At 36.1% G+C, this 115,343-nt stretch carries 108 protein-coding genes and 1 pseudogene; 49 read left to right on the top strand and 60 right to left on the bottom strand.

Annotated features, from left to right (window positions below; all coding sequences use genetic code 11):
* Positions 1–311: 311 nt before the first annotated feature.
* The 3 genes from AC57AW_RS15730 to AC57AW_RS15720 all read right to left on the bottom strand — a co-directional run bounded on the left by AC57AW_RS15730 (position 312) and on the right by AC57AW_RS15720 (position 2,824).
* Positions 312–1,466, bottom strand: coding sequence for a T9SS type A sorting domain-containing protein (locus AC57AW_RS15730; protein ID WP_496352635.1), 1,155 nt, complete (start codon positions 1,464–1,466; stop codon positions 312–314).
* Positions 1,467–1,560: 94 nt separating this feature from the next.
* Positions 1,561–2,160, bottom strand: a complete 600-nt coding sequence (locus tag AC57AW_RS15725) for a Crp/Fnr family transcriptional regulator (protein ID WP_496352634.1) — start codon at positions 2,158–2,160, stop codon at positions 1,561–1,563.
* A gap of 82 nt (positions 2,161–2,242) precedes the next feature.
* A complete protein-coding gene (locus AC57AW_RS15720) occupies positions 2,243–2,824 on the bottom strand; it encodes a hypothetical protein (RefSeq protein ID WP_318845475.1) in 582 nt (193 codons plus the stop codon).
* A 334-nt stretch (positions 2,825–3,158) separates the two neighbouring features.
* Here AC57AW_RS15720 and AC57AW_RS15715 point away from each other — a divergent pair, with 334 nt between their 5' ends.
* The 4 genes from AC57AW_RS15715 (at position 3,159) to AC57AW_RS15700 (ending at position 6,789) form a co-directional block, all read left to right on the top strand.
* Entirely contained in the window at positions 3,159–3,524 is a 366-nt protein-coding gene (locus AC57AW_RS15715; protein WP_318845476.1) for a BlaI/MecI/CopY family transcriptional regulator, read from the top strand.
* Positions 3,525–3,529: 5 nt separating this feature from the next.
* A complete protein-coding gene (locus tag AC57AW_RS15710; RefSeq protein ID WP_496352633.1) occupies positions 3,530–5,452 on the top strand; it encodes a M56 family metallopeptidase in 1,923 nt (640 codons plus the stop codon).
* A 71-nt stretch (positions 5,453–5,523) separates the two neighbouring features.
* Entirely contained in the window at positions 5,524–6,414 is an 891-nt protein-coding gene (locus AC57AW_RS15705; protein WP_496352632.1) for a GLPGLI family protein, read from the top strand.
* A gap of 99 nt (positions 6,415–6,513) precedes the next feature.
* Entirely contained in the window at positions 6,514–6,789 is a 276-nt protein-coding gene (locus AC57AW_RS15700) for a maltose acetyltransferase domain-containing protein (RefSeq protein ID WP_496352631.1), read from the top strand.
* Positions 6,790–6,966: 177 nt separating this feature from the next.
* On the opposite strand, the gene AC57AW_RS15695 is transcribed toward AC57AW_RS15700, so the two are convergent.
* The 6 genes from AC57AW_RS15695 to AC57AW_RS15670 form a co-directional block, all read right to left on the bottom strand.
* Positions 6,967–7,176 (bottom strand): GDCCVxC domain-containing (seleno)protein, encoded by a 210-nt coding sequence (locus AC57AW_RS15695; RefSeq protein ID WP_496352630.1) that lies wholly within the window; start codon positions 7,174–7,176, stop codon positions 6,967–6,969.
* Positions 7,176–7,778: a mercuric transport protein MerTP gene (gene merTP / locus AC57AW_RS15690; protein ID WP_496352629.1), complete on the bottom strand. Its 603-nt coding sequence runs from the start codon at positions 7,776–7,778 to the stop codon at positions 7,176–7,178. Before merTP ends, AC57AW_RS15695 begins: the two co-directional genes overlap by 1 nt.
* 1 nt (position 7,779) lies before the next feature.
* Positions 7,780–8,151, bottom strand: coding sequence for an ArsR/SmtB family transcription factor (locus AC57AW_RS15685; RefSeq protein WP_496352628.1), 372 nt, complete (start codon positions 8,149–8,151; stop codon positions 7,780–7,782).
* Between the two features lie 91 nt (positions 8,152–8,242).
* A complete protein-coding gene (locus AC57AW_RS15680) occupies positions 8,243–9,271 on the bottom strand; it encodes a tyrosine-type recombinase/integrase (RefSeq protein WP_496352627.1) in 1,029 nt (342 codons plus the stop codon).
* Positions 9,268–10,212: a tyrosine-type recombinase/integrase gene (locus AC57AW_RS15675; protein ID WP_496352626.1), complete on the bottom strand. Its 945-nt coding sequence runs from the start codon at positions 10,210–10,212 to the stop codon at positions 9,268–9,270. The genes AC57AW_RS15680 and AC57AW_RS15675 overlap by 4 nt, the downstream gene beginning before the upstream one ends.
* A complete protein-coding gene (locus tag AC57AW_RS15670; RefSeq protein WP_496352625.1) occupies positions 10,209–11,648 on the bottom strand; it encodes a site-specific integrase in 1,440 nt (479 codons plus the stop codon). The genes AC57AW_RS15675 and AC57AW_RS15670 overlap by 4 nt, the downstream gene beginning before the upstream one ends.
* A 273-nt stretch (positions 11,649–11,921) precedes the next feature.
* Here AC57AW_RS15670 and AC57AW_RS15665 point away from each other — a divergent pair, with 273 nt between their 5' ends.
* The gene (locus AC57AW_RS15665) at positions 11,922–12,314 is read left to right on the top strand and encodes a sugar O-acetyltransferase (protein WP_496352624.1); all 393 of its coding nucleotides are present in this window, start codon (positions 11,922–11,924) and stop codon (positions 12,312–12,314) included.
* Between the two features lie 20 nt (positions 12,315–12,334).
* Positions 12,335–13,201 carry a GLPGLI family protein gene (locus tag AC57AW_RS15660; RefSeq protein ID WP_496352623.1) on the top strand — a complete coding sequence of 289 codons (867 nt, stop codon included), beginning with the start codon at positions 12,335–12,337 and terminating at the stop codon, positions 13,199–13,201.
* Positions 13,202–13,269: 68 nt separating this feature from the next.
* On the opposite strand, the gene fsa is transcribed toward AC57AW_RS15660, so the two are convergent.
* Entirely contained in the window at positions 13,270–13,923 is a 654-nt protein-coding gene (gene fsa / locus AC57AW_RS15655) for a fructose-6-phosphate aldolase (protein WP_318845481.1), read from the bottom strand.
* A gap of 301 nt (positions 13,924–14,224) precedes the next feature.
* On the opposite strand from fsa, the gene AC57AW_RS15650 reads away from it, so the two are divergent.
* Positions 14,225–14,713 carry a YdeI/OmpD-associated family protein gene (locus AC57AW_RS15650; RefSeq protein WP_496352622.1) on the top strand — a complete coding sequence of 163 codons (489 nt, stop codon included), beginning with the start codon at positions 14,225–14,227 and terminating at the stop codon, positions 14,711–14,713.
* Positions 14,714–14,896: 183 nt separating this feature from the next.
* Here AC57AW_RS15650 and AC57AW_RS15645 read toward each other — a convergent pair whose 3' ends face one another.
* Positions 14,897–15,433: a tetratricopeptide repeat protein gene (locus AC57AW_RS15645; protein WP_228460077.1), complete on the bottom strand. Its 537-nt coding sequence runs from the start codon at positions 15,431–15,433 to the stop codon at positions 14,897–14,899.
* Positions 15,434–15,628: 195 nt separating this feature from the next.
* Here AC57AW_RS15645 and pepE point away from each other — a divergent pair, with 195 nt between their 5' ends.
* The 4 genes from pepE to AC57AW_RS15625 all read left to right on the top strand — a co-directional run bounded on the left by pepE (position 15,629) and on the right by AC57AW_RS15625 (position 19,819).
* On the top strand, positions 15,629–16,321 hold the full coding sequence (gene pepE / locus AC57AW_RS15640; RefSeq protein ID WP_496352621.1) for a dipeptidase PepE: 693 nt from the start codon (positions 15,629–15,631) through the stop codon (positions 16,319–16,321).
* The gene (locus AC57AW_RS15635; RefSeq protein ID WP_496352620.1) at positions 16,321–17,175 is read left to right on the top strand and encodes a hypothetical protein; all 855 of its coding nucleotides are present in this window, start codon (positions 16,321–16,323) and stop codon (positions 17,173–17,175) included. The genes pepE and AC57AW_RS15635 overlap by 1 nt, the downstream gene beginning before the upstream one ends.
* 96 nt (positions 17,176–17,271) lie before the next feature.
* Positions 17,272–18,645: a D-alanyl-D-alanine carboxypeptidase/D-alanyl-D-alanine endopeptidase gene (gene dacB, locus AC57AW_RS15630; RefSeq protein ID WP_496352619.1), complete on the top strand. Its 1,374-nt coding sequence runs from the start codon at positions 17,272–17,274 to the stop codon at positions 18,643–18,645.
* Positions 18,646–18,652: 7 nt separating this feature from the next.
* Positions 18,653–19,819 carry a sensor histidine kinase gene (locus AC57AW_RS15625; RefSeq protein WP_496352618.1) on the top strand — a complete coding sequence of 389 codons (1,167 nt, stop codon included), beginning with the start codon at positions 18,653–18,655 and terminating at the stop codon, positions 19,817–19,819.
* A 49-nt stretch (positions 19,820–19,868) separates the two neighbouring features.
* Here the strand turns inward: AC57AW_RS15625 and AC57AW_RS15620 are convergent, their stop codons facing one another.
* The 5 genes from AC57AW_RS15620 to AC57AW_RS15600 all read right to left on the bottom strand — a co-directional run bounded on the left by AC57AW_RS15620 (position 19,869) and on the right by AC57AW_RS15600 (position 28,740).
* On the bottom strand, positions 19,869–21,725 hold the full coding sequence (locus AC57AW_RS15620; RefSeq protein WP_496352617.1) for a M61 family metallopeptidase: 1,857 nt from the start codon (positions 21,723–21,725) through the stop codon (positions 19,869–19,871).
* A 134-nt stretch (positions 21,726–21,859) separates the two neighbouring features.
* On the bottom strand, positions 21,860–23,491 hold the full coding sequence (locus AC57AW_RS15615; protein ID WP_496352616.1) for a M1 family metallopeptidase: 1,632 nt from the start codon (positions 23,489–23,491) through the stop codon (positions 21,860–21,862).
* A 137-nt stretch (positions 23,492–23,628) separates the two neighbouring features.
* Positions 23,629–26,589, bottom strand: coding sequence for a reprolysin-like metallopeptidase (locus tag AC57AW_RS15610; RefSeq protein WP_496352615.1), 2,961 nt, complete (start codon positions 26,587–26,589; stop codon positions 23,629–23,631).
* Between the two features lie 229 nt (positions 26,590–26,818).
* Positions 26,819–27,646 carry a twin-arginine translocase subunit TatC gene (gene tatC, locus AC57AW_RS15605; RefSeq protein ID WP_496352614.1) on the bottom strand — a complete coding sequence of 276 codons (828 nt, stop codon included), beginning with the start codon at positions 27,644–27,646 and terminating at the stop codon, positions 26,819–26,821.
* A gap of 134 nt (positions 27,647–27,780) precedes the next feature.
* A complete protein-coding gene (locus AC57AW_RS15600) occupies positions 27,781–28,740 on the bottom strand; it encodes a KpsF/GutQ family sugar-phosphate isomerase (protein WP_318845491.1) in 960 nt (319 codons plus the stop codon).
* Positions 28,741–28,897: 157 nt separating this feature from the next.
* Here AC57AW_RS15600 and recQ point away from each other — a divergent pair, with 157 nt between their 5' ends.
* The 8 genes from recQ to AC57AW_RS15560 all read left to right on the top strand — a co-directional run bounded on the left by recQ (position 28,898) and on the right by AC57AW_RS15560 (position 37,229).
* On the top strand, positions 28,898–31,102 hold the full coding sequence (gene recQ / locus AC57AW_RS15595) for a DNA helicase RecQ (protein WP_496352613.1): 2,205 nt from the start codon (positions 28,898–28,900) through the stop codon (positions 31,100–31,102).
* 210 nt (positions 31,103–31,312) lie between these two features.
* Positions 31,313–32,392, top strand: a complete 1,080-nt coding sequence (locus tag AC57AW_RS15590; protein WP_496352612.1) for a glycosyltransferase — start codon at positions 31,313–31,315, stop codon at positions 32,390–32,392.
* A 66-nt stretch (positions 32,393–32,458) separates the two neighbouring features.
* Entirely contained in the window at positions 32,459–32,803 is a 345-nt protein-coding gene (locus AC57AW_RS15585; protein WP_318845495.1) for a hypothetical protein, read from the top strand.
* Between the two features lie 46 nt (positions 32,804–32,849).
* Entirely contained in the window at positions 32,850–33,236 is a 387-nt protein-coding gene (locus AC57AW_RS15580; protein ID WP_318845496.1) for a cupin domain-containing protein, read from the top strand.
* Positions 33,237–33,366: 130 nt separating this feature from the next.
* Positions 33,367–34,770, top strand: coding sequence for a dihydrolipoyl dehydrogenase (gene lpdA, locus AC57AW_RS15575; RefSeq protein WP_047374277.1), 1,404 nt, complete (start codon positions 33,367–33,369; stop codon positions 34,768–34,770).
* A 120-nt stretch (positions 34,771–34,890) separates the two neighbouring features.
* Positions 34,891–35,745 carry a proline and serine-rich protein 1 family protein gene (locus AC57AW_RS15570; RefSeq protein ID WP_496352611.1) on the top strand — a complete coding sequence of 285 codons (855 nt, stop codon included), beginning with the start codon at positions 34,891–34,893 and terminating at the stop codon, positions 35,743–35,745.
* Between the two features lie 66 nt (positions 35,746–35,811).
* Entirely contained in the window at positions 35,812–36,393 is a 582-nt protein-coding gene (locus AC57AW_RS15565) for a TetR/AcrR family transcriptional regulator (RefSeq protein WP_496352610.1), read from the top strand.
* Positions 36,394–36,437: 44 nt separating this feature from the next.
* On the top strand, positions 36,438–37,229 hold the full coding sequence (locus AC57AW_RS15560; protein ID WP_496352609.1) for an SDR family NAD(P)-dependent oxidoreductase: 792 nt from the start codon (positions 36,438–36,440) through the stop codon (positions 37,227–37,229).
* A 17-nt stretch (positions 37,230–37,246) separates the two neighbouring features.
* On the opposite strand, the gene AC57AW_RS15555 is transcribed toward AC57AW_RS15560, so the two are convergent.
* Positions 37,247–37,693: a hypothetical protein gene (locus AC57AW_RS15555; RefSeq protein WP_496352608.1), complete on the bottom strand. Its 447-nt coding sequence runs from the start codon at positions 37,691–37,693 to the stop codon at positions 37,247–37,249.
* A gap of 137 nt (positions 37,694–37,830) precedes the next feature.
* Between AC57AW_RS15555 and AC57AW_RS15550 the strand changes: the two genes are divergently transcribed.
* Complete coding sequence (locus AC57AW_RS15550) at positions 37,831–38,655, top strand: CvfB family protein (protein ID WP_496352607.1); 825 nt, start codon at positions 37,831–37,833, stop codon at positions 38,653–38,655.
* A gap of 39 nt (positions 38,656–38,694) precedes the next feature.
* On the opposite strand, the gene AC57AW_RS15545 is transcribed toward AC57AW_RS15550, so the two are convergent.
* Entirely contained in the window at positions 38,695–42,600 is a 3,906-nt protein-coding gene (locus tag AC57AW_RS15545) for a DUF7948 domain-containing protein (RefSeq protein WP_496352606.1), read from the bottom strand.
* A 179-nt stretch (positions 42,601–42,779) separates the two neighbouring features.
* Here AC57AW_RS15545 and AC57AW_RS15540 point away from each other — a divergent pair, with 179 nt between their 5' ends.
* The 4 genes from AC57AW_RS15540 (at position 42,780) to AC57AW_RS15525 (ending at position 49,084) form a co-directional block, all read left to right on the top strand.
* A complete protein-coding gene (locus tag AC57AW_RS15540) occupies positions 42,780–43,373 on the top strand; it encodes a TetR/AcrR family transcriptional regulator (RefSeq protein WP_318845503.1) in 594 nt (197 codons plus the stop codon).
* 88 nt (positions 43,374–43,461) lie between these two features.
* The gene (locus tag AC57AW_RS15535) at positions 43,462–44,814 is read left to right on the top strand and encodes a TolC family protein (protein WP_318845504.1); all 1,353 of its coding nucleotides are present in this window, start codon (positions 43,462–43,464) and stop codon (positions 44,812–44,814) included.
* 9 nt (positions 44,815–44,823) lie between these two features.
* Entirely contained in the window at positions 44,824–45,885 is a 1,062-nt protein-coding gene (locus tag AC57AW_RS15530; protein WP_496352605.1) for an efflux RND transporter periplasmic adaptor subunit, read from the top strand.
* A 7-nt stretch (positions 45,886–45,892) separates the two neighbouring features.
* A complete protein-coding gene (locus tag AC57AW_RS15525; protein ID WP_318845506.1) occupies positions 45,893–49,084 on the top strand; it encodes an efflux RND transporter permease subunit in 3,192 nt (1,063 codons plus the stop codon).
* 442 nt (positions 49,085–49,526) lie between these two features.
* On the opposite strand, the gene AC57AW_RS15520 is transcribed toward AC57AW_RS15525, so the two are convergent.
* From AC57AW_RS15520 to AC57AW_RS15460, 13 genes are all read right to left on the bottom strand, one after another.
* A complete protein-coding gene (locus AC57AW_RS15520; RefSeq protein ID WP_318845507.1) occupies positions 49,527–49,973 on the bottom strand; it encodes a KTSC domain-containing protein in 447 nt (148 codons plus the stop codon).
* Between the two features lie 147 nt (positions 49,974–50,120).
* The gene (locus tag AC57AW_RS15515) at positions 50,121–51,017 is read right to left on the bottom strand and encodes a retropepsin-like aspartic protease (protein WP_496352604.1); all 897 of its coding nucleotides are present in this window, start codon (positions 51,015–51,017) and stop codon (positions 50,121–50,123) included.
* 178 nt (positions 51,018–51,195) lie between these two features.
* Positions 51,196–51,960: a hypothetical protein gene (locus AC57AW_RS15510; RefSeq protein WP_496352603.1), complete on the bottom strand. Its 765-nt coding sequence runs from the start codon at positions 51,958–51,960 to the stop codon at positions 51,196–51,198.
* Positions 51,961–52,519: 559 nt separating this feature from the next.
* A complete protein-coding gene (locus tag AC57AW_RS15505; protein ID WP_496352602.1) occupies positions 52,520–53,200 on the bottom strand; it encodes a DUF2306 domain-containing protein in 681 nt (226 codons plus the stop codon).
* 36 nt (positions 53,201–53,236) lie between these two features.
* On the bottom strand, positions 53,237–53,695 hold the full coding sequence (locus tag AC57AW_RS15500; protein WP_496352601.1) for a DUF2750 domain-containing protein: 459 nt from the start codon (positions 53,693–53,695) through the stop codon (positions 53,237–53,239).
* 68 nt (positions 53,696–53,763) lie between these two features.
* Entirely contained in the window at positions 53,764–54,138 is a 375-nt protein-coding gene (locus AC57AW_RS15495; RefSeq protein WP_496352600.1) for a hypothetical protein, read from the bottom strand.
* 97 nt (positions 54,139–54,235) lie between these two features.
* Entirely contained in the window at positions 54,236–54,817 is a 582-nt protein-coding gene (nudK, locus tag AC57AW_RS15490; RefSeq protein ID WP_496352599.1) for a GDP-mannose pyrophosphatase NudK, read from the bottom strand.
* On the bottom strand, positions 54,810–55,163 hold the full coding sequence (locus AC57AW_RS15485; RefSeq protein ID WP_318845514.1) for a DUF4406 domain-containing protein: 354 nt from the start codon (positions 55,161–55,163) through the stop codon (positions 54,810–54,812). The genes nudK and AC57AW_RS15485 overlap by 8 nt, the downstream gene beginning before the upstream one ends.
* Positions 55,164–55,215: 52 nt before the next feature.
* Positions 55,216–55,806 carry a Crp/Fnr family transcriptional regulator gene (locus tag AC57AW_RS15480; RefSeq protein WP_496352598.1) on the bottom strand — a complete coding sequence of 197 codons (591 nt, stop codon included), beginning with the start codon at positions 55,804–55,806 and terminating at the stop codon, positions 55,216–55,218.
* Positions 55,807–55,810: 4 nt separating this feature from the next.
* Entirely contained in the window at positions 55,811–56,719 is a 909-nt protein-coding gene (locus tag AC57AW_RS15475; RefSeq protein WP_496352597.1) for a TIGR01777 family oxidoreductase, read from the bottom strand.
* Positions 56,720–56,743: 24 nt separating this feature from the next.
* Complete coding sequence (locus tag AC57AW_RS15470) at positions 56,744–57,088, bottom strand: hypothetical protein (RefSeq protein WP_496352596.1); 345 nt, start codon at positions 57,086–57,088, stop codon at positions 56,744–56,746.
* A gap of 4 nt (positions 57,089–57,092) precedes the next feature.
* Positions 57,093–57,695 (bottom strand): HPP family protein, encoded by a 603-nt coding sequence (locus AC57AW_RS15465; protein ID WP_496352595.1) that lies wholly within the window; start codon positions 57,693–57,695, stop codon positions 57,093–57,095.
* Positions 57,696–58,601, bottom strand: coding sequence for an arginase family protein (locus tag AC57AW_RS15460; RefSeq protein WP_496352594.1), 906 nt, complete (start codon positions 58,599–58,601; stop codon positions 57,696–57,698).
* A gap of 392 nt (positions 58,602–58,993) precedes the next feature.
* Here AC57AW_RS15460 and AC57AW_RS15455 point away from each other — a divergent pair, with 392 nt between their 5' ends.
* From AC57AW_RS15455 to AC57AW_RS15415, 9 genes are all read left to right on the top strand, one after another.
* The gene (locus tag AC57AW_RS15455; RefSeq protein WP_496352593.1) at positions 58,994–59,326 is read left to right on the top strand and encodes a single-stranded DNA-binding protein; all 333 of its coding nucleotides are present in this window, start codon (positions 58,994–58,996) and stop codon (positions 59,324–59,326) included.
* 14 nt (positions 59,327–59,340) lie between these two features.
* A complete protein-coding gene (locus AC57AW_RS15450) occupies positions 59,341–59,796 on the top strand; it encodes an HRDC domain-containing protein (RefSeq protein ID WP_318845520.1) in 456 nt (151 codons plus the stop codon).
* A 122-nt stretch (positions 59,797–59,918) separates the two neighbouring features.
* Positions 59,919–61,271, top strand: coding sequence for a histidine--tRNA ligase (hisS, locus tag AC57AW_RS15445; RefSeq protein WP_496352592.1), 1,353 nt, complete (start codon positions 59,919–59,921; stop codon positions 61,269–61,271).
* A gap of 224 nt (positions 61,272–61,495) precedes the next feature.
* Positions 61,496–62,359 carry a PH domain-containing protein gene (locus tag AC57AW_RS15440; RefSeq protein ID WP_496352591.1) on the top strand — a complete coding sequence of 288 codons (864 nt, stop codon included), beginning with the start codon at positions 61,496–61,498 and terminating at the stop codon, positions 62,357–62,359.
* A 10-nt stretch (positions 62,360–62,369) separates the two neighbouring features.
* Entirely contained in the window at positions 62,370–63,218 is an 849-nt protein-coding gene (locus AC57AW_RS15435; RefSeq protein ID WP_496352590.1) for a PH domain-containing protein, read from the top strand.
* Positions 63,219–63,236: 18 nt separating this feature from the next.
* Positions 63,237–63,887, top strand: coding sequence for a GNAT family N-acetyltransferase (locus AC57AW_RS15430; protein ID WP_496352589.1), 651 nt, complete (start codon positions 63,237–63,239; stop codon positions 63,885–63,887).
* Between the two features lie 20 nt (positions 63,888–63,907).
* Positions 63,908–64,990 carry a leucine-rich repeat domain-containing protein gene (locus AC57AW_RS15425; RefSeq protein ID WP_496352588.1) on the top strand — a complete coding sequence of 361 codons (1,083 nt, stop codon included), beginning with the start codon at positions 63,908–63,910 and terminating at the stop codon, positions 64,988–64,990.
* A 122-nt stretch (positions 64,991–65,112) separates the two neighbouring features.
* The gene (locus AC57AW_RS15420; RefSeq protein ID WP_496352587.1) at positions 65,113–65,649 is read left to right on the top strand and encodes a PH domain-containing protein; all 537 of its coding nucleotides are present in this window, start codon (positions 65,113–65,115) and stop codon (positions 65,647–65,649) included.
* 58 nt (positions 65,650–65,707) lie between these two features.
* Positions 65,708–66,499: a class I SAM-dependent methyltransferase gene (locus AC57AW_RS15415; protein ID WP_496352586.1), complete on the top strand. Its 792-nt coding sequence runs from the start codon at positions 65,708–65,710 to the stop codon at positions 66,497–66,499.
* Positions 66,500–66,593: 94 nt separating this feature from the next.
* Here AC57AW_RS15415 and AC57AW_RS15410 read toward each other — a convergent pair whose 3' ends face one another.
* The 3 genes from AC57AW_RS15410 to AC57AW_RS15400 form a co-directional block, all read right to left on the bottom strand.
* Positions 66,594–66,830, bottom strand: a complete 237-nt coding sequence (locus AC57AW_RS15410; RefSeq protein ID WP_047425322.1) for a YtxH domain-containing protein — start codon at positions 66,828–66,830, stop codon at positions 66,594–66,596.
* A 100-nt stretch (positions 66,831–66,930) separates the two neighbouring features.
* Positions 66,931–67,773 carry an isoaspartyl peptidase/L-asparaginase gene (locus AC57AW_RS15405; protein ID WP_496352585.1) on the bottom strand — a complete coding sequence of 281 codons (843 nt, stop codon included), beginning with the start codon at positions 67,771–67,773 and terminating at the stop codon, positions 66,931–66,933.
* Positions 67,774–67,922: 149 nt separating this feature from the next.
* Complete coding sequence (locus tag AC57AW_RS15400; protein WP_047374335.1) at positions 67,923–68,813, bottom strand: cyanophycinase; 891 nt, start codon at positions 68,811–68,813, stop codon at positions 67,923–67,925.
* 198 nt (positions 68,814–69,011) lie between these two features.
* Between AC57AW_RS15400 and cphA the strand changes: the two genes are divergently transcribed.
* Positions 69,012–71,642: a cyanophycin synthetase gene (gene cphA, locus AC57AW_RS15395; protein WP_496352584.1), complete on the top strand. Its 2,631-nt coding sequence runs from the start codon at positions 69,012–69,014 to the stop codon at positions 71,640–71,642.
* A 409-nt stretch (positions 71,643–72,051) separates the two neighbouring features.
* Entirely contained in the window at positions 72,052–72,204 is a 153-nt protein-coding gene (locus AC57AW_RS15390) for a bacteriocin-like protein (protein ID WP_318845530.1), read from the top strand.
* A gap of 201 nt (positions 72,205–72,405) precedes the next feature.
* Here the strand turns inward: AC57AW_RS15390 and AC57AW_RS15385 are convergent, their stop codons facing one another.
* The 10 genes and pseudogenes from AC57AW_RS15385 to AC57AW_RS15340 form a co-directional block, all read right to left on the bottom strand.
* The gene (locus AC57AW_RS15385; RefSeq protein ID WP_496352583.1) at positions 72,406–72,864 is read right to left on the bottom strand and encodes a hypothetical protein; all 459 of its coding nucleotides are present in this window, start codon (positions 72,862–72,864) and stop codon (positions 72,406–72,408) included.
* A 15-nt stretch (positions 72,865–72,879) separates the two neighbouring features.
* Positions 72,880–74,058: a hypothetical protein gene (locus AC57AW_RS15380; protein ID WP_496352582.1), complete on the bottom strand. Its 1,179-nt coding sequence runs from the start codon at positions 74,056–74,058 to the stop codon at positions 72,880–72,882.
* A 178-nt stretch (positions 74,059–74,236) separates the two neighbouring features.
* Positions 74,237–75,070 (bottom strand): type 1 glutamine amidotransferase, encoded by an 834-nt coding sequence (locus AC57AW_RS15375; protein ID WP_318845533.1) that lies wholly within the window; start codon positions 75,068–75,070, stop codon positions 74,237–74,239.
* Positions 75,071–75,103: 33 nt separating this feature from the next.
* Positions 75,104–76,225, bottom strand: a pseudogene (locus AC57AW_RS15370) (carboxylate-amine ligase).
* A gap of 30 nt (positions 76,226–76,255) precedes the next feature.
* Complete coding sequence (locus AC57AW_RS15365; RefSeq protein WP_496352581.1) at positions 76,256–77,209, bottom strand: ATP-grasp domain-containing protein; 954 nt, start codon at positions 77,207–77,209, stop codon at positions 76,256–76,258.
* Positions 77,210–77,263: 54 nt separating this feature from the next.
* On the bottom strand, positions 77,264–77,977 hold the full coding sequence (locus AC57AW_RS15360) for an alpha/beta hydrolase-fold protein (protein ID WP_496352580.1): 714 nt from the start codon (positions 77,975–77,977) through the stop codon (positions 77,264–77,266).
* A 29-nt stretch (positions 77,978–78,006) separates the two neighbouring features.
* Positions 78,007–78,279 (bottom strand): hypothetical protein, encoded by a 273-nt coding sequence (locus AC57AW_RS15355; RefSeq protein ID WP_496352579.1) that lies wholly within the window; start codon positions 78,277–78,279, stop codon positions 78,007–78,009.
* A gap of 3 nt (positions 78,280–78,282) precedes the next feature.
* Positions 78,283–79,497, bottom strand: coding sequence for an ATP-grasp domain-containing protein (locus AC57AW_RS15350; protein WP_318845538.1), 1,215 nt, complete (start codon positions 79,495–79,497; stop codon positions 78,283–78,285).
* Positions 79,498–79,638: 141 nt separating this feature from the next.
* Positions 79,639–81,054, bottom strand: coding sequence for a leucyl aminopeptidase family protein (locus AC57AW_RS15345; protein ID WP_496352578.1), 1,416 nt, complete (start codon positions 81,052–81,054; stop codon positions 79,639–79,641).
* An 89-nt stretch (positions 81,055–81,143) separates the two neighbouring features.
* The gene (locus AC57AW_RS15340) at positions 81,144–82,265 is read right to left on the bottom strand and encodes an alpha/beta hydrolase (protein ID WP_318845540.1); all 1,122 of its coding nucleotides are present in this window, start codon (positions 82,263–82,265) and stop codon (positions 81,144–81,146) included.
* A gap of 200 nt (positions 82,266–82,465) precedes the next feature.
* Here AC57AW_RS15340 and glgB point away from each other — a divergent pair, with 200 nt between their 5' ends.
* The 4 genes from glgB to AC57AW_RS15320 are packed head-to-tail and all read left to right on the top strand — an operon-like array spanning position 82,466 to position 87,646.
* Positions 82,466–84,412 (top strand): 1,4-alpha-glucan branching protein GlgB, encoded by a 1,947-nt coding sequence (gene glgB, locus AC57AW_RS15335; RefSeq protein ID WP_496352577.1) that lies wholly within the window; start codon positions 82,466–82,468, stop codon positions 84,410–84,412.
* Between the two features lie 3 nt (positions 84,413–84,415).
* Entirely contained in the window at positions 84,416–85,822 is a 1,407-nt protein-coding gene (locus tag AC57AW_RS15330) for a glycogen synthase (protein ID WP_496352576.1), read from the top strand.
* 40 nt (positions 85,823–85,862) lie between these two features.
* A complete protein-coding gene (locus AC57AW_RS15325) occupies positions 85,863–86,360 on the top strand; it encodes an FEKKY domain-containing protein (RefSeq protein WP_496352575.1) in 498 nt (165 codons plus the stop codon).
* A 17-nt stretch (positions 86,361–86,377) separates the two neighbouring features.
* Complete coding sequence (locus AC57AW_RS15320; protein ID WP_496352574.1) at positions 86,378–87,646, top strand: glucose-1-phosphate adenylyltransferase; 1,269 nt, start codon at positions 86,378–86,380, stop codon at positions 87,644–87,646.
* A gap of 78 nt (positions 87,647–87,724) precedes the next feature.
* On the opposite strand, the gene AC57AW_RS15315 is transcribed toward AC57AW_RS15320, so the two are convergent.
* Positions 87,725–89,185 (bottom strand): S41 family peptidase, encoded by a 1,461-nt coding sequence (locus AC57AW_RS15315; protein ID WP_496352573.1) that lies wholly within the window; start codon positions 89,183–89,185, stop codon positions 87,725–87,727.
* Between the two features lie 162 nt (positions 89,186–89,347).
* Here AC57AW_RS15315 and AC57AW_RS15310 point away from each other — a divergent pair, with 162 nt between their 5' ends.
* The 4 genes from AC57AW_RS15310 (at position 89,348) to apaG (ending at position 95,090) form a co-directional block, all read left to right on the top strand.
* Positions 89,348–90,388 (top strand): SRPBCC domain-containing protein, encoded by a 1,041-nt coding sequence (locus tag AC57AW_RS15310; RefSeq protein WP_318845546.1) that lies wholly within the window; start codon positions 89,348–89,350, stop codon positions 90,386–90,388.
* Positions 90,389–90,513: 125 nt separating this feature from the next.
* A complete protein-coding gene (locus AC57AW_RS15305; RefSeq protein ID WP_496352572.1) occupies positions 90,514–93,327 on the top strand; it encodes a 2-oxoglutarate dehydrogenase E1 component in 2,814 nt (937 codons plus the stop codon).
* Between the two features lie 39 nt (positions 93,328–93,366).
* Entirely contained in the window at positions 93,367–94,620 is a 1,254-nt protein-coding gene (gene odhB / locus AC57AW_RS15300; RefSeq protein ID WP_496352571.1) for a 2-oxoglutarate dehydrogenase complex dihydrolipoyllysine-residue succinyltransferase, read from the top strand.
* 80 nt (positions 94,621–94,700) lie between these two features.
* A complete protein-coding gene (apaG, locus tag AC57AW_RS15295) occupies positions 94,701–95,090 on the top strand; it encodes a Co2+/Mg2+ efflux facilitator ApaG/CorD (RefSeq protein WP_318845549.1) in 390 nt (129 codons plus the stop codon).
* An 81-nt stretch (positions 95,091–95,171) separates the two neighbouring features.
* Here the strand turns inward: apaG and AC57AW_RS15290 are convergent, their stop codons facing one another.
* The 3 genes from AC57AW_RS15290 to AC57AW_RS15280 form a co-directional block, all read right to left on the bottom strand.
* Positions 95,172–95,726 (bottom strand): 3'-5' exonuclease, encoded by a 555-nt coding sequence (locus tag AC57AW_RS15290; RefSeq protein ID WP_318845550.1) that lies wholly within the window; start codon positions 95,724–95,726, stop codon positions 95,172–95,174.
* A gap of 130 nt (positions 95,727–95,856) precedes the next feature.
* The gene (locus tag AC57AW_RS15285) at positions 95,857–96,834 is read right to left on the bottom strand and encodes a glycosyltransferase family 2 protein (protein WP_496352570.1); all 978 of its coding nucleotides are present in this window, start codon (positions 96,832–96,834) and stop codon (positions 95,857–95,859) included.
* A gap of 6 nt (positions 96,835–96,840) precedes the next feature.
* Positions 96,841–97,725: a lysophospholipid acyltransferase family protein gene (locus tag AC57AW_RS15280; protein WP_318845552.1), complete on the bottom strand. Its 885-nt coding sequence runs from the start codon at positions 97,723–97,725 to the stop codon at positions 96,841–96,843.
* A gap of 80 nt (positions 97,726–97,805) precedes the next feature.
* On the opposite strand from AC57AW_RS15280, the gene AC57AW_RS15275 reads away from it, so the two are divergent.
* Positions 97,806–98,372 carry a thioredoxin family protein gene (locus AC57AW_RS15275; RefSeq protein ID WP_496352569.1) on the top strand — a complete coding sequence of 189 codons (567 nt, stop codon included), beginning with the start codon at positions 97,806–97,808 and terminating at the stop codon, positions 98,370–98,372.
* A gap of 44 nt (positions 98,373–98,416) precedes the next feature.
* Here AC57AW_RS15275 and AC57AW_RS15270 read toward each other — a convergent pair whose 3' ends face one another.
* From AC57AW_RS15270 to AC57AW_RS15250, 5 genes are all read right to left on the bottom strand, one after another.
* On the bottom strand, positions 98,417–98,608 hold the full coding sequence (locus AC57AW_RS15270; RefSeq protein ID WP_496352568.1) for a bacteriocin-like protein: 192 nt from the start codon (positions 98,606–98,608) through the stop codon (positions 98,417–98,419).
* Between the two features lie 69 nt (positions 98,609–98,677).
* Positions 98,678–100,039 (bottom strand): aldehyde dehydrogenase, encoded by a 1,362-nt coding sequence (locus AC57AW_RS15265; protein ID WP_496352567.1) that lies wholly within the window; start codon positions 100,037–100,039, stop codon positions 98,678–98,680.
* Positions 100,040–100,467: 428 nt separating this feature from the next.
* Positions 100,468–102,030 (bottom strand): MFS transporter, encoded by a 1,563-nt coding sequence (locus AC57AW_RS15260; protein ID WP_496352566.1) that lies wholly within the window; start codon positions 102,028–102,030, stop codon positions 100,468–100,470.
* Positions 102,031–102,299: 269 nt separating this feature from the next.
* Positions 102,300–103,346 carry an HlyD family secretion protein gene (locus tag AC57AW_RS15255; protein ID WP_496352565.1) on the bottom strand — a complete coding sequence of 349 codons (1,047 nt, stop codon included), beginning with the start codon at positions 103,344–103,346 and terminating at the stop codon, positions 102,300–102,302.
* A 5-nt stretch (positions 103,347–103,351) separates the two neighbouring features.
* Positions 103,352–104,686 (bottom strand): TolC family protein, encoded by a 1,335-nt coding sequence (locus AC57AW_RS15250; RefSeq protein ID WP_496352564.1) that lies wholly within the window; start codon positions 104,684–104,686, stop codon positions 103,352–103,354.
* Between the two features lie 136 nt (positions 104,687–104,822).
* On the opposite strand from AC57AW_RS15250, the gene AC57AW_RS15245 reads away from it, so the two are divergent.
* The gene (locus AC57AW_RS15245) at positions 104,823–105,626 is read left to right on the top strand and encodes a helix-turn-helix domain-containing protein (RefSeq protein ID WP_318845558.1); all 804 of its coding nucleotides are present in this window, start codon (positions 104,823–104,825) and stop codon (positions 105,624–105,626) included.
* Between the two features lie 304 nt (positions 105,627–105,930).
* On the opposite strand, the gene rplI is transcribed toward AC57AW_RS15245, so the two are convergent.
* The 7 genes from rplI to AC57AW_RS15210 form a co-directional block, all read right to left on the bottom strand.
* A complete protein-coding gene (gene rplI, locus AC57AW_RS15240) occupies positions 105,931–106,434 on the bottom strand; it encodes a 50S ribosomal protein L9 (RefSeq protein WP_236854552.1) in 504 nt (167 codons plus the stop codon).
* Positions 106,435–106,544: 110 nt separating this feature from the next.
* On the bottom strand, positions 106,545–106,847 hold the full coding sequence (gene rpsR, locus AC57AW_RS15235; protein ID WP_034706728.1) for a 30S ribosomal protein S18: 303 nt from the start codon (positions 106,845–106,847) through the stop codon (positions 106,545–106,547).
* A gap of 31 nt (positions 106,848–106,878) precedes the next feature.
* Positions 106,879–107,220: a 30S ribosomal protein S6 gene (gene rpsF, locus AC57AW_RS15230; RefSeq protein WP_496352563.1), complete on the bottom strand. Its 342-nt coding sequence runs from the start codon at positions 107,218–107,220 to the stop codon at positions 106,879–106,881.
* Positions 107,221–107,427: 207 nt separating this feature from the next.
* Positions 107,428–108,780, bottom strand: coding sequence for a chloride channel protein (locus tag AC57AW_RS15225; RefSeq protein WP_496352562.1), 1,353 nt, complete (start codon positions 108,778–108,780; stop codon positions 107,428–107,430).
* Positions 108,781–108,822: 42 nt separating this feature from the next.
* Positions 108,823–109,446 (bottom strand): hypothetical protein, encoded by a 624-nt coding sequence (locus tag AC57AW_RS15220; RefSeq protein ID WP_496352561.1) that lies wholly within the window; start codon positions 109,444–109,446, stop codon positions 108,823–108,825.
* A 261-nt stretch (positions 109,447–109,707) separates the two neighbouring features.
* Positions 109,708–111,015: a dihydrolipoamide acetyltransferase family protein gene (locus AC57AW_RS15215; RefSeq protein WP_318845562.1), complete on the bottom strand. Its 1,308-nt coding sequence runs from the start codon at positions 111,013–111,015 to the stop codon at positions 109,708–109,710.
* Between the two features lie 63 nt (positions 111,016–111,078).
* Positions 111,079–111,906 carry an SAM hydrolase/SAM-dependent halogenase family protein gene (locus AC57AW_RS15210; RefSeq protein ID WP_496352560.1) on the bottom strand — a complete coding sequence of 276 codons (828 nt, stop codon included), beginning with the start codon at positions 111,904–111,906 and terminating at the stop codon, positions 111,079–111,081.
* 133 nt (positions 111,907–112,039) lie between these two features.
* On the opposite strand from AC57AW_RS15210, the gene AC57AW_RS15205 reads away from it, so the two are divergent.
* The 4 genes from AC57AW_RS15205 (at position 112,040) to AC57AW_RS15190 (ending at position 115,203) form a co-directional block, all read left to right on the top strand.
* Complete coding sequence (locus tag AC57AW_RS15205; RefSeq protein WP_318845564.1) at positions 112,040–112,999, top strand: PhoH family protein; 960 nt, start codon at positions 112,040–112,042, stop codon at positions 112,997–112,999.
* 100 nt (positions 113,000–113,099) lie between these two features.
* Entirely contained in the window at positions 113,100–113,777 is a 678-nt protein-coding gene (locus AC57AW_RS15200) for a porin family protein (protein ID WP_496352559.1), read from the top strand.
* A gap of 118 nt (positions 113,778–113,895) precedes the next feature.
* Positions 113,896–114,558 carry a porin family protein gene (locus tag AC57AW_RS15195; RefSeq protein ID WP_496352558.1) on the top strand — a complete coding sequence of 221 codons (663 nt, stop codon included), beginning with the start codon at positions 113,896–113,898 and terminating at the stop codon, positions 114,556–114,558.
* 144 nt (positions 114,559–114,702) lie between these two features.
* Positions 114,703–115,203, top strand: a complete 501-nt coding sequence (locus tag AC57AW_RS15190) for a hypothetical protein (RefSeq protein WP_496352557.1) — start codon at positions 114,703–114,705, stop codon at positions 115,201–115,203.
* The last annotated feature ends 140 nt before the right edge of the window (positions 115,204–115,343 follow it).

Genomic DNA, 115,343 nt, shown 5'->3' with positions numbered 1-115,343 from the left:
TCCCACTTCCTTTTTTTCTTTTAGTAGTATTAGTTCTACAATTCTGAACATTTAATTCTACAAGGCATTCTGTCAATGGTAGAGGGCATAGTCCTATTTTTGTAAAGCTTTTACAGATCATGGGTAGGACAGTTGATCTGTAGAGTGTATGCAAAAAAATCTCTGCCTAATTTTCTACTTTTTCCCCAAGAGTTTTATGATTAGTACCACAAAACTGCTTTTTCCGGCAGAGATTTTTTGCTTTACCCATGCTTTCTAAAATGATTAATTGATTTTAAATGTAAACGAGGATGCTTTTAAAGAGTCATGAACTAGTTTATGATTATTTTTTTGGTAACACGGTTAGGATTGTGATCATTTTTAACCGTTAATAGATAGTTTCCCTTGATCAGTTTCCCAGCTTTTAAATCTAAAGTATATTCAGTATTACTTTTTAATTTTATTTTTTCAGATAGCATGAGTTTTCCGGTAAGATCATAGATTGCCAGCTCAATATCAGAATAGTTTTTAGGAAAACGTAAGTGGATAAAATCTTTTGCAGGAACAGGATATACTGAGAACTCTTTATCGTTGGCCAATACTTCCGAAACGGATAGATTACTGCTGTTCTGGGTAAAGAATTCCCATATCTTCTGAGTGTAGGAAATATCATTTTGTGGAGTAAGCCACACATGATCTGCATTGTTCACCTTATAAAGTTCAATAACAGAATTATTGCTTGGACTGGTGTATTTGTAGTGATCTACAGTAAGTCCGTCATTGGCGGTATTAGGAAGAAGGGTATGTACCGGGGTACTGTTTGATAAGTTGTTGTTTTTCCAGTAATTGATCATTTGATCTACAGAATTTCCGAAATTATTGTTGCTGTAGCCAATCGTAGCATCAGAGGTGCCATGAAAATGAGCGATAGATACAGGACGTCCCGGAGTTCCCGCGGCAACAGGTAGAATTCCGTTTCCGAAAGTTCCCGCTACAGAAGCAAAAACCTTTATTTTATCGTTTAAAAACAAAGCCAGTCTTTCTGTCATAAATCCTCCCATAGAAAAACCACAGGCGAAAACTTTGTTAGGATTAATACTGTAGGTTTGCTTTACTGAATCAATCAGGCTGCTGATAAATCCAATATCATCTACATTGGCATTAGGAGTATAAAAAGGATATCCCGCTCCTGAGTTCCAAGCTGTTCCGGATAAAGGATCACTTAATGCCTGTGGGCAGATCACAATGATGTTATTCGTTTCAGCGAGAGCTGCAAAGCCAATATTCCTAAAGTTATTCATGGTATCTCCCAACCCATGTAATGTGATAACGAGCGAAGCCGGATTTTGAGAATTATAATTAGATGGTACATAAATGGAATATTCCCTGAGCCCGGAACTGTGCTGAATTGTTTCGGTCTGCCATTGCTGACTGTAAAAAACACAAGAGATTAGCAGGAATAAAAATAGAATCGATTTCTTTGTCATATCTTTTTTTTCAAAGATATTGAGGCAGTCTTGATAGTCAATTTGACAAAAATCAAATAAAAAAAGAAATGTTTTGACAAATATCAAAAACGCTTTATTTTTTGGATCTGATTCTGCTTAGCGTCTCCTGAGTAATTCCCAAAAATGAGGCGATCATGCCTAGTGTAAGAAGCTCCGCAGCTCTGGGATGCGATTTTATAAAGTCGTCATACCGTTCTTCCGCAGTTTGAAACAGCATTCTGTCAATTCTGTTCTGGGTCATAATCAATACACTGCTCATGATCATTCTGTACAGATACTGAATATCCGGGAATTTTTCGGAAAGTTCTTCAAGGTGATCATAGCTTAGTTTCCAGAGGACGCAATCATCCAGAAGTTCTATTCCTCGTTTATCAGGTTTTTGGCGGATAAAGCTGATAATGGACAACAGCAGAGTTTCTTCTCCTCTGAAACCGTCTGTGATATCCTTTTCATCTTTATAGTAAAAGATACGGGCTGCTCCTTTCTCTATAAAATAGATGTGCCGGCAGATATGGCCGGGCTTTACCAAAATAGTATTTTTGGGAAGTTCATCTTTTTGCAGTTTCGTGAAGATAGCCATCATCCCCTCGAGTGATAAAGAAACAGGTGGAGTATCTTTATTATCAAGCATTGAACTGATATAGGAATTGATCGCAGTAAAGATATGAAGCATGGGTGACAGAATATAAAATGAAAAAAGTAGTAAAAAAAATCCCACTCTGAAAAAGTGGGACTTATTATTTTAAAATTAAATATTATTGAGGCAATTGAGCGTAAGGAGTAAGCTTGTTGTCATCAGACATGGTCTGTCCCAAAAAGTCTCTTTTCTGATCCGCTTTCATTCTTCCGGCAGCATCGTTGGCATTGAAGTAAGCTTCACTCAATTTTGTAGCGATATCAGCAGGTTTGAAATCAAATTTTGTATCACCCTCCACTCCAAGATATCCGTTCTTTCTTGTAAGGTTGGTAATATAATTGTTATAATTAATCATTGTACCTCTCATCATATTGTTATGATATTCCATACATTTCTTTGCTTTTTTGGATGAGTTGTTCAGAATACAGTTTTTCATATTGTTTCTGTATAAAAACCATTCAGATTCTAAAATACCATATTCTTTACCTACAGCAATCTTTCCGTTCGTTACGATATTATTATCCCCTTCTTTTGTAGCAATGGTCTGAAGATGTTGAATAACCAATGGAACGGTAGCTTCGATTTTTGATTTCGTATCCTTTAATATGCTCAGATCAGCAGCAGGAGAACCCTTCTTTTGTGCTGTAGTAACGTTGAAAATAAGCAGTAATAGTACAATCAATAAATTATATCTTTTCATGAGAAATTTTTAAAGCACTAAAATAAATATAATTTCCCGGTTAAAACAAATTCATTTTAATTTTATTTAATAAAATTTAACAAGTTTTAAGAATTTATCCCTGAAATGACTCTTTTTCTGTGGATTAAGCAGGTGAGTATTTCACTCCTTTACAAAATTAATATATTTTAACTAATTTTATTTTGCTGATTATCAGAAAGATATATCATAAGTTATGTTTATCACTAAAAAAATAGTTGTTTGATTCATTTTTATTTCTACATTTGTATAACTAATTTCTTAGTGATATAGAATTGGATACTTTATATCACAATAATTGATAATTGAACAGGATATGAAAATTCAGACTTTAACAAAAGCAGAAGAGCAGGTAATGCAGTATTTATGGAAAATAGAAAAAGGATTCCTAAAGGATGTTCTTGATCTTTTTCCGGACCCTAAACCGCATACCAATACGGTCTCTACCATTTTAAAAGTATTGAAAGACAAAGAATTTGTAGACTATCGCGTACACGGAAGACAGCATGAGTATTTTCCGCTGGTTTCAAAAGAACAGTATTCCGGGAAAACGATGAAGAGTCTTGTGAAAAACTATTTTAAAGGCTCCTACAAAAGTGCCGTTTCATTTCTGGTAGAAAAAAACGAAATGACTGTAGAAGATCTTGAGATGTTATTGAATGAACTCAAAAAGAAAGACTAGTACCTATGGAAGCAATACTTTTATACTTTGGGAAAACAATTTTATGTTCGGGTGTAACATTTTTGTATTACCAGTTGTCTTTAAAGGACAAGACATTCCATCATTATAACAGATTTTATCTGTTGGCGGCAATTGTGATATCGCTGCTGCTGCCACTTATCAAAGTAGATGATTTTACGATAGAAGTAAATAATGATATGTATATGCTTCTTGACAAGATTCAGAATTTTAATTCAGAAAAAAATATAAACAATGGTAACCTTTATTTTAACATTATTTTTTCAACTCTGGGACTGGTTTCTCTCTATTTTTTAGGGAAGCTTATCTATGGGATTTTCAAAATCCAGCAGTTTAAAAAACAGTTTCAGAAAGAAAGTTTTGACGGGATCAACTTTTACCGTACAGACCTTAGCGAAGCCCCGTTTTCATACTTTAAGAACCTTTTCTGGAAGAATGCTATCACACTGCATTCTGATATTGGGAAACAGATTTTAAAGCATGAGATGGTACATATTGAACAGAAACATTCTTTTGATAAAATTTTTATCGAGATTATTACTTCTGTTTTCTGGTTCAATCCGTTTTTTCATATTATCAAAAAAGAAATTACTCTCATCCACGAGTATCTGGCTGATAAAAAAGCCGTACAACAATCGGACACCAAAGCATTTGCGCAGATGCTTTTAGCAAGCCACTTTTCCGGAACACAGTTGCCTGCTGCCAGTCCGTTTCTAAGTTCAAACCTTAAAAAAAGACTTAAAATGTTACAAAAACCAAAAACCAAGTTCGGATATGCGCGAAGAATTCTTGCATTGCCGGTGTTATTTACCGTAGCTTTTGCTTATCTGGTAAATGCGAAGAACAGAGAGATTGAAGAAACAAACCTTTCTATTAAAAAAGTAGTTTCAGAAATCAAAAAAGATACAGTAAGACCTGAAAAATCAGTTCAGGGAAATATCACAGGATTAAAATCTGTATCACCGGAAGATCATACAAAATTGACCGATCTTGAGAAAAAGATAAAAGAAAAAGAGAAGGAACTGGACGGATTGGATCCGGAAAGTGATGCCTTCAGTGATAAAATTGAAGAAATAAGTAACCTGGCATCAGAGATAGGAGAGATTGCTTCCAAAGTTGAAGTTGATAAATATTTCAATTCTACTGAATGGAAAAATCAGATGAAGGAACTTGAAAATATGGATCCTCTGGATAAGAAAGAACTTCGTAAAATAAAAAGAGCAGCTAAAAAAGCGGGAAGAGAGGCTGCAAGAGTAGTAAAAGAGATGGTTCCTCCCACACCGCCCAATGCACCAGATGAACCTCAGGCTCCAAAATCTCCTAAAGTAGTTTATTTTAAAAATAATAATACCGTTTACTATAAGGATCTGAGCCCTAAAGAAAAAGAGGAAGTACGTAAAGCAATGGCAGAAGCTAAAAAAGCTATGAAAGAAGCAGCAAAAGCCAGAGTAGAAGGAGAGAAAGCCAGAATAGAGGGGGAGAAAGCCCGGTTAGAAGGAGACAGAGCAAGAGCTGAAAGTGCTGTATTCCTTATCAAAGGAGAAAAAGCCAGAATAGAAGGGGATAGAATAAGAAAAGAAAGCGAAAAAATACGTGTGGAAGCTGAAAAAACAGCACAAAGTTTCAGAGCTGGTAACTTTACCATGACAACTTCTGCTCCTAAGGTTATGGTAATGCACGCTGATTTCATCAAAAAAGACGGTAACGGAAACATTGCCATGAATGGGGTGAAAAAGTTTAGCATTAACGGTAATGATGATCACAACTATAAGTATTACATTGATGGAAGAGAAGCATCCAAAGATGATGTTAACGCTTTGAATTCTGCTAATATTTCAAAAGTAATGGTCAATACCCAAAAGGATGGGGAAGTGAAGAAAGGAGAAGTAAGAATTGAGACAAAGAAATAAAGTTCCAAAAAAGCTTTGTCAGTACTCCATTGGCAGAGCTTTTTTATTACGATCTGTATAATACATAAATTATGAAAAAAAGTTATTTCATTTTATTAGCATTTTTAAGCGTAGCCATGAACGCGCAAGTGAACAGGTTCTTTTATGACTATAAATACATCTCTGATTCAACCAATAAAGCAGACGTGAAAAGTGATGTTATGCTGCTGGATATTGATAAAAACGGATCTAAATATTACAGCCGCGAAAAATTTGTTGCTGATTCAACAATGAAAGCAGATATCGCCAAGCAGATGAAAGGCGGATTCGGAGGAAGCATCAATATCAAGAGAAATATAAAGCCTGGAACGACTTTTTCAACGGTCACGAAAAAATATCCGGATTATAGTGTTTCATTCTCTGAAAATATTGGAAATACAACCTATAAAATTCCGGAAGATCAAAAACCTGAATGGAAAATTCTTCCCGAAAAACAGAAAATTGGCGATTATAACACGCAAAAAGCAACCACAAATTTTGGTGGCAGAAGCTGGACAGCTTGGTTTTCTACAGATATCCCATTCCAGGATGGTCCCTATAAATTCTATGGACTGCCGGGGCTTATCATTAAAATTGAAGATAAAACAGGATCTCACATTATGACTTTAATCGGTAACAAGAAAACGGAAGCCGCATCAGAAGAAGATGTGCAAATACCGGGTCTTACTACAATTGGCTTAGGAGGTAAAGAAATTGAGATAAACAAAAAACAGTTTAAAAAAGCCTGGAAAGATTATCTTACGGATCCTACAAAAGATATGAAGCAAACCATGAGTACTCTTCCTGCAGGAGCTGTGGTACAGATGAAAAATCAGGATGGGAAAAGTATTGATGTCAATGAAATGTACAGAAATATCGAAAAAAGAGCAAAAGAAGAACAGGTAAAAAATAACAATAAAATAGAACCGGAGCTTTATAAATAAGCAGTTTCTATTTATTTAAAATACAGTAAGGTTATAATAATCTTACTGTATTTTTTTTGTATTGTGTATCTTTAATCCCAGGACTTAGAATTTTATATCATGACAGAAAAGGAAAAATGTGAAGCAGGACTTTTATACAATGCTAATTATGACCAAGAACTGATTCGGGAACGTATTGCCTGCAAAGATCTGTGTCAGGAATATAATGGACTGAAAAACTCAGATACAGAAAGGAGGTATGAACTGCTCCAGAGAATAATTGGTAATATAAAAGAAAATATCTGCATAGAACCCAATTTCTGGTGTGATTACGGATATAATGTTGTGTACTGTATTATGTTAATGTTCCCGAATCTTTACCAGCTGTATACTTAATTATAGGCCACATATAAATCTTGAAGACCACATAATATTTAGTTGGAACTTAGCCATGAACTATATTTTTCATCTTTAGAGATGAACTTGATATTAAAACAATCATGAGTAATAGGCAATAGCATTGAAGATGACATTCTATTCAAATTTTCGATAACATTGATAAGTTAAGTAATTTTACTTGCAACAATTTTTCCCTGACTGAATTGGTGGACAAGGAACCGTCCCATAACTACAAAAAACACAACAATCTCCATGTAATGGCTTCAATCTGCTCTTACAATGCTCACATTCATAAAAGTAAGCGCAAGCTTCCGTTGGCATAGTTTCAGTTTTTTTATGTCCGCAATTTGGACAAGTGATTTCTGATATTAAAATTGTGTTCATTATGAAATAATTTTGCTTTTTACTGATTTGTAACCTGTTGAGTTGATAGCTTTTTCGATTTGCTCGATGTTGGTTTGTTTGTTATCAAACTTTACAGTGGCGTTGCCTTTTTCGTAAGAAACAACAACTTCAACAATGCCTTTTAGTTTGCTGATTTCTGTCTTTACGTGATGTTCACAACCAGAACAAGTCATTCCTTTAATAGTAAATTCAACTTTCTGAATTTTAGAAGTCGAGGTAACAATTGCCGTGCTTTTTGTCTTCGGAACAAAGATTTGAGCATAACTCGGAAATGATGAAAGTAAAACCGATATAACGGTAATAATTACTAAAAATGATTTTGATTGCATAAAACTTGTTTTTTTGGAGGTGTCACAAATACAGTCTTTTTTTTTATTTATTCTAAGTTTTTGATACCAAGCAAAACTTAGAATGCAGATAGTCAAGATTATGAAATAGGGGCGAAAAGGCTCAAGCCACGAAAATGAGGAAACAATCCCGCTTGAACCGGCTACAATTGATAGAACCGGCATAATACAACATAATGATGATGCTGCTGCTGTAACTAGTCCAGTACTAATAAGTTTATTATCTGTTTTCATTCTAAAATAACTCTACAGTTTTTTTTATATTAAGCACTTTGAAAAATGGATCCAATAGTTTTTCATATTCCGGTGTCAAAGAATAAAAAATAGTTTGTGCTACTTTTTCTGCCTGAATAAATTTTCCTTCTTTTAATTTTTTTAGATGTTGTGAAATTGCTGGAACTGTCATCCCTAAAATATCTCCCAAATCACAAACGCAAAGTTTTCTTTCTTCAAAGAATAAAAAAAGTATTCTCAACCTTACATTGTTGCCAACAAGAACAAGCTCATTTGATAGTTTATCAAAAGAATCATTTAATTCTAAAACTTTTTCTTTGCAGCGAATTATTTGTTTAATATCTGCGTTTTGTCTAATACATGTAATTTCCATTGTGCAAATATAGAACAGATTTTTTATTTAAGCAATTACTTAAATAAAAAATCTGTTCAAATGATTCATCATTCGCAATTCTAAGCACGGTTCATTTCCCCCTACAGCCTCTTAGATCTTTTAAAAAACTCATTATATTATGCTCTGTATGCCAATCTATTAATTCACTATTTGAGTCAGGCTCACTAAGAGCGATAGCAGCAGTCTTTCTTTTAATACTGACATCAGTATATATCAGAGTAGAATTAAATGATGCATGACCAAGCCAATTTTTAACTGTTTCAAAATCTACACCTGCATCTAATAATTGTGTAGCGGTAGTATGCCGAATTGTATGCGGGCTTACACGCTTTTGGAGAACAGCCGGAAACTTTTCCGCGATTTTCATGGCATACCGTTTTACAATGATATAAATTCCAAATCTGGTCAGTGGATTTTTCGAGCGATTTAGAAAAACATGTTCTGAGATATCTCTACCAGCTATAAAAGGTATTAATTCGTTTACAGTTCTTTCCCAAAGAGGGCAAAATCTTTCTTTGTTTCCCTTACCTCTTATACGCACTGAGGAATAATTTCTTTTGGGAACGAGCGGGATTGATAAATCAGAAATCAATACATTAGCCACTTCATCTGCTCTAACACCAGTATTAGACATAAATAACAAAAGAATATAGTCCCTTTTCCCGAGGAGTGTTTGTTTGTTGGGAGCTTCCAACATGGCATTCATTTCTGAATCCTCAAGAGGTCGGATTGCTGTTTTTTGCTTTTTTTTAAATGGAATACTTCGTATCTGTCGACACCAATTCATATACTTTGGGCAACTTATACCTACAAACTCTGCAAAAGCATGGATACAAGACAGTCGTACATTTCTTGTTGCAATTGAACATTTACGGGTTTGCTCCAAATCGAAAAGAAAAGACTTAATGATCTCAGGTTTTATATCGGGGATAAGCAACTGATCAAAATGTTTTTTATTTTTTCGGGCCACGAATGGTAATAGTAACCGGAATGTATCGTTATAACTCCATTGTGTATTTTTCGCCAGTTTCTTAATATTATCCAGATATTCTAGGAAAAATCGTGTTATCCAAACACTTAAATATTGATCGTTTCTCATGACTTTATATTTTTAAGATATCTCTCAAAACGTCTATTGGCTTGCTGAAGAAGCTCATCGGTCATTGCCAGATATGTGGCTGTATAAGCATAATGTGCATGTCCCATATATACAGATAAGATCGTCAGGTATTTTTGTGGGTCATTTCCTTTTTTATAACAATTTATTAATCTGTTAACAGCGAAAGTATGCCTAAGATCATGTATACGGGGTTGATATCGTCCACCATCATCGCGTTTGATTCCTGCTTTGTTCCTTATTTTTTCAAATATTTTCTCGATACAAGCAGTACTTACAGGTAGATTGTCATCATTTAAAAATACATCAGCATCTGCAAAATCAGTTTGGTTATGATCTGTCCTCCAGTCCAAAAAAGCTCTAAGTACAGCTTTTACCTCTATATTGAAAGTAACCAATCGTGATTTGTAAAACTTACTTCCGCGTAATATAATAACTAAATTATTCATGTCAATATCCTTTAACTTTATAGAAAGCGTTTCACTAATTCGTAAACCCAACGCATATGTAATAAAAAGAACAGTTTGAACCATGTATGGAGAGATATTGCTTCTTCTTTTCGGGTAGATTAAGGCAGCTCGAAAAATTGACTTTAGCTCATGATTAGTGAAAATATAGGCGGTTAGTCCTTTAGGACGTGCCGGTAGAATATTAGGCAGGGGTGATTTTTTAACATAATCACGAATCAATAAATAGTCATAAAGTCCATTTAAGGCTGAATATCTGGCAAACCACGCACCCGTTACAACTTTAGAATTTCCATATAAAAATTGTTCAACTGCCCCTTTACTGACGGTTTCAACAGGTACCGATGATCCTATTTTATTTACAAATGACTTCAAATAGATTGACGGCATCCGAAATTTTGTACCTAACGTTTTTCTATAGGTGATATATTTGTCAATGACTTGTTTAAGTTTCATAGCAATCCTTTTAAACTAAATTCGGATATTTTACGAAGGTTGACCAGGTCGACCTTCGCATATATTCGTGCTGCATCCATACTTAATTGACCCAAATGATCACGGACTTCATTCAAACTTATCCCATTATTTATTAGATGGGTCGCACAACCGTGGCGTAAAGCATGAGGACCATGATGAGCAATTCCTAATTGCATTGGTCTTAACCGCTTTTCAACAATGTTATATACCGTTTGACCAGATAACTCTCTATAAGGCGCAAGGGTGGTGAGGAAAACTTCTTTTATAGGAATATTATTTGGTCTTATTTTTTGCAGATAATGAATTATGGCACTACCAACACTCTGCGATAGTGGAAATATTTGTGGTCTGGACCGCTTTGATCTTCTAATATAAATTCTATCATTTTCCCAATCAATATCATCCATCTGAAGTTTGATAATTTCGCTGCGTCTCATACCATATACAGCAAGTAACATAAGAATAGCTCTATCACGAATACCTGTTGGGCTTTCCGTATTGCAGCCGGCAATCAATCTTTGGACATCTTTCCATTGCGGAGGGTAAGGAAGTGATGCTTGTTTATACACCATCGGTATTTTTATAGAATCAGCTAACCCCTTTCTGCACCAGCGCCTACTCTCGGCAAATCTTAGAAATACCCGAAATGCACTCACAAGGTCTCTTACACTGACTCTGGATTTTCCATCAAGTAATTTTATTATCAGCCTATCTATAATTTGTATCGAGATATCTGATAATGATTTATATTTGAGAGAAATGTATTTAAGAAAATAGGTAAGCCTTCTGCATTGTCCATCAATAGTATATTCTGATAGACCTTTTTCATTCCGCATATATTGAACATAGGCAGTTAGTTCTTGGCAGAAAAATGGAAACGGTTCCTTTTTTATTACCATTAAACACCCCAGATAATTTAGCCATTTAAGAGACAGCCCAATAAATCTATTTTTAGCCTCAATTGAAAAATCATTTTTTCTAAAATGATATGATTTTCTTCCAGCCCACAGATTAGCAGCCTGTTCTACTTCCTTTGTCGTCACTAATCGTAAGGTGCTAAAATTCAAATAATCCACAATAACGACTAAATACTCTGCAATTACCCGTAATGTTTTCTTTTTCGCCCCACCATCAACCTGAAGCTGTAAATATGCGGCACGCTCTTTTAACAACGGCTTCATAGTTTGTTGTAAAAGCCAGCTTCTATTTTTAAAAAGCATATTGAAAATAGGTATTCGCTCTTCCTGTGTAAGTTCCAGAAGATTGAGCTTTTTTAACCAGATAGTTGCTGTAGAAATAAAACCTATTCGTGTATGGTTCTTCTTATTGTGGGAATATAAATCTGCCGCCTTATTAATGTCGTGAATGGTTATCGGTTGGTCGGTTTGAAGATTGAGATATTGGACAATCTTCATGAGAAGGTTCTCTATAGTTTGAAGCGACTTTACCGTGTATCCTTTATCCAATAGGGGTTTGAGATAATCAACCCTTTCCTTATATAGGGGCGCTTCTTCATGGATTTTTATTGTGCAAGGATCTTTAAATATACGATTAAACACGACCTTACTTTTACAGATATTCTTACAAAGAATGAGCAAAAAACGTGCAAATAGGCAGAAATGTTGCGCTTAAATTAGTAGAAAAGCCGCCAAAAAGATATTTTTTCGCTATTTGTCAACATAACTGAATTGTCAACATTATTTCCATTATGTTGTATACGACATAACGGCAATAATATAAAAGTAGGAGAGAACTTCTATGCCAATCATAACCTTGTTATCTTAGATTGTGCCAAAGTAGAGTTTGGTGATAATGTATTTATTGGTCCCAATTGCAGCTTTTATACAGCAGGCCATCCGCTAGATGCAAAGCAGAGAAATGAAGGACTTGAATACGCACATCCCATTAAAGTAGGAGATAATGTCTGGCTGGGAGGAAATGTCGTTGTGCTTCCCGGAGTTTCCATTGGAAATAACTCAGTGATTGGTGCAGGAAGTGTTGTCACGAAAGATATTCCGGATAATGCAGTAGCTGTGGGAAACCCATGTAAAGTTGTTAAAAAGATTACAGAACAGAATTAAAAAACGATATCCACCTAACCATGAGAAAATTGATCATTCTATTCAGCCTTATATTGGCCGTACTCACTAATGCCCAGAATCAAAGGTTTATTTATGAATACAAATATGCCCTGGATTCTACAGCTAAAGACAAACCGGAAGTAGAAATGATGCTTTTAGATGTTGCGGCAAAAGGATCAAAATTTTACAGTAAAGATGCTTTTGAATCAGATTCTCTTATGACTTCTGCTATGGAAAGACAGCTTCAGATGGGAGTTAAAGAATTAGATTTTTCTGGAATTAAATTTAAGGGCAAAATAAGTTATAGTGTTGAAAAGATGTATCCGGATTATTCAGTGAATTTTTTCACGAACCTTGCTGCTGATGAATATAGGGTTCAGGATGCCAGAAAACAAGAATGGAAAATATTATCAGATAAAGCAGAGATTGGCGGATTCAAAGCACAAAAAGCAGTCTGCAACTTCGCCGGAAGAAAATGGACAGCCTGGTTTACAACAGACCTTCCTATTCAGGATGGTCCCTATAAATTTCATGGGCTTCCGGGATTAATTGTAAAACTTGAAGATGCTTCCCAGACTCATTCCTTCGAATTAAAAGGAAATAAAAAACTCCCTGAAGAATATGAATGGCAGAGTACCAAAGAAAAAGAACGGTTTAATGCTCTTGTTACAGTAAATGAAACCAAGTATAGAAAAGCTTTTAAAGACTACCTTATCGATCCTATGAAAAGTGAAAAACAGATGATGGCTCAGGGAATTGAAATGCAGGAAATAGATGAGTCAGGGAAATTGATTCCTGTTGATAAAGCACAAAAAGATAAAGAAATAAAAAGGAAAAATGATCTGAAAAAGCAGAATAATATTCTTGAGCTGGATCTGCTGAAATAAATAATCCTATAAAAATAAAAACCCGGAACATCGTTCCGGGTTTTTTATATCTGAATAAGAATCAGTTATTATGCTAATTTCTGAGAATCAGCAATGAACTGAGCCAATCCGCTGTCTGTTAATGGGTGCTTCAATAAGCTCAAGATCGGAGGCAGTGGAGATGTAATTACATCAGCTCCAATTTTAGCACAGTCAATGATGTGCATTGAATGACGGATAGAAGCCGCTAAGATTTCAGTTTCGAACATATAGTTATCAAAAATCAATCTGATTTCCTGAATAAGGTTCAGACCGTCTGTAGAAATATCATCTAATCTTCCTAAGAATGGAGAAACATAAGTAGCTCCTGCTTTTGCTGCTAAAAGAGCCTGTCCTGAAGAGAAGATCAATGTACAGTTAGTTCTGATTCCTTTATCAGAAAAATATTTTAAAGCTTTGATACCGTCTTTAATCATCGGGATCTTTACGACGATATTAGGGTGAATAGCAGCCAATTCGTCTCCTTCTTTAATCATTTCTTCATACGTTGTAGAAAGAACTTCCGCAGAAATATCTCCATCTACAAGTTCGCAGATCGTTTTGTAATGGTTTTTGATCGCTTCAGATCCCTGGATTCCTTCCTTTGCCATTAATGAAGGGTTGGTTGTTACACCATCTAAAATTCCAAGATCTCTCGCTTCCTTGATTTGCTCTAAATTAGCTGTGTCAATAAAAAATTTCATTTTGTTAAATAGATTTATTGATACAAAGATAGGGAATTAATTGAGTTCTGGGATATGAATTTTGAGTTACGGAGATTCACGTTTGAGGGGTTGGGAGTTATAGAAAGGGGGATGTTTCAGAGTAGGAGAGCAGAAGATAAGAGCTTATAGAGTGAAAAAATATAAGTCCTGGGTTGCTCTTCAGACAAACAATTAATTTTGCACCTATCACCTATCACCTATCACCTATCACCTATCACCTATCACCTATCACCTATCACCTAATTTGTATTTCTGCAAAATCAGTTTATATTTGTTATCCATGAAAAGCAATAGTTTTACAGCCACATTGGAAATCATAGGGATTAATCCTTTTGTATTTGTTCCGGAAGAGATTTTGGACAGGATTTTTGATGATTCAGGAAAAAATAAAAGTCCGATTCCCGTAAAAGGAACAGTAAACGGGCAGGATTTTAAACAAAACCTGATGAAATATCTGGGTGAATGGAGGCTGTATGTGAATCTGACAATGTTGAAAAATTCCCCGAAGAGAATTGGAGAAGTTATAGAAGTTGTATTGGAATATGATGATTCTGACAGAAGTATTGCTATTCATCCTCAATTGGAAAAAGCAATTAAAGAAAGTTCTCTGGCAACAGAAAACTTCCAAAATCTGATTCCCTCAAGAAGGCACGAACTGGTTCGTTATATCAACAATTTAAAAACCGAAGCCAGTATCCAGCGGAATATCGAGAAAATCATCCGCCATTTACACGGTGAAACAGATTTTTTCGGAAAAATGATTGAATAAGAGTTGAAAGTGGAGAATATATGAATAGTATTTATTCAGTATTTTTCATAAAGCTTCTTCAGCGACGATGTCGCATCTCTTTGCTCTCTTAAAATAAATGGTAAGTAAAATAAACCTTTGCGTTAAATTAAAGTTAGATGCAAACAAAAAATGCCGGAAAAACTTTCCGGCATTTTCATTCTATTAAGAATTTAAAGCTTTGCTAAGCTTTACAGCGTCCTGATTGGTAGGATCATACTGTATAGATTTAGCAATGTGCTCTTTTGCCTTATTAGGATCTGTTTGCTGTTCTGCAAAGGCAATATAGAAATAGGCATACGCCAGATTTTTCTTATTTTGCTCTACTTCTTCCGGTTTTACGGTTGCAATATACTTTTCATAAGCCAGTTTTGCATTGGCATCATCTTTTGCAGACTGATAAGCATAAGCCTGGCTATAGTAAGATGGAGCCCAGTCCGGTAATAAAGCAGAGATTTTCTTCCAGGTATCAATGGCATTGGGCCAGTCTGAAGCTTCCTGATAAGCTGCTGCTAATTTTGCTAAGGATTCCGTATCCTTTGGGTTGGCCTCAATCTGTTTTTTAAGACCGTCAATCGTTGGGTTGCTTGTCTGACTCGTTGCTGCCGAAGTTTCCGGTTGAGTCGTTTGCGCGTTTACAAGACTTACACTTCCTGCCAGTATCAAACCTAAAAATAGATTTCTACTATTAATTGTACTCATTTTCATAATCTTATATTTTAAATTCGAAATCTAAAATTCAATAATAATTCCACAAAATCTTAAATTTTAGAAGCTTTAAGGTTTTTTAGAAAATATTAACGGGAAACATGTTTTTTTTAGTTTAATTTTTGATTCGTTAATGTTTGAAGCTATCTTTGTCATTCATTTTTTTATTAATAAATATAATTTAGTGGTATGAATATCATATTAGCTTCAACATCTACCCTTTTTGGCGGGGAATATCTGGAATACTTAAGAGAAGAATTAATCCAACTCTATAAAGGAATTGACGAAATTGTATTTATCCCTTTCGCAAGACCAGGCGGAATTTCCCATGATGATTATACAGCAAAAGCACGCTCTTTCTTTGAAACAATCAACATAAAAGTAAAAGGCCTTTATGAATTTGAAGATAAAAAAGAAGCCCTGAATCAGGCAAAAGGCTACTTTACCGGAGGCGGAAATACCTTTTTATTGGTTAAAACATTACATGAAGAAGGATTGATGTCTGTCCTGAAAGAAAATGTAGCAGGAGGAAAAGCATATCTTGGATGCAGTGCAGGAAGCAATATCGGAGGTCAGAATATGAAGACAACGAACGATATGCCGATTGTATATCCGCCAAGTTTTGACTGTATGGGACTGGTTCCTTTCAATATCAATCCACATTATCTTGATCCTAACCCGGATTTGAAGCATAACGGAGAAACCAGAGAAACCCGTATTCAGGAGTTCCTTACCCAGAATGATATCAAAGTAGTAGGTCTTAGAGAAGGAAACTGGATCAGAAGAACAGCAGATTCTATTACGGTAGAAGGAAATGAGCTGACAAGGATTTTTGAAAAAGGTAAAGAGCCTTACGAAATAGAAGCAGGAAGCAGACTTTAATGAACAAAGAGGAGATCAATCTTTTTATAGAACGTAATCTGACTAATTTTTCAGTGAACAGTACCGGATGGGAGCAACTGATCCGAAAATTGCTGTTTGAATTTGCCATCGCAGGCTGGAATATGGAACACCGTGTTTTTGGAAAGGAAAAATTCGGTGGGTTGAGGTGCTATACGTATTCTGAGGACGAAATGCTTAATAACAAGCTTAAAAATATCAAAGACAAATATTCAGAATTGTCGGTGAAGACTTGCGAGATCTGTGGCAGTGAAGGTAAAATGAGAATGATAGGTTCCTGGCAGACTACATTGTGTCTGAATCATTTTCTGGAACAGCAGCCTGTTATTGAAATTGATACTCAACAGAACATCAGAAGAGATAATAAAACCCTTCTGAATATTAAAAATATCGTAAAAGCTGATCTGGAATATGATCTTCAAAGAATGTGGGTTCATATAAAAGGACAAGAAGAACCATTTTATTTTTCATGGCAGGAACCTAATTATTATCTGCTGTTAAAAACAATTCCTCTCTCGCTTTTTCCGGAAGACAGGCGAAATGAAATTTCAACATTATTCCAAAGTTTAGAAGACTGTGAAATATGTGGTTATAAAGCTGTACATCAAAAAAATTGCCTGCGCTGCCATAATGAACAATGGAATAGATCAGGATATTTTATAGAAGATTACGGAGAAAAATCAAACTATATAAAAGAATGCCAGATGGATATTTTTATGGATGAAGATGATTACGAAAAATATTTCACCCATGACCGTTCATTTGAAAAATCGCCTGACCACCAGATTCTTTTCAGCTCCGAAGATCTCCGGGAATATGAAAAGCTTTTATTTTAACTATATTTGATTAGAATTTAAATCAATGAACAAGGTTCAGATACTGGTTGAGAACCCTATTGGAAACCTGTGCATTTAGACCCAAATAACAATTTAATGAAAAAAACACTTGCTGTTCTCATACTCTCTGTACAGATGGTTGCTGCGCAGAATATTGCTCAGAAACTGGATAAAGTAACCAAAGACCTCATGGATTCTTCAGGAACGGTTTCTTCCAGTTTATCATTCTATGTTTCAGATGAAAATGGCAACTTTATATACGAATATCAGGGAAGTAAGGGACTTTCTACTGCTTCTACACAGAAAATTTTTACCGCTGGTGCTGCACTGGAAACTTTAGGTAAAAATTATACTTTTACAACCACTTCAAGCTATTCCGGAAACATATCCGGAGGAACACTAAACGGAAACCTTTTCATCAGTTCCAATGGTGATCCTACATTAGGAAGCTGGAGATATGATGCCTATAAACCCGAAAATTTTAAAAAGAAGCTGATTGAGGCCATTAAAAACTCAGGAATTACAAAAATATCCGGAGATCTGGTGATTGATGATTCTTATTTTGACCATCAGACGATTCCCGGAGGCTGGCCTTGGGATGACCTTGGGAATTATTACGGAGCCGGTGTGTGGGGAATCAACTGGAAAGAAAACCAGTTTGATATCAATATTAACGGAACCGATTTTAAAAACTTTTCTTATCCCCTGGAAGGTGTAAAATGGCTAAATGATCTGAAAGCAGGCGGAAGTTCTGACCAGAGTCTTATCTTTACCGCACCTCATTCTGATGTCGCGCTGATTAACGGAATGCTTCCGGCAGGAAAAACAGTAACGGTTTCCGGTTCTACTCCTAATCCGCCTTTACAGCTGGCAGCAGAAGTGAAACAATGGCTGAAAGAATTAGGAATTGAAATTTCAGGAAAAACGGTAACGAATTCACAGCTTGAAATAGAAGGAAAACAGGCATTGGAAGCTCCTAAAAATAACATTCTTTTGACTTACCAATCTCCAACTCTGGATAAAATTGTCTATTGGTTTCTAAGGAAAAGTATCAACCTGTATGGAGAAACATTGATTAAGACCTTAGGAAAAGAGAAAAAAGGAAATTCAAGTTTCAAAAGCGGGGTTTCTTATCTGAAAGAATTCTGGAAATCAAAAGGAATCAATCCTAATATGATCAATTTTGCTGATGGCAGCGGACTTTCACCACAGAATTATGCAGCAGCAAAAGCAGAAGTACAGGCACTTTTATATGCTAAAAAGCAATCCTGGTTTGAAGCATACTACGATGGATTTCCTGTTCAGGAGAATGGAATGAAGATGAAAAGCGGAACCATGAGAGATACCAAATCTTTTGCAGGATACCACACCGCAAAAGATGGAAAAAAATATGTATTTTCGATTATTATCAACAACTATCAGGGAAGTGGAAATGCAGAGCTGCAGAAAATTCTGAATGTTTTAAAATAAAATAACTTTGAGAAAATCCATTCTTACCAGACTGAATAACTGGATCATTTTTGTTGTCATGACTACTTTGGTGATTGCTATTGTAGTGGCTTCAACATCACTCATTAATTTTCTCAGAAAAGAGGAGATCAAAAGGATCAGTCTTCTTTCCAAAGCGATAAGAATACAGCAGGAAGTAAAGACTCCGGATACGGATGTTCTGGATCTGCTGCCGGATATCCTTAATATCAACAATACCATTCCGTTCATTGTAACAGATAAGTACAAAAACCCTATTCTTGATCTCGGATACTACAGAAATATCCCTGAAGCTACCATAAAGAATCCTGAAAAACTTCAGGACCTGATCCGGAATATGGAGAAGAATTATGATCCTATTGAGATCAAGGTGCCGGATGGAAACAATCAGTTTGTATACTATGACAACTCGCGTATGCTGAATAATCTTCGGTATTCGCCTTATATTTTAGGACTGTTTATTTTGTTGTATTTCGGTTTTTCATTTTGGTTTTTCAGGACCATCAAAAAGACGGATGAAGGTTATCTCTGGGCAGGTTTGGCGAAAGAAACGGCTCATCAGATTGGAACCCCTCTATCTTCCATGATTGGCTGGATGGAAATTATGAAACTGGATAATCCTGAATCGGAAGGAGTACACGAGATAGAAAAAGATATTGAGAGACTGAGAACGATCTCTGAAAGATTCTCAAAAATAGGATCAATCCCCGAATTGAATGACAGAAATTTCAATGAAACAATTCAGGAAAATTATGATTATCTGAAAACCAGAATCTCCAGAAAAATCAACTTTACGTTGAATCTTCCTACCTATACCGTATTGGTTCCCCACAATAAAATTCTGATGAGCTGGGTGATTGAAAATCTGGTGAAAAATGCTGTAGATGCTATGAAAGGTGAAGGTGCTATTACGATGTCAATCTTTGAAAGAAACAAAAATATTCTGATTGAAGTAAAAGATAACGGAAGCGGAATGACAAAACAGCAGGCAAGAAGTGCTTTCAATCCCGGATATTCTACTAAAAAAAGAGGGTGGGGACTCGGATTGTCATTGGCCAGAAGAGTAATTCATGAATACCACAACGGAGATATTAAAATTTCCCAGACTGAAGTAGGAAAGGGAAGTACCTTTAGAATAACGATTAAGAAAGAGTAAAGCTTATAGCTGAAAAATAAAAAGCGGGGAAATTTCCCCGCTTTTCTTATTATTTTTTACCAGTGAGCCACTGTGTCTGTAGTTTCAGTTCTTCCGGAGTAGGATTCGCCTTGAATGCAGGAGTTTCCATGGTCATTTTATCCAGAATAGCCTTTCCTTTCAGGTTCATTTTCTCTTTCTTACCGGCATTATCTCTTAAAATAGTTACCGTAACGTCCTGTCCGTCTTTGATGGTTCTTGTGTAAGCAATAAAGTCCTGTACTTTTTTGATGTCTACCGTTTTTCCATCCAGAGCAAGTACCTGGTCAGTTATTTTAAATCCAATACTTTTTGCAAAAGGAGAAAGGGCAGAGTTTTCATCAAAAGCAAAAGCGTTGTTTTTTTCATCAAAACCAGTTTGGTTCGGGTCTTTGATAAACCAGAAAAGAGGATGGCTTTCCTGCTTTTGGATGTCTATACCTACCATTTTCAGATATTCTGCATAAGGGGTAGGCTGGTTTCCTGCAATATATTTATTGTAGAAATCTTTTACCTGAGGATATCCGGTTACCGTTACCAGCTCGTCAATCAGTTTATCATCTTTGAACGGTTTGTTTTCTCCAAATCTTTGAGATAGTTTTCTGATCATATCACGGTATCCCATCTCTCCGTTGGAAAGTTTTCTAAGCTCAATATCAAGACACATTGCAAGAAGAGCTCCTTTCTCATACACATTTCTGTACTGATCTTTGTAAGGCTCCACCAATACATTTTTGCTCATTACTGTAAACGGCATCGTATCATCGTAGCTCTTGGAGTTGGCAATCTTCTCCCCAATTCTTTGAAGAAACTGATCTTTATTAATCAAACCTTCCTGAATCTGGAACAGGTTGGCAAAATATTCCGTTCCCCCTTCATACATCCATAAATGCTGAGACATTTTCGGGTCTGCATAATCGAAATAATGAATCTCTTCAGAATGGGTCTTCAGAGGATTTACTGTATGGAAAAACTCATGGGAAACCACATCTGTAATGGTATTGTCAATAGCATCTTTCGGCATTGCTTCCGGAAGTACTACACTTGTAGATTCATGGTGTTCCAGTGCTCCGAAGCCCTTCACTTTAGGTCCGTCACCTCCGGAAAGGTAAAGCATGATCGCATACTTTTTATTCGTATTCATATCACCCAGAAATTTCTTCTGAGCAACCACCATTTTTTCAAGATTTTCTTTGAAATCAGCAGCTTTGTATTTTCCTGTTGGAGAATATACTCCCAGTACCAGATCCATTCCTCCTGCATTGAAGGTGATATAATCCGGTTTTGTATACATAAGCGGAGAATCTGTCACCTTAGCATAGTTTGCAAGAGTATAGGTATCTGTAGCATCAGATTTGTCCTGGTCTACCAATGCTGTTGTTCCGTAGAAATCTGTTGGCTTCTGAACAATCAGCTGATAAGGAACATCCTGCATATTATCAATATATCCGATAAATCCGTGGGTATTGACCATATATACTTTTCCGGCTTCAATATCTGTTCCTGACGGAGAAAATACGGCTTTATGCTTTGATGTATCTAATTCATCATCAAAACTGTCATTGACAAGATAAGAGATTTTGGAAAGGCCCTGCGCATTTTTCAATGAATAGGTATTGTCATTTACTTTAGTGAAAGTAAGTTCTTTTCCTTTATTATCATAAAATTTGATCCCTTCGATGAATCTTCCATAGTCGTCTACAGAATAAGTACCCGGAACCGTTTTTGGGAAATGAAATTTAACATCCCCGGATTTCATTTTCGGAAACTCCATGGTAACGGCTACTTTATCATCTTTTACATTGACAAGGTCAATGGTTGTTTTAATAGACTGAGCATTTGCTAAAAAAGAAGCAAAAATACCGAGACTAAGTACTGTTTTTCTCATTAGGTTTACATTAATAGTTAAATAGTTGCTCTTTTTGTCATTTTGTTACGGAAGAAGTATTAAACTTTTCTTAAAGTTTTACATTAAAAAAGTGAAAAGGCAAATCTGCTGGTCTGCAAATTTGCCTTTTTCTTTTATTTAGTATTGTAATAATTGATATAATAGTTAGGGTTTAATTCAACTGGGCTATCCTTTTTAAGCTTTACGGTCTGCCATTCTTCTGTAGGATTAATAGTCTGATCGCCATTGATGATGATAGGTAATTTCAGGTTTTTTACCACATCTGTATAACGGAACTTTAAAGTATCACCATTCTGAGTATACTCAAGAGTTGGTATTTTTATTGTTCTCAGGTACTGATCAAAAACACTCGAGAAATCAATGCCGGATTTTGATGAAATATAATTTTCAATCTGCTGGGTGGTAACCGTCTGATGATAAAAATCTTTATTCAAACCTCTTAAAATCTGTCTGAATTTTTCATCATTATTGATGATCTGTCTTATGGTGTGAATCATGTTGGCTCCCTTCGGATACATATCTCCGCTGCCTTCATTTCTTACTCCGTATTGGCCGATAATAGGAACGTCATTATCTATCCCTTTCCTGATTCCCTGAACATAGATTTCAGCAGATTTTTTGTCCATATATTTTTCCGTAAAAAGAGTCTCGGAGTAGTTGGTGAAACTTTCATGAATCCACATATCAGCCTGGTCTTTTGCTGTAATATTATTGGCGAACCATTCATGGCCGCTTTCATGAATAATAATGAAATCCCATTTTAATCCAACTCCTGTCCCTGAAAGATCTCTTCCCAGATAGCCGTTCTGATATTTGTTTCCATAGGCTACATTACTCTGGTGTTCCATACCAAGGTGAGGAGACTCTACAAGTTTGTATGAATCTTCATAAAACGGATACGGACCAAACCAGTATTCAAATGCTGAGAGCATAGGTTTTACCTGTTGAAATTGTTTTTTTGCCTTGTCCAGATTATAGTCAAGAACCCAATAATCAAGGTCCAGTTTTCCTTTTTCACCCTCAAATATATCTTTAAAATTCACATATTTTCCTATACTTGGGATAATGGAGTAGGCATTGATAGGGTTTTTAACCTCCCAGGTATAAGTAGTTTTGCTGCCGGTTGTTTTTTTATCAGTCAGTCTGCCGTTCCCTACACCTACCAGATTATTAGGAGTTACAATTTTCATAATGACTCCGTTATCAGGTTCATCGCTCCAGATATCTTTGGTAGGAAGCCATATGGAAGCTCCTATTCCCTCGTCAGCGGCAGTCATCCATGGATTTCCTTTTTCATCTTTAGTAAAAACCCAGCCGCCGTCCCATGGAGCGTTTTTAGCAATGGTTGGTTTTCCGGAATACGTAACATTGATCGTATATTTTTCGCCTTTTTTGAATTTTTTATTCGTATTAATGAAAATAAAGTCTCCGTCCTGCTTATAATTGGCAATAGGAAAGCTTCCTTCCACTTTATCAGCTTTCATCGGCTGCTGAAGGTCGATCTGGAAAACAGGATTTGTAACATCTTTGATAATCTCAAAGCTGATGATATTATTTCCTTTAATGCTTTTCTGCTCAAAATCCGGTTCTACGGAAAGATCATATTTTTTGACGTCCCAAAAATTCCTGAATTCAGTATTGGAGCCCTTTAAAGTATCCTGTTTGGTGAAAACCTTACCCTTTTCAAAGAACTGTCCGAAAACAAGTCCTGATGCAAATAACAGGGTATATGACAACTTTTTCATTTAAACTTTTATTAATAATCTTTTCAAAAGTATAAAATTAAATCAATAGCACATACCGGAAATGTAATAAAATACAGATTTTGAGAAAGCATAAAAAAAGCCCGGTCAATGCCGGGCTGTAAAAAACTTGTTAGGTTTTATTTTTTGATGAATTTAAGGTTCGTAGCGGTTCCTTTATCTTCAATTGAAATAATATAAGCTCCGGTGCTTAATCTTGAAACAGGAATTTTATTATCATTAATCTGGCCGTTCATTACTTTTTGACCCGCCATATTGGTAATGATAAACTGAGCTTTAGATGAAATCTGAGTTACATTTAATACATCACTTACCGGGTTAGGGTAGATCTGAATAGAACTCTTATCTTTTACTGTCTCACTGGTAGAAAGCTGCTGCTGGATAAGTACCGGATAATCCTCTACTTCACCATATTGCTGGTTGCTGCATCCACTGTTTGGCTGGCTTTCATATCCCAATACCACTCTCATGATCACGTTTCCTCCGGTATAAGCATCTGCAGGTACTGAGAATGATCCTGAAACAGGAGTTGCTATACTAGGTGCGCTGGTGTAGATTACTTCAGATGAAGAGAATACTCCGTCTCTGTTGAAATCTATCCACGCAGTTACTCCGTCATTATACTGTGAACCTGTCCATGCTTTGGTAATACTTACATTATTACCTGAAGTTCCGGACATAAGGGTGATCAGTTTCGAAGGATCTGCAGTGTAGTCTGTATACGGTGTATTAGCACTGCTATTTGAAACAGGGCTCATTCCAGCACCGGTTACTGTAACATTGGAAATATACTCATCTGCTGCATTGGTTCCGGTTATTGAACATTTGGCAAAAGGAGATGTTGTGAAATTCGTTGATGCAGAATAAGAACCAACAGAAGATCCACAAACATTGGCTATCTGTACTTCGTATTGAGTAGATTCTGTAAGTCCTGAAATGTTATAAGAGTTTGTTGAAACAGGAACGGTAGTCCATGTTGCTGTTCCTACTTTTCTGTACATTACAGAATAGGTAGACCCTACTAGGGCTGTCCAGTTCACAGATGCTGAAGTTCTTGTAATTCCTGTTACCGTAATTCCAGCCGGAGCAGATGCTGTACAGGCACTTGCTGATGCTGAAACTGTGGCATTTCCAACGGCATAGAATACATTATCAATGGCGCTTACTCTTATCTTTACACTTGCACCCGTTGCCAAAGAAGAGAACGAAAACGGCTCAGCTCCATCATTAGGTGTGGAAGGAGTAATAACCGTCCATGTAGTTCCATTGTCTGTAGTATAGTCTAATTTAACATTCTGTACATTATATGGTGCATTATTAGTGTTTACCACATCCCAGGTAACCGCTCCCGGTGTATTATTATAAACCGTAGTTGAAGTTACTTTAAATGGACCTTCGTTTCCTATATCCACTTTCATCAGACTGCTTTGGGTCTGCTGTTGTGCAACATTCGGGTTGTTATCTCTTACCGTTACCTTGAAATTCATGGTTCTTGGGATATTGGATACTGTTTCCCAATCTGCAGCGCTGGTAAGGGCGCCATTAAGAACATTTGATAATTTAGGGAAATAACGTGTAGGGGAGTTGGTAGGCATTAAAGATCTGAAGTTCGCCCCATTATTTCTGGTTGCACTTACTGGTCCAAAAGTAGAAGTAGCCAGATCATATTGTTCCCATGTGTAAGTCATTGGATCATTTTGTGTATCTGTAGCAGATGCAGTCAGTACAAAAGCGGTTCCTTTAGGAATCATTTTATTAACCATTGGCTGTATAGAAGGAGGTGTATTCGCTACTGCTGTAATAGTACCGCAATCCTGAGCATTGACATAGGCTCCTACTTCTTCAATATTTTTGGTGTGAAAATAAGCATCAGAATGCATCTGAACATTATAGTTGGTAATACCGGCGTATCCCATAATAGTAGATCCTGATCCAGGCTCCATGTGAGCACCATGCAACGCAATAGACATTGTGTGTGCTCCACCGAACTGGTGACCAATTTCATGAGCTACAAAATCTATATCATAATTGTCTCCGAAAGGCTGATCCGGAGTAGAAGGTGACGTGATTCCCGCACCTTTAGAAGTTGCATCATTATTATTTGCAGGATTTCTGCAGACATTTCCTACATCTCCAGCGCTTCCACCACCACCTCTGTGGCCAAAGAAATGTCCTATATCATAGGCATTATTACCTACACCGGCAGTATTTGTAAGAGTTTGCTGAAGCTGTAGATTCCATGCGCCGGGAGCACTGTAGCTGCCATTTGGATTTACGATTACATTGGCATAAGGGTCAGTTGTTGGATCTGCGAATATAAGTTGTGGAAGATCCTGTACAATCATATGGATGCCAAAATCTTTTTCAAAAACTCCATTTACACGGTTCATTGTGGCATTAATACGGGCTGCGGCTTGAGGAACACCTCCGGCAAGCTGAGTATATTCACCATTTACAGAAATAGCAATTCTATAGGTTCTGTATTTTTGTTCATTACTTTTATTAACATTACCGAGTCCGTTTAAAACATTTTTTGCTTTGAGAAGCTTATTCATTTCTTTCTTTGCCTTCTCAGGCTCAGAAGTTTTACATTCGAAAGGATCTTCATGAGATTTGTTGGATTTGAAAAAGACTCCATATACATCTTTTTCTTTGTTGATGGGCTCTATGAATTCATATTTTCCTGTATTGGAATCAAATGTCATAGATTGGAAATCATTTGGTGCAGTACTGAATCTGACTTGTTTATGAGGGTTGTCCAGGCCAATACCGGCATATGCTCCCAATTCATATCTGTCTGCCATAGATTTTTCTATTACAGGCGAGCTGTACACTGAAAATCTTTCAATTCTTCCGTCTGCTGTAGGGATAGAAACGATGACAGGGTTTCCTCCTTTTCCTGCTTCAGGAGCATTCTTTAATTGATCTCTTAAAGCAGAAAGATCAAATTTGTAGGCATATTCTACCTTTACTTCCTTCCTTACCGGTGTTATTTTTTCCGAGACCGGTTCCCAGCGTTGTGCCTGCAAACCACTCAGACTTAAAGTTAGTGCACACACGAAAATAATTTTCTTTTTCATATTTTTTATTGATTGTTGTTGAATTTTTTAAAGATAGTGTATTTTTTAGAAAAAAATATTGAGAATACGGTGTTAATTGTTCCTAACTTTATATTATTAGTTAAATTTTATTATTGTTTTAAATTAAATTAAGAATAAATATAATTAAAGTTGATATTTTTATATAAAATAAGCGCTACCATTCATTTGAATAGTAGCGCTTAGGCTTTTATTTAGTAAAAAATACTGATTATTTCTGTACTGCCGGAAGGGTTCCGTTGTTTTTCTGTACTTTCTTATAAGTAAATGTACACATCATAATACTGAATTCATATAGAATAAGCAATGGGAATGCAGCCATCAACATACTTAAAACGTCTGCCGGAGTAATGATGGCAGCAACTACCATAATCAAAACAATAGCGTGTCTACGGTACGTTTTCATGAATGTTGGAGTAAGAATTCCGATGCTGGTAAGGAAGTAGATCAGAATCGGGAAAAGGAAAATAACGCCCATCCCTAAAACTACCTGTAAAAATAAGGTGGTATAATCACTAAGGTCGTAAAGCGGAACAATAATGTCTGAAATCTTAAAGATAACCCCAAAATTAACCGCAAACGGAAGGATTAAAAAATAACCGCACATCACTCCGGTCATGAAAAGAATCCATACTGCATTGATAATATAAATGGAATTTTTTCTTTCTCTGGGATGTAAAGCCGGACCAATAAAACGCCACAATTCCCATACAATATAAGGAAACGCAGCTACCATTCCTCCAAAAACAGAAACAGCCATCATCACATTGAACTGCTGATACAATCTCTGTACACGAACAGGGAAGTCTTTTGGAAGGTGAATACTGTCTTCTCCCAGAATCATTCTTGAAAAATGATTAACCACTCTGAAAGTCGGGAAATCATTTCTGGTGGGACCAAAAAAAACATGGTCCATAATCCAGTTGATATTGAAACCAACTACAAAGGCGGCAATTATGATAGCAATAATCGAACGGATCAGATGCCCTCTTAATTCTCCTATATGTCCAAGAAAGGACATGTCTTTACCATCACTCACAGAATAAAATTTTAAGTCGCAAATTTATAAAAAAAATGACAGAAGTAAGAGTCTGCAGCTTATTAGTTAAATTTTACTTTTAATCTGCAAAATATCTTTTATTTATTAATCTCTAACCTCTGGGTTTCTACCATTTAATTAATCCCCTCATCCAACAGTTTATGCAGATCTATAATTCCGAAATACTTTCCGTTTTCTGTTACAATAAGCTGTCCGATGTTGTTTTCTTTCAGTGTTTTCATGGCTTCTTTGGCCAACGCATCTTTTTCAATGGTTCTTGGATGGGCAGACATAATATCTTTAGCCAATACTTTACTGATATCTTCTCCTTTCATCAGCATTCTTCTCAAATCTCCGTCTGTGATGACACCAATGATCTGATTTGAGTTCGTCACAACAGTAATTCCGTGGCTTGAAGCACTGATTGAGATAATGACATCTCTTATAGAAGCATCTTCTGTAACCTGAGGTTTTTGAGACGAAAGAAACTGCTCTACTTTAGAAGTAAGGTTTTTTCCTAAGCTTCCTCCCGGGTGGAATTTGGCGAAATCATTAGCCTTGAAATCATTGAGTTCCATTAAAGCAACGGCCAAAGCATCTCCCAAAGCCATCTGGATTGTGGTAGAGCTGGTAGGTGCTAGTTTATTAGGACAGGCTTCAACGTCAACGTGAGTATCTAAAATTACCTCAGAAAACTCAGCCAGTTTACTCTTTTTATTTCCCGTCATCCCGATCAAAGCGGAAGAATAGTCTTTTAAATAAGGAACAAGGTTAGCAATTTCAGGAGAATTACCGGAATTTGAGATGCATAAAACAACATCCTGCTTCTGAATTACTCCCAGATCTCCATGAATAGCTTCTGAAGCATGCAGGAATTGCGATGGGGTTCCCGTTGAATTTAAGGTAGCTACAATTTTATTTCCTACATGGGCTGATTTCCCAATTCCGACTACAATAAGCTTTCCTTTTGCTGAATTGATGATCTCTACCGCATGTGCAAACTGGTCATCAATCCTGTTTTTTAATTTTTCGAGTTCAGAAATCTCTATTTCTAAAGTGGTTTTTGCAATTGATATAATGTTGGTTCTATCCATTTTATGATGATAAGGTATACAAAAAAGTTCTTTAAAAACGTTATATTTTAAAAAGAATATTTAATATAAATTTTATTTTTATAAATTCGTTCGCTTTTATTTTAAGCAGAATTTTTATAACTTTGGGTGTGATGCAAATTTAGCAATAGAAAATTAGATGAGCGCAAAAAAAGCCAATTTATCAGGCGAATTGAAAAAGTATTTTGGGTTTTCTACATTTAAGGGCCAGCAGGAAGAAATTATAGACAACCTATTGAATGGGAAGGATATATTTGTTTTAATGCCTACAGGTGGTGGGAAATCATTATGTTATCAGCTTCCGGCACTTATTTCGGAAGGTACGGCAATTGTCGTTTCGCCTTTGATAGCGTTGATGAAGAATCAGGTAGATGCAGTGAATGGCCTTTCATCTGAGGATGGGGTAGCACATGTATTAAATTCCTCATTAAACAAAACGCAGACCAAGCAGGTTTTTGACGATATCAAAAGCGGCAAAACCAAACTTCTGTATGTAGCTCCTGAATCATTAATAAAAGATGATTACCTGGATTTTTTGAAAGATGTGAAAATTTCTTTCTTTGCTATCGATGAAGCCCACTGTATTTCAGAGTGGGGACATGATTTCAGACCGGAATACAGGAATCTGAAACAGATTATAGACAGAATTGCCAATGTACCGGTGATTGCTTTGACGGCTACTGCTACTCCCAAGGTTCAGGATGATATCCAGAAAACTTTAGGGATGACGAATGCATTGGTGTTCAAAGAAAGTTTCAACCGTCCTAATCTATATTATGAAGTATGTCCTAAAATCAATATCGATAGGGAAGTCGTTAAGTTTATCAATCAGCGTAAAGGGAAATCAGGAATTGTATACTGCCTGAGCCGAAGAAAAGTTGAAGAATTTGCCCAGCTTCTGCAGGTAAACGGAATCAATGCACTTCCTTACCATGCGGGTCTTGACCAGAAAGTAAGAGTCGCAAATCAGGATAAATTCTTGATGGAAGAAGTGGATGTAATTGTTGCAACCATTGCCTTTGGGATGGGAATTGATAAACCGGATGTACGTTTTGTGATCCACTACGATTTTCCAAAATCATTGGAAAGCTACTATCAGGAAACTGGAAGAGCAGGGAGAGATGGAGGAGAAGGCCACTGTCTGGCATTCTACGATCCTAAAGATATTGAGAAATTAGAAAAATTCCTGGCACAAAAACCCGTTTCAGAAAGAGAAATCGGATTACAGCTTTTAAATGAAGTGGTAGGTTACGCTGAAACTTCAATGAGCAGAAGACAATACATTCTGTATTATTTTGGAGAAAATTTCGATCCGATAAAAGGAGCCGGAGCCAATATGTGTGACAACTCATCCAATCCGCCAAAAGTAAAAGATGCTACTGCAGACTTAGAAAAATCACTGAAACTAATCAGTGATACAGGTGAGAAATTCAAGTCTAAAGATCTGATTTCTGTTATCGTAGGGAAAGAAAATGCAGTGACAAAATCTTACAAACTTGAGCAAAGTTCTTATTTTGGTTTTGGAAAAGATGAAAAAGATAATTACTGGAAAACAATTCTGAGACAGGCAACGGTTCAGAACTTCTTACAGAAAGATATTGAAACTTACGGTGTTTTAAAGATTACAGAAAAAGGAAAAACAGTCCTGAATGGTACTTCTAAAGATGTATTTTTAATTGCTGAAGACAGAGAATTTGACCTTACTCAGGCAAAAGCCGAAAGCGATCAGGTGCAGCAGCAGGCTAGTGGAGGTATGGATCAAAACCTTTTTAATCTGTTGAAAGAACTTAGAAAGAAAGTTGCCAAAAAACATGGAATTCCACCATATACCGTATTTATGGATCCAAGTTTGGAGGATATGACTGTTCAGTATCCCATTACAGTAGATGAAATTACCAAAATCTATGGTGTAGGCGAAGGGAAAGCTAAAAAATATGGTAAAGAATTCGCAGACTATATCAAAACATATGTAGAAGATAATAATATAGAACGTACTCAGGATATGGTACTGAAGCAGGTGGCCAATAAATCAAGCCACAAAGTTTTTATTATCCAGAATACTGATAAAAAGATTGACCTTGAAGATATTGCAAGAGCTAAGAACCTTTCTATGGATGAACTTCTGAAAGAAATGGAAAGAATTGTATATCAGGGAACAAAACTGAATATCGACTATTATATTGAAGATAATTTTGACGAAGATATCGTAGACGGATTTATGGAGTTTATGACCGAATCTGAAAGCGATAGCATGAAGGTATTGCTGGATGAATTCGGGGATGAATTGTCTGATGAAGAAGTGAGAATGCTGAGAATTAAATTTATCAGTGACGTAGCAAATTAAAAAACAATATATTTCTAAAATATAATTTAAAATAAAGTAAGCTTTTCTTAGAAAAGCTTACTTTATTTTTATAGTGTCTCAAACTTAAAGTGAATGTAAAAATAAATCAGATTTAGAACTTAGTTAATTTCTGTTAATAAGCACCAAAACAGCAATTTTCATCCATCTAATTTTTGAAAAATTACCAAACTTTTTAGTAACTTTGATGTGATGAAAAAGATATCTGTCATATTTATTCTGCCGGACTTAGAAACCGGGGGAGCAGAAAGGATTGTTACTACTATAGCGAATCATCTCTCCAGAGATCGGTTTGAGCCCAAGATTTTGCTGTTGCGTAAACAAGGCGGATATTTGAATTTTCTAAAAAAAGATATCGAGATTATCGATATCAATACCGAAAGAATAAGACATTCTTTAAAGCCCATTTTAGGAGAAATCTACAGAAGAAAACCCGATATTGTATTCTCAGGTTTTGGTGAGGTGAATGCTTATTTGGCATTATTTATAAAACTGTTTCCAAGAACGAAATTCATAGCCCGGGAAACCAATGTTGTAACCCAGCATGTAACCCGTAAAGAGATTAAGTTTTTCTATAATTTTTACAATAACTATCAGAAAATCATTGCTCAGAGTGATGATATGATGAAAGACCTTGTTGATAATTTCAATATCAAAAAGAAAAAAATTGTCAAGATCAATAATCCTGTAGACTTTGATTTTATTGAAGATAAAATGGCTCTGTCTTTAAAACCCGAATGCTTCAAATACAATTATAAAAATGTAGTGGCTATTGGTAACTTATCCTCCAGAAAGGGGTTTGATAATCTGTTGAAAGTTTTTTCCAGACTGAAGAACGAAAACATTATGCTTCATATTCTGGGTGATGGAAAAGATAAAGATGTTTTGCATCAGACCAAGGAACTTTTAGGATTAAAAAAAGTTATTTTTCATGGCAGACAGGATAATCCCTACCAGTATCTGAAATACGCGGATTTATTTGTACTTTCATCAAGATACGAAGGTTTCCCGAATGTACTTCTGGAAGCGGGAGCATGCGGAACGTATTCACTGGCCAACAACTGCCCCGGAGGAATCAATGAAATTATCCAGCACAATGTAAACGGAGAAGTCGCTAATATTGAAAACTATGATGCTTTTGCCCAGCAAATTGTTAATGTACTCCAGAACAATTACAATAGAGATGCTATAAGAAACTCTATTAAATCACGGTTTTCAAAGAATATTATTTTGGATAAATACGAAAAGGTATTGTTGGATTTGATGAAGTAGGACTACCATACTATTTGTCTTATGGCGTTTTATTTTCTTAGATTTGGGGCGATAAAATAGATCGTAATGAACAAAATCCCGAAAATAGGATGCGCTTGTGAAAAACCTGACTTTAATTATACTGAATTCAGAAGTTCTGAATTAGGTATAGATCATACTAATGGAAGACATGGAGAAGTTTCTATTCAACAATGCAAATTGTGCCAGAGAATATGGATTCATTATTTTGTAGAATATGAAAGTTTTTCCAAATCAGGAAGATGGTACAAAGGAATTGTCTCAAAAAAAGATCGTTCACAGATAACTCCGGAAAATGCAGTAGAGTATCTGGAAAGCCTTGAATGGTATGTGTATGGCGGGTCGTTTTTTGAAAGTACGGGAACTTATGGACAAGGAAAGTTGACTGTATAATATTTCATGCTTAATAAAAATAAGCCTTAACATTAAAGCCAAATCAATGAAACCATTTATAATTGTTATTTTGATGCTGAATTCTGCTGTAATGATGGCTCAGCAGAAAACTATTTCCAGAAAAGAGTTGTTAAAAACAGCTGTTGGTCAGAGTGTTAAATCGGCGGAGATTCAGGAAATAACAATGGCCGCAGGGCTGGCAGCTCCCAAACATGTGCATCCATGTCCTGTAGTAGGAATCATAAAGTCCGGTGAGGCTGTGTTTCAGATAGAAGGAAAGGAAAGTGTTCTTCTTCGTGAAGGAGATGCTTTCTATGAGCCTAAAAATACTACCATTCTCCATTTTGATAATGCATCAACAGAAAAACCGCTGATCTTTACAGCAATTTATCTGAAGGAGGGAAATGAGGAAAATATAAAATTCATAAAATAACATTTTTCATAAAACTAAAGCATATAATTATCATTTTTAAAATTGATAAAACTCACTTTGGTGCTTGGTAATTTATATGTAAATTTGTGAGAATTAAGATAGATAATAATAAACAAATTCATAGAATAACATGAGTCAATTCGATGTTACCGTAATAGGTTCTGGTCCCGGTGGTTATGTTGCTGCTATCCGTGCAGCACAATTAGGTTTCAAAACAGCAATTATTGAAAAATATTCAACTTTAGGCGGAACTTGTCTTAACGTTGGATGTATTCCGTCAAAAGCACTTCTTGACAGCTCTGAACATTTCGAAAATGCAAAACACAATTTTGCAGGTCACGGAATTATCATCAATGAGCCGCAAGCGGATATCGCAAGAATGATCGAACGTAAAAACGAAGTGATCAAGCAAAATACAGATGGAATCAGCTACCTGATGAACAAAAACAAAATTACTGTTTTTGAAGGCGTAGGAAGCTTCGAATCTGCTACTCAGATTAAAGTTACAAAAAACGACGGTTCTTCTGAAACGATCGAATCTAAATATACAATCATTGCAACAGGTTCTAAACCATCTGCATTGCCTTTCATTTCTTTAGATAAAGAAAGAGTGATTACTTCTACGGAAGCTTTAAATCTTAAAGAAATTCCTAAACATCTGGTAGTAATCGGAGGAGGAGTAATCGGTCTTGAACTAGGTTCTGTATACCTAAGATTAGGAGCTCAGGTAACGGTTGTAGAATTTATGGATAAAATCATCCCTGGAATGGATGGAGCTTTAAGCAAAGAATTGACTAAAGTTCTTAAAAAACAAGGAATGAAGTTTATGCTTTCTACTGCGGTTTCTGCGGTTGAAAGAAACGGAGATACTGTGAAGATCACCGCTAAAGATAAAAAAGGAGAAGAAGTAGTAGTAGAAGGTGACTACTGTTTAGTTTCTGTAGGAAGAAAACCTTACACAGACGGTCTTGGTCTTGAAAAAGCAGGAGTAGAACTTGATGAAAGAGGAAGAGTAAAAGTAAACGACCACCTACAGACTAACGTAGCTAATATCTATGCAATTGGTGACGTTATCAAAGGAGCGATGCTTGCTCACAAAGCTGAAGAAGAAGGAGTTTTTGTTGCTGAAACATTAGCAGGACAAAAGCCTCACATCAACTATAACCTTATTCCTGGTGTTGTTTACACATGGCCGGAAGTTGCAGGAGTTGGTAAAACTGAAGAGCAGTTGAAAGAAGAAGGCGTAGCTTACAAAGTAGGTTCTTTCCCAATGAGAGCATTAGGAAGAAGCCGTGCAAGTGGTGATGTAGATGGTCTTGTTAAGATTATTGCAGACGAAAAAACGGATGAAGTTTTAGGAATGCACATCATTGGAGCCAGAGCTGCTGACCTTATTGCCGAAGGAGTAATTGCTATGGAATTCCGTGCAAGTGCTGAAGATATTGCAAGAAGTTCTCACGCGCACCCAACGTATGCAGAAGCAATTAAAGAAGCTGCATTGGATGCTACGGGGAAAAGACCAATCCATATGTAATAATTGATTAAAAAATTTAATCATTTAAATATTTAAAATTAAAGGCTGTTTCTTTTTGAGACAGCCTTTTTATGTGGATTTTGGCATGAAAATGGAGATTGATTTTTGAAAATTTAATGCATGAAAAAGATTTTTATCAGTTGGATGCTTTTAGCGGGGATCAGCTCTTTTGCCCAGGAAGCAGGAAAGGCAGGTGAATTATTAAAAAATGAAGCTTCCACCACAGAAATGAAGGCTCCTAAAAGCTTCAATGAAAGAAATAAAACCTTTGACCAGTCAAGATCCGGAAACAATCCGATTCCTCAGGGAAACAGAATCAAAAATCCCAATTATCAATGGAACAGAAACTACGGGTATGCGGAAGTTTTTCTGAGAATTCCTGAACAAGGCTTTTTTACCGTTGAGGTTGGAGACCAGATGATGGCCAATGGTTCGGGAAAGTACAGGTTCTTTGATTTATCATCAGGAAGAATGCCGATTTCCATCTACGAAAATGGTTTTCTGATTTACAGAACCACCCTGATGCTTCGCAATAACAACAGAATGGTATTGGATTTCTTCAGTAATGAAGGCTTGTATCTTCTGGATTCTTATCCTGTTCAGGGTCAATATGGCTTCAATGACTGGAATGATGTATGGAATAATCCTTACGGAAATCACTCCGGAGATGGCTATAATCAAGGGAATGTAATGGATGGTAATTCGTTTCGTCAGTTTTTTGATATGCTGATGAGGAATGAGAAGTTTGATGATGGTAAAATAACGATGATTAATCAGCAGATGCGCACTTCTATGTTTACTTCTGCACAAATAAGAGATCTGGTAAAAGCAATCAGTTTTGATAATAAAAAACTGGCATTGGCAAAATCTATGTTCCGAAGCTGTGTAGATAAAAATAATTATTTTCTGGTAAATGATGCTTTTGATTTTGAGAGCAGCAGACGTGAACTGATGGAGTATATTTCGAAATTATAATATTTAATAGAAATAGGCTTAAGTTCGTTTTTTTTATTATTTTTGTATCGATCATTACAAAACAAAATGAAAGGAAGACCTAATATCTATCAGGATAAAGAATTGATTTTAAAAGCTCAGAAAATTTTTTGGGAAAAAGGCTTTACAGCAACTTCACTTAGTGACCTTAGTACTTCAACAGGAGCAGGAGCAGGGAGTTTGTATAACTCTTTTAAAGGAGGAAAGAAAGAACTTTTTAAAAAAAGCCTGGAGCAGCGAAGAGAAGATTTTGAGAATTTTAAAAATACATTAAATAAAAGCGAAGATCCGATTGGACTCATCAAAAACTTTTTCCTAAATATTGCCAATGCTAAATATAATGACCACATGAAAGGCTGTATCGTGGCCAATACTCTTGTGGAAATGACATTTGTTGATGAAAATTTAAAAGATGAGGCTGTGGAGATATTAAAGGAAACAGAAAAATTGTATACCTCGATTATTCAAGAACAGCAAAATAAAGGAACACTGAAATCAACAATTCCAGCAGAAGTTTTGGGTAAATACCTGATCTCGTTTTGGTGTGGAATTAACTCCCTTCGCAGAATGTATCCGGATAAAAAAACTTTGAAAACTCAGATTGAATTACAATTGCAGCTTTTGCAATAAATTTTTTTAAATATTTATTTAACGATCATTACAAAAATAAAACAATGAATTTACAACTAAAAGGAAAGAAAGCATTTATTAGTGGATCTACACAAGGTATAGGATTTTCGATTGCAAAACAATTATTACAGGAAGGGGCATCAGTTATTATCAATGGAAGAAGTAAAGAAAAGATGGAGTGGGCAGTGGGCAAACTCCAGCAGGAAGTTCCAGATGGTGAAGTGTCAGGAATTGTTGCAGATTTTGGTAAAAAAGAAGATCTTATCAAGCTTTCCGAAGAACTTACAGATATTGACATTCTTATCAATAACTTAGGTATTTTTGGAATTAATGATTTTTATGAAATAGCAGATGAAGAGTGGTACCGTTATTTTGAAATCAATGTGATGAGCGGAATGAGGTTATCAAGAAAGCTTCTTCCCGGGATGATAAAGAAAAACTCTGGTAGAATTATCTTTATCAGCAGTGAATCCGGAGTAAATGTTCCTGAAAATATGATTCATTATGGAATGACTAAAGCCGCAATGTCTGCCTTAAGCAATGGATTATCTAAGCTTACAAAGGGAACAGCTGTTACCATTAATACAGTTTTAGGTGGTCCTACTTATTCAGATGGAGTTGCCAGTACAATAGAACAGATTGCAGAAGGACAAAACCTGACAGTTAATGAAATGAAAGAGATTATTATCCAGAGTTCCAATCCTCATATACTTTTACAAAGATTTATAAATCCAGATGAGATTGCCAGTCTGGTGGTATACCTTTCAAGTCCGCTTTCTATAGCTGTGAATGGAGCAAGTTTGAGAGCTGATAGTGGCGTTCTGAAAATAATTTAGTTTTTTTAATAATTGGATTACATGATTTTTATGTTATCATAAAACTTAGAATTTTTCGGAGCAATATTAAACTGAATTCCAAAAGTTACTCCTTTAAAATATTTTTCTCTATGAATGGGAAAAGCATAGCCCGTATTGAGAAATATAGCATTGAATAAAGAAATACCCCATCTTGGTTCTAATGAATAAGGATTGACCGATACTCCAAGCATCTGTCCAAAATGTAAAAAGTTGATATTGACTTCAGGAATAAGTTTATCTGTTTGGTTAATTCGGGTATAAAGCAGGGAAGGGCCAACAATGACTGATCCTTCATATGTTTCACCAAATCTGTATTCTAATCCTGCTTGCAGGACGTTTCTCCCAGTGTATCGGTAAGAAATATTCAGTGCAGTTTTCTCAAGCAGCTGAGCATTTGAAAAGATAACCGAAAGGAGCAGAGGTAGGATGAAATATTTTTTCATGATTATTTTTTGGTTCAAATGTAATGGTTTTACGGTCTTTATAAAGAATGAAAATAATTCTTTAAAGGAATTATACTCGTATTGACTAGGTTGGCATCTTCAAATTTCCGTACCTTTGTCAGCTAATTTTATCATCAATGCAACTCGGAAAAACTCAAACTTTAACAATTTCAGAAAAAATTAATTCAGGATGGATCCTCGTGGATGAATCCGGTGAGAAAGCTTTTCTGCCTAAAATATTTATGCAGGACGAAAAAGAAATAGGAGAGGAAGTTGCTGTTTTTGTCTATCAGGATGATGATAAATTAAAAGCAACTACTGAGATCCCATTGGCTGAAGTGGGTGAATTTGCAGTAATGAGCTGTGTACAGAGTCTTCCAAGCGGAGCTTTTATGGATTGGGGAATTATTAAAGATTTATTTATCCCTTACAAACAGCAGAAAACCAAAATTATTGAAGGAAAAAGATATCTGGTCTATATTTATGTAGACGAAGATATGGAGCTGATTACAGGTACTACGAAGTTCAAGAGAAATCCACAGTATGATGATCTTCCATTCCAAAAAGGGGACAAAGTAGATCTGCTTATGATGAACGAAAGTGAACTGGGCTGGAATGTTATCATCAACAAGCAATACATTGGTTTAATCTATGTTTCTGATGTTTTCAAAAAACTATATCCGTTATCAGAAGAAACAGGATATATTAAAGCAATCCGTGAAGATGGAAAAATAGACATTACTTTACAGCCGGATGGGTTTGAAAATATTGACGAGTTCAAACAGAAGATTCTGAATAAGCTGGAAGAAAATTACGGTCTTCTGTATGTATCAGATAAGTCTTCTCCTGAAGAGATCAAAGATGAATTGGGAATGAGTAAGAAGAACTTTAAAAAAGCAATCGGAGGACTTTATAAAGACAAGGTCATCGATATTTTGGAAGATAAAATCAAATTATTATAAAATAAAAAACGAGCAGAAATTTCTGCTCGTTTTTTGTTATTATCGGTTCTTGATCAGAAGCCATCCGTTGTAGATTCTTCCGTCAGAAACTTTTATGGTATACCAATAGTTTCCTGTAGAAATAGGATGTGATTCATATTTTCCATCCCATTGGAAAGGTCTCTTTTTAATAATCTCTTTATAGAGTATTGCTCCTTTTCTATCATATAAATAGACTTCTGTTCCCGGATAATTTTCCAGTCCTGCTATTCTCCATGTATCATTGATTCCGTCACCATTAGGACTGATTGCATTGGGAATATTAAATATGGAGAAGTTCTTCTGCCCGATAATGCATCCGGATTTTGTTCTTACATATACAGTATATTCTCCCATATTCAAATTGGTAAAAATATTAGAATCCTGCCATGTGAAATTGTTTAAAGAAAATTCATAATTTCCGCTCTGAGAAAGAATAACTGTTGCTGTATTGTTGGTAATATTTACAGAAACAATATGGGCCAATACAGAATAGCTCACCTGCGTAGAGCTTGTGCTTTCACAACCAAAAATATTAGTTACTTTCACGGTATAAGTTCCTGGCGTAGATACTGTAATGGTTTGAGTAGTTGCTCCGGTATTCCATTCATAAGACTTAAATCCCGGCCCTGCATCCAGAACAACAGATTTCCCTTCACAAAAATCCATTTTCTCAGGAAGCTGAACAATAGGTTTAGGATTAAGGGTAAGGTTTAATCTTATTACTTTAAAACATCCGTCCTGAGTAGCTACTTTTACATGAATAAGTGTTGTTCCGGTATTCAGCGTATAAGCTGAAGGATTGGCAATAGGATTTCCAGCAGTATCAGTGTAGTAGAAAATATAATTACCAGGATTATTAATAATGCCGGCTTCATAAGAGTGAAGATTAACAATCATTGAATTTCCAATAGTAGTATTACATAATACCTGTGTGACATCTTTAGCGGGAACATTATCTGTGGATAAAGTTACGGTTATTGCCAGTTTCTCAGATTCACAATTGTTTAAAGTCTGGGTTACATAATAGATTTGCCCGTTGCCCAAAGGAGTTGTTATTGATATCACATTTCCTGCTGCATTATAGAATTTAAGAGCTGTTCCTGCCACAACAAGCTTTTCTAACGTAGGATTTGCAGAAGCACAGAAATCCTGATTACTATTTGCGGTCGGTTTAGGAGTGTTGTTTACCGTTACGAGAATAGCTGTTTTATTACTTTCACAACCATTAATAGTCTGAGAGGCATGATAAGTCTGCCCATTGATAAGCCCAACCGTAGTTGGCAAAATATTTCCTGCCGCATCATACCATTTGATATTCTGACCTGTGATCTGGATATCAGAAACTTTTGGATTGTTGGTAGCGCAGAAAGTCTGTTGAGCGTTTGTACTTGTTGGTAGAGGAGGAGATGTTACAACTATATTCTGATTCTGAGTGGCTGTATTTCCATTCCCATCATTATATGTCCAATGGATGATATAGTTTCCAGGGATTGAATAAGATAACGGGTCTGTTGTGGTTGCAGTAATTGTTCCAGCGCAGTTATCTGTAGCAGTAGGAGCGATCGTAATTGTTGTATGGCAGTCTCCGGTAATATCTGCTAAATTGACTACATTAGGAACCGGAGCGACATTGTCACCCACGACAACATTTACAGTAAAGCTGCCGTCACAAGCTCCAGATCCTGAAACCTGGCACGTATAGGTGCCTGCATGAGCAGTTGTTGCACTAGGTATTGTTGGATTCTGCTGATTGGATGTGAAGCCATTTGGCCCGGTCCAGTTGTAAGTTGTTCCTCCTGTAGCGTTGAGCTGGATTGTACCGTTAGGACATACTGGAGAATTAGACGTAACAACTGCAGCAGAGGTGCAATCCTGAAATTTAGCGATGAAAATATCGTTTCCACCTCCTTGTGATTGCTGAAATGTACCTGGTGTTGCAATTCCAGTAGTATTTCCACCTGACATTCCCGTCAGATAAATTGCTCCATCATTGTCTTTAGTAACTTCGCCTTGCTGTGTAGCACCGTTTCCTGTATAATAAGTACCCCATTCTTTTACATCATTTTGACTGTATTTAATTAAAAATGTAGAAATATACATTGCAGGCATTCCCATATAAGCTCCGGGAGTAGAGATGTCAGGTTGCCCACTTGAATGTAGTCCTGTAAAAAAAACATTTCCGGAAGTGTCGGGATATGCTAATAATTGAAAAGAACCTGTAAAATCGAAATAATTTTTTGTAATAACATTAGTGGCTAAGTTTACCCGCCATATTCCGGGTTGTCCCAAGGGAAAAGCTGTCGTGGTATATCTCCCTGGAAGAATTAAAGTGTTATTTACAATTCCCGCTTTCCATATTTGTTCTGAGCCGGCGTTCCCATAATAGCTTGATTTGAGAATAGTATTTCCAGATTTTGAGATCCTGAGATATATACCGTCTGACTCACCTCCTTTTAAAGGCTGGAAAGCATTAACCATAGGAATGGTTGAAGATTGTGTTGCTCCAATTATTTCAAGATCAATGTTCGAGGAGAGAATCTGAAAAATAGAAGTAGAGCCATCGCTTCGTCCAAAATACGTTGCCCAGTCAATATTACCAGTTGTTGAATTTAAAGAGGCTAAAATACCATCTGTATATCCTATAGGTGTTGACTTTGCGGGTTGCATTGCATTGACAGTAGGAAAGTCAGTGCTAAAAGAATCACCCCCAATATAGATATGATTTTGATTGTAAGAAACAGTATAAAGTTTGTTTAGCCTGCTGGAAACAAATTCTTTTTCAAAAACAAAACTCCCGTTATTATTAAATTTTACTAAAACAATGTTTTCATTATATTGCGATCTTTGAACGGTTCCACCAGCATAAATATTAAAGTTTTCATCAAAATCAACGTCTGCGAATACATCTTTCATTCCGAAGCCGTAATAAGTTCCCCAAAGTTTTTGCCCATTTTTTGTAAGCTTCATCAGAAATGCATCAAGCCCGCCGGCCACGTTTTGCTGATAGGTTCCGGAAGTAGCAAAGTTGGTAGTACTATTTGTGGTTCCAAATAAATAGCCCGTACTCTGAAGATCTGTTTTGATTCTGCCATAATCTTCTCCATATCCTCCTGCATAACTTCCCCATATTCTTGTAGGTACAGGATCTATAATAATTGTTTTATCAGAACTGTTTAAAGGGGCATTAAATCCAAAAGTCTGGGCTCCCAAATCCTTAAAAGATACATCAATACTTTTCTTTGTGTTACCCGTAATCCAGCTGTTAGGAATGTTTTCATAGATTTCCCCGAAACGTACATTCATGGTCAGTTTTCCGTCTTTTATCAACGTAGGAGCGCCATGAAATTTCATTTTAATATCTGAAATTTTTCCACCAGGATTGATGATGAAATTATATTCGATGGGTTTTATGGTATCATTAGGCTTAAAAAATACTAAATCTATATGAGGATATATATTCTTGTAGCGGATTTTTTGATACTGGTGAACATTACTAATGCCTTTGGGGTTATTGGGCAGGTTGTAATAGTTGTTATAATCCGGAGATTTTCCCTCTGCTGTAATAGTTGCTTTATTAGAATTAACAAGCTCAATATCAATTCTGTGAATTAGTTTTTCATAAATATACTCGTTGTTATCATACTGTTTTGGACTTGGAAGTGTATGCTCTGCCTTTTTTGAAAAATCAGGATTTACAGTTTTCTTTATTTCGTAAATATCATAAGAAAAACCATTAGAACGCAACTGTACATTCAGACCATTGGAATGGAAAAGATATTTGACATCTTTATTTTCTTTCCCGTCCTGATCAATAATCTGACCTTTGTTTTCATAAAAATAATAGGAGTTGTTTGCTGAGTTTTTTTTCTGTGAAAATAGAAGTACTGCGCTCAAAACTGCGAACAGTGAAAGAATTTTCTTCATCAGGTTATTAATTTTTGCGGCAAAGATATAAAAATAGCTTTCCCTTTAAACATTAAGTAATTGCAAACTTCAAGTTGCAGACATGATGGATATCATGACATTTTTGTTTAATTTTTTTGTTTAACAATTTTGTCAAAAATAAATTTTAGTATAAATTTGCACAAATTTGTTTAACAAAAATGTCAAATCAAGCAAAAAAAGACCAAACACAGGAATTGATCAAGGAGACAGCGAAGAATTTATTCTTTGTGAAAGGAAAATTTGATGCTACTACGCAGGAGATTGCAGATGAAGCAGGAGTGAACAGGACTCTTATTAACTACTATTTCCGTTCAAGAGATAAGCTTATCCAGATCATCTTTGATGAAGCACAAAGAGTAGAGCAGGAAAAATCGAAGATCATTCAGAATTCAGCTCTTCCTTTTAAAGAGAAAATCAGCCAATTCATAGAAAGCAGTCTTACTACAAGCCTTCAATATCCTTATCTGGAAACGTATATCGTATCACAGATCAATAAAGGAACCTGCCATCACAGAGAAATTGAGGAAGATATCCTGAATGAAATGTATAGTGATATCGAAAAAGAAATGGAATTGGGAAATATAGAGAAAATGGCTCCGGTTCAGTTTATTCTGAACATGGTTTCGCTGTTGGTGTTCCCAAGTGCCATACGACCATTATTTATGGAAAATTTATTAATCAATGATGAAGAATATGATAAGATTATTTCTGAACGAAAAGAGATTATTATCAATATGTTATTCAAAAACTAAAAAAACTAAAGTATTTCTGAAAATGATTCGTCATTTAGAAATAAATAATGACTGAGAATTAAATAAAAAATAAACGAAGTATAAAATTATGAATAGAAAACGTATAACTGCTACAAAGCTAAAAATTGGGATAGCTTCAGCATTTATGATTTTCGGCTCTTCATTGATGTCTGCCCAGCAGCAGGTTTCCCTACAGGAAGCAATTAAACAGGCGCTTCAGAATAAGGCAGAAGCCAAAAAAGCTGCTTTACAGGTAAAAAAAGCCGAATACAAGATTGATGAGGCCAGAGCCGGTGCTCTTCCACAGGTCAGTGCTACAGCCGGACTTACATATAATCCTATTATTCAGGAGTCTTTGCTGGAATTTGGAGGAGAGAAAATCAGGGCTCAGTTTGGGCAGCCTTGGGGATCAACAGCTTCTGTACAACTTCAGCAGGCGATTTTTGATCAGAGAGTATTTACAGGACTTAAAGCTGCAAAATCAACAAGAGAGTTTTATGTACTGAATGCACAGTTAACCAATGAGCAGATCATTGAAAATGTAGCAACAGCTTATTATCAGGTGTTTGTACAGGAAGAAAATCTTAAAACGGTAACTGCCAGCTATGCCAACACTGAAAAAGTAAGAAATGTTATTAAAAGTTTGGTTGATAATGGTTTGGCAAAATCAATCGATTTAGACAGGACAAATGTTCAGCTTACGAATATTGGTTCCAATAAACAGACTTTAATCAACTCTGTTGAACTTTCAAAAAATGCATTGAAGTTTTACATGGGAATCCCTATTGCTACAGACATCGAGCTTGAAGAAAAAGAGATCGAACCAAAGCCTGAGCTGATTGCGAGCAACGTAAATCTTAATGATCGTACCGAAATCAAAGTTTTAAATAAAAACAGGGAACTTTTGGTTTTCAATAAAAAAGCTACCGAAGCTTATCTTTATCCATCAGTAAATCTTACTGCGAACTACGGATGGGGAGCAAACGGAGCAAAATTCCCGTTGACAAATGGTCTTAGTAAGGGAGTTCTTTGGAGCGATTATTCAGCAATTGGCTTGAATGTTAATATCCCTATTTTCACGGGAGGAGCTACAAAAGCGAAGATCAATCAGGCAGAAATTGATATTCAGGATCTTGATGTTGATATTGAAAACACTCAGTTGAGCTTAAGTTTGGACTATAAAAATGCAATCACCAATATGGAAAATGCATTGATTAATATTGAAAGCATGAAAGATAATGTAGGATTGGCGGAAAGAGTTCAGAAAAATACCCAGTCAAATTATCAATATGGTCTGGCAACCCTTACGGAGGTGCTGGATTCTGAAAATGCTTTGACACAGGCAAAACAGAACTATTCTAATGCATTGCTGGATTACAAACAGGCAGAGATCAAGCTGATAAAAGCTAAGGGTGAACTAAACACACTACAAAACTTATAATAAACTAAAATGAAAAAAACTTTAATATATATCATCGTAGCAGCTGTACTTGTAGGTTTAGCCGCTTATAAGATTGCTGGTAACAAAGAAAAGCAGACTAAGGAAGTACAGGAGGTTGCCAAGCAGGTAGATAAAATCAACGTTAATATTGTAACCGTTACAAGAGAAAATATTGATACAGACTACTCAGCCAACGGAACTTTCATTCCTAAGCAGGAAATGAACCAGTCTTCAGAAATTGCAGGACGTATTGTGAATGTTTTGGTTAAAGAAGGTTCAAGAGTAAGTGCTGGTCAGGTTTTAGCAACGATAAAAAGAGATGCTATCGAAGTTGATATTTCTCAGGCTCAAAACAATTTGCAAAATGCAGTGATTGATAACCAACGTTATGAAAATGCATATAAAACAGGAGGGGTTACAAAACAGCAGCTTGATAATTCAAGATTACAATTGAAAAACGCACAGGTTGCAGTAAGAGCTCAGGGAGTAAGAGTAAATGATACAAGTATCCGTGCAGGAATCAGCGGTACTATAAACAAAAAAATGGTAGAACCGGGAACTGTAGTTTCTGTAGGAACTTCCATGTTTGAAATTGTTAATATCAACAGCCTTAAACTTTCAGTATTAGTGGATGAAAGCCAGATTGGCAGAATTGCACTCGGTCAGGAAGTTCCAATTAATGTGAATGTTTTGCCGGAAGACTCTTTCAGCGGTAGAATTACATTCATTGCTCCTAAAAGTGATGCTACTTTAAATTTCCCGGTTGAAATTGAGGTTCAGAATAAAGGAAACCTAAAAGCTGGGATGTATGCAACGGCTACATTTAAAACCAATCACGGTGCTGAAACCCAGAATATGTTGACGGTTCCTGCAGAAGCTTTTGTAAACGGGGTAAGTTCAGGTCAGTTATTTATTGTAAACAATGGTACTGCTAAATTAATTAAAGTTCAGACCGGAAAAGTATACGGTGACAAAGTTCAGATCTTAAGCGGACTGAATGGAGGTGAGCAGGTAATTACCAGCGGACAGATTAACCTTGATAACGGTTCGAAAATCAATATCGTAAAGTAACCAGAAGATGAAGTTAGCAGAAATATCCATTAAAAGACCATCGCTGGTTATCGTATTATTTACGATACTTACGCTGGGTGGTTTATTAAGTTACTCCATGATGGGGTATGAGTTGATTCCAAAGTTTGAAACCAATATGGTAACCATTTCTACGGTATATCCGGGAGCTTCACCTGCTGAGGTGGAAACTTCGGTAACCCGGAAAATTGAAGATGCTGTAGGTTCTTTGGAAAACGTGAAAAAAGTAGAATCTTCATCTTACGAAAGTTTATCGGTTATCATGGTGCAGCTGAATACAGGTGCCGATGTAAACTATGCTTTGAACGATGCACAGAGAAAAGTAAATGCTATTTTAGCAGATCTTCCTGACGATGCAGATCCTCCTTCTTTGCAAAAGTTCTCACTGGATGATCTCCCGATCATGACTTTGAGTATTGCCAGTGATAAACTGAATAATAAAGATCTTTATGATCTTTTAGATAAAAAAATTGAACCTATTTTTTCCCGTGTAAACGGTGTTGCCCAGGTAGACCTTGTAGGTGGACAGGAAAGAGAGATTCAGGTAAGTTTAGATGAAAAGAAAATGCAGGGGTACGGTCTTGCCATCGCAGATGTACAGCAGGCAATTCTTTCTTCAAACCTGGATTTCCCAACGGGAGCTTTGAAAACGAGAACTTCAAGATCTACGATCAGGCTTTCTGGAAAGTATAAAAATGTTGCCGAAATGAATAATCTTGTAGTTTCCAATAAAAATGGGGCTCAGGTGCGTTTATCTGACATTGCAACAGTTTTTGATACACAGAAAGATGTGGAAAAAGTGGCAAGATATAACCAGAATTCAACAATTTTACTTCAGGTTAAAAAACAATCTGATGCCAATGCGGTTTCCGTTTCAAACTTAATTAAGAAAACAATCGCTGATGTTCAGACTAATTATAAAACTCAGGGGATTAAAATAAATATTGTAGATGATACAACAGACTTTACACTTGAAGCTGCAGACCATGTAATTTTCGATTTATTCTTAGCGATTATCCTGGTAGCAGTAGTAATGTTACTATTCCTTCATAACATCAGAAATGCGTTCATTGTCATGGTTTCTATTCCGATGTCATTGATTGCAACTGTGATTGGAATGTATCTGATGGGATATACCTTAAACCTGATGAGTTTACTGGGACTTTCATTAGTGGTTGGTATTCTTGTGGATGATGCAATTGTAGTTTTGGAGAACGTTTATCGTCACATGGAGATGGGGAAAAGCCGAATTCGTGCGGCATATGATGGTGCATCGGAAATTGGATTTACCGTAACGGCGATTACATTGGTAATTGTGGTGGTATTCTTACCGATTGCAATGAGTTCAGGATTGGTTGCTGATATCCTGGCGCAGTTTTGCGTTACCGTAGTTATTGCGACAATGTTCTCGTTATTAGCCTCATTTACTATTATTCCTTGGTTATCTTCAAGATATGGTAAATTGGTACACCTTTCAGGTAAAAATCCTTTTGAGAAGTTTATTCTTTGGTTCGAAAAGCAATTGGAAAAATTCACACACTGGATCACAGGAATTCTGGAATGGTGTCTGAAAACAACATTAAGAAGAGTAATGACGGTTATAATAACATTTATTATTTTGATCTCTTCATTTATGTTGGTTGCATTTGGTTTCATTGGAGGTGAATTCTTCCCTAAAATGGATAGAGGACAATTCCTTGTTCAGATGGAATTACCAAAAGATGCGTCTGTAGAAAAAACCAATCAGATTACTCTTGCCGTTGAAAAATATCTGAGAGATGACAAAGATGTTGTAGATATGATCACGACAGTGGGTCAGCAGTCATCAGGTTTTGGTGGAGCACAGGCTACATTGTATCAGTCAGAGATTCAGGTGATTTTGGTAGATAAATCTGAACGTAATGAAAGTACAGATATCAAGTCTGCAAGAATCAAGAGAGCATTAGAAGAAAAATTCACAGGAGTTGAATTTAAAACAGCACCAATTGGATTAATGGGAGCAGATAATGCACCAATTGAAATGGTAGTGACAGCTCAGGATAATGAAACAGCAAATAAAGAGGCCAACAGAATTCTTGAGTTGCTTAAAAAAGTTCCTGGTTCTGTAGATGCAGAATTATCCACTGACTCTGGAAGTCCTGAAGTACAGGTGAATATTGACAGAGATAAAATGGCTTCTTTAGGCTTGAATCTTTCTAGTGTAGGACAAACAATGCAGACTGCATTTAACGGAAATACAGACGGAAAATTCAGAGCTGGAGAATATGAATATGATATTAATATCCGTTTTGGCGATGCGAACAGAAAGTCTATTGAAGATGTAAGAAATCTTATGTTTACCAATCCTAAAGGAGAACAAATAAGATTGAGCCAGTTTGCAGAAGTAAAAATGGGTTCAGGACCAAGTTTGTTGGAGCGTAGAGATAAAGCACCTTCTGTAAAGGTAAAATCTAAAGTGGTAGGTCGTCCTGTAGGGGATGTTGCCAATGAATGGGCTGCTAAATTTATGGATAACGAAAAGACCAAACCGGCAGGAGTAAGCTACATCTGGAGTGGGGATATGGAAAACCAGACCGAAGGTTTCGGTACTTTAGGGATTGCATTGATGGCTGCTATTGTATTGGTTTATCTGGTAATGGTTTCATTATATGACTCATTTGTATATCCGTTCGTGGTATTATTCTCTATTCCTCTGGCATTGATCGGGGTAATGGTAATTCTTGCCATCACCGGAAATTCATTAAACATATTTACGATGCTGGGGATGATCATGTTGATTGGTTTGGTAGCGAAGAACGCGATTATGATTGTCGACTTTGCGAATATGAGAAAAGAGGCTGGTGCAAGTACGCATGATGCTTTGATTCAGGCCAACCACGCACGTCTTCGTCCGATTCTTATGACCACTATTGCGATGATCTTCGGTATGATCCCGATTGCAATTGCAAAAGGTGCAGGAGCAGAAATGAACAACGGATTAGCATGGGTAATTATCGGTGGTTTGACATCGTCATTATTCCTGACTCTGATTATTGTACCAGTAGTGTATTCATTATTTGACTCTATCTTAAGAAGAATGGGTAAACATGAAAAAGTGGATTATGCAACTGAAATGAAAGCTGATTATGTGCATAGAGAGCTAAGTGAAGACGGATTTACTTCGAAACACGTAGATAAATAAAAATTAAACCTTTAATTAACCGAAAGCCGCATCAGAAATGATGCGGCTTTTTTGTTGGTATAGGTTGATGATGGTTTGATAGGTTTTGGCTTAAGCCGTTGGAAAGTACTTATTGGGGTAAATTAGCCCATTTCTATTGATGATTAATCATAACGTCATGAAATCTTTCTGTTAAATATTATTACTAAGAAAAAAGAGGTTGTTTTAAAGTCAGATTATTGATTTTGTCATTCTGACGAAGGAAGAATCTCATTTATAATTAAACACATGAGATTCTTCACTGCATTTTATTTCGCTCAGAATGACACCAATTGTACTATAAGATATCAATAGGAGTGGGCTTTAGCCCGCTTAATTCTATAACATTAAATGATGGCTTTAGCCAAAACAAAAAAAGCTTCCAGTAAAACTGAAAGCTTTCATATATTGTAATGTAGAAAAATTAATCTGCCATAGCCTCTCCGGACTTTCTGTAGATAAAGTTTCCATAAACGTGTCTTCTTGCAAAACGGCTTGGTGAATCAGCGTTAACCATTTTGATGTAGGTATTTCTTGGAACTCCTATGTACTCATACATATTTCCGTTCAAATGCTGAACCTTTAAAATCGATTTTTCAAGGTAAAAATCCTGAATGTTAGATTTTGTAATGGTTTCCGTGTATTCTTCTTTGTATTTGTCCTGTGTTTCAGAATTAATGCTTACCAAAAAGTGATACGCTTCAATTACAGACTTGCTTCTTTCTTCAGCTTCTATTTTCCCAGCTTCATCATTAATGAATTTATCAGGATGTGTATCTTTCATCACATTTCTGTAAATAGTCTTTAATTCTTTTAAAGTAACATTTTTATCTACTCCAAGAAGTGTTCTGTGCTCACCAAGTTTTTTCATATCTCTAACCCTTATTTTCGGGGTGCAAAATTAAGCAATTAAATTTAAAAAACCATAACTTATTCATTATTAATTTATTTGGTGTACTATAAAGTTGAAAATTGAGCTAGATACAACAGACGAAATTTGTATTGTTAACCTTTACAGTTAATTAACACCCGAATACAGATTTTTATTGAGTTTAAAATAAATAAATCCGTTCTTAAAATCAATCACAGTATTGAATCTTTTTAAAAACTGATTCCCAAAAAATCCAGTCATTTTTTCTGTAGCATCAATGCCTTCTGTGGAGCCGGAAAGCGTAATAGGTAGGTTATAAAGATATTTTTGAGCAAATTGAACAGCCGGGCAGAGAACTACAGGCATTTCATAGACAGACCCATCAGAGCCTCTTGCTGTAGCTTTACCTATCGTTTTCATGGTTGTAACTAAAGCATTATTTTTCGCAAAAGGAGCAGCTATGGTAAGCACATCATCCGCGCCACTGTCCAATCCGAAGAACCCGGAATATTCTTTACCATTTACTATTATACTGCTTTCTACAGAAGGGTAGTTATCAATCATATGAAGTTTTACTTTCTCATATCCTGTTAGATCCATAGACAGATCATTTTCTTCATAAAAACGGATTTCATTTTTATAATAATCTATTTCAATGATTTTTCCTTTCATCAGATCCGTTCCGAAAACCCCGTCAAAATTGGCAGAATCATAGGGAATAAGAGTAAACTGTATATCGTTTTTCTGAATGTTTCCAAACTGTACGGTATTGTGACTGCTATAATCAACGGTATTCACCCCGTTTGAGCCTTTGTTTTCAGACTTTCCATCAATTTTCAGAGGGACTTTCTTCTTTGCATCGATATTGATGACAGAACCATCAGCGCCTGTATCAAAGAGGAACTTTATACTGTCGGTTTTATTGACTTTGCAGTACACATACACAGAATTGTTTTCCAGGGAAAAAGGAAGGATAGTGGAGGTTTTTTGAGCTGATACTGCTATAGAAAATAACACTGTCAGAGAAATAGCAATACGTTTCATGGAATTAGTTTTTAGATAGGCGAAAATAACTGTAATTGATGCTTTCACAAAGAAATAACAAGCCATTAACCCTCTTTTAACCGTTCCTTAACCAAATGTCTGCAAATAAAAAACAGTACCCAATCTGAGTACTGCTATTATTTTTGAATCATTAAATCTTTTGATTTTTGAATCAATATTACGGTTCATCACAAGTTCTCTTCAACTTTGTGAAAATCTTGTCAAAATCCTTATAAGATGTTTCTTCATCATTACGTTTTTGTCTGAAGCTTGTATTGGCACAGTTATGAAACCCCAAACCTATCATATCGATCAAAGCATAATCTTCTTTTTGCGGGTCATTCATTTTGGTATTGAATCTTGACATTACTCCCTGTGGATCAGAATTATTCTTGCTTTTAAGCTCAATATAATTTTTCCAGGCGGCAAACATCTTTTCTCTGTCCGGAGAAGATATAGCGTCAATCTGCTCTTTGCAGGTAGTATAATATTTACTGTTTTTAAGAGTGAAAGGATCAGAATAAGCGATAATTTCTTCTTTATTCAGCTGGTATTCGTTTTCAAATGATTCCATGATTTCTTCCTGAAGCTTTTTCCATCTTGGAAGATCAATTACTTTAAGGCTGTACAGTTCCTTTTTCTTTTCTTCATACTGCTTTTCAAGATTCTGTAGGTAAGCTTCTCTGTTTTGACGAATTTCTTCAAGCTGGGAAAGTTTAAAAACAGGTCGGGTATCAAATACAACTCCATTGAATTGATATAAAAGCTTATTTACTCCGTCTATTTCTTCTTTTTTATATTTAGCCGAGTCAAAATACCCTTGATTATCACAATTAAAAGTCTGATAGTTGTAAGGGGTCAGATTGTTTGCTTTAGAAGGAGTTTTTTGCCCCCAGATAGTAATGGATAAGGCCAAAGCAAGCCCGATCATCATTTTTTTCATGCACATAAGTTCTGAAAGAATCCGAATTTTCTGAATTTCGGTGCAAAATTAAGGCTTTAAATTTGAAATCTAAAGAATTAAATAGATTTTCTCAATTGATTTTGCATATTTTATATGAATTTTGTACTGAGGAATTCATTTTACTTTTAGATCTTGTCTGTGATTCATATGGAAAGCCTTTCACAGTAAGAGATACAGAGGATATAAATAAAAATTCTGGAAGTGGATATTGTTGGTAATTTATATGGACTTCGAGAAAATTCTATGTGAATTTTGGCTAAAATTCAATTGGGTTAGAATGAATTGAAGATATTGGATTAAAAATAGGGTCTTTTATAGTTCCATTTCTTGCTCTTGATGATTGTTTTTTAGATTTAAAATAATAGATTTACAAAAAGTAACACAAACTATGACCCTTTATTTTTTTCTTCTTTTTATTGTCGCTGTTTTTGGCGGAATCGCCTATCTGCTCATGCGTTTTTTCAGCAAATGGACTAAAAATAACAAGTATGAACTGATTTTTAATACTTTAATATTTATCGCATCATTTTTTCTGGTATCATTTCTCAGTCTTTGTATTTTCTTTTCCACCGTTGATTTTTCCAGATAATCCGGTATTTTTTCTGATAATTGTATAAGCAATGCAAAGGTTGATCACAAGGGCAGCCCAGACATTCAGTCCATAAAAAAGTTCATAATCATGCTGCGCTTCATTATACAGCAGATGTTTAACGATTCTGAAAGTAATAGCTGTTGTAGTCACCGCATAGCTTAAAATCATATATTTTCTATGCTTGGTAACATTTCCTTTTTTAATAGAAAGTACGGCAGCAACGGTGAGGTAAGCCCAGAGCACATCCTGAATCAGAAATCCTGTAATTCCGATCAGACCTCCATTTGAAAACAATCCCAGTACAAAACATGCCGGAACATTGATGATAAGAATATTGTAAACATATATTTTCCCAATGATCTTGTGAAGATCTCTGTTTTCAGCTAAAAACCGATTGGAAAACTGCGTAAGACCCGCCAGAAGACAAAGCGTTATAGAAAAAATATGAATGTAAAAAAAAGCCATCCAGTACGGATTATCGACTACTTGCTGCTTAAAAGCCAGAAATCCGATGTTTTTATCAAAAGAAGTATATTGGGAAATTGTTTTCAGCATTAGAATACTGAAAATCATAACTGAAAATACAGCTGTTACTTTAATGATTTTTATTCCCAACAACTTCATCATCCATGGGTTAAAAGATAAACTCTCAAGGATTGGATTTTAATCTTCCAAAACTTCCCTGATCTGTTTTTCCATATCATCAAGGCTTTCAAACTTTCTCAATTCCAGAGATTTTCCGGAATTTCTAAGCTCTTCTATAATATCAAGTATCAACTCTAAAGGCTCTGCTTCATAGCCAAACATATGGCTGTCGAAATTTGTTCCCACCAATAATCCATCACTATTCATTCCCAGGCACCAGTTTTCTACAAATTCGGTAAGGGAAACGGGAGAGGGATCATAATGATTCCATTCATTTTCTATACATGATTTTGCTCTTGCAGCATCAGACCAGAAACAAATGATTTGTACCGGTTCACCATCTTCGTATTCTGCTTCGCTGGAGTAGGAGGTAGCATATCCCTTATCATCCTGTAAAGCATACACGATTTCTGTCTCGGTGATTTTTTTAATAAATTCTTTATGGCGGTTCTGAACCGTAATATGGTCTTGAAGCATTTTATTTATGATAAATTATTAGGTATGAATGATGAATTGGTTGCGTCTGTGAGTAGTAAGTACCTGTCTTATGAAGTTTCACCACTGTTGATATGTATTATTTCGGGATTCTGACCATCTGAGTCTCTTTTGGATCTTCCATATAGTCCTATTTCAAGATCGTTTGGAGATTCACTATCCAGTTCCGATGGGTGTACATACGTATACATACCATACCCATGTCCGGAAACCAGCCAGCCTTCTGTTAGATTTAAATGTATAATATTAAAATCCCCTGCTGGGCCTCCGGCATGTACCGGACCGAATTCTTTCATGAGTTTTATTGCTTCCTCTTTTATGTCTTCGACCGTACTGATGTCGTCAAAAATAATATAAGTACCATTTTCAAAAAGAACCCAATCCTGAAATTTAGGATTAATGGCAAGCTTCACATGTTCAATCATCTGCTAGTAGTTTTTCAATAAGAGTGAAAAGTTAATATTTTTATTTAATATAGAGCAATTTACCCATTATCGATCAATTATCAATGATATTCTGATTTTACATGATTCCTTTGATTCGTATATGCTGCAAAAGCATAATGGTCTTAGCATCTTTGATTTCTCCTCTATCAATCATTTTCAGAGCTTCCTCAAAAGATAATTCAAGTACTTCTATATTTTCACCTTCCTCTTCCAATCCTCCGCCGTCATTAATTTTCATTTCGTTGGAATATTCTGCGATAAAGAAATAAAGGATTTCCGTAACCGATCCCGGCGACATATAAGCTTCAAATATCTTTTCAACTTTGGAAATTTTATACCCGGTTTCTTCTTCCGTTTCCCGTTTTATACAGTCTTCCGGATTATCATTATCCAAAAGCCCTGCACAGGCTTCAATAAGCATTCCCGTATCATTTCCGTTGATATAAGTTGGTAACCGGAATTGTCTGGTAAGAATAACCGTGTTTGAAAGTTTGTTGTAAAGGAGAATAACCGCTCCGTTTCCACGATCGTAAGCTTCTCTGCTTTGGGTTTCTGTGATTCCGTCCTTTTTTGTAACAGAATAGGTGACTTTGTTTAAAGTATACCAGTTGTCTGAAAGGATTTCTGTCTGAAGGATGTTTATATCAGGATTATGCATTGGGAATATCTTCTATGGTATAATAAATGGTCAGGCCTCTTTCTCTGGCTATTCTTACATCCTCATCAGCTCCTTTTGATGCTCCTTCTATACGCAGCACTGCATCACATTTTTCCAGAAGGGCATGAGCTACAGGATACTGTATTTCCTGCCATGCTTCATCACCTATTTGGGTAGAACCGGCAAGGTTGATCAATGGCAAAGCAACCCATTCTCCGATAATAGGAATGTGCCCCTTTCTAAAGATGGGAAGAGCAACGGCTTCAAGATTGTGAAGATTCTGCTGAATAAGCTGCGGATCATCATTCGTTCCGCTGCGGTAAGGGCCTGCAATAAGTATAAACATGATTTTTTTTGGTAAAATAACAGAACTTTCAGGATAAAAAAAATAATATAGCTTAAGAGAAACTGTTTTTTTGTTTGGATTTTATAAGACTTAAAAACTCTGGGGTAATGCCTAAATAAGAAGCAATTTGCTTTTGCTTAATACGTTTTACCGCTTCAGGGTATTTCTGTAGAAAGTTATAATAACGTTCTTCTGCAGGTAAAGAAAGATTTTCAATCGTTCGGAGCTGTTCTCTGATGTAAGCGTTCTGCATCATGATCCGGAAAAACCGTTCAAATTTCGGAACTTGGAGATAAAGTTCATCAAGATGATCTTTCTGAAGTTGCAAAATACTGCTTTCTTCCAACGCTTCAATATTCAGCATAGCAGGTTTTTGATTGATAAAGCAGTACATATCAGTGATCCACCAATCAGAAACAGCAAACATAATGGTAGATTCTTTTCCTGTGGTATCCATATGAAAAGCTCTCAAAATCCCAGTCTGAACAAAATTGATCTCTTTACAGGCTTGCTGCTGCTGTAAAATCAGTTCTTTCTTAGCTACCTTTTTTTCTTTTATTAAGGAGAGAAAATAAGATTTCTCCTGACTGGTAAGTGAAATATGCCTGGAAATGTTTTTTAGGATTAAAAGTTCTTCCCCCATTCTCTTATTGCTTCTTTAATAGATCTACTAAAGCCTCATTAAGTTCCGGAAACTTAAAATGAAACCCTGCATCCTGAAGTTTTTGTGAAGAAGCTTTGGAACCTTCTAGTATAGCTGTAGCCAGTTCTCCGAATATCAGTTTTAAAACAAATCCGGGAACATTGGGCATGAATAAAGGTTTTCCAAGTACTTTGGCAATTTTTTTTGTGAGATCTTTATTAGTCGCATGTTGTGGAGAAACAGCATTATAAGCTCCATCCATTGTGGAATTTTTTAAAGCAAGTTCATAAACAGAACAGATATCTTCAACATGAATCCATGGCATATATTGCTGGCCGCTTCCTAAAGGTGATCCTATATAATATTGAATAGGAGGTACCATTTTCTTTAAAGCCCCATCTTTTTCGGAAAGCACAACAGCAGTTCGTATTTTAACTACTCTTTCTGCCAGATCCTGTTCTTTGAAATCGTCTGCAGCTCTTTCCCATAAAACGACAACTTCACTTAAAAAGTCATTGCCTGGAGGATCATTTTCAGTATAGATTTTTTCTGAAGTTTCAGTACCGTAAAAATTAATTCCTGAAGCCGAAATTAAAGATTTAAGTTTTATTTTATGTTTTTTTAAAGCAGTACGAAGTAATTCCGCTGAATCAACACGGCTCGAGATCAACTCTCTTTTTCTTTCCGGTGTCCAGCGCTTTTCTGAAATGTTGGCACCGGCAAGATGAATGATGTGAGAGACATTCTCCAGAGCAGCTTCATCTATACTTCCTTTTCTGATATCCCATTCATACTCATGATCATGTTCTTTTTTTCGGGTCAGAAACCTGATTTCGTATTCCCTGCCTATCTTTTTGGCCAGTTCTTTGGCGATCATGCCACTGGCTCCGGTGATCAGAACAACTTCTTTCATAATATTTTATTTAAGGTGTGCGGGTTATGCCTGATTCTTTACAATCAGTACAAAATCATCTTCCAGAAGTTTATAGCCGTAGTCGTAAATAAACTTGTATTCAGAACCATTTTTATAAACTTTCAGATTGGTAAAATAATCAAAATCAAAACCTAAGCCATCCAGTCTGGATCTGGGCACTTTTGTTTTGCCATCAGTATTGATTTCCATCAGGATACGGTAATTCTTGCGGAGTTTGTTGTTCACATTTCGCATCAGGTTACTAGAATCCTTATTTTGCTTATTATTATAGGCGTTTCGGCAGGCATCGTTGCAAAACTTCTTATCAGACCTCCCGATGATTTTTTCGCCACATTCCAGACAATTCATCTTCTTATTTTTTTATTTTGTGGGGATGTGTATGTCTTTTTCGTAACAGCCTCATGAATCTGCTGTGGGTAGGATAACTTCTGTTAGGAGTAATATTATTAAAGAACAAAGCTACCAGCAGCAGAATGATACACCCGGAAAGAACAGGGGAGATGACATACCAATATCCCAATTCCGGAATTTTACCCGTAGAACTTACAGCAATCAGGGCTGTAGCACCACCTGGCGGATGCAGAGTTTTGGTATACTGCATCAAGACAATAGAAAAAGCTACTGCCAAAGGAGCCGAAAGCCAGATGGTATCCGGAACAAACTGATAGACCGTAACGCCTACCAATGCCGACAGTACATGTCCGCCTACAAGATTTCTGGGTTGTGCCAGCGGACTTTGTATAGCCCCATAAATAAGAACACTTGAAGCCCCAAAAGAACCGATCAGAAATATGTTCTCAGTTTCCATTAACGAATGAGACTGGATAAATGCTATGATCCCAATTCCGAAAAAAGCACCCAAAAATGACCAGATATGCTCTTTGTAATCAACAAGCGTTTCTTTATAGATCACATATTTGGAAACTCTGAATGTTCTTTTTATACTGTTCTTCATTTAGTCTTCTTTATTTTTTATAATTTGAATTAAATTTTCTACAAATGGCTGTGTATACGTTCCGTTTTCATCATAATCAGGATCTAAAATAGTAATCTCTATCCCAAAACACAACGGACTTTCAAATAAAGGTTCCAGCATTTCTCTGAGATTATCATAGCTGATTCCGTCTTCCATTCTGCTGTCTACAGCCGGCATGAGCTCATCTTTCAGAATATCTACATCAAAATGAATGAAAAAGCCATCCAAGCCTTTATCATTCATCATTTTCAAGAAGTCTTCTGCCGTTTTTCTGAAACTATTCTCTCTGAGGCGGTAAAGATCATAATAATGAATATTGGAATTGATGATTTGGTTAACATATTCTTCATCATCTGTTTCTGCATTTCCGCAGCAGAAGATATTTTCTTCAGCTAAATAAGGCTTTAAACCATCAATATTGGTCAGTTTCTCATGTCCGGTTCCGGTAATGATGGCGAGATCCATTCCTGCAGCACCTCCGGTTTCCGAAAGTTCCGGTGGAATAAAATCTGTGTGGCCGTCAAGATAAAAGAGTCCAAAGCTTCCCAGTTTTTTCAAAGCAACAGCATTTCCAATCAGAATGCTGCAATCACCACCCAGGATAATATTAAATGTATTCTTTTCGTAATTCTTTAGAATATAGTCAGCCTGCTTTTGGGCATATTCAATAATGAGATCTGCATTTCTGACATTTGACTCCTCATCAAGATCCATGGAATATTCCGGAGCATCAAGTCTGAAAACGTTGGCAGGAGCAATTCTACGATGAAAATCAAATTTCCTGAGCCAGTCCGGAAGTTTTCGAACCCCGGGTTCTGTCTCATGTTCCTTTTTTGTAAGTCCCAAATTGAGAGGAAACTCAAAAATATTGATATTCCTTTTCATAGATGAATTTTCACAAAGATACGGAATTATCCGTTTGTAAATGGATAGGATTTGAATGATATAATAATACTAAAAGTCATACTACTTCAAAAAAAACCTTGGCAATACATCTATCTTCAATATTTTTTTGAAGAAGAAAAATATTTTAGGATACAGTTTTCTATCGTTTAATTTTTACTTTAAAAGTGATGATTATTGTTTTTTAAGCTTAGTGAATATTGCTTTATCCAGAATTCTATTTATTTTATTATCCATTTTTAAACGACTACAAACGGATTTAAATAGTTTCTAACCGACTGAGGATGGATAACATCGCAATCTTTGCAACAGAGATTTGAGAAAAACAGTGAACGTCTCTTATCTAAATTATTAATCTTTAAAATCTAAAAGTTATGTCACTAAGAAACAAAGTAACATTAATTGGTTACACAGGAAAAGAAGTTGAAATGGTAAACTTCGATAACGGAAATGTAAAAGCAAGCGTATCCTTAGCAACAAGCGATCATTACACCAATGCCAAAGGAGAAAAAGTAGAAGAAACGCAATGGCACAATCTTATTGCTTTTGGGAAAACAGCAGAAATTTTTGAGAAGTATGTTTCCAAGGGAAAAGAAATTGCCATAGAAGGAAAGCTTATCTATAGATCATACGATGATAAAGACGGAGTGAAGCGCTATATCTCAGAAATTCGTGTGGATGAGATCCTATTATTAGGAGGAAAATAATTCTAAAAACACAAATGATGAAAGTAAAAGTTTTTAAAATCAGGCTTCCGGAAGAATTTCTGTACAAAGATCAGAAAATGCTGGATGATTTCCTGGAAGCCAATGAGATTATGAAAGTAGAAACAGCTTTTGTAAGTGAAGAACGATATTGGTCTGTAATATTGTATTTTGAAGATCTGAAACTGACAAAAAATACAGTTAAAGAACCCAAAGCAGTTAAATATTCTGCAGAGAATGATTTCTTGAATACAGATGAAGAAAAGATATTGGATGCTCTGAAACTCTGGCGATCAGAAAAAGCAAGGGAACAGAATCTTCCCACTTATTTCATCGCCAGCAATAAAGAGCTGATATCTGTAGCTAAGTATAAACCTGCCAAAAAAGAAGAATTGCTAGAGATCAAAGGGTTTGGAAAGCATAAGATTGAAAACTATGGTGAAGAGATTCTTGAAATTCTTGAAAGTGTCTGATTTTTCAGAATAATTGATTACACAACAGCAAAAAGCTGGTGAATATTGTTTCTTCAGCTTTTATGCTGTGTAAAGTCCGTGCAATTCCGTACTTTTGCATTTATCAAAATGACATACAAAAAATGAAGCCAAGTTTAGCAAAAGGGACGAGAGATTTTACGGCACAGGAAGTTTCCAGAAGAAAATATATCATCAATATTTTACAGAATAATTTTGAATTATTCGGGTTTCAGCCATTGGAAACTCCAAGTTTTGAAAATCTTTCTACACTGACAGGGAAATACGGAGAAGAAGGAGATCGTTTGATCTTTAAGATTTTAAATTCAGGAGATTATACTTCTGAAACCAATCAGGAAGACTGGGATAATAAAAACCATCAAAAGCTTGTTTCTCAAATTTCAGAAAAAGCTCTTCGTTATGATCTTACTGTACCTTTTGCAAGATTTGTGGCGATGAATCATGGAAAGTTGACATTTCCATTCAAACGTTTTCAGATCCAACCGGTTTGGAGAGCCGACAGACCTCAGAAAGGAAGATACAGAGAATTTTATCAGTGTGATGCAGATGTGGTAGGAAGTGAAAGCTTATTGCAGGAAGTAGAGCTGGTTCAGTTGTATTTAAAATCTTTTGCAGACCTGAAAGTTCCTGTTACGATTCATATGAACAACAGGAAAATCCTTTCCGGATTGGCAGAATATGCAGGAATCACAGATAAGCTGATTGACTTTACTGTTGCATTAGATAAGCTGGATAAAGTCGGTAAAGAAGGCGTTGTAAAAGAATTACTGGAAAGAGAAATTTCTCAGGAATCTATTGATAAGCTGGATTTCCTGTTCAGCCAGTCTGACGATGCATTGGAAAACCTTCTTCAACTAAAGGAAAAATTTGCAGGAAATGAAATCGGTCTGAAAGGTGTAGAAGAACTTGAATATGTTCTTACACAGTCTCTGAGCCTTGGAGTTGATATGCAAAATCTTGTATTCAATATTACCCTTGCAAGAGGAATAGATTATTATACAGGTGCTATCTTTGAAGTGAAAGCAGATGAGGTTGCTATGGGATCCATCGGTGGTGGAGGTAGATATGATAACCTTACAGAAGTTTTTGGAGTTAAAAATATTCCGGGAATAGGAATTTCATTCGGATTAGACAGAATTTATCTGGTTATGGAAGAACTGAATCTTTTCCCTGAAGAAGCATCATCTAAGATTGAATATTTGTTTGCTAATTCTGGAGGAGAAGAAACAATAGAAGCTTTAAAACTGATCATGCAGCTAAGAGCAAAAGGAATTTCTGCTGAATTGTATCCTGAAAATGCAAAAATCAATAAGCAGTTTACTTACGCAGAAAAGAAAGGGATAAAGAATCTTGTTTTCCTGGGTGAAGAAGAAATTAAAAATAATACAGTTACCTATAAGGATCTTGAAGCTGGAGAAAAGAAAACAGTTTCTTTAGAAGAATTCTTAGGATCATAATATTGACAAAACTACCAAATCGATTTTATCATTTGGTTTTGGAATATATCAAAGAAAAACAACCACAAAAGCTTTTTTGTGGTTGTTTTTCTTTGATGGGTGTTAAGATTTAAATATTTTTGACCTTTACAATCGGTTCAGAATTTGTAATTTGGATCGATGTATATAATCAGAGCGAAAATTATGCTCTGAATTGATTAAAAACTTTTAAACATAAAAACCAGATGAACATTATTTGCGCATTGTGCGGAACACCGCTAACGGCAACAGATATGTCTGTAGGTAAAAACAAACTTGCTGACGGTGGTTATTTGTGTGCCGGATGCTTTACCAAAGCCGTTACTATCAACAGAGACCTTATCCATAATCTTGATCAGTTTTATTTTGCAGAAATTACAGGAATGATTTTGAAAAGTAAAATTGATGCAGACCAGAATCCCGGAGGCTCTCAATATACCGGAAACAACCATTACGAATATGATGCCCCTACCAGACTGGATGAAATAAAAGATCAGATTGTTGCTCTTAATGCAAGACTGAGCGTTCTTGCTAATGAAGAAGTGAATGAATTGGCGAATGTTCTGGACGGAGATGAAAAATTGCTGGCTATTGCAGAAGGAATTGATCTTCAGAGTAACAGGGAAGGAATTATATTTTCGACACAGAAAAGAGTCGCTTTTATTGATAAAAAGTTTCTGGGCGGAGTAGTAAAAAATGAATTTTTCCTTCAGGATATTTCTTCCATTGATCATATTGAAAATCTCTTATATTCAATTCTGAAAATCAATACTTATAGAGGTGATGCACAATTTAAGCTGCATAATAAAAACGATGGAAGAGCATTTTCCAATGTCAAAAATAAAGTTACAAACTATTCTGAAAACGAATTGAAAAGGCATTCAAGTCCATTGCATGCATTTTCCCAGACAATTCCGGATTTGGTTCAGGAAAATGTTTACTCTACAGATAAAGGAGATTCCGGAGCTATTTTTGAGCAGTTGGAAAAACTGGGTAAACTAAGAGAGATTGGAGTGCTGACAGAGGCTGAATTTGCCGAACAAAAGAAAAAATTACTTGATAAATTATAAAAAAGAAAAAATGAGTAATAACTGTGCATTGTGTAAAACAGAATTGACCTCTATGGATACGCTTTTGGGAGCTAATAAGCTTTCAGATGGAAATGTTTTATGCAATAAATGTTTGAATGAAACGAGCAATATCAATGAAGAATTGCTATACAATCTCAATAAATTCAGTATTGATGATATTAATGAAATGCTGAAAACAGAGAAAAAGGAACAGGTTCTGCCAGTAGCATTGGCAAGTCAAAGTCTTCCTGTAACGATAGATTCTGATTCAAACCAAATTTCAAAAGAAGTTTACAAAAGGAGACAGCGCAAAATAAAATTTGAACTGGAAAAGCTGAATGCCAACCTTTCTATGTTTACCAAAGGAGAAATCAAAGAACTTCCTTATTTGATTTCCGAGGAGGAACAAATCATTGCCATTACAGATGCGCAGTTTGTCAATACATTGGATGCCGGAGTATTGGTGGCAACCCCCAAAAGGATGATTTCTGTATCAAAAGGTATGTTTGGGGCAGCAAAGATTAATGATTACCGTAATGAAATTATAAAGTCGGTAAGCTTTGTTACAGATCCAAGATCTCCAATCATTAAACTGTATTTGGACGAAAGGGTAGTTGAGTTTGAATGTTATATGGATAAGGAAGACGCTGAGAAGTTCTATGACACCATAAAAACCATTTATAATAATCCTAAGGAACAATCTCCGAAACAGATTGATACTTTGGGCAAAAGTGTTTCAGTATCATCAGAAGAAATTTTTAATCAGCTTGAGAAATTAGGAAAACTGAGAGAAAATGGAATCTTAACTGATGCAGAATTTGCAGAACAGAAAAAGAAGCTGCTGGAGCAGTTGAAATAAAACTTTTAATACCAAATCATGAAAGACAAAGTATCAGCAGAAATCGTAGAAAACTGGCTTAAAGGATGGTGTTTATCAAGAGAAGTCTCTTTTCCTGTTCAGTATAAATCCGGATTCCATGTGATGGTAGGTGATGAAAAACAAAAAGAACGTTTTGTATTTCATCAACTTAATGATGATTTTTTCGAACTTGCAGATTCAATTGATGAACCCTGGGTTTATCTCAAAGTATCTACTTCTCCTGATGAATTTATGGAAAAAATTCCTGAAAAATGGAAACTGCAGCCACAGGGATATTTGATGACCTGTTTTCACCCGATGAATTTCCCGGAAATCAGCCTTGCAGAAGGATATCACTTAGAGTTTTCTGAGTATAATACCACTTTTGTTGTCAGGATTGTAGCAGAGAATGGTGAGCAGGCTTCTATAGGCCGTGTCTCTCTTATCAATGGTGTGGCAATATATGACAGGATTATTACCGAAAAAAATCATCAAAGGAAGGGGCTTGCTTCTTTTTTATTGAAAGAACTTGAGAAGATAGCCTTATCTAAAGGATTTTCAAATAATCTTTTAGTAGCAACAGAAGAAGGAAAGCTGTTGTATGAAAATTTAGGCTGGGAAATATACGCTTTGCATTCCTCAATTGTCATTCCTGGGGAAGAAAAATAAAATATTTAAAAATTTGATTTATGAAAAAAAAATATATACTTCTTTTTACCATAGCATTTCTCAATGGCAATGCTCAGATGATGCCACCACCCGCGTCACCCGCTCAGCAGGTAGAAGAGTTGAAACCTTCAGATAATATAAAGCTATATGATATCAATGAAATTCCGGATAAAATTTTTGCATGGAATGTTAAAGTACTTGATATAAACTGTGGACCTAATTTTACAATAATCCCTGGGAAAATAGGAAACCTGAAAGAATTAGAGTCATTTTCATTAAAAGGCGGAGATGCAGTCAGATTACCTAAAGAATTTGGAAACCTCGGAAACTTAAAGTATCTATATATTAATTCTAATAAGTTTACAGAGATTCAACCCGAAATTCTAAAAATAAAAAAATTAGAATTTTTAGATTTTCAAAGCTATAAATTAGACAGTTTTCCTGGTGACCTTGGAAATTTGATTAACTTAAAGCAGTTAACAATATCTAAAAGACTTTTTTTTGGAGGGGCAATTACTAATGATAACCAAGTGTTTAAAGAATTGGTTTTACCAGCTTCAATAGGTAAACTCAATAAACTTGAGAAGTTAAACCTCCCATCCAATAGGTTAAAAAAATTACCTGCTGAAATAGGTAATCTTGAAAATTTGAAGGAGCTTGATTTATCAAATAATTTATTGGAAAATCTTTCTTCTTCTGTCTCAAAGCTTAAAAACCTGAAATCTATTTTATTAAATACGAACAGTTTTAAAATTTTTCCTAATGAATTATATGAAATACCTAATTTGGAAAATATAGATCTGAGTCGGAATAATATTACCTTAATTTCTCCAGGAATACAGAAATTAGAAAAAATAAAATACTTAAATCTGGCCAATTGTAAACTTTCACAGCAATCATTATCGGAAATTTATAAATTAGAGAGCTTGGTGACTTTACAACTTGAAGATAATCAGTTAGAGGACATTCCACCAGGAATAGATAAACTGAAAAACTTGGAAGTCTTAACAATCTGGGGAAATAATATCTCTCCGGAAAATATGATAAAAATAAAGAAGATACTGCCTCGTACTTCAGTTGTGGAGAAAAAGCCTTATCAGTAAATACTTTTCAAGAATAAATAAAAAATCATGGAATCCAAAAATATAACCGTATTTGAGGTCAGATTTCTACTTTGTAGAGGGATTTTAAAAAGAAATACTAATTTAGTTCCATAACTATAACTATGAAAGAAAAATCAAGACTTGACGAAATAAGAGAGGAACTTAAAAAACTGGATATCAGTCCTACGATATTTGCCAGAAAAGAAATTCATGAGCTGCCGGACATTCTTTCAGCGGACGAAAAAATAGTCTATCTCGTTGAAGGCAGAAATAAAACAAACAATCATCATATCATTTTAGTAGCTACGGACAGAAGATTGATCTTTGTAGATAAGGAATTCATGTACGGATTGAAAGTAGAAGACTTTTCTTACAGCAAAATAAGTTCAATACAATATGAAACGGCAGTATTGCTGGCTTCTATAGATATTCAGGTAACTGATGATATCGTAGAAATAGACGGAGTAGGAAAGTACCATGCTGAGCTTTTTTGTGAAAAGGTAAGAGATTTTATGTCCCGTCCCGAAGTACCCACTCAGAATACACCTGAACCGAGCATTTTAGACCAGCTCGAACAATTGGGAAGATTAAAAGAATCCGGAGTTGTAAGTGAAGAAGAATTTCTTGACCAAAAGAAAAAGCTCATGGATAAATTATGATCCCTATCTAGAGGAGCTTTAATGAAAAGCATAACTAATACTATTTTAAACTAAAACTATGGAAAATTACTTAGAAATTAATAAAAACTCATGGAATGCAAAGGTAGAGCCGCATTTGAAATCGGATTTCTACTTTGTAGATGAATTTTTAAATGGGAGAAGCTCACTCAATTCAATAGAACTGGAGCTTCTTGGAGATATACAAGGAAAGAGTATTTTGCACTTACAATGTCATTTTGGGCAGGATTCTATTTCTCTTTCAAGAATGGGTGCAAAAGTGACAGGAATAGATTTGTCAGATAAGGCTATTGAAGCAGGAAAAGATTTAGCTCAGCAATGTAAAACTGATACGGAATTTATCTGCTCAGATGTCTATACTTTGCCAGATGTTCTGGATAGAAAATTTGACATCGTTTATACAAGCTACGGTACCATAGGATGGCTTCCCGATCTTGAAAAATGGGCGGGTGTTATCAATCATTTTCTAAAACCTGGAGGGCAATTTATTATGGCAGAATTCCACCCGGTTGTTTGGATGTTTGACGATGACTTTACAAAAGTGACTTACAACTATTTTAATGAAAAGCCGATAGTAGAAACTTATGAAGGAACCTATGCGGATCAGACTGCACCTATCGTACAGGAATATATAATGTGGAATCACTCATTATCAGAAGTTCTTGACAATCTGATTAAAAAGGATATCAGTATCAACACTATTCGGGAATTTGACTGGTCGCCATATCCATGTTTCAGTCATGTGGATGAATTTGAAAAAGGAAAATGGAGAATTCCACAGTTTGGAAATAAAATCCCGCTGGTTTACGCTTTGGCAGCCCAGAAAAAATAAAAATGCAATTGAAACTTATCGAAAATAAAAAGTCATCGTAATCTTGATTACGATGACTTTTTCTATATATGAATGTTAAAAAAACTGCTTTTGTTTAGCTTAGAGAATCTTCAGCCTTTGTCTTTACTTCGTCCACTTTATTCTGAACCTGGGAAGCAACGTCATTGGCTTTTGTTTTAAGGTCATTTCCCCACTTGTTAAGATTATCTTTCGCAGTATTGATTTTATCTTTTACCGCTTGTTGATCTTCAGGGCTTGAATTCTTATATTTCCAATAAGCTAATGCACCTAAACCTAATAAAGCTAATATACCTTTTGTTTTGTTTCCCATGATTTCTATTTTTTTTATGTATTAATATTAAAATTTGTTATTACTAATAATGTAAAATACGTGCCAAAAAAATAAATTGAGTTATAAAAAAATGTTAAATTTAAGAGAAGGCTTCAAGTTTTTCACCATCAAAACTGGCGAAAACCATAGTAGGATAAGAATCCTGATGGTAAAGATTTCCGTCTTTATCAATAGCAATAGCTCCTGCGAATCCATCAATGGTTTTAAGTTCATCAAAGGTCTTGTTGAAAGCCTGCTGAAGACTCATCCCATCTGTAACCCTTGTTACAATTTTTGTGGCAGTAGCATTGCTGACAATATCTTCTCCCACACCGGTACAGCTTACAGCACAGAAGGCATTGGCATAATTTCCGGCCACTGTGGCAGAATCTGAAATTCTTCCCGGAATCTCAAACCCTTTTCCACCTGTAGACGTAGCAACAGCCAGTTTTCCATCAAGGTCAATGGCTACACAGCCTACTGTTCCTTTACCTCCGTTGGCCAGTTTGGCTTCATATTCACTTCTTCTCTGAGGAATTTCTGTTGAAAAATTATCAAAACCATGTTCCGAAGCGTAGATTTTTGCACCGTGACCTCCCAAAACCCTGTCGTCTTCATTAATAAGATCTTTGGCAACAAAAACAGGGTTCTTTACATCCTGAATATTGATGACTCCGCTTAACTTTTGAGTGTCTCCGTTCATAATAGCAGCACTCATACGGATAACACCATCACTCTGAATCTGAGAACCGATTCCCGCATTGTATAACGGATCGTCCTCCAATAGTGAAACGGCATAGGCAACAGTATCAAAAGCCGAATGGGTCTTAAGATAATCAAATGCTTTTTGGGCAATTTCTTTTAAAGAATTCTGTTTTGCTGTTTTTACTTCATGGCTTTGGTCGCTTTCTGAGAAAAAACCGCCGTGGATAATGATTTTCATAAATATAGATGATCGTTGATAAATGTATTCGTCTACGAAGTTAATTTATAAATTCTAATTAAACATCAGACTTTAAACAAAAAAAATGAAACCAAGGTTCCATTTTTATAATGATCAGTAATATTTTTGATTATCAACTATCAACTAAGCTATTTATCCTGTGGTATAGGATTAAACTGAGAATTCTCAATAGTTAATGTCTTCGTCGTAAGATCATAGTGGTCATTCATAGACATTACATGTACCGTTAAATTATCAATAGAGATAGGTTCTCCAAGATTGATATTCGTAAGGTTGGTATCTTTAATGAACCTTCCGTCTACCAAAATTACAAGTCCTGAACCTACAGCAGTCATCACATCATTATGGATGAAAAGTCCCGTATCTTCTCCAAGACCTATTCCCAGTGTTCTCGGATTGTTGACTACCGCCTGGAAAAGACGCCCGATTCTGCCACGCTGTACAAAGTGTGTATCAATAATAACATTATCAATAAGTCCTAATCCCTGGGTAGTTTTGATTTCTCCTTTTAAAAGTGCTTCAGAACTGCTTCCCTGATAGATCATATTTTCAGAGGCTGCTGCAGCTCCTGCAGAAGTTCCGGAATAAATAAAATCCTGCTCCTGGTATTTTAATAAAATGGTATCATGGAATCTTGTTCCTCCAAGGATGGAAGTCAGTCTCAGCTGATCTCCTCCGGTAAACATCATGACATCAGCAGCGTTGGCTCTTGCCACCATCGCATCAGAATTGGCTTCTTCACGGTTGTGGATATCCAGAACATTTACATTTTTAGCACCTAGAAATTCAAATGCCTTTTTATATTCAGAACCCACAATCTGAGGGATTTGAGAGGCGGTTGTTACAATTTCAATAACAGAATCTTCCTTGAGTTTTGATTCGTTGATGATCTTCCTTAAGATCCCACGTTCAAAAAAATTAAGATTCTTTTCGATGTTTTGATCATAATCGGTTTCCGCAAAACTTCCTTTGTTTACAGCTCCTCCGATAACTATTAATTTTCCAACAGGCTTCGTCATGGTACAAAATTAAAAAATAATTAACATTCTTTGGCTAAATTCGTGCCATCTTTAGTTGATTTTTAATGTTTTAGGAATGTTAATTGAAATTAATTGTTTTTTAACAAATCTTTAAATTTGCTATGGTTTTGTTTTGGGTTTTACATTATCTTTGACTATGAAAGGAGTTATTGTTAACTGTTAAAATGCCAATAGACTATGAAAATCGAAAAGATTCAGGCACTACGCGGTCCAAACATCTGGAGCATCAGAAGAAAGAAGCTGATACAGATGAGGTTAGACTTAGAAGAAATGGAGAATTATCCTACCAATAAAATCGAAGGATTCAGGGAAAGGATTGAAAAATTAATACCCTCATTGATTACCCATCGATGCTCGGAAGGAGTGGAAGGTGGTTTTTTCCATAGAGTGGAAACAGGAACCTGGATGGGGCATGTTATTGAGCATATTGCTTTGGAAATACAGACCCTGGCAGGAATGGATGTAGGGTTTGGAAGAACCCGGGAAACAAAGACTCCGGGAGTGTATAATGTGGTTTTCAATTATATTGAAGAGAATGCGGGAATCTACGCTGCTGAAGAAGCAATGAAGATTACAGAAGCCCTGATAGAAGGGAAAGATTATGATTTGAATGCCTGTATTCATAGATTAAAAGAAATCAGAGAGCGTGTCCGTCTGGGACCGTCTACAGGAAGTATCGTAGAAGAAGCTGCTTCCAGAAGAATTCCTTGGATCAGATTGGGAACCAATTCTTTGGTACAGCTGGGTTACGGTGTAAACCAGCAAAGATTTCAGGCGACTATTACAGGAAAAACAAGTTCCATTGCCGTTGATATTGCCTGTAACAAAGAATTAACGAAAAGAATGCTTCATGATGCTGCTATTCCGGTACCAATTGGTGATTTGGTAGTAGACGAAGAAGGATTAAATGCTGTGATCCGGAAAATTGGCTATCCGATTGTGTTGAAACCTTTGGATGGAAATCACGGAAAAGGTTCTTCCATTAATGTGATCGAATGGGAGTCTGCTAAAATAGGTCTGGAACATGCCCAGAAATATTCCAGAAAAGTAATTGTTGAGAAATATATCACAGGCTACGATTTCCGTATTCTGGTGATCAATAATAAAATGGTGGCAGCGGCAAGAAGGGTTCCTGCCCATGTTGTAGGAGACGGGGAACTGAATCTTCAGCAGCTTATTGAAAAAGAAAACAAAGATCCGAGAAGAGGGTATGGGCATGAAAATGTCCTTACAGAGATTGAGGTAGATAAAGATACACTGGAACTTCTTGAAAAGCTTCAATATACGCTGGAAACTATTCCTCAAAGGGGAGAAGTGGTCTATCTAAAGTCAACGGCGAATCTTTCAACCGGAGGAACCTCCATTGATGTAACAGATATGGTGCATCCGGAGAATATCACGATGGCAGAAAGAGTCTCCAAAATTATCGGATTGGATGTCTGTGGTATTGATGTTATGGCACAGAACTTAACTCAGCCTTTAAAAGAAAGTGGCGGGGCTATTATTGAAGTCAATGCTGCGCCAGGTTTCAGAATGCACCTTGCTCCAAGTGAAGGACTGCCGAGAAACGTTGCTGCACCGGTGGTAGATATGCTTTATCCGCAAGGGAAACCTTTTACTATTCCAATTATCGCCGTAACGGGTACCAATGGGAAAACAACAACGACAAGACTTATTTCACATATTGTAAAAAGTAACGGCTACAGAGTAGGATTCACGACTTCGGACGGAATTTACATTCAAAATACAATGTTGACAAAAGGGGATACCACAGGACCACTTTCGGCAGAATTTATCTTGAAGGATCCTACGGTAGAATTTGCAGTATTGGAAACTGCCAGAGGTGGAATTTTACGTTCCGGACTTGGTTTTTCACAATGTGATATCGGGGTTTTGACCAATATTGAGGAAGACCATTTGGGAATGAATGATATTCACAACCTGAGAGATCTTACCAAAGTGAAGCGTGTAGTACTGGATAGCGTTAAAAAAAGTGGCTGGAGTGTATTGAATGCCGATAATGAATATTCTATGAAGATCGTAAATGATCTTGATTCTAATGTGGCCATTTTCAGTATGGATGAAAACAATCCCCATATTGTAAAATTTGCGAAAGAAGGAAAGATCACCTGCATATACGAAGAAGGATTTGTCACCATTAAAAAAGGAGACTGGAAAATCAGAATTGGAAAAGCCAAAGATTTCCCGATCACGATGGAAGGAAAAGCCAGATTCATGATTGAGAACGTATTGGCAGCCAGTTTGGCAAGTTACCTTTATGGTTTCGGGATTGAAGATATTTCTAACTCTTTGAGAACGTTTATTCCAAGTGCTCAGCTTACGCCGGGAAGATTGAATGTCTTTAAATTCAAAAACTTTAAGGTGTTGATCGACTTTGCTCATAATCCCTCAGGTTACGAAGCCATTGAAGACTATCTGAAAAATGTAGAGTCTACGAAGAAAATCGGAATTATTTCCGGTGTTGGAGACAGAAGAGATAGTGATATCAGAGAATGCGGAAAAATTGCGGGAAGAATGTTCGATTATATTATCATCCGAAATGAGAAACATCTTCGCGGAAGAACCGAAGAGGAAATCAACGGATTGATTATTGATGGTATTAATTCTGCAGGCAGAGACGTTAGTTATGAGATTATTCCTAAAGAGATTGAAGCTTTAAAGCATGCAATAGGAATGGCAGAAGAAGGAACCTTTATTACCGCTTTAAGTGATGTTATTTCCAATGCTATTGACCTGGTACAGGAATATCAGGCCAAGGAGCTGTTGGAAGACGATAAAAACGTGTAAGTACATCTTTATATAACTTATTAAATTGCAATACGGAACAAAAAACGTATTGCAATTTTTTTATCTATTGTGCTAGAATTTTGCAGGTTATAATTTTTAGCTGCTAGCTTACAAATATTTAATTCATTGTATTTACGAGTTCCGGTAGAGCCATGACTATACTACTTAATAAACTTCTCGTAAATCAAAACAAGCCATCCGATTCCATATGTCCAAGCAATAAATCCAATTAATTTCACTTGTGAATCTGGATTTTTGAAATAAGAGACAACTTTAATAAATTCTTTCATCTCTCTAAGATTCTATTGGACACTTTTTATTTACGGAAACCCGTAATGGATATTTTTTTATGTTAAATCTCTAATTGGAGAAGAATTGTTATATTTGATTCTAAACTAAAATCAAAACCATGAAAAATTTAAAGAAAATTTCTAAGGAGAAATTAAGAAGTATCAACGGAAAAGGGAAATGTCCTCCAGGTTGGCGTGATTGCCCTATGCCGTGGGGCGATGATAAAGTATGTATCCCGCATGATAACCAAATGGCATGTCCGGATTTATAAATACGATCCCTCATTGCGAGGGATTTTTTGTTACTGTATTTCAATTTGATATTTACTTTTAAGTATTTTCAACCAAGCTTTTTGAGCTCCTTCTCATGCTATATTGTTTTCTGATCAACTTTTATTAAGAAAGATAAATTCATAGGAGATTACAAGAATCAGAAAAAACAAAACCTCCGGAATTTCGGAGGTTTTGTTTTTTTATAAGTTTTCCCAGGTATTCTTAATTTTCTGCATTTTAACGAGATAAAAATACAAAGGGATTAATTCAAGCCTTAATGTGAAACTAATATTTGAGGAAGTAAAAGGAATAATAACCATCATGATGAAACAAATACCAATACCTATGATTGCATCAATTATTGCGGCCTGTACGGCCCATTTTTGTTCAAACCAAAGTCCATAGGCAACAATACCTTTATATAGAAACAGAAAAGATATTAAAAGTCCTATCATTGAATAGGGGTGGTTTGCTTTTATTCCATATAAGGATAAACTAATATGAGTTAAAAAAGAACCAGCTATCAATAAAATAGCAGCTATTGCTCCTCCAATTAAAAATAACCATAAGAAGATTTTAATCCACGTGGGTAGCAGGTTTCTTCTTCGGGTTAAAGTATTGTTTTCAAATTCAGCAAAAGCTGTTGACTTTTCGTCCATGTATTATAAGTTTTTTTATCCAAAAAAAGCATTCGAGCTTCCAATCCAAATGGCATCTTTTTTATTAAAATCCACATTTACCATTGCTGCTTTGGTCATTCTTCCCAGATTTTCCAAGAGGATTGGGCGCTCGTCATTTTCCCGCCAAATATACAACAAACGGATCTCTGCTTTTGAGAATTCTCCATTGATATCTTCAAAAATAGGTTCATAAGATACCTTTCTCTGTAGAATATAGTTTTCTTTATCCTGAATTGCATCGGTGATATCATTTGTAGGGTTCAAATTAACTCCGCTTCCCGCGAATGAAAATAACGGTTTCAATACAAAATCTTCAAGATTTTCATGTTCCGGAAACTCATGCAGAAAATAGCTTTTAGGAACAAACTGATGCTCCAATAAAGGCAAAAGAAACTTTGAAATTTTAAAGAACCAGTTGGGATGGGTGATCCATTTAACATCTACTTCTTCACGGAAATCAAACTCAGTGGTAAGATCAGGGATATTGTCCAATTCATCAAATATAACCCGGTTGTAAATTCTCTTGATTTCTACCAGCTTTCCATCATTTTCATAATACAACTTTTTGCCTTCTTTTTTTACTTTCGTCAGACACACGGTTTTTATCCCTAATAATTTTTCTGTTAAAGCAAAATCAATTGCTGTTTTTTGTTTTTCCGGAAAGATTTCAAGCAGGATTACATTTTCAGGATTTTCATCTCCTACAATTAATTCTTTTAAATAGTTCTTAAAAGTTTCATGAGGCATCGGATTTTTAATCTCCGAAAGAAAAGGATAGACTTCGCAGAAGGTTTCTTCGTACACTTTCTGAAAAGCATACAAAGAAGGAAATGCCTGAAGCTCTATTAGTTGAGGTTCTATTGCTCCGTTTTCACTTTTGCAGACTCCAAAATCTATGGTGAAAAAATGAGGCTGATCTGTATCATTGGGAACTCTGCAGCTATCAGGAACGGCTTTCCGAAGTGTTTCTGCCGGAATTGCTTTGATCTGGCTGATGATACTTTCACTGGCATCAATAAGCTTACTTTCAAATTCTTTAGTCAAAAAAATAGGGCTTTCTGAAACCCTGAAAGTAGGTGCTGTACCTCCTTTTTCTGCCAGTATATTTTTTAATTGATTATACTTTTCATCCGAAAACTCCTGATTGAACTGTTTTCTATATTTTGGAATCATATTTTTTTTCTTTTGTGATGATAAAAAATCGAGCATTTCTACCCGATTTGATTTTACCACAAAAGGCACAGAAGTTTTTAGATTATGCTTATTTCTAATTTTAAGTCTTTATCATTACTTATTAGACTTAAATATCCAAACCTTTTGTGACTTTTGTGGTTTATAGTGATTTAATTTTTTAAACCAAAGATTCAGCTTCTTTCAAAATGTTTTTTTTTGCAAACTGAAGGAATCTCGGAAGGATTTGATTTCTGGTAAGGATGATTTTGTCTTCATCATCTATTCTGTCCATGGTTTCAAGATATTTTTCCATTCCGAAGTTTTCGATCATGGCTTCTCTGTTTTTTTCATCTTTCAGATTTTCGATCAAAGATTCAGGATTGGCTTCAGGGTGAAACTGTGTCCCGAATATCTCTTCCGAAAAACGAACTGCCATTACCGCTCTTTCCAGATTGATATGAGGGCGGAACTTTTCAATCGCCATAACCGTCATTCCAAGTTCTTCAAAACGGTCATGATCCGGCTCAATAAACTGATAAGCTCTGGAATCTACTGCATAAAAAGGATCCTGAAGATTTTTGAATAAGAACTCTTCTCTGCCTTCTTTTGTTTTGTGAACAGGCATTACTCCAAAGGAATAAGACTTTCTTTTACAAATATTACCCAGATTCCAGTGAATACTTGCCAACTGGAATGAATGGCAGATAAGGAAAAGGTATTTTTTATCTTCACTGAATTTATTATGTTCAAAAACGGAATCTAAAAAACTGGCAAATCTATCTTCCCAGGCAAGACCTTCCCGATGTGGATTTCCCGGCCCGCCAGAAGAGATGAAAATATCAAAATCTCCAATCTCCGGCATTTCATCTTTAAATCTCACATCAAATGTCTTGATGACAACATTTTCTTCAGAGTTCTGCTGAAATGCTTCAGAAATTTCTTTAATGTTTCTAAAACCTTGATTCACATGATTGTTGTTCATGTCCAGCAGAGCAATTCGAATATCTTTCATTACATCATATTTTTTGTAAAGTTACCAAAAATATTATGAAGCAGTTTCACCATGGGTGATTCCATACTCAGTTTCAGAGATCATATAATCAACGACTTTCGTGAGATCGCCTGTCTCCTTAAAGATCTGAAGCTGTCTGTCTGCACCCGTTCCGTTTTCCAGAATTTTCCAGGCATATTCTACTTCGTGACGGCATCCTAAATCGTCTACCACATCATCAATAAACTCCAGAAGTTCTTTTAATAAATGAGGATAAGGAACAGATTCTTCTTTTCCGAAATCAATCAGATGGGCTTCGATTCCGCTTTTGGAAGCACGCCATTTATTTTCGTTCAACAGCAGTCTTCTGTAGCTTCTGAAACTCAGATTCTGCTGGTGAAGTTTATAGATTTTAGCCACGAGACACTGCATAATGGCTGCAAGACATACCGTTTCATCAATTCTCAGCGGCATATCACAGATTCTGAATTCAATGGTAGGGTAGAACGGATGAACGCGTAAATCCCACCATATTTTCTTGGCATTGTCGATGGTTCCGGTTTTCACCAGAAGATCTACATAGCTGTCAAATTCCGCCAGAGAATTAAAATAACTCGGGATACCAGTTCTTGGGAATTTTACAAAAATTTCCTGTCTGTAAGATTTAAAACCTGTATATCTCCCAATCCAGAAAGGTGAATTGGTAGAAAGAGCATACACGTGAGGAAGAAAGTAACGCATTACATTCTGAATTCTTACGCCTTCTTCACGGTTGGGAATTCAAATGTGTACGTGTAATCCGAAAATAAGGTTTTCGCGGGCTACATCACCCATGTCATCTACAATTTTGATGTATCTTTCGCCTTGGGTGATACTGTTATCTGACCAATGTGAAAAAGGGTGAGTGCCTCCTCCTGAAACACGCAGTCCCTGCTCGTGAGCGATGTTGATAAGATGACGCCTTAAATTCGTCAATTCTGCTCTGGCTTCCTGAATATTCTGGCAGATCCCTGTTTCCATTTCAATCATAGATTCATGCATTTCGTGCTTTAAGTTTTCACTTAAAACTGCTTTGCCGCCCTCAATGATTTTTGAAACGTGAGAAACAAGATCTCTGCTTTCTACATCAATGATCTGATATTCTTCTTCAATTCCAATAGTAAACTGATGATGCATTTGTTTTGTGTTTTTTAATTTTTTTCAATGTTATTTTATGGAATCTTTCACAAAGGTTCCCCACGTAATGTTAGGTTTCCCTGGAACATATTCTTTAGCTTTTTCTATAGCCAGTTTTGCAGCATGTTCTATAATCCATGCAAAATTTTCTTCTCCTACAGAATTTCTGTCTGCATCCGGAGCCGGGTTGCAGAAGTCAATTGCATAAGGAATACCGTCTCTTACGGCAAATTCTACTGTATTGAAATCATATCCCAAAGCTTCATTCATGGTAATCGTATAATCATGAATAGTTTTCAGCAGTTTTTCAAGTTCTTCGCCTTGTGTCTGATGAGTGGTGGCATATCTCAAATGAGGAGCATTTCTTGGTTCGTAAGGCATGATATGAACATATTTTCTCCCTAAGCAGTAAACCCTGTAATAATCATCAAAGACAATTTCTTCCTGTACCATCATCACCAGTTGTTCTGTCTCTCCTAATTTGTTCCAAAGATCGTCCGGATTCTCTACTCTGTAAACGCTTTTCCAGCCCCCTCCATCATGAGGTTTCATGTAAGCAGGGAACCCTACATAATTAAAGATGTATTCCCAGTCATGAGGGAATTTGAGATTTCTGAATGAGGTTTCCGAAGTGTTTTCCGGTCTTTCGTGTGAAGGCAGCAAAACAGTCTTAGGAAGCGGAATGCCAAGTTTAGACATCAGTGCATTGTTGAAAAATTTCTCGTCAGCGCTCCACCAAAAGGGATTGTTGATTACATAAGTGCCATTAAGTGCAGCATTTTTCAGGTAGGCTCTGTAAAAGGGAACGTCCTGTGAAATTCTGTCGATGATCACCGCGTAACCATAATCTGCACCCTGTTCTAATTTGTCAATGGTAACGGGTTCAGCTATGATTTCTCCACCTCCCAATTCATTTACTTTGTCTATAAATGCCCAGGGAAACGTGTCTTCCATACCGAAAAGAATTCCTACTTTTTTTGTCATAATTTTTGTTTTTAAGATGGGTATATTTTTTTCTATTTGTCTTTTCTATTGTTTTTATGAGAAAAACGCTCCAATAAAGGTTGGGAAGACCATTCTCCACAACGGCCAGTCATGGCCTATCCATTTTCTTTCATCATACCAGAAGTCTATTCCTTTCAGCCTTAAGATTTCAGACATTTCAACATTTTTATCTTTGCAGATATCCTGGTCAGAAGTGCTGAGTACAATATGCATGTGTTTATACTTCCAGGCGTCATCATTTCTTACAAATTCCCTCGGACAGTTGAAGTAAACCATTTCATCAGAATAACCATCCATAAAATTCCTTATGCTGAATGCTCCGGAAAGGCAAAATAAATGGGAAACCACATCAGGAAATCGGAAAGCAAAATTGGCTGCGTGATATCCTCCAAAACTTGCTCCGGCCACTGCTACGCGATGGGTTTTATGAAGTTTCTGAATATAGGGAACAAATTCCTTGATCAGAAACTGTACATACCGCTCATAGTTTCTTATTCTTTGCTGAGGAGATATTTTGTCATCATAAAAACTCCAGCCGTCTATGGTCTGAACATTGTAAAGCTTTACTTTTCCCTGTTCTATAAACCAATTGATACTTCCGTTAAGATGAAAATCATGATTCTGGGTATATTGTCCCTGGGAAGTAGGGAACATAATGATAGGGTGGCCGTAATGTCCGGTCACTTCTACCTTGAGGTTGGTTCCCAATATATTTGAATAATACTCTGTATGTTCTATATGAGGCATTTTTGTTTGTTTAGTTTTAATTTGTGTTTTTATATTAATTCATAAAATTCAATTCCTCCCGGTTGATCTTTTTCTAAAATATCCAGTACAATTGTTCCTGATTGTGGATGCTCCAGAATAATATTTTCTTTAAATATCCATTTTGAATCCGGTGTATTGGGATGAGCTGAATCAATAAACTGATAATAAGCCCTGCTTCGCCATTTTCCGGAATTAATGTTCTCTAAATTACGTTTTACAATGGAATCTTCTGGCAGACTGTGTATTATGAATTTAATAATATTTTGAATATCAGGCTTCATGATTTACGAGCTAAGTTTACTGCCTTTGGGGGGTAGAATATTCAGCATATCCGCGTGAATCATTTCTGCTGCAGAGTCAAGTCTGTCCTGTACAACGGAGGCATCACCGGATTTGTAAACAATCCCGACATGATAATCTATTGGAAGAAATTTTACCACTTCTTCACATTCAAAGCTGCTGTAATTAGGTTCTTTATCTTTGATCAGAGCAACAATCAGCCCTGAATAATATCCTGTGGGTGGTGAGACATTATAATCATTGCCTCTCAGAAGAGCATCTTCAATTTTGGCCCATTCTCTCCAGATGTTGATGCCGCTTGATGCTTCAACCAGATCCGGAATATGAGCACCGCCAACCCTTGAAGAGGTTTCAAGGAAATACCATTTTCCGTCCTCTTTTCCACGGATAAATTCTGTATGGGTAGCCCCATTGATCAGTCCGAAATTGGAAAGTACTCTGGCGTTAATTTCTTCCAAAGCTTTGAATTCTTCAGAATACCGGCCTAAAGTTTTTGATCTGAATACTCCGCCTTCATGGGAAACCTGCATAGGAGGAGCAAGGTATTTTGAAGCTGAAGTGAATATAATTTTTTTATTAAAAGTAAGACTGTCTACATGGTAAACGTCTCCTGGTTTAAAACTTTCCAGTAAAAAAAGATGACGTTCTTCTCCCAGGGTCTCCAGTGCCTCATAAAGTTGTTCTTTGGAAGTTATTTTCTTGATTCCTGATGCGGAAGCTTCAGAGCGGGGTTTCAATACCCATGGTGCAGGAACGCGGTCTGTAAACTCATTGACTTCATTATCATTGAAAACTGCTGTAAATTCCGGAACACTGATCTCTGAATCTTTTGCTTTCTGACGCATAGCCAGTTTATCCCTGAAATAGCGGTGGGTAGTCTGTCCCATTCCTGGAATACGGAATGTTTCCCTGATTAATGCCGCTTTTTCTACATCATAATCATCTAATGCCACTACAGCATCTACTTTTCTGGTTTTCATCAGGTGGGAAAATCCCTGAATCAGATGCTCCAGATTCCATACGGATGGCTTGAGTTCCGGCATATAAAATACCTCATCAATCGCATGCCAGGGCCAGTTTTTTTCTTTAAGGTTTTCTGAGGTTACTAAGATGATTTTATTGCCGAGATTCTTCATTTCGTCCATAAAATCGTAGCCTTTGTAGTAGCACGAAATACATACAATAGTTTTCTTCTCCATATAATGTTTTTTAATATTTAGTGGATTTTCAAAAATAAAAGCATTTATTTGTTATTTTATCAATACCATAAAATGTAATATCGTGCGGTTTTGAAAATCCACTAATCAATTATACAGAGTTTTTTTGTAAAAAACTAATTTTTAATGATAATTTTCAATTAAATTCACCAGTAACTGAACTCCAAAACCTGTTGCCGCTTTCTCCTTGGCGTATCCTACGTTTCCAAATGCTACTCCGGCAATGTCCAAATGAGCCCAACCAGGGTGGTTTTCAGTGAATTGTTCTAAGAATTTTGCTGCAATAATGCAGTCTCCTACAGGTTTCAGAGAGATGTTTTTCATGTCGGCTACATCAGACTGAATATCATCTTTCCAGATATCCCATAAAGGTAGATTCCATACTCTCTGGTTAGTTTGATCTCCGGTTTTTATCAGATTATTTTTCAATTCTTCATTATTGGAAAACATTGCAGCACAGGTATCTCCAAACATACGTACAGAACTTCCTGTTAAAGTAGCCAGATCAATAAGGAAATCTGTTTTGTAGTTCTTAGAAAGATAAGATAGTCCGTCTGCAAGAATTAAACGGCCTTCAGCATCAGTATCAAGTACTTCAATGGTTTTTCCGTTGTAGGCTGTGATGACGTCACTTGGAAGCAGGGCTTTTTCAGAAATAGCATTGTCTGTAATAGGAAGAACGGCAATGATGTTCACCGGAAGCTGCATTTCAGCTGCATAGATTAGCGTTCCCAAAACAGCCGTAGCTCCACCCATATCAGATTTCATGTAATGCAGATTGGCGGAGCTTTTTATTGATATTCCTCCCGTGTCAAACAAAATACATTTTCCTACCAATCCGAAAGTTTTGGCATTTTTAACTGTAGTTTTGTATTCTAAAATAGTGAACGCTGCATCATAAGCACTTCCTTGATTGACTGAAAGATAGGCGCCCAATCCAAGCTCTTCACATTTCTTTCTATTGAAAACGGTGTATTTTAACTCATATTTTTTTGCCAGATTTTTAAGGTATGCACTTAAGATATCCGGTTTTTTAAGATTGGCAGGTTTGTTAAGCCAATCCTGACAGGCTGTTTGTCCGTTTACCAGTGCTTCCGATTTCTGGCTGATAAGGTCTAATTTCTTTTGACTTACATTTTCAAAGTGTAATTCAAATTTTGCATTCCAGAAAGTGTGTTTTTTATCAAAAGGATAGTTATAAGTTCCAATCAGTAGTCCTTTTACAAATTCTTCGAATTGTTTTTCATTCATAAAATCTGCCAGGGCCAATGTAGGTACTGCCTGCAGTTTCTCTTTCTGTGTCTGTGAGAATTTGGCTGCAACCTGCTGGATTTCGAAATTTTGTAACGTAGATTTTCCTAATCCGATGAAATAGGTAATTCCTTCTTCATGAGCATTGATGAAAACTTCATACTTCTTTCCTGTAAAAAAAGTTGAAATGTTTTTATTGAAATTTTTACTGGATTTTGTCCATTCTTCCTCTGTAAATACATGAAAGACTTGAGTGTAATTTTTGTTTTTTTTATTGATTAGTTTCATAGATAGATATTATTTTTTTTTAAATCATACGCAATCGCTCTTCATTTGTTCTTGTCTGTCTGAGAATTTTCTTCAGCGATTTTATAGACTTAGTTTTTAATGCTTTGTTGTTGTGGTTTCACTTCTACAGGGTTTTCTGTATTGTCATAGAATAACCATTCAATAGCCCTTGGGAATTCCTGTGACCAGTAAAATTCATTATGGGTGCCTTCAGGATTGACATTGGTCTTAAACTCAAAATCAAACAGTTTTTTCTCTTCCCATCTTTTCAGATACTCTTCAAAAATATGAATTCTTTTTACCATTTTAGACCCTTCCTGACCTCCGCCGTAGAGATAAATTTTTGTTTTATAAGGAACCCGGAAATTCATCATCGGAAAGTTGTTGTTCGGTTCTACCCAAAGGGAAGGTGAGAAAATCAATAATTTGGAATAGACTTCAGGGTAAAGAAAACCACTGTATATGCTGATCAATGCCCCCAATGAGCTGCCTCCGATTCCGGTATTGTCACGGTCTTTTTTTGTTCTGTAATTTTCATCTACAAAAGGCTTTAGAGTATCTGCAATAAAGCGGATGTATTTTTTTCCTTCAGAACCGTTGGCTACATGATCATTATCAAAAATATATTCTTTAATTCTTTCTTCGCTTCCATGCTCTATGGCGATAATAATAAGATCACCACGGCCATATTCTGCAAGAATAGACAGTTTCTTGTCAATTTCCCAGTTTCCGAAGCCGCTTCCTTCATTGAATAAGTTCTGGGCATCCTGAAGATACAAAACAGGATATCGCTTATCCGTTGTATGATAATCGTAGGGAAGCAGTGCCCATACTTTACGGTGGCGGTCAAGCTGCGGGATATAAAAATTTTCGGAAATAACCTCAGCAATGGGATAATATTCTTCTTTGAACGGCCCCCAGTTTAATCTCCATTTTTCTATGGTGTCAGAAGTTTTGCCGGCAGATTTTTTTACTTTTCGGTTGGGCGTGATATTTCCATATTGGTCAAGCTCCACATTCTCCCAGCCTCCCTTTGTGAATTTGTAGTCAATTTCTTCGGGAAGAGTCTGATCATCAATTTCTATAAAATAATGGGAAGGATCAATTTGTTTAAGCTGAAAATTATAATCTTTAGGGTTCCAGCTGTTGAAATTTCCGGTAATAAATACCGTTCTGTCGTCTTTTTCTTCGGTATAAAGTTCAAACCTCATCGTGTGTGTTTAATAAATATTGATGTTAAATGTATAAAAAAAAGATTGTTTTGAAATCATAAAAATGTGAGTTAAAAAATGATATATTTGATAGATAGAGGAAAGCTGAAATCAAGTTGATGATTATTTGATGAATAATTCATCGCAATTGGCAGTATTTTTCGTAGTTTCAAAAAAAATATAAATATAAACCGGACTTGATGAATTCTGTTAAAACCTACACGCTTTTTACTGATCATGATGTGTATCTTTTCAAAGAAGGTAGGCATTATAAGCTGTATGGTAAATTTGGAGCACATTCTGCGGAAAAAGAGGGAGTAAAGGGAGTGTATTTTTCAGTATGGGCGCCTCATGCAAAGAAAGTTTCCGTTATTGGAAATTTTAATAACTGGAATCATAAAGATCATATTTTGTTTCCAAGATGGGACGGATCAGGAATTTGGGAAGGATTTATTGAAGGATTAACCTGGGGAACATTATACAAATATGCCATAGAAACACCAAGAGGTGAGATCCTGGAGAAAAGCGATCCTTATGCGGTAAGCTGGGAACAGAATATTCAGGCTGCTTCTTTGGTTTCTACTACCTGGTATGAATGGAATGACAAGGAATGGATGGATAACCGCTGGGAAAAAAACAGGCTGGAAGCTCCGATATCAGTGTATGAGCTGCACCTTGGTTCTTGGGTAAGGGAAGGTGATAATCCTGGTCAGTTTTTAAATTATCGGGATATTGCAGAAAAGCTGGTTCCTTATGTCAGAGAAATGGGCTTTACCCATGTAGAATTCATGCCTGTGATGGAGTATCCGTATGATCCAAGCTGGGGATATCAGATTACTGGTTTTTATGCAGCGACTTCACGTTTCGGCTCACCACAGGATCTGATGTTTCTCATTGATGAACTTCATAAAAATAATATAGGCGTTATTCTGGATTGGGTTCCCTCTCATTTTCCGGGAGATGCTAATGGTCTTCATCGTTTTGACGGCTCATATCTCTATGAACATGAAGATCCTAGAAAAGGTTTTCATCCCGATTGGAAATCCCATATTTTCAATTACGGAAGAAATGAAGTGAAATCTTTTCTGATTTCCAATGCCATGTTCTGGCTGGACCGCTACCATGCTGACGGATTGCGCGTAGATGCCGTAACTTCAATGCTTCATCTGGATTATTCACGGAATGAGGGCGAATGGGAACCGAATATTTATGGTGATAATGTCAATCTGGAGGCTAAAGCTTTTCTACAGGAATTCAATACAGCTGTATACAAGGAATTTGGGAATAGTATTATGACCATTGCAGAAGAAAGTTCAGATTTTCCTATGCTTACAAAACCTGTTCATGACGGAGGGGTAGGCTTTGGAATGAAATGGATGATGGGCTGGATGCATGATACGCTGGACTATTTTAAAGAAGATTTTGTTAATCGTAAATTCCATCATCATAAGCTGACATTTGCTTCTATGTATATGTATAATGAAAATTATATGATGCCTTTATCACATGATGAAGTCGTACATGGAAAAGCAAGTTTAATCTATAAAATGAAAGGGGACGAATGGCAGAAATTTGCCAATCTGCGTACCTTGTATGTATATATGTATACCCACCCCGGAGCTAAACTGCTTTTTATGGGGGATGAATTCGCGCAGACGAGTGAATGGAACTTTACCCGAAGTCTCGACTGGCATTTGCTGAAATATCCTGTTCATAAAGGAATGCAGGAAATCGTTAAAGAACTGAATCACCTGTACACCTCAGACTCTGCCTTTTATGAAAATCAGTTTGATAAACATGGTTTTGAGTGGGTAGAAGCAGATGATCTCGAAAACTCAGTATATGTATACCTGAGAAAAGGAAAGAAAAAAGATGATGTTGCTATGGTTGCTTTAAATCTGGCTCCCAAAGTACTGGATTATAAAATCGGGATTCCTGCAGGAACTCATTGGGAGGTTATTTTAAATTCCGATGATGAAAAATACAGCGGAAGCGGAGTAGAACCTGAAATTGTAGAAGAGAAAAATGAAGAATGGCGGGGATATCCGAAATCAATGACTGTGAAACTACCACCGTTGGCAGGCATTATTTTAAGACAGAAGAAAGATAAAAAGTATAAATTACACAGAATTAAACACAAGAGATAAAGAATGGTTATTTATCATTTAAGTACAGAATGTTATCCTGTAGCAAAAGTTGGCGGTCTGGCGGATGTAGTAGGAGCGCTGCCAAAATATCAGAATAAAATAAAAGGAATAGAAGCTAAGGTAGTAATGCCGTGGTACAACAAGCCTTTTATATATGATCATGAATTTGAGTTGGTTTTTGATGGATTTATTCATCAGGGAACCAGTATGCTGCAGGTTCAGGTGTTGAAAGAAAAAACAAACGTTTTGGGATTTGAACTGTATATGGTGAGAATTCCCGGATTATTAGACCGAGACAACCCTTACGGCTATCAGGATGAAAGTTTCCAGTTTATGGCTTTCCAGCAGGGAATATTACATTGGCTGTGTGCTATGGAAATCCGTCCCGATGTTTTACACTGCCACGATTATCACACCGGACTGGTTCCTTTTATGGTAGAACACTGCCCGGAATTTCAATTCTTAAAAGGAGTGAAAACAATAGGAACCATCCACAACGGAGAATATCAAGGAATGATGAGCTGGGGAATGGCCAACTATATGCCGTCTTTTGATTCTTATAAATGGGGATTGATGGATTGGAACGGATTCATGAATCCTCTGGCCAGTATGATTAAATGTGCTGATGCCTTTACCACCGTTTCAGAAGGATATCTGGAAGAACTTTTTATAAGCTTCCGCGGGTTGGAAAGCCTCGTTCGCCAGGAATTCGGAAAAGCATATGGAATTATCAACGGTATTGATGCCGAAGTCTGGAATCCGGAGACTGATCCGATGCTGGACTTTAATTTTAACAGTAAAAATGCAATTGCCCAAAAGAAGAAAAATAAAGAACAACTCTGCAAAGAATATGGATTGAAGCCGGAGCTTCCTCTGTTTGCCTTTATCGGAAGATTTGCCACAGAAAAAGGAGCAGATCTTTTACCAGATGTGGTGTGGAAAAGTATTAAACAAAGCTATGGAGCTTTAAATATTATGATTCTCGGTTCTGGAAATACCTATATCGAGAATAAACTAAAGGAATACGATTATACCTATACCAATTTTGCTCTGGATCTGGGATATAAAGAACATCTATCCCATAAGATCTATGCATCCGCAGATTTTCTTCTGATGCCTTCAAGAGTGGAACCCTGCGGATTGAATCAAATGTATTCCATGAGATACGGAACCGTTCCTGTAGTAAGATATACGGGCGGACTCAGAGATACTGTAGAAGATATCTCAACCGGAGGAGCAGGACTGAACTTTACTTATCCTGGTGTAGATGATATTGTACATGCGATGAACAGGGCGCTGGGGATTTATAACCAAAAAGGAGTGATGGAAGATCTTATTCATGCCAACATGAATTTTGATTTTGCATGGGAGAAATCTGCAGAAAAATACATAGCTTTATATAATAGCTAAGATGACAAAGTTTTTTTCCTTTTTATTAATAATAGTTGTGATGTCTTCCTGTAAAAAAGAAGATGATGGACTTCGTAATGGCTATTTCTGGCTGTACGGAGCTGGTCTTAAAGATATGTATGGCGAAGAAGCTGCCAATGGTATTTCTGAAAAATGGAAAATAAAAACAGTAGATGCCGGAGGATGCGTTATTGATGGCGAATTGGAAAAAAAGATAAACAGAGCTAATAAAAAAACACTGGCCGCTATTACAAAAAAATATGGTAAAGGTTGGGAAGCAAGATATCATAAGGATATAGAAAATTTTGTCATGAAAAGTGCAGATGTAATGGATGTTTTGATTGTAAATAAAATGTTCAGGAGCAAGCTGAGAGACTACAATATCCCGATTGATGATGTGAATAAACAGGTTAAAGAGCTTAATGATCAGGGAGAGTATGAAGTGGCAGTGATCAATTCAAATTTGAAATATGAAAACAAAGAATGCTTTAAAGTAGCAGTGAACACTAAGTATAGAACAGTAAACTTAATAAAATAAAAAAACGCAAGATATTTATGAATCGAAATGTAATCTCCATAGTTTTAGGAGGAGGCAGGGGAACAAGACTATTCCCGTTAACGTATTCCAGATCAAAACCGGCTGTGCCTATCGCAGGAAAATACAGGTTGGTAGATATTCCTATTTCAAACTGCCTGAATTCAGGATTAAATAAGATTCTGGTTTTAACGCAGTTTAATTCTGCTTCCCTCAATTCACATATTAAGAATTCTTATCACTTTGACATCTTCAGCAAAGGCTTTGTCGATATTCTGGCAGCCGAGCAAAATGTAGAAAATGAAAGTTGGTATCAGGGAACCGCAGATGCTGTACGACAGTCGATGAAACACCTTGAAAAATATGATTATGACTATATTCTTATTCTTTCAGGAGATCAGCTGTATCAGATGGATTTCAGAGAAATGCTGGATTTTCACATTGAAAATGGAGGAGACCTTACCATTGCTACAATTCCGGTCAATGCAAAAGATGCCACTGGTTTTGGAATCTTAAAATCTGATGATGAAGGAAATATCACGTCTTTCTATGAAAAGCCTGATTATGATATGCTGGAAGGCATGAAGTCTGAAGTTTCAGCAGAAAATAAACATACAGGAAAAGAATTTCTGGCTTCTATGGGAATCTATATCTTCACCAAAACTATCCTTAAAAAGATGTTTGACGAAGGAGCTGGTGATGATTTCGGAAAAGACATCATTCCAAATTCTATTGGGAAATACAAAACATTGAGCTATCAGTATGAAGGATACTGGACGGATATCGGAACTATAGAATCTTTTTACGAGGCCAATCTGGACCTTTGTCTGGATCTGCCGCAGTTTAACCTTTTTTCTTCTTCGCCTATTTATACCAGAGCAAGGATGCTTCCACCATCAAAAATCAACGGTTCTTATGTAAGTAAGGCTGTATTTGGGGATGGATGTATCATTATGGCTGATAAAATAGAAAATTCCGTGATCGGAAACAGAACAAGAATTGATAAGGGAAGCACCATCGTAAATTCCTATGTGATGGGAGCTGATTTTTACCAGAATACCACAGAAATTGTACTGAATGACAGAGCTGGTCGCCCTAATATGGGAATTGGGAAATACTGTTATATAGAAAAAGCAATCCTTGATAAAAACTGTTACATTGGTGACAATGTGAAAATCATTGGAGGAAAACATATCCCGGATGGCGATTATGGAACCTATTCCGTACAGGACGGTATTGTAGTCGTGAAAAAAGGAGCTATTGTGGCGCCCGGAACACATATTGGATAAGAAAAGAATCAGAAAGATATTTTCTGATCAAAGCAAAAAAAAGAAACCTGCTTAGGTTTCTTTTTTTTTGTTAGCATTCTATTTGGAAAATAAGGTCAGTGAATATTCTAATTCCGGATCTTTTTGTTCTTTTAATGATTGTAAGAAAAAGTTGGTGCTAACGGTGTGATCAGGAATTACACCTGTACACTTAGCCACATTTTCTTTATCATTACTGTTAAAGAAGATTTCCGTTCTTGGAATAGAAATAACAGACTTGGTATTGGGAAGTCTGTAGGTAAGAAACCATGCGGCAGTAGTGAAATTGCTGCAAGATCCGGTTTCCTTTCCTATGATTTGCCCTCTTTTTTCACTTTTAAATAACGATGCAAAATAAGTGGCTGCTGAGAAAGTACGGTTATTGATCAGTAATATGATTTTTCCGTCAAAAAACATCCCGTCTCTTGGGTAGCTTTTTACATAAGTATTATCAAGCCTTGAATTTCCGAAATAATAATCTCCTTTTTCTGCTTTGTCAAACCGCTGTCTCATGAAGTTATTCTGGTCAGCAATATCCTTATCAGAATAATAACGGCTGGTCTGAGGATCTACCAGATAATCTTTATAATTGATGTCAACAACCTTAGTTCCGTATTGATATTCATTATTGAATGTTTTATCTTTAGCAATGAAAGAATACAGCAAAGGGACATTGCTGATAGCTCCTCCCGAATTATTACGGATGTCTATGATTAGTTTTTTAGCTTTCAGATCCTTCATTTCCTGGAAAAACTTCTTTAGCCTTTCATATAAAAAACTTTCATCATAAGAGAAAGACTTCACAGACAAATAGTACGTTTCAGGGTCAATAGAATAACCATAGATTCCATAGCTTTCTGAAATAAGGTCAATAGGCAATACAGAATGTTTGCTTTCGTAATAATATCTTGGATATTTAATACCTTTTACTTTTGCCGTTTTTTGTTCTCCTTTAAGCGTTTTATATTTTAAGGTGAAATCATTGCCCTGATTTTTCAGAACAAAAGGGATATAAAAAGACAGATCTACATCTTCCACTTTAATATTTCCGTCCGCAGCTTTAGGAACAGCTTTTAAAAGCTCCGATGAGCTTACCCCATTAACCTCAAGAATTTCGCTCCCTACTTCAATAGTATATGCATTGGTTCCGTTTACAAATAATTGCCCATTCTGTACATAGGTCTGCAGAGGGAAAAAGTAAATAGAATTTAAAACATTTTCAAAATAATTAGAATCCGAACTGAAAGAACTATGTCCGTCACCAATGATTCTGGTAGGATTGTTGATAAGCAGGCTGATATAGCTTGGATCTTTTTTAACAGCATTACGCAGGGAATCTATTTTTCGGGTAACAACTTCTTTGCTATGGAATCTGTAAGGATTTGGATGCTGCTTCTGAATGATATCCACTGCAATGTCAAAATCTTTCAAATAGCCGTCTTGAGGAATTTCCGAAACTGAGTATTGAGAATACGCAATGGTTGATAACAAGATCAAAGGAAATGTACATAACTTCTTCATAAAATATAGAATTAAGGCTTTTCCGAATCAATATACATACCATACATACCCCATGAGGATTTGATATTAATCATTAAATCAAATGTTTTTTTTAACAGAATTATTTTTTTTCAATGCAATCTGCATATTGTTCACTCGTTATATTTATACTATTTTTGTGCGATGCGTATTTTTAAGATATTAACTTTTATCATTGTTTTGTTGGGGGGAGCTTATGCTGCTTCCATGTACTATTTTGTGGATGACAGTAAGAACTTCACCATTGAAAAAGAGATTGATTATCCGGTAGATAAGGTTTTTTCTCAGTTTAATAACCTTCAGAATTTTACAAGATGGAACAATTTTTTCACCAGCTCGCAATCTATTGATATTGATTATTATACGCCTTACGAAGGGCAGGGAAGTGCCATTAGTTATGTGGATCCTAAAAATAATACCGATGGAGAAATGTTCATCAGGTACGAGAATCTTAATAAGACATTGAAATATCAGCTTTTTGAGGATGAAAATGAAAATCCAACGCTGGTTGATGTTAAATTTAAGCCTGTTTCCGCAGAAAAAACAAAAATAATCTGGTATGTACATACACCCAAACTGCCTGTCTGGAAAAGAGTAGAAAACTTCTGGACCGAAGATCGTTTTGCTGAAAATATCAACAAAAGTATGACGAATCTTAAAAATTCTTTAGGAAATAAAGTAGAAAAAGATAACCAGATGGCAGCCATCAAATATGACAGTCTGATGGTGGAAAATGAAGAAGACAAACTGCTGCTTGGGATCAATGTAAGCACTTCCAATAAAAAAGACGCGCTTTACAAAAATATCGTGATGAATTATAACAAAGCTTATAATTTCGTAACGATGGATATGGGGAAAAGAGATGATGAATTTGGATATCCCATCCTGATCACTGACGCGGACAATTATAAAGATAAAGAAGTTTCTTATTTCCTCGGAATTCCGCTTTCTAAGAAAATCGGTGTATCAGACAATAATTTCAATTTTAGATCCGTAAACCCGTCTCAAAATTATGTAATCTACTACAAAGGAAGCTATGAGGGACGAATTCGGGCGATTCAGCAGCTCATTCAGAAAGCCAAAAAAGACGAGATGCGCTTCGGAGATATCCGTCAGACCTTTATTGAACGTCCCATGGAAGGACAGGACGTGAACATGAAGCTCTCATTATCAGTATATAAGTGATTTTTATTTATTTATTTTTTTCTTAAGGTTTTTTAACGGTTTGAGACTGTTCTAACTCGGTTTTTTTTATTAAATTTGAAGATTAATTCTACAAATAAATTTTAATAAATAGATAAACTGTAATAATGGACAGATTTTCATTCCTAAACGCAGCTCATTCTCAGTTAATTGAGGATTTATACCAACAATACTTAAAATTCCCAGACTCTCTAGAACCATCATGGAAAGCTTTCTTTCAAGGCTTCGATTTTGCTTTGGAGAACTATGGAGATGACGATAACATCCAGTTTATTCAGGCTCCGGCCAACGCTGCCCCGGCAGTACAACAGATTTCTCAGGCAGTATCGAACGGAGAAGTTCCTGAGCACATCAAGAAAGAATTTAAAGTAGTAAACCTTATTGAGGCTTACAGAACAAGAGGACACCTTTTTACAAAAACTAACCCAGTTAGAGAAAGAAGACATTATACACCTACTTTAGACATCGAAAATTTCGGTCTTTCTAAAGAGGATTTAAATACAAAATTCAACTGCGCTGTTGAAACAGGAATGAAAGAACCTGCTACTTTAGCAGATTTGATCACGCACCTTGAAAGTATCTACTGTGATTCAATCGGAGTAGAGTATATGCACATCAACAACGTTGAAGAAAAAGATTTCATCAAGAGATGGCTTCAGGTAAATGAAAACCACCCAAGCCTTTCTGCAAACGAAAAAACAGAGATTTTATTAAAATTAAATCAGGCGGTTGCTTTTGAAAACTATCTTCACACAAAATTTGTAGGACAAAAAAGATTCTCATTAGAAGGTGGTGAAACATTAATCCCGGCTTTAGATCAGTTGATCTCAAAATCTTCTCAGTTAGGAGTAGATGAAGTGGTACTGGGGATGGCTCACAGAGGTAGACTGAATGTATTGACAAACATTTTCGGGAAATCTTACAAGCAGATCTTCTCAGAATTTGAAGGAAAAGAGTTTGAAGAAGATGTATTCTCAGGTGACGTTAAATATCACTTAGGATCATCCAAAAAGATCAAAACTGCTTCAGGAGAAGAAGTGTGTATCAACCTTACCCCGAATCCGTCTCACCTTGAGACAGTAGCTGCTTTGGTAGAAGGTATCTGCCGTGCAAAAGTAGATGACAAATACAAAGATTACTCTAAAGTATTGCCAATCATCATCCACGGTGACGGAGCTATTGCCGGACAAGGTATTGCTTACGAAGTGGCTCAGATGATGACTTTGGAAGGATACAGAACAGGAGGTACCGTTCATATCGTTGTAAATAACCAAGTTTCATTTACAACAAACTATATGGATGCAAGATCTTCAACCTACTGTACAGACATCGCAAAAGTTACGGAATCTCCTGTAATGCACGTGAATGCTGACGATGCTGAAGCTGTTGTTCATGCGATGCATTTTGCGGCTGATTTCAGGGCAAAATTCGGAAAAGATGTTTATATTGACCTTTTAGGATATAGAAAATACGGACATAATGAAGGTGATGAACCAAGATTCACTCAGCCTAATTTATATAAAACAATTTCAAAACACCCGAACCCAAGAGAAATTTATAAAGATAAATTACTTAAAGACAGCGTTACTTCCAATGATGTAATTGCTAAAATGGAAACGGAATTCAAAGCTCTTTTAGATAAAGACTTCGATGCTTCAAAAGAAATTGAAAAGAACGTGATGGATCTGTTCATGTCTGAAGACTGGACAAACTATCCAATCGGGAAAAGAGGTGCCGTTCAGTTGCCGGTTGATACAAAATACGATGCAGCAAAACTGAAAGAATTGGCTCTTAAAATGTCAACACTTCCTGTTGATAAAAAATTCATCAATAAAATTACGAGACTTTTCGAAAACCGTATCAAAGCTATTAATGGAAACTCATTAGATTGGGCATTAGGAGAATGGTTGGCATATGCAACATTGCTTGTAGAAGGTCACAACGTAAGAATCTCTGGGGAAGATGTGGAAAGAGGTACATTCTCTCACAGACATGCGGTAGTAAAAACAGAAGATACAGAAGAAGAATATATCCCGTTAAGACATGTATCAGAAAGCAGATTTGATGTATTCAACTCTCACCTTTCAGAATATGGAGTTCTAGGTTTTGATTACGGATATGCAATGGCTTCTCCAAATACATTAACAATCTGGGAAGCTCAGTTCGGAGATTTCGTGAACGGTGCTCAGATTATTGTTGACCAGTACCTTGCCGCTGCAGAAGAAAAATGGAAGCTTCAGAACGGATTGATTATGCTATTGCCTCATGGTTCAGAAGGACAGGGAGCAGAACACTCTTCCGCAAGATTGGAGAGATTCCTTACTCTTTGTGCTAATGAAAACATGGTAGTAGCTAACATTACTTCACCTGCCAACTACTTCCACTTATTGAGAAGACAGTTGAAATGGGCATTCAGAAAACCATTGATCGTAATGAGCCCTAAATCTTTATTGAGACACCCTAAAGTGGTTTCTCCGATTGAAGATTTTGCAAACGGAACATTCCAGCCTATCTTAGACGATCCAACTGCAGATCCTAAAAAAGTAGAAAAACTAGTTCTTTGTTCAGGTAAACTGTACTTCGAATTATTAGCGAAGAAAGAAGAATTGAATTGTGAAAATATTGCATTAGTAAGATTCGAGCAGTTATATCCACTTCAGGCAGATGCTATTGAAGCGATCTTCAACAAATATGAAAACAAAAAACAATTGGTTTGGGCTCAGGAAGAACCTGAAAACATGGGAGCTTGGTCTTATATCCTGAGAAACTTCAGAGATACGGGAATCCAGATAGTTGCTCCAGTACCTAGCGGTGCTCCGGCTCCAGGTAGCCACAAAATGTTTGAGAAAAACCAAAATGCAGTGATCAACAGAGTTTTTGATAGAGATGATGCTCCTGCAAAAAGACCAGTTACAGCTTAATTTAAATAATATTCAATTAAAAAATAAAAAATACTCGATATGTCAGTTTTAGAAATGAAAGTTCCTTCACCGGGCGAATCAATTACAGAAGTTGAAATTGCAACTTGGCTTGTAAAAGATGGTGACTATGTAGAAAAAGATCAACCTATCGCCGAAGTGGATTCAGATAAAGCAACTCTTGAATTGCCGGCAGAACAAAGTGGTATTATCACTTTAAAGGCAGAAGAAGGTGATGTAGTACAGGTAGGTCAGGTAGTTTGTTTAATTGATATGGATGCTGCAAGACCAGAAGGTGCTACACCTGCTGCTGAAGCTCCAAAACAGGAAGAAGCTCCGAAAGCTGCTGAACCTGCAAAGCAAGAAGCTCCAAAACCTGCGGCTCCGGTAGCGGCTCCACAAACTTATGCAACAGGAGCTCCATCTCCGGCTGCTAAGAAAATCCTTGATGAAAAAGGGATGAATGCTGATCAGGTTTCAGGAACAGGAAGAGACGGAAGAATCACTAAAACTGATGCTGAATTAGCGGCAGTTCCTGCATTAGGAGGAAGCCCAATGACAGCTACAGGTGCAAGAACTACCACTACAACTAAACTTTCAGTTTTAAGAAGAAAAATCGCACAAAGATTAGTTTCTGTGAAGAACGAAACAGCGATGTTGACGACTTTCAACGAAGTGGATATGTCTGAAATCTTCAGATTAAGAAAACTATATAAAGAAGAATTTGCTCAGAAACACGGAGTTGGACTTGGTTTCATGTCTTTCTTTACGAAAGCAGTTACAAGAGCATTACAAATGTACCCGGATGTAAATGCATCTATCGACGGTGATTTCAAAATAAACTACGATTTCTGCGATATTTCAATTGCAGTTTCAGGTCCTAAAGGATTAATGGTTCCTGTATTGAGAAATGCAGAAAACATGTCTTTCAGCGGAGTTGAAGCAAACATTAAAGATCTTGCAATAAAAGTAAGAGACGGTAAAATTACTGTTGATGAAATGACTGGCGGTACATTCACTATTACCAATGGTGGTACTTTCGGATCTATGATGTCTACACCAATCATCAACCCTCCACAATCTGCAATCTTAGGAATGCACAATATCATCCAGAGACCGGTTGCTGTTGACGGACAGGTAGTTATCAGACCAATGATGTACGTAGCAATGTCTTATGACCACAGAATTATCGATGGAAAAGAATCTGTAGGATTCCTTGTAGCGGTAAAAGAAGGTATCGACAATCCTGTTGAAATATTAATGGGAGGTGACGAAAGAAAAGGCCTTGGATTATAGTTTTAATGAAATTATAATAGAAATATACAATCTCGCCTTAAAAAAGGCGAGATTTTTGTATTTATTAAGAAAATGCTACAATGATGTTTTCAAAAATGACTTCCAATATCAAAGTTTCAGTAATACCTGAATATGATAGTAAGAACAGTTATCCATCCGAAAACCGTTACGTTTTTAAATACAATATCACGATAGAAAATGACGGAAGCTTTCCTATCAAAGTATTGAAAAGAAAATGGTTGATCTTCGATGTCGGATTTGGATACACAGAGATTATAGGAGATGGCGTAATCGGCCTGACCCCTGAAATAGGAACAAGTGAAAATTTCTCTTATTTCTCCAATGTAATGCTTCGTTCCGGAGTAGGTAATATGAGTGGAAAATACCTGGTGAAAAACATGGAAACACAGGAGACTTTCGAAATTGATATTCCGAAATTCAATCTGTTGTCTGAAGTGTTGAGTAATTAAAGATTTTTGTACCTGCAAAAGTACAAGAGTAATGATTTTATAGATTGCAGAATAAGAACCCGGGTTCAATAATCTGTTCTATCAAAGTTTTTTGATTTTCGCTTTCAAATATTCGTTTACTTCATCATTACTGGTGAGAAACAGTTTCTCAAAAGCCAGTAGAGAGATCTTTGCACATACTTCAGCATCTGCCCCCGCTCTGTGGTGGGTAAAATCAATCTTATGATATTCTGCCAAAGGTTTCAAACCATATTTTGGAAGGTAATTCCATGATTTCTTTGCAAGCTGTATGCTGCACAGATAGTTGATCTGTGGAGTAAACATCCCATAATGCTGTAAACATCCTCTTAATACAGAAGCATCAAATCCTGCATTGTGAGCAATCATAAGGCTTCCGTACATCATATCCTGGGCTTCATACCATATTTCATCAAAGGTAGGTGCATCCTTTACATCTTCCGGCTGAATGCCATGTACTGCAATATTGAATTTATTGAAATAAGGAAAACTTGGAGGTTTGATCAGCCAGGTCTTTGTTTCAACAATTTTAGAGTCCTGCACTATACAAATCCCCATCTCACAAGCTGAACTTTTCTCGTGAGTGGCCGTTTCAAAATCTATTGCACAGAAATCCATTTTTTTGTAATTAAATTAGTTGCTGATTTTTTAGTTTTAAGTTTAATGTTTCAGGTTTAAAGTTTACTTAAGAAAAGAAAAGTTGGTTTTCCCTAATCCCTGCCACCTATTACCTGCCACCTTTCATCTTCTACCTTCCTCCTAAAAAATGTTTAAAAATCAACCATTTTGATTGATAGAACTCCTTCTTTTGATTTTTCTGACGAAGTTTCCATGTTCCCGGAAGCTGTCCATAAAACCCAAAATGAGCTCTTACTACAGCCCAAAGGTGTGGAAAACCATGCTTTAGTCCGAAATAAATTCCGGCAGCACCATCCAGGCATAATCTGAAAAAGATCATCCAGATCAATTGAGGAAAGGGAAGGTTTTTAAGCATCATGGAAAGGTTATTCCTGATGTTTAAAAAAGTCTTTTGTGTACTCTGTTTATTAAGTGTTCCGCCACCTACATGAAATACGCTGGATTTTCCGGTGTAGTAAATCTTTTTCCCGGAATTAATGAGTCTCCAGCAAAGGTCAATTTCTTCCTGGTGAGCAAAAAACCTCGTATCGAAACCATTCTGCTCCCAAAAGTCTTTTGAACGGATGAAAAAACAGCATCCTGATGCCCAGAAGATTTCTGTTTCATCATTATACTGGCCTTTATCTTCTTCCAGATCATCAAAAACCCTTCCTCTGCAATAAGGATATCCAAGGTTGTCAATCAATCCGCCGGCAGCTCCTGCAAATTCAAAATAGGTTCTATTATGATAAGATAATACTTTAGGCTGTACTGCTGAAATGGAAGGATTTTTTTCCAATAATTCCAAAGCAGGTTCTATCCAGTTCTCAGTAACTTCCACATCAGAATTGAGAAGGCAGTAATATTCATTTGGGATGGCTTTCAATCCTTCATTATAACCACCAGCAAATCCATAGTTTTTATCGTTTTTAATAACGTTTACTGTGGGGAAATTCTTTTGGAGAAACTCTATGGAATCATCTGTAGAAAGATTGTCAATAACAAAAATATCCGCATTCTGAGAAAATTGAACTACACCCGGAAGAAATTTTTCAAGCCAATTTTTGCCGTTCCAGTTTAAGATGGCAACTGCCAGTTTTTTCTGCATGTCAATCTATTTTTTTTCAGAATCAAAATTTTTAATAGCGTCCTGATATTTCCATTTTCTGTGTGACCAAAGGTAGTTGTCTGGATTTTTGTGTAATGTGTTTTCCAATAATTTATGAAATTTTCTTACAACTTCATTTTCAGTGAACTTTTCACCATCAGGATATATTCTGTGATAATTTACCTGATAATAACCACGTTTCACCTTCTTCATTTCACAGTAGATAATAACAAGATCCATTCTTGTTGCTAATTTATCATATCCTATAAAAGCGGGTGTCCGTTGATTCAAAAATTCTAATCCGTAAGTGACATGAGCGTGGTGAGGTGTTTGGTCAGCCACAAACATATAGGCAGAATCTCCATTATTTTTAGATCTGAAAATATTCAGAATCACTTCATTGGCTTCCAGAGCTTCATTTCCGAATTTATTACGGACTTTTCTCATCTGATTCTCCCAAAAGTCATTATTTACCTTTCTGTATACAGGATGGCAATGTGCTTGGGGAACAATCTTTGCCAATGCATTGATCCACTCCCAATTGAAGACATGCCCAGCCAGAAGGATGATATTTTTACCTTCCTTTTTAGCGTCATGAAACAGCTCCTGATTGATGTGCTGCATTCTCACCCTGGCTTCAGTTTCAGAAATGCTGAAAGATTTGATAGTTTCTACCAGATAATCTGAAAAATTAAGGTAGAATTTTTTCCGGATCTCTTTAATTTCCTCTTCCGATTTATCAGGGAAAGATTTTCTCAGATTTTGGGTGATTACCTCTTTTCTGTATCCTACCAGATAATAATTAAGGAAGAAGATGACATCCGAAAAAATATATAATATTTTAAGCGGAAGCTTAGAGACTAAGTATAATATTTTGATTAAGAAATTCATAAAACACGCAAATTTAGTAATAATAAAATTATGGTTCTATTTTTGCAGAGGGATATATAATATTTTTTTACTTTTATATTATGAAAAAATTGATAATTTTCGCTTTTCTTGGATTAAGCACTCTTGCTTTTTCACAGGATGTAAAAAATACGCCAGATAAAGGAAAGCAAAAAACAGCTCTTATAGTTCCTACTGAGCAGAAAGAGTTAGATGCAAAGAAAAAAGCTGCTGAAGAAAAAGCTAAACTTCCTAAACCATATGATCCAAAAGCAGATGCAGAGGCTGATATTAATAAATTGGTAGCTCAGGCTAAGAAAGAAGGTAAGAATGTAATGATCCAGGCTGGTGGAAACTGGTGTATCTGGTGTCTTCGTTTTAATAATTTTGTACAGAATACTCCTGAACTGAAGGAAATAGTAGATAAAAAATATGTATACTATCACCTGAACAATTCTCCGGAGAATAAGAATGAGAAGGTTTTTTCTCAATATATCAATATTAAAGAACAGCAGTTTTATCCTTTCTTTATCATTTTAGATAAAGATGGTAAAAAAATTCATGTTCAGCAGAGTGAAGTTTTAGAAGAAGGAAAAGGATATAGTAAAGAAAAAGTAAAAGAATTTCTGGAAAAAGGAAAAGTCCTTTAAAAGAAAACCCTTTCTGTTTTAGAAAGGGTTTTTGTTTTTATGTATTAAGCACAATTTTCTACACGTATTGCGCCTCTTCCATTAGCATCATAACAAGCAGCTCCGCCTGAATACTGGATGCATGAAGAGCAAGAACTTATATATACCATACTTCCATCTGAGCAAGATGAAGCACATGATAGTCCTCCTGTTAGTTTACTTAATTTTTCTCTTGATAATTTTTTCAAATTTTTCATGGTTATAGAATTTAATTTTAGGACATAAATATATTGTTTTTTTATTTAAAATCCCCAGTCAGGGATAAATTACAGTAATTTTTTGATCCAGCTTAATTTTTTTTCAGAATAAGGTGGGTATTTAATGTTGGGTTCACCCCAGGTAGCCTTTTCAAGAATTGCTTTTTGATGTGAGAAGGTTTCAAAACCATATTTTCCATGATAATTTCCTATTCCTGAACTTCCCACTCCTCCAAATGGCAGGTTGTCATTGCTTAAGTGCATCACCGTATCATTAATACAGCCGCCACCGAATGACAGTTTCCGCGTAAACATCTCTTTCTCTTCAGAATTATTGGTAAAAAGATAAGCAGCGAGAGGTTTTTCAAGCTCTGCAATAGAATTGAGTGCAGCATTGTAATTCTGAAAACTGATAACAGGCAGGAGAGGACCGAAAATTTCTTCCTGCATAATTTCGTCATTCCAGCCTATATGGTTCAGAATAGTAGGTTCAATGTACAGTTTTTCCTCATCAAAATGCCCTCCAGAATAGATTTTTTCTTTATCAATAAGGCGCACAAGGCGTTGGAAATTTCGTTGATTAATGATTCTTGTATACTGTTCAGAATCCTGATCATATCTGAATTCTTTGATGTATTTCCTAAGCATTTCCAAAAACTGCTCCTGAATGGTTTCTTCTACCAACAGATAATCTGGAGCTACACAGGTTTGTCCGGCATTGAGGAACTTTCCCCACACAATTCTCTTAGCTGCTATCTCAAGATGAGCATTTTTGGTGATAATAGCCGGAGATTTTCCGCCCAGCTCAAGAGTTACGGGAGTAAGGTGCTCTGCTGCCGCTTTGTAAACAATCTTTCCAACCTTTGTACTTCCTGTAAAAAATATTTTGTCAAATCTTAATTGTAAAAGAGAAGTTGTTTCTTCAATACCTCCTTCATAAACATATAAATATTCAGGCGGAAAATTTTCATTGATGATGGATGCCATCGCTTTCATTGTATTTTCAGCAATTTCACTGGGCTTAAGGATACAGCAGTTTCCGGCAGCCATTGCAGCAATAACGGGTGAAAGTGACAATTGGTAAGGATAATTCCAGGCTCCGATCACTAAAATACAGCCGAGTGGATCAGCATACATTTTGCTGTTTCCCAATTGATTGACAAGATTGGTACTTACTTTCTTAGGTTTGGAAAGAGATTTTAAATTCTTGAGGTAATAGTCAATATCATTCAGGATGAAAGATAATTCTGTTGTAAATGTATCAAATTTAGATTTTCCAAAATCTTTATTAATAGCTTCATACAACATGTTTTCATTAGAAATAATAAGGTTTCGAAGCTTTTCAAGATACATTTTCCGAAAAGCAAGGCTTTTAGTTTGCTGTGTTGTGAAAAAGTCTCTTTGTTTCAGTAAAATACTTTCAATTTCCATTCGTAAGCTTTTGTATTAAACGTAGTGCTTTGAGCAATATTGCTGCCTGAAAAATACGAACAATAAACCGGCCAAAGTGGATGAGAAATGGAGATATAAAATTGAAGATAATCGTTAGAAAAAGAAAACTTCTTGAAATTTGAGAAATACTGTTTGTGTAATGAGAACTTATCATTATTAGCTTTATTTAAAGAGCCTTTAGCTATTACTTAATTTAAGTTTAAGATTTGACTGAAAAATTAGAAATTATGTTCGCAGAGGCGTTGACACTTAGCAGAGTTGATTCATTATGTGTATAGCTGAATGAAATGCCTTTGCGAACGAAAAATATTCATATCATTTTTATACCCTTAGTGTATTCCTGGCGTTTAAGAAACTTTCTTATCCGAGTTTGTCTGTTATTTGAGAGTTTATAAACTCAAGCTTCTTTACATTATATTTCTCACAGCTATTTTTGCAGGATGATAAAGCAATAAGCAAAGGGCAGTAATGAATGCCAGCCAGAAAAGTCCGGTAAAAATTTCCATATTGGAAAGGAGAATAGATTGTGCAGTAATTTTAGCCTTAAAAGCTCCCGCAGTCATAGATAAAGAATCATTCACAGACAGTTTTGAAATATTGGCCCCGAAAAGTTGTGTCCACTGACTGTAGAAAACAGGATTGGTGTCTGTAAAATTGACACTAAGTGTATCAGAATGTTTTAAAGTTAAAAACAGCATAAGGTTTTGCATCAATGCATAGCCGATAGCCGTTGTCCAGAAACGGGTTGTTGTCCCTAAAGCTGTAGCATTGGCAACATATTCTTCCGGAGTTCCTGAAATTAAAAAGAAAACAAGCGGAGTGAATAATAATCCCTGAGCCACCCCCTGCAGAAATAGTGGCGGGCAGATTGTAGAAAGGGTTGTATCTGGATAAAAAGTATACGTAAACCAAGCACAGTCTATGGCAAGTAACAGAAATCCTGTAAAGAAAACAATTCTCGATGAAACTCCCCGAACCAGGCAGATTCCTGATAATAATATCCCAAGAAGAGTTCCTGCCACATTCCAGTACTGGATGTTTACAATATAATCCCAAGGCCATTTCCACACGGTGGCCATGATGCTGTATACATTATTCAATCCGGATCGGATCAGATAAAAGATAAAAAACAGGATCATTCCAGCGATCACATTTTTTGAACTGAAAACTTCAAAATGGAACAGCGGTCTTCTGGAATTTCTTTGTTTAAGCATAAATAATCCTCCCGAAATCAGGAATATAAACAGACACATGATGATGGTATCAGATTCTAACCACATCAGCCTTTTACCATAAATAATGGCATAACCGCCAGCCTGCAGACATACCCAAAGTAAAAACCAGCTGGTAATATCCAATTGGTACAAAGGTTTTTTAGGGAAAAATCTATTTCTGTTGAACAGAGCAATACCAATTATCAGTACAAATACATGAAAGTAGGCCATCATCAGGATCATATGCTGGAAGTCATAGTTTTCAATACTTGATTTCAACAGGGAAGTAGTTATTGTTCCTCCCGTCAGCATGATGGTATACATAAAAAGATAAGCTACCACTTTGGCATGTCTTGTTTTTAGTTCAGCAATAATCAGAGGAAGGAAAATAGCACCTTCCAGCAGCCCGAAAATTCCTTCTAAAAACCGGATTACCAAAATAACATGATAATCATGTGTTACCGATAAAACATAAAGGATAATCACGGAAATGGAAGCCATCAGCAGAACGTAATATTTCACGCTGAAATAAGCCATAAATCTTTGTATAACTAAAAGGGTAACCACAAATGTCCCATACATCAAAATCATTAAATACTGAATGTCATCTGAATCGACATCCATAAAAGAAGATGTGAAGGCGCTGTTTGAATGTAAAAGCGACAACAACATCAGGTGGGGAAACAATGCCAGTATAAGAAGCGGCAGTTTCAGCCATTGTGGTACCCATTTATGATAAACTGTATTGTGTTGCATAATTTTTTGAAAGCATTAATTGAAGAATGCTGAAAAGGCAGATAAGTAAATTCGCGGCTGTGCCTGAATTTAAAAATGCGAAAAGACAAAAGTGCAAGGTGTAAAAGTAAAAGGTAAAATGGCAAATATGCTTAAGAAAAAATTTGCAGATTCGCTATTTTGCAGTCCTGTCTTTTCGCTAAAAAATAATTTAATTGTAAAGTCTGAAAATGTATTGATTGGAAGGTAATTTTACACTCCAAAACTCTAAAACCCTCCCACACTCAAACTTATATCTTCTTCGCGCTCACCAGAACATTCATTCCGGAAAGCAGTTTTTCGTTGTCTTTATTGTTGTCAAGAATAATTTTCACAGGGAATCTCTGTTCAATTTTCACAAAGTTTCCGGTGGCATTATCCGGTTTTACCAAAGAAAATTGTGATCCTGATGCAGGAGAAACGGAAAGTATTTTTCCTTTAAATTCCACATCGGGATATGCATCTGCAGTAATGATGACTTCCTGATTCTGGTCAATCTGCCCAAGCTGTGTTTCTTTGTAATTAGCAATGATCCATTTTTCTTTGCTAACCATCTGTATCAGGGCCTGACCTTCTTTAATCAGCTGCCCTTCCTGAATGGTCTTTTTTCCAACCCATCCATCATAGGGAGCAGTAATCACAGTATAAGAAAGATAAAGTTTAGCATTACTCAGACTTGCAGAACTCTGCTGAATCTGGCTTTTAACAGGAGCAACCTTTGTCTGTTGTTCATTAGCTCCGGCTTTTACTGCATTTTTTTGCTGTTCCAATGCCAGAAGATTCGCTTTTGACTGTTCATATGAAGCTTTTACATTCTCAAATTCCTGTTCGGTAGCAGCATCTTCGGTCAGTAAATTTTTATATCTTTTATAATCCTGTTCTGTTCTCCAGATATCAATTCTTGCAGAAGCAATTTTGGCATCAATGATCTTTGTGTCGCTTTCTTTGGTATTGACACCGCTTTCAATAGTGCTGATGGTAGCTGTATTGGCATGGAGACTGGCTTCAGCCATTTGCACCTGATTTACAAACTCTCTGTTGTCTATGATGATTAAAGTATCCCCTTTATGTACAAACTGATTTTCATTAAATTTTATCGCTTTGATAAATCCAGAAACCTTACTGGATACTGGCGTGATATATTGTTCGATCTGTGCATCATTGGTCGTGACATTCTTTCTTGAAAAAAGATAGAAACTGACCATTCCTGTAATTCCGCTGATGATCAGGATCCAAGCTAGTAGAGTAATGGACTTGTTGATTCTTTTTTCCTTTTGTGTCAGTTGTTTCTGTGCCATAGTTTTTATAAGTTTCCAATCGTATATTGGAGTTGATAATATTTAAGTTGTCTGTTTATTTTTACGGAAATAAGATTTGATTCTGCCTCCAGATAAGTATTGTCGGCATCTATCAGTTCAGTGATAAGGCTTAGCTTGTTCGCATATTTTGTTCTTACAATGCGATAGTTTTCTTTAGCCTGATCAATCGCTTCCTCTGCAATTTTTACTTTCTGGTCTGTTTCTTCAAATTTTTTATAAGCCTCATACACATTGTGTCTTATTTTTTCCTCATTTTCCTCAATCTGAAGCTTAGCAAGGTCTATATTTTCCCGTGCTTCCTGCATTTTGTATTTATTCTTATACAGATTTTCGATAGGATAGGTAAGATTTACACCTATCATTCCCAGACGATATGCGTAAGGTTCAGGAGGAAAAAACATCATATTCGGATACTTTAAAAAATATTCTCCGCCTGCTGTAATTTTGGGTAAATAATTTGCTTTGATGATTTTTTGATCCAATTCCTTCAGTGAAAGGTTTTTGTGAGTGATATCAACAGACTCATTTTTGTTTAAAGCTGTTTCCGTCAATTCATCAACGTAGGGAATCGCAGCATTATCCGAAATCAGGTCTTCGGTATTCACATGCATTTCCTGATTTTCCGGTAAGGAAAGAATAATTTTCAGCTTATGCTCTGCAATCTGAATATCGTTATCCAGTTCCGTCCAGCTCATTTTATGATTGGAAAGCTGAAGGGAAGTTCTCAATACTTCATTCACCGTTACGACACCGTTGGCTTTAAGGGCTTTTACCTGTTTGATGTTGACAGAATCTTCTTTCATTTTATCATTAATAAGGCTCTGCTGTTCTTTTAAATGATGGATCTGCAGAAAAGCCGTAATGATTTCCATGGTAAGCTGTCTCTCGTCCAAATGCGTTCTTAAGGCTGAAATTTCAGTATCAATAGCCGCTTTCTTTTCCGTGTTCTTTATTTTGCCACCCATGTACACCGGAATTGAAGCAGATAATGTAAAGTCATACATGCCATTGATGGCATCATACTTTGTTGCTTTGTTAAATACGCCATTCTGATGCTGATACAGATTGGTTACCTGGGTGTAGCTGGTATGAAATTCAACGTCAGGAAGCTTTTCCATTTTGAGATCTTTCTCTTTGGTAGCTGACATTTCCTGTTTTAGATGACTTATCTGTATGTTTTTGTTGTTTTTCAATCCAATCTCTAGGGCCTGCTGTAAGCCAAGATGTTGGTAATCGATCATCTGTGAATGTAAAAAGTTGCTCAATAATAAGCACAACGCGATGCACAGATATCGGCATGCGTTAAATATGATATTCATAAATTAATTAAAGGATTTTTGCTAAAATGATTTTGATTCAGCAAAGGTACGATGACATGTATCCGACCCTATTTGTGAAAACAGAAAAAGATTTGTTCATTTATGCCAATTTGAAAATTCTTCTTATCTTTATTTCATGAATGACAGCCATTTCAAAGCAGTAGAAGAAGAAGATGCCGAATTTTATATCTATCATGTCCTCACAGGCAATGTAACAACGGAAATTCATTACCACAGTTCTGCACAATTAGTATACGCAGAAGGAGGGATTGTACATGTTTTTACAGATCAGAGGCACTGGTACCTTCCTGCAAGATGCTTTATGTGGATTCCGGCCGGGACACCTCACTACATTTTTTCTACCAGCCCGAAAGTCGATTTATATAATTTTTATTTTAAGAAAGAAGAAAATGAAAATGGCTTTTTTGATGAAATTAATATTTATTCCGTCAATAACTTACTTCGGGAGATGATTTTTTACACTAAAGATTGGGATGGGAAAATTACAAAAAATGATGGTTCTAAATATTATTTCCTCAAAGCTCTCAAAGGTGTTTTACAGGAGAAAAAGAATAAGCATCTTGCATTTCCGATACAGCATCCTTTTCCAAAAGATGAAACACTGCTGAAGATTGCAAGATACATTCATGCTAACCTTGAAAAGCCTCTTACCATTGAATCTACGGCAAAAGAATTCGGAATGAGTACAAGAACTCTTTCGAGGAAATTTAAAGAGATTTTGGGGATGAATTACGTTCGTTTTCTACGAGCATTACGAATTACACGTTCTCTGGAGCTGATGCTGGAAGAAAAATACAATATGTACGAAATAGCAATGATGGTAGGGTACAACAGTCTGTCGTCTTTCAGTAATATTTTCAAAAAAGTAATTGGTATTGCTCCTACGGAATATCAGCAGAAACTGAGAGGGAATAAGTAGAAGTGTTTGAGGGTTTCGAGATTCGGGATGTTGATGGGATGCGGGGTATTAGATTTGTTTTTTTCACTGTACAATCTTACTTGGACTTATACATGTTTAAATAAGAAAGCAATCAATCAGGAATAATATGAGTAAGGATTCCCTGAATTCCTCTTCTCTGAAGGGGTGGATTTTTGCAAGGCAAAAAGACGGGGTAGTTAAGAATCGGCTCTATCAAGGTGTAAACTTTCCACATCATACAAACAAAAAACCACTCCAATAAATTGAAGTGGTCTGTATGGTGAGAAAATCTCAGTTGCTTAAATTAAGCTTCTTCAGATTTAACTTCTTCCTTTTTAGCAGCAGGAGCAGCTACAACTGGAGCGTCAGATACGATATCGAATTCGAAATTGTACTCAACGTTTCTGTGTAATCTGATGTTTGCTGTTACTTTACCAGTTCTCTTAATAGTGTTCCCTGGGATTTTGATGTATTTCTTCTCTACAGAAACTCCAGCTTTAGCTAGAGCAGCAGAAAGATCTGCATTGTTGATAGATCCGAATAATTTATCACCAGAACCTACTTTTGCAGGAATAGTGATAGAAGTTTTCTTCAATTGATCTACTACAGCGTTTGCAGCAGCGATTAATTTAGCTTCTTCTTCTTTTCTAGCTTCTAAAGTAGCTTCTAGAGCTGCTTTGTTTTTAGGTGTAGCTAAAAGAGCGATTCCTTTAGGAAGTAAGAAGTTTCTAGCATAACCAGGCTTTACGCTTACTGTATCAAACTCAAGTCCTAAGTTTTCTACGTCTTGTTTTAGGATGATATCCATTGTTGTTGTCCTTTTTTTAGATTTTAGAGTGATCTAAAATCAAGTTAGAATTAATTATTTATTCAGCAACAAAAGAAGAGGTTGCCCTCTTCTTTTATTTATTTTTTGTCTTATTTCAATAAGTCAGCTACGTAAGGTAGTAAAGAAAGGTGTCTTGCTCTTTTGATAGCAGCAGAAACTTTTCTCTGGTACTTTAAAGAAGTTCCAGTGTATCTTCTTGGTAAAATTTTACCTTGCTCGTTTACAAATTGTAATAAGAAGTCAGCATCTTTGTAATCTACGTGCTTAATTCCGTATTTTTTGAATCTACAATATTTCTTTTCAGATTTTGTATTGATATCAAGTGGAGTAAGGAATTTTACTTCTGATTCTCCTCCAGCTGAGGCTTGTTTAGCCATTTCATCTATTGCCATGTCTTGTCTTTTTAAAAAATAGGGTTAATAATTAAGCTTTAGCCGCTTTTACTTTAGTTCTTCTAGTTATAGCGTACTCAACAGCATGCTTGTCAAGTTTTGTAGTAAGGTAACGGATTACTCTTTCGTCACGCTTAAATGCTAATTCTAAATCAGCTACTACAGTACCTTCTCCTTTGAATTCGATTAGAGTATAGAACCCATTCTTTTTCAATTGGATAGGGTAAGCTAATTTTTTTAGTCCCCAGTTTTCTTTAGCAACGATTTCGCAGTTCTTTTCTTTGATAAGATCTACATACTTGTTCACTGCTTCCTCTACCTGTGACTCAGATAGAACGGGAGTTAAAATGAAAACAGTTTCGTAATTGTTCATAATGTTAAATGAATTTGTTAATTATTTCGAGGTGCAAAATTAGAGAATATATTTCTTATATGCAAGAGGATTCGTGAAATAGTTGAGTGCTGATGGTCTGGAGTTTAAAGTTTAATGTTTTGAGGGTATTGCTTAAGGTTATATTTAAAAGCTATTTTTAATAATATACTTTTAAAAGCCATCAACCTTCAGCTGAGCATTCTCCAACTAATCCTTCTGTCTCAATTCTGTCAGGAAATTCACCTTCAATACATCATACAATGAATGTCTGCTTACTAAAATAGAGGCAATAGAAGAAACCATTCCCGCCAGCATCAGGTGGAAGATCAATGAGTGTCTGTCGGTCATTTCCAGAACGATAATAGCCGAAGTAAACGGCGCTCTGGTAATTCCTGTAAGAAAAGCTACCATTCCCGCCAGAATAACGACATTGGTTTCGTTGGGAGACAAATGAATTGCCCCTGAAATAACAGAGCCAATACTTGCTCCTGCAGTGAGAGCAGGGGCAAAAATTCCACCTGCACCCCCGGAAGTAAAAGAAAGGGCAGGGCCAAGCATTCTCAGAATCGGAACATACCAGTCTTCATGCTTATCTTTTGTGAAAAGAACCCGCTCCATAATTTCTTTTCCGGAGCCCAGAATTTCCCTGTTGATGAAATAAGCAATTGAAGCTATAATTAAAGCACAAATGATCAGGAATATCACATTGGCTTTATCGGTTTTCAGTGTATTCTTTTTCCAGCTGTTTATTTTAAGCATAGCAACAGAAAGCTGACTGGCGAGAATACCTGCAGTTGCAGCAACAAGTACAATCGGGAACATTACCATTAAAGAAACATCATTCGTCTTCGGGTATCCCAGGTATAAATAAGATCCAGCCAGTGTTTGCGCTGTAAGGCCGGCAATAATTACCGCTGTAAACAAAGCTGTTTTAAAATAATTGATATGGGTTTTTGATAGTTCTTCCACAGCGAAAACAATACCGCCCAAAGGAGTGTTGAATGCTGCTGCAAGTCCGGCGGCAGCTCCTGTCATAATCATATTTTTCTTGGAAATCTTCGGCCACCATTCGGGAAGATATTCGTTGACTTTTCTGAAAACAGAACCCGCAATCTGAATGGTAGGTCCTTCGCGTCCTACAGCGCCTCCTCCGATAACCAGAATGACAGAGGACAGAATTTTGAAAAAAATAATTTTAATACTCAGAAGATTTCTGATCTTGCGGTGTTCTTTCGGGTTGGCGAGTTCTACTGCAGCCATTACCTGTGGAATGCCGCTTCCTTTGGCATTGGGAGCAAATTCTTTTACCAGCCACCAGGAAAGTACAAATCCTATGGGTGCAATGATGAAAATCATCCACGCATGCCAGTCAAAAATAAAATTCATGAGATGTTCACCCCAGGCAAACACCTGCGCATACATGACGGCAAAAAAACCTGTAATCACAGAACCTATCCAAAAAGGAATGGCCTGAAGCAGGTTGTACTTCAGCTGTTCGTTCCGGATATTGTCAAAGGAATTTTTGATAGATTTCCGTATCAGGATGAAAATTTTCAGCATTTGTCTGTTTTGTGGGATGAAATTACGGTAAAATTTCGGAAATTATATTTCGTTTAAAAACTTTGAGATGATTTCAGCGTTTCCAATCGTAAGTATTTCCGGTAAACCGAAGCTTAAAATATTATTTTTCACTTCAAGTTTAAAGTTTTCATTCGGAAAAGTTTTTATAGATGCTTTTCTTTTAGGGGTTAGAAAATTCATGGTTTTAAATTGATCACTTCCTAAAACATAGAAGTCTTTAAAATCATGATCTTTAAAATTGATATTAAAACTGCTGAAGATCCCTGCAATCTTATCCATTAATCTCTTCCTGTTGATGGAAATATACCCAAAATCTTCTTCAAGTTTTTTTAATCCCCAAAGTTGAATGGTGTCAAATTTACGACCTAGACGACCTCCTCTTGATGTAACCCCAACTTTACTGACAACAAAAAGGTAGAAAGAACTGTTATTATTTCTGTCTTTTACCCGGTAACAGATTTGAGGGATGAATAGTGGATACATAGCATGTGAACTGAATTGCTCATAAGGAGAGTCTTCAATATCAATCACTGAAATATCATAATCTATAGAAAGCTGATCGTAAACTTCAGTAATGAGTTTTTCATCCTGCTCAGTGAAGGCAGAAAATTTTGTCATGTCATCCTTTCTGTAATCCAGATCCATTATTGAATATTTATTTGTTTAAAAATAATGCTAATAAATCTAATTTCAAAATAAGTTGTGATAATGTGTAATTGTGTTTATTTTATTGATGATTTGATAAATAAATATCTTTTTATTTGATTATTTATAATTGATATTTTATGTTGTTTAATCTTTTGATATTCTGTAAAGTTTGACTGCTAAAAACAAAAAAACCTCCGATTAGATCGAAGGTTTAGTATTTAAAATCAGCAAAATTACTTATTGCTAATTATTCATTACTTATATTTCTGTATTCAGATCCCAGTTTTGAAGGTAATCGTGAACATGCTTCAGCATCATTCCTCCTAAAGAACCGTCTACTACTCTGTGGTCATAAGAGTGAGACATGAACATTAAGTTTCTGATTGCAATCACATCACCATCAGCTGTTTCAAGAACAGCAGGTTTCTTAACGATAGCTCCGATTGCTAAAATAGCTACCTGAGGCTGAGGAATGATAGGAGTTCCCATAAGGTTTCCGAAGCTTCCTACGTTAGAAATTGTATAAGTGGCACCCTGAGTGTCTTCTGGTCTTAATTTCTTATTTCTTGCTCTGTATGCCAGGTCATTGATTGCTTTTGCAAGACCTGAAAGTGATAGCTGATCAGCATTCTTGATAACAGGAACAATAAGGTTTCCGTCCGGAAGGGCAGTCGCCATACCAATGTTGATGTTTTTCTTTTTGATGATGTTTTCACCATTGATAGAAACATTGATCATTGGGAAATCCTGGATTGCTTTCACTACAGCTTTTACGAAAATCGGCATGAAAGTCAATTTCTCACCTTCGCGCTTTTCAAATACTGCTTTGTTTTTATTTCTCCATTTCACAACGTTGGTAACGTCTGTTTCGATGAAAGAAGTAACGTGTGGAGCTATTTGTTTTGCTTTTACCATGTTTTCAGCGATGATCTTTCTCATTCTGTCCATTGGAATGATCTCATCACCTGCATTTACAGGGATCGTAGCTGCCGGAGCAGATACTGCTGGTTTTGGAGTAGATGCTGCCTGTACCGGAGCAGCCTGCTGAACTGGCTGGCTTCCTCTGTTGGCAACATATGCCAATATATCTTCTTTTGTGATTCTTCCTTCTAAACCGCTTCCTTTGATGGATTTCAGTTCAGTTTCAGAAATTTTTTCCTGTTGTGCGATAGATTTTACAAGTGGAGATAAATAAAGGTCTCCTGAGAATTCTACGCTTGAAGCAATTGTTGTTTGTAAAGGCTCTTCAATCGCTTTTAAAGTGTCTGCATCCGGAGTAGCTGCCGGAGTTTCAGTTTTTACTTCTTCTGAAGCTGCGCCTTCTCCTTCAATTTCTAAAATAGCAATGGCTTCACCTACTTTTGCAACTTCATCTTTTTGCTTTAAAATTTTTACGATTTTCCCCGAAACTGGTGTCGGAACGTCTGAATCTACTTTATCTGTTGCAATTTCTACTACGGAGTCATCCTCCTTTACGTTATCACCCTCATTGAATAACCAAGTGATAATTGTCGCTTCCATAACACCTTCTCCCATGGAAGGAAGCAATAATTTGTATTCTGCCATTTTTGATTTTTAGATTTTGACAAATATATAAAAAAAATCGGTTTTTTTATGAAATATATAATCTTAGCTGAATTCAATATAAATATTTTCGCCTACATTCAATCCAAACAGGCTTTTGGCGCCGTTTTTCTTGCTTCCTTTGTAGATGGTAAGCTCCAATAATTGACTATCATTGAAAATAGCAGCCGACTGCCCATGAAATTCGGTCTCCCTTTCCCAATCTGAAACAAGCTCCGTATGGCTGGAAAATATCCTTGAAAGACTTAAATTCCTGAATTTTATGGTGAAATTGTCATAGCCTTTACTAATGTTTTCGAAAAAATCTTTGTTGATATTTGAGATTATATTTCCGAAATTATCAATATAGGTCACTTCGCCAATAACCATGCCCTCAGATTCATTATAAACCGCTCTTGGGAACATCAGCTGTTTGGCTGTACTTATTTTTCGTCCTATTACTTCAGGCAGTCCGCCATTGGCAAGATGTACTGCTGCAGGAACAAAGATGTCTGTAGAAGTAAAATCGATGATGTCATCAAAACGATTATTTAGCGTAAGCTCATAGATCGCTTCGGGTTTAATATCGAAAAATATAAGGCTTAAAAGACCATTGTCTGCCGCCAGAAAGTAGGATCCATCAGCTTTATAAATGATATTCTTTCTTGATTTGTTGTAAAAGCTGTCCACAGAAATGATGTGAATGCTTCCTTTTGGAAAATATTTATAAGCATTTCTTACAATATACGAAGTCTGTATAAGGTTGAATGCCTGGATGTCGTGGGTTATATCAACAATATTAACCTCAGGGTTTAGAGACAGAATTTTGCCTTTCACAGCGGCAACTCTGTAATCTAAATTTCCGAAATCCGAAGTAAGGGTAATAATTGACATGAGCAATTTATAGAATAGTGTAGTATTGCAAAGTTATTTAAAATAAAAAGAAAGCCCGAAAGATTGTTGAAAAGAATTTGATAAAAATTTGAAAAAAAGCTTTAATTTTAAAATCTAAAAATAAAAATACTGCATGTTTGAATTGACATATGATTTGGAAGATATCGATGCGAAAATCTTCTATGGAGTTAATAACCAATATTTCAACTTATTAAAATCAAGCTTTCCAACCATTAAAATTACAGGAAGAGATCATTTCATCTTTGCCATGGGAAATAAGGAAGCTTTAGACATACTAAAACAAAAGCTGGAGGATATTGTCAGTTTTATCTCAAAAAATAATTCAATAGGACTGAAAGACGTTGAAAATATATTGAATATTAAAGATGAAAACGAGAAACAACTGGTTTTCGATCAGGATATTATTGTAAAAGGAGTAAACGGAAAAGTCATTAAGGCTAAAACAACCAATCTTAAAAAACTGGTAAAAGAAACGGAGAAAAAGGATATGGTTTTCGCCATTGGTCCTGCCGGAACCGGAAAGACATATACCAGTGTGGCATTGGCTGCAAGAGCTCTAAGAGATAAAGAGGTGAAAAGAATTGTCCTGACCAGGCCAGCTGTAGAAGCAGGAGAGAGTCTGGGATTCCTTCCTGGTGACCTTAAAGAAAAGCTGGATCCTTATTTACAGCCTTTATATGATGCGCTTCGTGATATGATTCCTCATGAGAAACTGGAAGGATTCATGGAGAAAAAAGTGATTGAGGTGGCACCATTGGCTTTCATGAGAGGAAGAACGCTGGATGATGCTTTTGTAATTTTAGATGAAGCCCAGAATACGACCCATTCTCAGATGAAAATGTTTTTAACCAGAATGGGAATGAATGCGAAATTTATTATCACAGGAGATCCTACCCAGGTAGATTTGCCACCAAAACAACAATCCGGATTAAGAGAAGCCATGAGAATTCTGAAGGATGTAAAAGAAATAGGATTTGTACACTTAACGGAAGAAGATGTTGTGCGACACCCTGTGGTAAAGAAAATTATTATTGCCTATAACGACGAAGATAAAAGGCAGAGAAACGATTAATTTTTTGTTGCCAGAAAGTTACATTTAGGTAAAATTTAAAATGTATCCGATCAATCCTGAAAAATTGGGAATATATTCGCAGGAAATTTTAAACTTAACCATGAAAAAACTTTTATCGGCCGCATTAATTTCTTTAATAGGAATAAGCTTAAATGCTCAAAAAAATACAGTCGGGATCAGAGCCGGAGTTGGACGTTCTACTTTAAAGACGGACTACGCCGATTCTGATTTCGATTTTTCATCTAAAGGCATGATAACGGCACATGTTGCTATCTTCCTCGAACATAAATTAAATCAGAATTTTGCTTTACAAGCCGAGTTGGGATTTGCGAGAGCTGGCGGAAGAAATAGCTGGGGGTACCAAGAAGATGAATTTAGTGATTATACTATTGTAAATGCTATTTCTCTTGGAAAACTAAATATTCCTTTGATGGCTAAATATTATTTCAATGACAAATTTAATGTTAATGCAGGCGTCAATATGGCTTTTGTTGTAGCAGCAGAAAGCAAATACAGAACCAATGGTAAAGACGGATTTGAATTATATCTAAACTTATTGAGAGAGACTGAGGATATTAAGAAAAAAGTAAAAGTCTTTGAAGTAAACCCTTTCTTGGGAGTAGAATTTCATTTGAGTAAAAAAATATTCATAGATGGGCGTTATATCTTCGGAGTATCTGATATTGCAAAAAATAGTAATGGAGAGGGGTATAATACGCTTAAAAGCAGCTCACTTCAGATTGGGATAGGTTTTAAATTTAATAAATTAAGTTTTTAAGGTTAAAAATTAAAATATTATATTTTTCTTAATTCCAGTAATAAAAAGCGTTACAATTTTCATATTTGAAAAAAAAGACTATTTTTGCCACCTATTTAATTTAAAAAACTAACTAAACATGAAAAAACTTCTACTTGTTGCAGCGGTCGCTGTTATGGGAATTTCTGCAAACGCACAAGAATTTCGATTTGGTCCAAAAGCTGGTTTCGCAATGTCAACTATTAAATTGGACGATAAGCAGGATGATCTTGAGGGGAGAAAAATGTCTCCGAAATATACCTTCTATATTGGTGGGATGGCTGAGTACAAATTCAATGATAACTTTGCTGTTCAGGGAGAGGTTCTATACTCACCACTGGGAGCTAAAGAAAAAATAGATGGAGTAAATGCCGGAGGGGTGTATTTTGGTGAATCAACTAAAATTACTTTTGGGACTCTTTTAGTTCCGGTTTCTGCAAAATACTTTATTACGGAAGGTTTCTCTGTAGCAGCAGGTCTTAATGTAGGGATTATTCTTACCGCTAAACAAAAAACAGTTATTGGTTCAGATTTTCTTGATATAGAAGTGGAAGGAGATACTGGTGAAGTAGATATTAAAAAAGATATCAAGTCACTAAACCTTGCACCTTTCTTAGGAGTAGAGTACATGCTTGAAAACGGACTTTTCTTTGATGCGAGATACAGTTTAGGAGTATCTAACCTATCTAATGACAACAGCGGAGGTACTGTAAAAAACAGCTTTGCTCAGCTAGGTGTAGGTTTCAAATTCGGAGGAAACTAATTCGGAAAACCTTATTTAGAAATAATAAAAAGCAGGACAATTTTTGTCCTGCTTTTTTTCGTTATACTGACATCAGAGGCCGATGTCATCCCTATAATAGAAATAATTAGTACTTTTGCGGGGTAATTTAAAGCTACTAAAAAAATGAAAAAACTATTATTACTAGGTGCTTTTGCACTTTTAGGAGGTGCTGCTCAAGCGCAGGAAGGTTTTAAAATTGGCGGACATATTGGTGTTCCTGTGTCTGATGCAAGTGATGTATCTTCATTTACATTAGGAGTAGATGCAGCTTATATGTGGAATATCGCTAAAGGTCTTGACCTTGGGGTAACAACAGGATATTCTCACTTCTTCGGAAAAGATCACTTTGATGATTTCGGTTTTATTCCTGTAGCTGTTTCCGGGAAATATAAATTTAAAGGAGCTCCTATCTTTGTAGGATTGGATCTGGGATATGGTATTTCTACTAAAGATGGAGTAGATGGTGGTTTCTATGCACAGCCTAAATTTGGATATCAAATGTCTAAAGGAGAATTGTATCTCGGATACCAGTCAATCAGCAACAAGCGTGACCTGCCAGGTTGGGGACGCTACAGCTGGAATGTAGGAGCTGTTAACATTGGTTATAATTTCTTTTTGAAATAAGAAAGCAATTGTATATTGAAACTCCGGCCGAAGGCCGGAGTTTTTTTATAAGATATAAGCGGTTTGTACGGATCTTTTATCAGAAATTTTTGAAATAATGACCTTACAGCGATCAGGAAAAGGTGAAAATAACCTTAATT

The sequence above is a fragment of the Chryseobacterium sp. BGA-UO-ETr-SB22 genome, from assembly GCF_059567885.1.
The sequence above is the reverse complement of the archived record's forward strand: the minus strand, read 5'-3'. Positions and strand labels throughout refer to the sequence as shown.

What these genes read in the sequence shown, in the direction of transcription:
- AC57AW_RS15435 (WP_496352590.1), top strand. Translation starts at nt 62,370, where the DNA reads ATGAGTAATAACTGTGCATTGTGTAAAACAGAATTGACCTCTATGGAT.
- AC57AW_RS15635 (WP_496352620.1), top strand. Translation starts at nt 16,321, where the DNA reads ATGAACAAAGAGGAGATCAATCTTTTTATAGAACGTAATCTGACTAAT.
- AC57AW_RS15670 (WP_496352625.1), bottom strand. Translation starts at nt 11,648, where the DNA reads ATGAAGATTGTCCAATATCTCAATCTTCAAACCGACCAACCGATAACC.
- AC57AW_RS15205 (WP_318845564.1), top strand. Translation starts at nt 112,040, where the DNA reads ATGTTTGAATTGACATATGATTTGGAAGATATCGATGCGAAAATCTTC.
- rpsF (WP_496352563.1), bottom strand. Translation starts at nt 107,220, where the DNA reads ATGAACAATTACGAAACTGTTTTCATTTTAACTCCCGTTCTATCTGAG.
- AC57AW_RS15275 (WP_496352569.1), top strand. Translation starts at nt 97,806, where the DNA reads ATGAAAAAATTGATAATTTTCGCTTTTCTTGGATTAAGCACTCTTGCT.
- AC57AW_RS15475 (WP_496352597.1), bottom strand. Translation starts at nt 56,719, where the DNA reads ATGAAAGAAGTTGTTCTGATCACCGGAGCCAGTGGCATGATCGCCAAA.
- AC57AW_RS15280 (WP_318845552.1), bottom strand. Translation starts at nt 97,725, where the DNA reads ATGAATTTCTTAATCAAAATATTATACTTAGTCTCTAAGCTTCCGCTT.
- AC57AW_RS15405 (WP_496352585.1), bottom strand. Translation starts at nt 67,773, where the DNA reads ATGAAAATCATTATCCACGGCGGTTTTTTCTCAGAAAGCGACCAAAGC.
- AC57AW_RS15645 (WP_228460077.1), bottom strand. Translation starts at nt 15,433, where the DNA reads ATGAGTACAATTAATAGTAGAAATCTATTTTTAGGTTTGATACTGGCA.
- AC57AW_RS15350 (WP_318845538.1), bottom strand. Translation starts at nt 79,497, where the DNA reads ATGGAGAAGAAAACTATTGTATGTATTTCGTGCTACTACAAAGGCTAC.
- AC57AW_RS15285 (WP_496352570.1), bottom strand. Translation starts at nt 96,834, where the DNA reads ATGCAGAAAAAACTGGCAGTTGCCATCTTAAACTGGAACGGCAAAAAT.
- AC57AW_RS15255 (WP_496352565.1), bottom strand. Translation starts at nt 103,346, where the DNA reads ATGGCACAGAAACAACTGACACAAAAGGAAAAAAGAATCAACAAGTCC.
- AC57AW_RS15440 (WP_496352591.1), top strand. Translation starts at nt 61,496, where the DNA reads ATGAACATTATTTGCGCATTGTGCGGAACACCGCTAACGGCAACAGAT.
- dacB (WP_496352619.1), top strand. Translation starts at nt 17,272, where the DNA reads ATGAAAAAAACACTTGCTGTTCTCATACTCTCTGTACAGATGGTTGCT.
- AC57AW_RS15710 (WP_496352633.1), top strand. Translation starts at nt 3,530, where the DNA reads ATGGAAGCAATACTTTTATACTTTGGGAAAACAATTTTATGTTCGGGT.
- AC57AW_RS15195 (WP_496352558.1), top strand. Translation starts at nt 113,896, where the DNA reads ATGAAAAAACTTCTACTTGTTGCAGCGGTCGCTGTTATGGGAATTTCT.
- AC57AW_RS15565 (WP_496352610.1), top strand. Translation starts at nt 35,812, where the DNA reads ATGAAAGGAAGACCTAATATCTATCAGGATAAAGAATTGATTTTAAAA.
- AC57AW_RS15510 (WP_496352603.1), bottom strand. Translation starts at nt 51,960, where the DNA reads ATGAAAAAAATGATGATCGGGCTTGCTTTGGCCTTATCCATTACTATC.
- AC57AW_RS15525 (WP_318845506.1), top strand. Translation starts at nt 45,893, where the DNA reads ATGAAGTTAGCAGAAATATCCATTAAAAGACCATCGCTGGTTATCGTA.
- AC57AW_RS15715 (WP_318845476.1), top strand. Translation starts at nt 3,159, where the DNA reads ATGAAAATTCAGACTTTAACAAAAGCAGAAGAGCAGGTAATGCAGTAT.
- AC57AW_RS15375 (WP_318845533.1), bottom strand. Translation starts at nt 75,070, where the DNA reads ATGAAAGATATTCGAATTGCTCTGCTGGACATGAACAACAATCATGTG.
- AC57AW_RS15600 (WP_318845491.1), bottom strand. Translation starts at nt 28,740, where the DNA reads ATGGATAGAACCAACATTATATCAATTGCAAAAACCACTTTAGAAATA.
- AC57AW_RS15400 (WP_047374335.1), bottom strand. Translation starts at nt 68,813, where the DNA reads ATGACGAAGCCTGTTGGAAAATTAATAGTTATCGGAGGAGCTGTAAAC.
- AC57AW_RS15590 (WP_496352612.1), top strand. Translation starts at nt 31,313, where the DNA reads ATGAAAAAGATATCTGTCATATTTATTCTGCCGGACTTAGAAACCGGG.
- AC57AW_RS15425 (WP_496352588.1), top strand. Translation starts at nt 63,908, where the DNA reads ATGAAAAAAAAATATATACTTCTTTTTACCATAGCATTTCTCAATGGC.
- AC57AW_RS15270 (WP_496352568.1), bottom strand. Translation starts at nt 98,608, where the DNA reads ATGAAAAATTTGAAAAAATTATCAAGAGAAAAATTAAGTAAACTAACA.
- AC57AW_RS15725 (WP_496352634.1), bottom strand. Translation starts at nt 2,160, where the DNA reads ATGCTTCATATCTTTACTGCGATCAATTCCTATATCAGTTCAATGCTT.
- glgB (WP_496352577.1), top strand. Translation starts at nt 82,466, where the DNA reads ATGAATTCTGTTAAAACCTACACGCTTTTTACTGATCATGATGTGTAT.
- AC57AW_RS15330 (WP_496352576.1), top strand. Translation starts at nt 84,416, where the DNA reads ATGGTTATTTATCATTTAAGTACAGAATGTTATCCTGTAGCAAAAGTT.
- apaG (WP_318845549.1), top strand. Translation starts at nt 94,701, where the DNA reads ATGATGTTTTCAAAAATGACTTCCAATATCAAAGTTTCAGTAATACCT.
- AC57AW_RS15485 (WP_318845514.1), bottom strand. Translation starts at nt 55,163, where the DNA reads ATGTTTATACTTATTGCAGGCCCTTACCGCAGCGGAACGAATGATGAT.
- AC57AW_RS15315 (WP_496352573.1), bottom strand. Translation starts at nt 89,185, where the DNA reads ATGAAGAAGTTATGTACATTTCCTTTGATCTTGTTATCAACCATTGCG.
- AC57AW_RS15545 (WP_496352606.1), bottom strand. Translation starts at nt 42,600, where the DNA reads ATGAAGAAAATTCTTTCACTGTTCGCAGTTTTGAGCGCAGTACTTCTA.
- AC57AW_RS15415 (WP_496352586.1), top strand. Translation starts at nt 65,708, where the DNA reads ATGGAAAATTACTTAGAAATTAATAAAAACTCATGGAATGCAAAGGTA.
- AC57AW_RS15540 (WP_318845503.1), top strand. Translation starts at nt 42,780, where the DNA reads ATGTCAAATCAAGCAAAAAAAGACCAAACACAGGAATTGATCAAGGAG.
- recQ (WP_496352613.1), top strand. Translation starts at nt 28,898, where the DNA reads ATGAGCGCAAAAAAAGCCAATTTATCAGGCGAATTGAAAAAGTATTTT.
- AC57AW_RS15615 (WP_496352616.1), bottom strand. Translation starts at nt 23,491, where the DNA reads ATGAAAAAGTTGTCATATACCCTGTTATTTGCATCAGGACTTGTTTTC.
- pepE (WP_496352621.1), top strand. Translation starts at nt 15,629, where the DNA reads ATGAATATCATATTAGCTTCAACATCTACCCTTTTTGGCGGGGAATAT.
- AC57AW_RS15680 (WP_496352627.1), bottom strand. Translation starts at nt 9,271, where the DNA reads ATGAGAAACGATCAATATTTAAGTGTTTGGATAACACGATTTTTCCTA.
- AC57AW_RS15465 (WP_496352595.1), bottom strand. Translation starts at nt 57,695, where the DNA reads ATGAAGAACAGTATAAAAAGAACATTCAGAGTTTCCAAATATGTGATC.
- AC57AW_RS15530 (WP_496352605.1), top strand. Translation starts at nt 44,824, where the DNA reads ATGAAAAAAACTTTAATATATATCATCGTAGCAGCTGTACTTGTAGGT.
- AC57AW_RS15225 (WP_496352562.1), bottom strand. Translation starts at nt 108,780, where the DNA reads ATGCTGAAAATTTTCATCCTGATACGGAAATCTATCAAAAATTCCTTT.
- AC57AW_RS15265 (WP_496352567.1), bottom strand. Translation starts at nt 100,039, where the DNA reads ATGGAAATTGAAAGTATTTTACTGAAACAAAGAGACTTTTTCACAACA.
- lpdA (WP_047374277.1), top strand. Translation starts at nt 33,367, where the DNA reads ATGAGTCAATTCGATGTTACCGTAATAGGTTCTGGTCCCGGTGGTTAT.
- cphA (WP_496352584.1), top strand. Translation starts at nt 69,012, where the DNA reads ATGAAAATCGAAAAGATTCAGGCACTACGCGGTCCAAACATCTGGAGC.
- AC57AW_RS15215 (WP_318845562.1), bottom strand. Translation starts at nt 111,015, where the DNA reads ATGGCAGAATACAAATTATTGCTTCCTTCCATGGGAGAAGGTGTTATG.
- AC57AW_RS15390 (WP_318845530.1), top strand. Translation starts at nt 72,052, where the DNA reads ATGAAAAATTTAAAGAAAATTTCTAAGGAGAAATTAAGAAGTATCAAC.
- AC57AW_RS15550 (WP_496352607.1), top strand. Translation starts at nt 37,831, where the DNA reads ATGCAACTCGGAAAAACTCAAACTTTAACAATTTCAGAAAAAATTAAT.
- rpsR (WP_034706728.1), bottom strand. Translation starts at nt 106,847, where the DNA reads ATGGCAATAGATGAAATGGCTAAACAAGCCTCAGCTGGAGGAGAATCA.
- AC57AW_RS15580 (WP_318845496.1), top strand. Translation starts at nt 32,850, where the DNA reads ATGAAACCATTTATAATTGTTATTTTGATGCTGAATTCTGCTGTAATG.
- AC57AW_RS15570 (WP_496352611.1), top strand. Translation starts at nt 34,891, where the DNA reads ATGAAAAAGATTTTTATCAGTTGGATGCTTTTAGCGGGGATCAGCTCT.
- AC57AW_RS15200 (WP_496352559.1), top strand. Translation starts at nt 113,100, where the DNA reads ATGAAAAAACTTTTATCGGCCGCATTAATTTCTTTAATAGGAATAAGC.
- fsa (WP_318845481.1), bottom strand. Translation starts at nt 13,923, where the DNA reads ATGAAATTTTTTATTGACACAGCTAATTTAGAGCAAATCAAGGAAGCG.
- AC57AW_RS15340 (WP_318845540.1), bottom strand. Translation starts at nt 82,265, where the DNA reads ATGAGGTTTGAACTTTATACCGAAGAAAAAGACGACAGAACGGTATTT.
- AC57AW_RS15220 (WP_496352561.1), bottom strand. Translation starts at nt 109,446, where the DNA reads ATGGATCTGGATTACAGAAAGGATGACATGACAAAATTTTCTGCCTTC.
- AC57AW_RS15720 (WP_318845475.1), bottom strand. Translation starts at nt 2,824, where the DNA reads ATGAAAAGATATAATTTATTGATTGTACTATTACTGCTTATTTTCAAC.
- AC57AW_RS15705 (WP_496352632.1), top strand. Translation starts at nt 5,524, where the DNA reads ATGAAAAAAAGTTATTTCATTTTATTAGCATTTTTAAGCGTAGCCATG.
- AC57AW_RS15730 (WP_496352635.1), bottom strand. Translation starts at nt 1,466, where the DNA reads ATGACAAAGAAATCGATTCTATTTTTATTCCTGCTAATCTCTTGTGTT.
- AC57AW_RS15345 (WP_496352578.1), bottom strand. Translation starts at nt 81,054, where the DNA reads ATGAAACTAATCAATAAAAAAAACAAAAATTACACTCAAGTCTTTCAT.
- AC57AW_RS15245 (WP_318845558.1), top strand. Translation starts at nt 104,823, where the DNA reads ATGAATGACAGCCATTTCAAAGCAGTAGAAGAAGAAGATGCCGAATTT.
- AC57AW_RS15555 (WP_496352608.1), bottom strand. Translation starts at nt 37,693, where the DNA reads ATGAAAAAATATTTCATCCTACCTCTGCTCCTTTCGGTTATCTTTTCA.
- AC57AW_RS15675 (WP_496352626.1), bottom strand. Translation starts at nt 10,212, where the DNA reads ATGAAACTTAAACAAGTCATTGACAAATATATCACCTATAGAAAAACG.
- AC57AW_RS15355 (WP_496352579.1), bottom strand. Translation starts at nt 78,279, where the DNA reads ATGAAGCCTGATATTCAAAATATTATTAAATTCATAATACACAGTCTG.
- AC57AW_RS15700 (WP_496352631.1), top strand. Translation starts at nt 6,514, where the DNA reads ATGACAGAAAAGGAAAAATGTGAAGCAGGACTTTTATACAATGCTAAT.
- AC57AW_RS15305 (WP_496352572.1), top strand. Translation starts at nt 90,514, where the DNA reads ATGGACAGATTTTCATTCCTAAACGCAGCTCATTCTCAGTTAATTGAG.
- AC57AW_RS15210 (WP_496352560.1), bottom strand. Translation starts at nt 111,906, where the DNA reads ATGTCAATTATTACCCTTACTTCGGATTTCGGAAATTTAGATTACAGA.
- AC57AW_RS15560 (WP_496352609.1), top strand. Translation starts at nt 36,438, where the DNA reads ATGAATTTACAACTAAAAGGAAAGAAAGCATTTATTAGTGGATCTACA.
- AC57AW_RS15365 (WP_496352581.1), bottom strand. Translation starts at nt 77,209, where the DNA reads ATGACAAAAAAAGTAGGAATTCTTTTCGGTATGGAAGACACGTTTCCC.
- merTP (WP_496352629.1), bottom strand. Translation starts at nt 7,778, where the DNA reads ATGAAAACAGATAATAAACTTATTAGTACTGGACTAGTTACAGCAGCA.
- AC57AW_RS15470 (WP_496352596.1), bottom strand. Translation starts at nt 57,088, where the DNA reads ATGAATTGTCTGGAATGTGGCGAAAAAATCATCGGGAGGTCTGATAAG.
- AC57AW_RS15480 (WP_496352598.1), bottom strand. Translation starts at nt 55,806, where the DNA reads ATGGGGGAAGAACTTTTAATCCTAAAAAACATTTCCAGGCATATTTCA.
- AC57AW_RS15455 (WP_496352593.1), top strand. Translation starts at nt 58,994, where the DNA reads ATGTCACTAAGAAACAAAGTAACATTAATTGGTTACACAGGAAAAGAA.
- AC57AW_RS15380 (WP_496352582.1), bottom strand. Translation starts at nt 74,058, where the DNA reads ATGATTCCAAAATATAGAAAACAGTTCAATCAGGAGTTTTCGGATGAA.
- AC57AW_RS15495 (WP_496352600.1), bottom strand. Translation starts at nt 54,138, where the DNA reads ATGATTGAACATGTGAAGCTTGCCATTAATCCTAAATTTCAGGATTGG.
- AC57AW_RS15190 (WP_496352557.1), top strand. Translation starts at nt 114,703, where the DNA reads ATGAAAAAACTATTATTACTAGGTGCTTTTGCACTTTTAGGAGGTGCT.
- AC57AW_RS15250 (WP_496352564.1), bottom strand. Translation starts at nt 104,686, where the DNA reads ATGAATATCATATTTAACGCATGCCGATATCTGTGCATCGCGTTGTGC.
- AC57AW_RS15320 (WP_496352574.1), top strand. Translation starts at nt 86,378, where the DNA reads ATGAATCGAAATGTAATCTCCATAGTTTTAGGAGGAGGCAGGGGAACA.
- AC57AW_RS15360 (WP_496352580.1), bottom strand. Translation starts at nt 77,977, where the DNA reads ATGCCTCATATAGAACATACAGAGTATTATTCAAATATATTGGGAACC.
- AC57AW_RS15290 (WP_318845550.1), bottom strand. Translation starts at nt 95,726, where the DNA reads ATGGATTTCTGTGCAATAGATTTTGAAACGGCCACTCACGAGAAAAGT.
- AC57AW_RS15260 (WP_496352566.1), bottom strand. Translation starts at nt 102,030, where the DNA reads ATGCAACACAATACAGTTTATCATAAATGGGTACCACAATGGCTGAAA.
- nudK (WP_496352599.1), bottom strand. Translation starts at nt 54,817, where the DNA reads ATGCATAATCCTGATATAAACATCCTTCAGACAGAAATCCTTTCAGAC.
- AC57AW_RS15610 (WP_496352615.1), bottom strand. Translation starts at nt 26,589, where the DNA reads ATGAAAAAGAAAATTATTTTCGTGTGTGCACTAACTTTAAGTCTGAGT.
- AC57AW_RS15620 (WP_496352617.1), bottom strand. Translation starts at nt 21,725, where the DNA reads ATGAGAAAAACAGTACTTAGTCTCGGTATTTTTGCTTCTTTTTTAGCA.
- AC57AW_RS15515 (WP_496352604.1), bottom strand. Translation starts at nt 51,017, where the DNA reads ATGAAACGTATTGCTATTTCTCTGACAGTGTTATTTTCTATAGCAGTA.
- AC57AW_RS15650 (WP_496352622.1), top strand. Translation starts at nt 14,225, where the DNA reads ATGAAAAGCAATAGTTTTACAGCCACATTGGAAATCATAGGGATTAAT.
- AC57AW_RS15325 (WP_496352575.1), top strand. Translation starts at nt 85,863, where the DNA reads ATGTCTTCCTGTAAAAAAGAAGATGATGGACTTCGTAATGGCTATTTC.
- AC57AW_RS15460 (WP_496352594.1), bottom strand. Translation starts at nt 58,601, where the DNA reads ATGAAAAGGAATATCAATATTTTTGAGTTTCCTCTCAATTTGGGACTT.
- AC57AW_RS15385 (WP_496352583.1), bottom strand. Translation starts at nt 72,864, where the DNA reads ATGGACGAAAAGTCAACAGCTTTTGCTGAATTTGAAAACAATACTTTA.
- AC57AW_RS15420 (WP_496352587.1), top strand. Translation starts at nt 65,113, where the DNA reads ATGAAAGAAAAATCAAGACTTGACGAAATAAGAGAGGAACTTAAAAAA.
- AC57AW_RS15450 (WP_318845520.1), top strand. Translation starts at nt 59,341, where the DNA reads ATGATGAAAGTAAAAGTTTTTAAAATCAGGCTTCCGGAAGAATTTCTG.
- hisS (WP_496352592.1), top strand. Translation starts at nt 59,919, where the DNA reads ATGAAGCCAAGTTTAGCAAAAGGGACGAGAGATTTTACGGCACAGGAA.
- rplI (WP_236854552.1), bottom strand. Translation starts at nt 106,434, where the DNA reads ATGGATATCATCCTAAAACAAGACGTAGAAAACTTAGGACTTGAGTTT.
- odhB (WP_496352571.1), top strand. Translation starts at nt 93,367, where the DNA reads ATGTCAGTTTTAGAAATGAAAGTTCCTTCACCGGGCGAATCAATTACA.
- AC57AW_RS15685 (WP_496352628.1), bottom strand. Translation starts at nt 8,151, where the DNA reads ATGGAAATTACATGTATTAGACAAAACGCAGATATTAAACAAATAATT.
- AC57AW_RS15500 (WP_496352601.1), bottom strand. Translation starts at nt 53,695, where the DNA reads ATGCTTCAAGACCATATTACGGTTCAGAACCGCCATAAAGAATTTATT.
- AC57AW_RS15520 (WP_318845507.1), bottom strand. Translation starts at nt 49,973, where the DNA reads ATGAAAAAACTTGGTGAGCACAGAACACTTCTTGGAGTAGATAAAAAT.
- AC57AW_RS15410 (WP_047425322.1), bottom strand. Translation starts at nt 66,830, where the DNA reads ATGGGAAACAAAACAAAAGGTATATTAGCTTTATTAGGTTTAGGTGCA.
- AC57AW_RS15695 (WP_496352630.1), bottom strand. Translation starts at nt 7,176, where the DNA reads ATGAACACAATTTTAATATCAGAAATCACTTGTCCAAATTGCGGACAT.
- AC57AW_RS15505 (WP_496352602.1), bottom strand. Translation starts at nt 53,200, where the DNA reads ATGATGAAGTTGTTGGGAATAAAAATCATTAAAGTAACAGCTGTATTT.
- AC57AW_RS15660 (WP_496352623.1), top strand. Translation starts at nt 12,335, where the DNA reads ATGAGAAAATTGATCATTCTATTCAGCCTTATATTGGCCGTACTCACT.
- AC57AW_RS15430 (WP_496352589.1), top strand. Translation starts at nt 63,237, where the DNA reads ATGAAAGACAAAGTATCAGCAGAAATCGTAGAAAACTGGCTTAAAGGA.
- AC57AW_RS15585 (WP_318845495.1), top strand. Translation starts at nt 32,459, where the DNA reads ATGAACAAAATCCCGAAAATAGGATGCGCTTGTGAAAAACCTGACTTT.
- AC57AW_RS15535 (WP_318845504.1), top strand. Translation starts at nt 43,462, where the DNA reads ATGAATAGAAAACGTATAACTGCTACAAAGCTAAAAATTGGGATAGCT.
- AC57AW_RS15310 (WP_318845546.1), top strand. Translation starts at nt 89,348, where the DNA reads ATGCGTATTTTTAAGATATTAACTTTTATCATTGTTTTGTTGGGGGGA.